This is a genomic window from Flectobacillus major DSM 103 (assembly GCF_000427405.1).
In the GTDB taxonomy this organism is placed as follows: Bacteria; Bacteroidota; Bacteroidia; order Cytophagales; family Spirosomataceae; genus Flectobacillus; species Flectobacillus major.
The window spans coordinates 3123230-3238572 of the sequence record NZ_KE386491.1; the positions used below are offsets into that span (position 1 = coordinate 3123230).

General features: G+C 37.7%; 118 protein-coding genes and 1 tRNA gene (2 of these 119 running past the window's edge). 41 read left to right on the plus strand and 78 right to left on the minus strand.

The genetic code is table 11. The features are described 5' to 3' along the window. Positions 1-464, plus strand: partial view of a glycosyltransferase gene (locus FLEMA_RS70040; protein ID WP_044171961.1) — the 3' end only. Its footprint begins 481 nt before the window's first position; the window shows 464 of its 945 coding nt (coding positions 482-945); the start codon falls outside the window, past its left edge; its stop codon occupies positions 462-464. A 41-nt stretch (positions 465-505) separates the two neighbouring features. Next, positions 506-1240, plus strand: a complete 735-nt coding sequence (locus FLEMA_RS70045; protein ID WP_044171962.1) for a glycosyltransferase family 2 protein — start codon at positions 506-508, stop codon at positions 1238-1240. Here the strand turns inward: FLEMA_RS70045 and FLEMA_RS0125810 are convergent, their stop codons facing one another. Continuing rightward, positions 1241-1684, minus strand: a complete 444-nt coding sequence (locus FLEMA_RS0125810; protein ID WP_026996162.1) for a hypothetical protein — start codon at positions 1682-1684, stop codon at positions 1241-1243. It lies immediately after the preceding gene. A 97-nt stretch (positions 1685-1781) separates the two neighbouring features. Between FLEMA_RS0125810 and FLEMA_RS70050 the strand changes: the two genes are divergently transcribed. Then, complete coding sequence (locus FLEMA_RS70050; protein ID WP_044171963.1) at positions 1782-3524, plus strand: capsule assembly Wzi family protein; 1743 nt, start codon at positions 1782-1784, stop codon at positions 3522-3524. A 113-nt stretch (positions 3525-3637) separates the two neighbouring features. Here the strand turns inward: FLEMA_RS70050 and FLEMA_RS70055 are convergent, their stop codons facing one another. The 3 genes from FLEMA_RS70055 to FLEMA_RS0125895 form a co-directional block, all read right to left on the minus strand. Next, on the minus strand, positions 3638-5161 hold the full coding sequence (locus FLEMA_RS70055; RefSeq protein WP_229359453.1) for a glycoside hydrolase family 10-like protein: 1524 nt from the start codon (positions 5159-5161) through the stop codon (positions 3638-3640). A 566-nt stretch (positions 5162-5727) separates the two neighbouring features. After that, entirely contained in the window at positions 5728-6426 is a 699-nt protein-coding gene (locus FLEMA_RS0125885) for a response regulator transcription factor (RefSeq protein ID WP_026997818.1), read from the minus strand. 136 nt (positions 6427-6562) lie between these two features. Beyond that, a complete protein-coding gene (locus FLEMA_RS0125895; RefSeq protein ID WP_026996165.1) occupies positions 6563-7402 on the minus strand; it encodes a YjiK family protein in 840 nt (279 codons plus the stop codon). A 101-nt stretch (positions 7403-7503) separates the two neighbouring features. On the opposite strand from FLEMA_RS0125895, the gene FLEMA_RS70060 reads away from it, so the two are divergent. After that, positions 7504-8583, plus strand: coding sequence for an AI-2E family transporter (locus FLEMA_RS70060; RefSeq protein WP_044171965.1), 1080 nt, complete (start codon positions 7504-7506; stop codon positions 8581-8583). A gap of 72 nt (positions 8584-8655) precedes the next feature. Here FLEMA_RS70060 and FLEMA_RS0125925 read toward each other — a convergent pair whose 3' ends face one another. From FLEMA_RS0125925 to FLEMA_RS0125955, 3 genes are all read right to left on the minus strand, one after another. Further along, positions 8656-9393 carry a LytR/AlgR family response regulator transcription factor gene (locus FLEMA_RS0125925; RefSeq protein ID WP_026996167.1) on the minus strand — a complete coding sequence of 246 codons (738 nt, stop codon included), beginning with the start codon at positions 9391-9393 and terminating at the stop codon, positions 8656-8658. A 152-nt stretch (positions 9394-9545) separates the two neighbouring features. Then, a complete protein-coding gene (locus FLEMA_RS0125935) occupies positions 9546-10643 on the minus strand; it encodes a sensor histidine kinase (protein ID WP_026997819.1) in 1098 nt (365 codons plus the stop codon). 319 nt (positions 10644-10962) lie between these two features. Beyond that, positions 10963-11613 (minus strand): histidine phosphatase family protein, encoded by a 651-nt coding sequence (locus FLEMA_RS0125955; RefSeq protein WP_026996168.1) that lies wholly within the window; start codon positions 11611-11613, stop codon positions 10963-10965. A 149-nt stretch (positions 11614-11762) separates the two neighbouring features. Between FLEMA_RS0125955 and FLEMA_RS70065 the strand changes: the two genes are divergently transcribed. Beyond that, positions 11763-12185 carry a hotdog fold thioesterase gene (locus FLEMA_RS70065; RefSeq protein WP_044171966.1) on the plus strand — a complete coding sequence of 141 codons (423 nt, stop codon included), beginning with the start codon at positions 11763-11765 and terminating at the stop codon, positions 12183-12185. 274 nt (positions 12186-12459) lie between these two features. After that, entirely contained in the window at positions 12460-13707 is a 1248-nt protein-coding gene (locus FLEMA_RS70070) for a chorismate-binding protein (protein ID WP_044174785.1), read from the plus strand. Between the two features lie 178 nt (positions 13708-13885). Here the strand turns inward: FLEMA_RS70070 and FLEMA_RS0126030 are convergent, their stop codons facing one another. The 7 genes from FLEMA_RS0126030 to FLEMA_RS0126080 all read right to left on the minus strand — a co-directional run bounded on the left by FLEMA_RS0126030 (position 13886) and on the right by FLEMA_RS0126080 (position 20736). Next, complete coding sequence (locus FLEMA_RS0126030) at positions 13886-15193, minus strand: hemolysin family protein (RefSeq protein ID WP_026997820.1); 1308 nt, start codon at positions 15191-15193, stop codon at positions 13886-13888. 155 nt (positions 15194-15348) lie between these two features. Continuing rightward, the gene (locus FLEMA_RS70075; RefSeq protein ID WP_044171968.1) at positions 15349-15633 is read right to left on the minus strand and encodes a hypothetical protein; all 285 of its coding nucleotides are present in this window, start codon (positions 15631-15633) and stop codon (positions 15349-15351) included. A gap of 106 nt (positions 15634-15739) precedes the next feature. Then, positions 15740-18316 carry a cytochrome c biogenesis protein CcsA gene (ccsA, locus tag FLEMA_RS0126050; protein WP_026996170.1) on the minus strand — a complete coding sequence of 859 codons (2577 nt, stop codon included), beginning with the start codon at positions 18314-18316 and terminating at the stop codon, positions 15740-15742. 139 nt (positions 18317-18455) lie between these two features. Further along, a complete protein-coding gene (locus tag FLEMA_RS0126055; RefSeq protein WP_026997821.1) occupies positions 18456-18896 on the minus strand; it encodes a cytochrome c maturation protein CcmE domain-containing protein in 441 nt (146 codons plus the stop codon). 51 nt (positions 18897-18947) lie between these two features. Further along, positions 18948-19169, minus strand: a complete 222-nt coding sequence (locus tag FLEMA_RS0126060; protein ID WP_026996171.1) for a CcmD family protein — start codon at positions 19167-19169, stop codon at positions 18948-18950. Positions 19170-19262: 93 nt separating this feature from the next. After that, entirely contained in the window at positions 19263-19925 is a 663-nt protein-coding gene (ccsA, locus tag FLEMA_RS0126070; protein WP_026996172.1) for a cytochrome c biogenesis protein CcsA, read from the minus strand. 142 nt (positions 19926-20067) lie between these two features. Continuing rightward, complete coding sequence (locus FLEMA_RS0126080; protein WP_044171970.1) at positions 20068-20736, minus strand: heme exporter protein CcmB; 669 nt, start codon at positions 20734-20736, stop codon at positions 20068-20070. Positions 20737-21114: 378 nt separating this feature from the next. Between FLEMA_RS0126080 and FLEMA_RS70080 the strand changes: the two genes are divergently transcribed. The 5 genes from FLEMA_RS70080 to FLEMA_RS70100 all read left to right on the plus strand — a co-directional run bounded on the left by FLEMA_RS70080 (position 21115) and on the right by FLEMA_RS70100 (position 26135). Continuing rightward, on the plus strand, positions 21115-21339 hold the full coding sequence (locus FLEMA_RS70080) for a FeoA family protein (RefSeq protein ID WP_144080200.1): 225 nt from the start codon (positions 21115-21117) through the stop codon (positions 21337-21339). Between the two features lie 66 nt (positions 21340-21405). Beyond that, positions 21406-23526, plus strand: a complete 2121-nt coding sequence (gene feoB / locus FLEMA_RS70085) for a ferrous iron transport protein B (protein WP_044174788.1) — start codon at positions 21406-21408, stop codon at positions 23524-23526. Positions 23527-24003: 477 nt separating this feature from the next. Beyond that, positions 24004-24339 carry an arsenosugar biosynthesis-associated peroxidase-like protein gene (locus FLEMA_RS70090; RefSeq protein WP_044171972.1) on the plus strand — a complete coding sequence of 112 codons (336 nt, stop codon included), beginning with the start codon at positions 24004-24006 and terminating at the stop codon, positions 24337-24339. A gap of 100 nt (positions 24340-24439) precedes the next feature. Continuing rightward, a complete protein-coding gene (gene arsS, locus FLEMA_RS70095) occupies positions 24440-25477 on the plus strand; it encodes an arsenosugar biosynthesis radical SAM (seleno)protein ArsS (protein ID WP_044171973.1) in 1038 nt (345 codons plus the stop codon). A gap of 10 nt (positions 25478-25487) precedes the next feature. Continuing rightward, positions 25488-26135: a TIGR04282 family arsenosugar biosynthesis glycosyltransferase gene (locus FLEMA_RS70100; RefSeq protein WP_044171974.1), complete on the plus strand. Its 648-nt coding sequence runs from the start codon at positions 25488-25490 to the stop codon at positions 26133-26135. Here the strand turns inward: FLEMA_RS70100 and FLEMA_RS0126235 are convergent. Continuing rightward, positions 26113-27594: an NAD(P)H-hydrate dehydratase gene (locus FLEMA_RS0126235; RefSeq protein WP_310587221.1), complete on the minus strand. Its 1482-nt coding sequence runs from the start codon at positions 27592-27594 to the stop codon at positions 26113-26115. The genes FLEMA_RS70100 and FLEMA_RS0126235 overlap by 23 nt on opposite strands. 271 nt (positions 27595-27865) lie before the next feature. Here FLEMA_RS0126235 and rplS point away from each other — a divergent pair, with 271 nt between their 5' ends. After that, the gene (gene rplS / locus FLEMA_RS70105) at positions 27866-28222 is read left to right on the plus strand and encodes a 50S ribosomal protein L19 (RefSeq protein ID WP_044171976.1); all 357 of its coding nucleotides are present in this window, start codon (positions 27866-27868) and stop codon (positions 28220-28222) included. A gap of 132 nt (positions 28223-28354) precedes the next feature. On the opposite strand, the gene FLEMA_RS0126265 is transcribed toward rplS, so the two are convergent. From FLEMA_RS0126265 to atpD, 14 genes are all read right to left on the minus strand, one after another. Continuing rightward, entirely contained in the window at positions 28355-30154 is a 1800-nt protein-coding gene (locus FLEMA_RS0126265; RefSeq protein ID WP_026996177.1) for an acyl-CoA dehydrogenase FadE, read from the minus strand. A gap of 149 nt (positions 30155-30303) precedes the next feature. Further along, positions 30304-30765 carry a MarR family winged helix-turn-helix transcriptional regulator gene (locus FLEMA_RS0126270; RefSeq protein WP_026997823.1) on the minus strand — a complete coding sequence of 154 codons (462 nt, stop codon included), beginning with the start codon at positions 30763-30765 and terminating at the stop codon, positions 30304-30306. A gap of 232 nt (positions 30766-30997) precedes the next feature. Then, positions 30998-31753 carry a hypothetical protein gene (locus tag FLEMA_RS0126280; RefSeq protein ID WP_026996178.1) on the minus strand — a complete coding sequence of 252 codons (756 nt, stop codon included), beginning with the start codon at positions 31751-31753 and terminating at the stop codon, positions 30998-31000. 179 nt (positions 31754-31932) lie between these two features. Then, positions 31933-33000: a serine hydrolase domain-containing protein gene (locus FLEMA_RS0126285; protein ID WP_026996179.1), complete on the minus strand. Its 1068-nt coding sequence runs from the start codon at positions 32998-33000 to the stop codon at positions 31933-31935. A gap of 326 nt (positions 33001-33326) precedes the next feature. Continuing rightward, positions 33327-33860, minus strand: a complete 534-nt coding sequence (locus FLEMA_RS70110; protein WP_044171980.1) for a hypothetical protein — start codon at positions 33858-33860, stop codon at positions 33327-33329. 145 nt (positions 33861-34005) lie between these two features. Continuing rightward, positions 34006-36387 carry a hypothetical protein gene (locus FLEMA_RS0126320; RefSeq protein ID WP_044171981.1) on the minus strand — a complete coding sequence of 794 codons (2382 nt, stop codon included), beginning with the start codon at positions 36385-36387 and terminating at the stop codon, positions 34006-34008. Further along, positions 36356-37387 (minus strand): hypothetical protein, encoded by a 1032-nt coding sequence (locus FLEMA_RS70115; RefSeq protein ID WP_052354119.1) that lies wholly within the window; start codon positions 37385-37387, stop codon positions 36356-36358. The genes FLEMA_RS0126320 and FLEMA_RS70115 overlap by 32 nt, the downstream gene beginning before the upstream one ends. Positions 37388-37447: 60 nt before the next feature. Then, positions 37448-38692 carry an SAM-dependent methyltransferase gene (locus FLEMA_RS0126340; protein ID WP_026996181.1) on the minus strand — a complete coding sequence of 415 codons (1245 nt, stop codon included), beginning with the start codon at positions 38690-38692 and terminating at the stop codon, positions 37448-37450. A gap of 20 nt (positions 38693-38712) precedes the next feature. Further along, positions 38713-39507: a DUF1365 domain-containing protein gene (locus tag FLEMA_RS0126345; RefSeq protein ID WP_044171982.1), complete on the minus strand. Its 795-nt coding sequence runs from the start codon at positions 39505-39507 to the stop codon at positions 38713-38715. After that, positions 39504-40769: an NAD(P)/FAD-dependent oxidoreductase gene (locus tag FLEMA_RS70120; RefSeq protein ID WP_044171984.1), complete on the minus strand. Its 1266-nt coding sequence runs from the start codon at positions 40767-40769 to the stop codon at positions 39504-39506. Before FLEMA_RS70120 ends, FLEMA_RS0126345 begins: the two co-directional genes overlap by 4 nt. Beyond that, entirely contained in the window at positions 40770-41801 is a 1032-nt protein-coding gene (locus tag FLEMA_RS0126355) for an SAM-dependent methyltransferase (protein WP_026996183.1), read from the minus strand. Positions 41802-41824: 23 nt separating this feature from the next. Then, positions 41825-42154 carry a DUF1475 family protein gene (locus FLEMA_RS70125; RefSeq protein ID WP_081681332.1) on the minus strand — a complete coding sequence of 110 codons (330 nt, stop codon included), beginning with the start codon at positions 42152-42154 and terminating at the stop codon, positions 41825-41827. A gap of 512 nt (positions 42155-42666) precedes the next feature. After that, positions 42667-42897: an ATP synthase F1 subunit epsilon gene (gene atpC, locus FLEMA_RS0126380; protein ID WP_026997824.1), complete on the minus strand. Its 231-nt coding sequence runs from the start codon at positions 42895-42897 to the stop codon at positions 42667-42669. Positions 42898-43056: 159 nt separating this feature from the next. Then, positions 43057-44574: a F0F1 ATP synthase subunit beta gene (gene atpD / locus FLEMA_RS0126390; RefSeq protein ID WP_026997825.1), complete on the minus strand. Its 1518-nt coding sequence runs from the start codon at positions 44572-44574 to the stop codon at positions 43057-43059. A 637-nt stretch (positions 44575-45211) separates the two neighbouring features. Here atpD and FLEMA_RS70130 point away from each other — a divergent pair. The 6 genes from FLEMA_RS70130 (at position 45212) to FLEMA_RS70150 (ending at position 52401) form a co-directional block, all read left to right on the plus strand. Next, positions 45212-47653 (plus strand): tetratricopeptide repeat protein, encoded by a 2442-nt coding sequence (locus FLEMA_RS70130; protein ID WP_044171987.1) that lies wholly within the window; start codon positions 45212-45214, stop codon positions 47651-47653. Positions 47654-47807: 154 nt separating this feature from the next. Then, complete coding sequence (locus FLEMA_RS70135) at positions 47808-48536, plus strand: ABC transporter ATP-binding protein (protein WP_044171988.1); 729 nt, start codon at positions 47808-47810, stop codon at positions 48534-48536. Positions 48537-48715: 179 nt separating this feature from the next. Then, positions 48716-48788: transfer RNA gene (locus FLEMA_RS0126520), tRNA-Met, on the plus strand. A 165-nt stretch (positions 48789-48953) separates the two neighbouring features. Next, entirely contained in the window at positions 48954-49889 is a 936-nt protein-coding gene (era, locus tag FLEMA_RS70140) for a GTPase Era (RefSeq protein WP_044171990.1), read from the plus strand. A 122-nt stretch (positions 49890-50011) separates the two neighbouring features. Continuing rightward, a complete protein-coding gene (gene der, locus FLEMA_RS70145) occupies positions 50012-51334 on the plus strand; it encodes a ribosome biogenesis GTPase Der (RefSeq protein WP_044171991.1) in 1323 nt (440 codons plus the stop codon). Positions 51335-51474: 140 nt separating this feature from the next. Beyond that, the gene (locus FLEMA_RS70150) at positions 51475-52401 is read left to right on the plus strand and encodes a DMT family transporter (RefSeq protein ID WP_044171992.1); all 927 of its coding nucleotides are present in this window, start codon (positions 51475-51477) and stop codon (positions 52399-52401) included. 1 nt (position 52402) lies between these two features. Here FLEMA_RS70150 and FLEMA_RS0126605 read toward each other — a convergent pair whose 3' ends face one another. Together FLEMA_RS0126605 and FLEMA_RS70155 are read right to left on the minus strand one after the other, a co-directional pair. Continuing rightward, positions 52403-53440 carry a WD40/YVTN/BNR-like repeat-containing protein gene (locus FLEMA_RS0126605; RefSeq protein ID WP_026997826.1) on the minus strand — a complete coding sequence of 346 codons (1038 nt, stop codon included), beginning with the start codon at positions 53438-53440 and terminating at the stop codon, positions 52403-52405. 61 nt (positions 53441-53501) lie between these two features. Continuing rightward, a complete protein-coding gene (locus FLEMA_RS70155) occupies positions 53502-55901 on the minus strand; it encodes a T9SS type A sorting domain-containing protein (protein WP_081681334.1) in 2400 nt (799 codons plus the stop codon). Between the two features lie 623 nt (positions 55902-56524). Between FLEMA_RS70155 and FLEMA_RS70160 the strand changes: the two genes are divergently transcribed. Both FLEMA_RS70160 and FLEMA_RS70165 read left to right on the plus strand, forming a co-directional pair. Beyond that, entirely contained in the window at positions 56525-58177 is a 1653-nt protein-coding gene (locus tag FLEMA_RS70160; RefSeq protein WP_144080114.1) for a fatty acid--CoA ligase, read from the plus strand. A gap of 139 nt (positions 58178-58316) precedes the next feature. After that, complete coding sequence (locus tag FLEMA_RS70165) at positions 58317-58916, plus strand: precorrin-2 dehydrogenase/sirohydrochlorin ferrochelatase family protein (RefSeq protein WP_310587222.1); 600 nt, start codon at positions 58317-58319, stop codon at positions 58914-58916. 3 nt (positions 58917-58919) lie between these two features. On the opposite strand, the gene FLEMA_RS0126740 is transcribed toward FLEMA_RS70165, so the two are convergent. Then, positions 58920-59708: a LytR/AlgR family response regulator transcription factor gene (locus tag FLEMA_RS0126740; protein ID WP_026996192.1), complete on the minus strand. Its 789-nt coding sequence runs from the start codon at positions 59706-59708 to the stop codon at positions 58920-58922. 125 nt (positions 59709-59833) lie between these two features. Then, positions 59834-60916: a class II fructose-bisphosphate aldolase gene (gene fbaA, locus FLEMA_RS0126750; protein ID WP_026996193.1), complete on the minus strand. Its 1083-nt coding sequence runs from the start codon at positions 60914-60916 to the stop codon at positions 59834-59836. Between the two features lie 386 nt (positions 60917-61302). Between fbaA and FLEMA_RS70170 the strand changes: the two genes are divergently transcribed. After that, positions 61303-62103, plus strand: coding sequence for a serine O-acetyltransferase (locus FLEMA_RS70170; RefSeq protein ID WP_044171996.1), 801 nt, complete (start codon positions 61303-61305; stop codon positions 62101-62103). A 45-nt stretch (positions 62104-62148) separates the two neighbouring features. After that, positions 62149-63033 carry a cysteine synthase CysM gene (gene cysM / locus FLEMA_RS70175; RefSeq protein WP_044171998.1) on the plus strand — a complete coding sequence of 295 codons (885 nt, stop codon included), beginning with the start codon at positions 62149-62151 and terminating at the stop codon, positions 63031-63033. Positions 63034-63178: 145 nt separating this feature from the next. Here cysM and FLEMA_RS70180 read toward each other — a convergent pair whose 3' ends face one another. Then, complete coding sequence (locus FLEMA_RS70180) at positions 63179-64111, minus strand: methylenetetrahydrofolate reductase (RefSeq protein ID WP_044171999.1); 933 nt, start codon at positions 64109-64111, stop codon at positions 63179-63181. A gap of 320 nt (positions 64112-64431) precedes the next feature. Between FLEMA_RS70180 and FLEMA_RS70185 the strand changes: the two genes are divergently transcribed. Continuing rightward, the gene (locus tag FLEMA_RS70185; protein ID WP_044172001.1) at positions 64432-65664 is read left to right on the plus strand and encodes an RsmB/NOP family class I SAM-dependent RNA methyltransferase; all 1233 of its coding nucleotides are present in this window, start codon (positions 64432-64434) and stop codon (positions 65662-65664) included. A gap of 40 nt (positions 65665-65704) precedes the next feature. Here FLEMA_RS70185 and FLEMA_RS0126840 read toward each other — a convergent pair whose 3' ends face one another. Together FLEMA_RS0126840 and FLEMA_RS70190 are read right to left on the minus strand one after the other, a co-directional pair. Then, entirely contained in the window at positions 65705-66655 is a 951-nt protein-coding gene (locus FLEMA_RS0126840; protein ID WP_026996196.1) for a hypothetical protein, read from the minus strand. A gap of 9 nt (positions 66656-66664) precedes the next feature. Further along, on the minus strand, positions 66665-67201 hold the full coding sequence (locus tag FLEMA_RS70190; protein WP_052354121.1) for a hypothetical protein: 537 nt from the start codon (positions 67199-67201) through the stop codon (positions 66665-66667). 201 nt (positions 67202-67402) lie between these two features. Here FLEMA_RS70190 and FLEMA_RS70195 point away from each other — a divergent pair, with 201 nt between their 5' ends. After that, the gene (locus tag FLEMA_RS70195; protein WP_044172002.1) at positions 67403-68578 is read left to right on the plus strand and encodes an acyltransferase family protein; all 1176 of its coding nucleotides are present in this window, start codon (positions 67403-67405) and stop codon (positions 68576-68578) included. 88 nt (positions 68579-68666) lie between these two features. Here FLEMA_RS70195 and gpmI read toward each other — a convergent pair whose 3' ends face one another. The 5 genes from gpmI to eno all read right to left on the minus strand — a co-directional run bounded on the left by gpmI (position 68667) and on the right by eno (position 73335). Then, complete coding sequence (gene gpmI, locus FLEMA_RS0126890; RefSeq protein ID WP_026997827.1) at positions 68667-70190, minus strand: 2,3-bisphosphoglycerate-independent phosphoglycerate mutase; 1524 nt, start codon at positions 70188-70190, stop codon at positions 68667-68669. 168 nt (positions 70191-70358) lie between these two features. Next, positions 70359-70961 carry a DUF1684 domain-containing protein gene (locus FLEMA_RS0126900; RefSeq protein ID WP_026996198.1) on the minus strand — a complete coding sequence of 201 codons (603 nt, stop codon included), beginning with the start codon at positions 70959-70961 and terminating at the stop codon, positions 70359-70361. Positions 70962-70990: 29 nt separating this feature from the next. After that, entirely contained in the window at positions 70991-71521 is a 531-nt protein-coding gene (locus FLEMA_RS0126905) for a low molecular weight protein-tyrosine-phosphatase (RefSeq protein ID WP_026996199.1), read from the minus strand. A gap of 77 nt (positions 71522-71598) precedes the next feature. Next, entirely contained in the window at positions 71599-71907 is a 309-nt protein-coding gene (locus tag FLEMA_RS0126915; RefSeq protein WP_026997828.1) for an FtsB family cell division protein, read from the minus strand. Between the two features lie 150 nt (positions 71908-72057). Continuing rightward, on the minus strand, positions 72058-73335 hold the full coding sequence (eno, locus tag FLEMA_RS0126930; RefSeq protein ID WP_026996200.1) for a phosphopyruvate hydratase: 1278 nt from the start codon (positions 73333-73335) through the stop codon (positions 72058-72060). 217 nt (positions 73336-73552) lie between these two features. Here eno and trxA point away from each other — a divergent pair, with 217 nt between their 5' ends. Continuing rightward, a complete protein-coding gene (gene trxA, locus FLEMA_RS70200; RefSeq protein ID WP_044174800.1) occupies positions 73553-74266 on the plus strand; it encodes a thioredoxin in 714 nt (237 codons plus the stop codon). A 155-nt stretch (positions 74267-74421) separates the two neighbouring features. Here trxA and FLEMA_RS0126965 read toward each other — a convergent pair whose 3' ends face one another. The 3 genes from FLEMA_RS0126965 to FLEMA_RS70205 all read right to left on the minus strand — a co-directional run bounded on the left by FLEMA_RS0126965 (position 74422) and on the right by FLEMA_RS70205 (position 76655). After that, complete coding sequence (locus FLEMA_RS0126965) at positions 74422-75015, minus strand: hypothetical protein (protein ID WP_026996202.1); 594 nt, start codon at positions 75013-75015, stop codon at positions 74422-74424. Positions 75016-75045: 30 nt separating this feature from the next. Beyond that, positions 75046-76071, minus strand: coding sequence for a thiamine-phosphate kinase (gene thiL / locus FLEMA_RS0126975; RefSeq protein ID WP_026997829.1), 1026 nt, complete (start codon positions 76069-76071; stop codon positions 75046-75048). Positions 76072-76190: 119 nt separating this feature from the next. Then, entirely contained in the window at positions 76191-76655 is a 465-nt protein-coding gene (locus FLEMA_RS70205; protein WP_144080115.1) for a hypothetical protein, read from the minus strand. Positions 76656-76761: 106 nt separating this feature from the next. Between FLEMA_RS70205 and FLEMA_RS70210 the strand changes: the two genes are divergently transcribed. The 3 genes from FLEMA_RS70210 to FLEMA_RS70220 all read left to right on the plus strand — a co-directional run bounded on the left by FLEMA_RS70210 (position 76762) and on the right by FLEMA_RS70220 (position 79519). Continuing rightward, positions 76762-76992 carry a cytochrome b5 domain-containing protein gene (locus tag FLEMA_RS70210; RefSeq protein ID WP_044172004.1) on the plus strand — a complete coding sequence of 77 codons (231 nt, stop codon included), beginning with the start codon at positions 76762-76764 and terminating at the stop codon, positions 76990-76992. A 69-nt stretch (positions 76993-77061) separates the two neighbouring features. Then, on the plus strand, positions 77062-77919 hold the full coding sequence (locus FLEMA_RS70215; RefSeq protein ID WP_044172005.1) for an N-acetylglucosamine kinase: 858 nt from the start codon (positions 77062-77064) through the stop codon (positions 77917-77919). A gap of 175 nt (positions 77920-78094) precedes the next feature. Further along, entirely contained in the window at positions 78095-79519 is a 1425-nt protein-coding gene (locus FLEMA_RS70220; protein WP_044172007.1) for a hypothetical protein, read from the plus strand. Between the two features lie 47 nt (positions 79520-79566). On the opposite strand, the gene mnmC2 is transcribed toward FLEMA_RS70220, so the two are convergent. From mnmC2 to FLEMA_RS0127370, 32 genes are all read right to left on the minus strand, one after another. Beyond that, a complete protein-coding gene (gene mnmC2, locus FLEMA_RS0127080; RefSeq protein WP_026997830.1) occupies positions 79567-80220 on the minus strand; it encodes a tRNA (5-methylaminomethyl-2-thiouridine)(34)-methyltransferase MnmC2 in 654 nt (217 codons plus the stop codon). Between the two features lie 67 nt (positions 80221-80287). After that, positions 80288-81385, minus strand: coding sequence for a glutamine-hydrolyzing carbamoyl-phosphate synthase small subunit (carA, locus tag FLEMA_RS0127090; protein WP_026996205.1), 1098 nt, complete (start codon positions 81383-81385; stop codon positions 80288-80290). A gap of 255 nt (positions 81386-81640) precedes the next feature. Beyond that, a complete protein-coding gene (rplQ, locus tag FLEMA_RS0127100; RefSeq protein ID WP_026996206.1) occupies positions 81641-82180 on the minus strand; it encodes a 50S ribosomal protein L17 in 540 nt (179 codons plus the stop codon). A 149-nt stretch (positions 82181-82329) separates the two neighbouring features. Then, the gene (locus tag FLEMA_RS0127105; RefSeq protein WP_026996207.1) at positions 82330-83319 is read right to left on the minus strand and encodes a DNA-directed RNA polymerase subunit alpha; all 990 of its coding nucleotides are present in this window, start codon (positions 83317-83319) and stop codon (positions 82330-82332) included. A 299-nt stretch (positions 83320-83618) separates the two neighbouring features. Then, positions 83619-84224 carry a 30S ribosomal protein S4 gene (rpsD, locus tag FLEMA_RS0127120; protein ID WP_026997831.1) on the minus strand — a complete coding sequence of 202 codons (606 nt, stop codon included), beginning with the start codon at positions 84222-84224 and terminating at the stop codon, positions 83619-83621. A 143-nt stretch (positions 84225-84367) separates the two neighbouring features. Next, the gene (gene rpsK / locus FLEMA_RS0127130) at positions 84368-84763 is read right to left on the minus strand and encodes a 30S ribosomal protein S11 (protein WP_026997832.1); all 396 of its coding nucleotides are present in this window, start codon (positions 84761-84763) and stop codon (positions 84368-84370) included. A gap of 85 nt (positions 84764-84848) precedes the next feature. Next, a complete protein-coding gene (rpsM, locus tag FLEMA_RS0127140; RefSeq protein WP_026997833.1) occupies positions 84849-85226 on the minus strand; it encodes a 30S ribosomal protein S13 in 378 nt (125 codons plus the stop codon). Between the two features lie 77 nt (positions 85227-85303). Then, the gene (gene rpmJ, locus FLEMA_RS70225; RefSeq protein WP_044172008.1) at positions 85304-85420 is read right to left on the minus strand and encodes a 50S ribosomal protein L36; all 117 of its coding nucleotides are present in this window, start codon (positions 85418-85420) and stop codon (positions 85304-85306) included. Between the two features lie 93 nt (positions 85421-85513). After that, positions 85514-85732 carry a translation initiation factor IF-1 gene (gene infA, locus FLEMA_RS0127155; protein WP_026997834.1) on the minus strand — a complete coding sequence of 73 codons (219 nt, stop codon included), beginning with the start codon at positions 85730-85732 and terminating at the stop codon, positions 85514-85516. A gap of 83 nt (positions 85733-85815) precedes the next feature. Next, entirely contained in the window at positions 85816-86622 is an 807-nt protein-coding gene (gene map / locus FLEMA_RS0127165) for a type I methionyl aminopeptidase (protein ID WP_026996209.1), read from the minus strand. A gap of 6 nt (positions 86623-86628) precedes the next feature. Beyond that, positions 86629-87948 carry a preprotein translocase subunit SecY gene (secY, locus tag FLEMA_RS0127170; RefSeq protein WP_026997835.1) on the minus strand — a complete coding sequence of 440 codons (1320 nt, stop codon included), beginning with the start codon at positions 87946-87948 and terminating at the stop codon, positions 86629-86631. A 134-nt stretch (positions 87949-88082) separates the two neighbouring features. Next, the gene (gene rplO, locus FLEMA_RS0127185) at positions 88083-88529 is read right to left on the minus strand and encodes a 50S ribosomal protein L15 (protein WP_026996210.1); all 447 of its coding nucleotides are present in this window, start codon (positions 88527-88529) and stop codon (positions 88083-88085) included. Positions 88530-88619: 90 nt separating this feature from the next. Beyond that, positions 88620-88799, minus strand: a complete 180-nt coding sequence (gene rpmD, locus FLEMA_RS0127190; protein WP_026996211.1) for a 50S ribosomal protein L30 — start codon at positions 88797-88799, stop codon at positions 88620-88622. Positions 88800-88873: 74 nt separating this feature from the next. Further along, the gene (gene rpsE, locus FLEMA_RS0127195; RefSeq protein WP_026997836.1) at positions 88874-89392 is read right to left on the minus strand and encodes a 30S ribosomal protein S5; all 519 of its coding nucleotides are present in this window, start codon (positions 89390-89392) and stop codon (positions 88874-88876) included. Positions 89393-89507: 115 nt separating this feature from the next. Then, complete coding sequence (gene rplR / locus FLEMA_RS0127205; RefSeq protein ID WP_026996212.1) at positions 89508-89855, minus strand: 50S ribosomal protein L18; 348 nt, start codon at positions 89853-89855, stop codon at positions 89508-89510. A gap of 45 nt (positions 89856-89900) precedes the next feature. After that, a complete protein-coding gene (rplF, locus tag FLEMA_RS0127210) occupies positions 89901-90455 on the minus strand; it encodes a 50S ribosomal protein L6 (protein WP_026996213.1) in 555 nt (184 codons plus the stop codon). A gap of 106 nt (positions 90456-90561) precedes the next feature. Beyond that, the gene (gene rpsH / locus FLEMA_RS0127220; RefSeq protein ID WP_026996214.1) at positions 90562-90957 is read right to left on the minus strand and encodes a 30S ribosomal protein S8; all 396 of its coding nucleotides are present in this window, start codon (positions 90955-90957) and stop codon (positions 90562-90564) included. Between the two features lie 128 nt (positions 90958-91085). Beyond that, positions 91086-91355, minus strand: coding sequence for a 30S ribosomal protein S14 (gene rpsN / locus FLEMA_RS0127230; RefSeq protein ID WP_026996215.1), 270 nt, complete (start codon positions 91353-91355; stop codon positions 91086-91088). A 96-nt stretch (positions 91356-91451) separates the two neighbouring features. Then, positions 91452-92009 (minus strand): 50S ribosomal protein L5, encoded by a 558-nt coding sequence (rplE, locus tag FLEMA_RS0127240; RefSeq protein WP_026997837.1) that lies wholly within the window; start codon positions 92007-92009, stop codon positions 91452-91454. Between the two features lie 90 nt (positions 92010-92099). Next, a complete protein-coding gene (gene rplX, locus FLEMA_RS70230) occupies positions 92100-92432 on the minus strand; it encodes a 50S ribosomal protein L24 (protein ID WP_044172010.1) in 333 nt (110 codons plus the stop codon). Between the two features lie 18 nt (positions 92433-92450). After that, positions 92451-92819 carry a 50S ribosomal protein L14 gene (gene rplN, locus FLEMA_RS0127265; protein WP_026997838.1) on the minus strand — a complete coding sequence of 123 codons (369 nt, stop codon included), beginning with the start codon at positions 92817-92819 and terminating at the stop codon, positions 92451-92453. Between the two features lie 113 nt (positions 92820-92932). Beyond that, entirely contained in the window at positions 92933-93187 is a 255-nt protein-coding gene (gene rpsQ, locus FLEMA_RS0127275) for a 30S ribosomal protein S17 (RefSeq protein ID WP_026996216.1), read from the minus strand. A 103-nt stretch (positions 93188-93290) separates the two neighbouring features. Next, entirely contained in the window at positions 93291-93482 is a 192-nt protein-coding gene (gene rpmC, locus FLEMA_RS0127280; protein WP_026997839.1) for a 50S ribosomal protein L29, read from the minus strand. A gap of 79 nt (positions 93483-93561) precedes the next feature. Further along, positions 93562-93984, minus strand: a complete 423-nt coding sequence (gene rplP, locus FLEMA_RS0127290; RefSeq protein WP_026997840.1) for a 50S ribosomal protein L16 — start codon at positions 93982-93984, stop codon at positions 93562-93564. Between the two features lie 107 nt (positions 93985-94091). After that, complete coding sequence (gene rpsC, locus FLEMA_RS0127300; RefSeq protein WP_026997841.1) at positions 94092-94946, minus strand: 30S ribosomal protein S3; 855 nt, start codon at positions 94944-94946, stop codon at positions 94092-94094. 27 nt (positions 94947-94973) lie between these two features. Beyond that, on the minus strand, positions 94974-95345 hold the full coding sequence (rplV, locus tag FLEMA_RS0127305) for a 50S ribosomal protein L22 (RefSeq protein WP_044172011.1): 372 nt from the start codon (positions 95343-95345) through the stop codon (positions 94974-94976). Between the two features lie 94 nt (positions 95346-95439). Continuing rightward, positions 95440-95718, minus strand: coding sequence for a 30S ribosomal protein S19 (gene rpsS, locus FLEMA_RS0127315; RefSeq protein ID WP_026996217.1), 279 nt, complete (start codon positions 95716-95718; stop codon positions 95440-95442). A 4-nt stretch (positions 95719-95722) separates the two neighbouring features. Beyond that, the gene (gene rplB / locus FLEMA_RS0127320; protein ID WP_026996218.1) at positions 95723-96547 is read right to left on the minus strand and encodes a 50S ribosomal protein L2; all 825 of its coding nucleotides are present in this window, start codon (positions 96545-96547) and stop codon (positions 95723-95725) included. 118 nt (positions 96548-96665) lie between these two features. After that, a complete protein-coding gene (gene rplW, locus FLEMA_RS0127325) occupies positions 96666-96953 on the minus strand; it encodes a 50S ribosomal protein L23 (RefSeq protein WP_026996219.1) in 288 nt (95 codons plus the stop codon). Between the two features lie 42 nt (positions 96954-96995). After that, positions 96996-97625: a 50S ribosomal protein L4 gene (gene rplD, locus FLEMA_RS0127335; RefSeq protein ID WP_026997843.1), complete on the minus strand. Its 630-nt coding sequence runs from the start codon at positions 97623-97625 to the stop codon at positions 96996-96998. 87 nt (positions 97626-97712) lie between these two features. Then, a complete protein-coding gene (gene rplC, locus FLEMA_RS0127340; protein ID WP_026997844.1) occupies positions 97713-98330 on the minus strand; it encodes a 50S ribosomal protein L3 in 618 nt (205 codons plus the stop codon). A gap of 1125 nt (positions 98331-99455) precedes the next feature. Beyond that, positions 99456-101156, minus strand: coding sequence for a GMC oxidoreductase (locus tag FLEMA_RS0127370; RefSeq protein WP_026996220.1), 1701 nt, complete (start codon positions 101154-101156; stop codon positions 99456-99458). Positions 101157-101651: 495 nt separating this feature from the next. On the opposite strand from FLEMA_RS0127370, the gene FLEMA_RS70235 reads away from it, so the two are divergent. The 4 genes from FLEMA_RS70235 (at position 101652) to FLEMA_RS70250 (ending at position 105183) form a co-directional block, all read left to right on the plus strand. Continuing rightward, entirely contained in the window at positions 101652-102191 is a 540-nt protein-coding gene (locus tag FLEMA_RS70235) for a DUF4136 domain-containing protein (protein WP_044172013.1), read from the plus strand. Between the two features lie 102 nt (positions 102192-102293). Further along, positions 102294-103142 (plus strand): DUF6600 domain-containing protein, encoded by an 849-nt coding sequence (locus FLEMA_RS76160; RefSeq protein WP_052354123.1) that lies wholly within the window; start codon positions 102294-102296, stop codon positions 103140-103142. A gap of 405 nt (positions 103143-103547) precedes the next feature. Then, positions 103548-104291, plus strand: a complete 744-nt coding sequence (locus FLEMA_RS70245; RefSeq protein WP_044172015.1) for a glycosyltransferase family 2 protein — start codon at positions 103548-103550, stop codon at positions 104289-104291. 43 nt (positions 104292-104334) lie between these two features. Continuing rightward, positions 104335-105183, plus strand: a complete 849-nt coding sequence (locus FLEMA_RS70250; RefSeq protein ID WP_044172016.1) for a polysaccharide deacetylase family protein — start codon at positions 104335-104337, stop codon at positions 105181-105183. Here FLEMA_RS70250 and FLEMA_RS0127495 read toward each other — a convergent pair. Continuing rightward, on the minus strand, positions 105180-105470 hold the full coding sequence (locus tag FLEMA_RS0127495) for a YciI family protein (protein WP_026997845.1): 291 nt from the start codon (positions 105468-105470) through the stop codon (positions 105180-105182). The genes FLEMA_RS70250 and FLEMA_RS0127495 overlap by 4 nt on opposite strands. A 152-nt stretch (positions 105471-105622) precedes the next feature. On the opposite strand from FLEMA_RS0127495, the gene FLEMA_RS70255 reads away from it, so the two are divergent. Then, entirely contained in the window at positions 105623-106195 is a 573-nt protein-coding gene (locus FLEMA_RS70255; RefSeq protein WP_081681335.1) for a Crp/Fnr family transcriptional regulator, read from the plus strand. A gap of 1 nt (position 106196) precedes the next feature. Here FLEMA_RS70255 and FLEMA_RS0127525 read toward each other — a convergent pair whose 3' ends face one another. Continuing rightward, the gene (locus FLEMA_RS0127525) at positions 106197-106901 is read right to left on the minus strand and encodes a M15 family metallopeptidase (protein ID WP_169719929.1); all 705 of its coding nucleotides are present in this window, start codon (positions 106899-106901) and stop codon (positions 106197-106199) included. A gap of 113 nt (positions 106902-107014) precedes the next feature. Between FLEMA_RS0127525 and FLEMA_RS70260 the strand changes: the two genes are divergently transcribed. The 8 genes from FLEMA_RS70260 to FLEMA_RS70295 form a co-directional block, all read left to right on the plus strand. Then, the gene (locus FLEMA_RS70260; RefSeq protein WP_044172021.1) at positions 107015-108250 is read left to right on the plus strand and encodes a spore maturation protein; all 1236 of its coding nucleotides are present in this window, start codon (positions 107015-107017) and stop codon (positions 108248-108250) included. Positions 108251-108391: 141 nt separating this feature from the next. Next, positions 108392-109654, plus strand: coding sequence for a nucleotide sugar dehydrogenase (locus tag FLEMA_RS70265; RefSeq protein WP_044172023.1), 1263 nt, complete (start codon positions 108392-108394; stop codon positions 109652-109654). A gap of 58 nt (positions 109655-109712) precedes the next feature. Then, positions 109713-111176 (plus strand): capsule assembly Wzi family protein, encoded by a 1464-nt coding sequence (locus tag FLEMA_RS70270; RefSeq protein WP_052354124.1) that lies wholly within the window; start codon positions 109713-109715, stop codon positions 111174-111176. 28 nt (positions 111177-111204) lie between these two features. Next, positions 111205-112485: an oligosaccharide flippase family protein gene (locus FLEMA_RS70275; protein WP_044172025.1), complete on the plus strand. Its 1281-nt coding sequence runs from the start codon at positions 111205-111207 to the stop codon at positions 112483-112485. Further along, positions 112475-113347: a glycosyltransferase gene (locus FLEMA_RS70280; protein WP_044172027.1), complete on the plus strand. Its 873-nt coding sequence runs from the start codon at positions 112475-112477 to the stop codon at positions 113345-113347. Before FLEMA_RS70275 ends, FLEMA_RS70280 begins: the two co-directional genes overlap by 11 nt. After that, positions 113344-114414, plus strand: a complete 1071-nt coding sequence (locus FLEMA_RS70285) for a hypothetical protein (RefSeq protein WP_044172029.1) — start codon at positions 113344-113346, stop codon at positions 114412-114414. The genes FLEMA_RS70280 and FLEMA_RS70285 overlap by 4 nt, the downstream gene beginning before the upstream one ends. After that, positions 114411-115118 (plus strand): glycosyltransferase family 2 protein, encoded by a 708-nt coding sequence (locus tag FLEMA_RS70290; protein WP_044172030.1) that lies wholly within the window; start codon positions 114411-114413, stop codon positions 115116-115118. Before FLEMA_RS70285 ends, FLEMA_RS70290 begins: the two co-directional genes overlap by 4 nt. Further along, positions 115093-115343, plus strand: the start of a protein-coding gene (locus FLEMA_RS70295; protein ID WP_044172031.1) for a glycosyltransferase family 2 protein. The gene runs 589 nt beyond the window's last position; 251 of the gene's 840 nt are visible here — the first part of the coding sequence; it begins with the start codon at positions 115093-115095; the stop codon falls past the right edge of the window. Before FLEMA_RS70290 ends, FLEMA_RS70295 begins: the two co-directional genes overlap by 26 nt.

Here is a 115343-nt window from a genome sequence, read left to right on the forward strand (position 1 = left end):
TCAAGCAAGCTCAAAAATTGGTATATGTTTCCGAAATATGGAATCATTTTCCTGGAGGTATTATCCGTTCTAAATTACCCTATACCTCTATTCCCATTATTAGGGGAAATAGACTGGCAGGGCAGTCAAAAATGAACTTGGTATCATTAATATTGCACGGATTAAGTGCCGTATCGGTACATCTCGATACCGTAGCTGTCAGAATTTTGTTAGGGTCGCTGGTACTCACCTCTCTTTCAGTAATTGTTGCCATTGTCGTTTCAATTATTAGGCTTACTACCAACTGGGCATCACCAGGCTGGGCTACAACCCTTGTTTCGACGGCTATTATTGTAATATTGCAAGCCTTTTTGAGTTCGCTTTTCTTGATTTTTACGGTATTGAATTACCGAACTCAAAAGCACTTTATCCCTGCAACAGAATACCAAGAGTTTATCGAAAAAATTGAATCTACCGATATTTAAGAACCTCGGTGATAAAACCCATAAAATCCCTTTTTCCAATCATGAAATTAAGTGTTGTCATTCCTGCATATAACGAAGAAGAATCTTTGCCCGAAACCCTAAAAACCCTCTATACTACCCTTACAAAACACCAAATTGAGCATGAAATTTGTGTAACAAACGACAACTCGAAAGATGGTACAGAGCTAGTATTGAAGGCATTGCAACAAGAAATCCCAACGTTGGTATATTTTACCAACAAAGGCCCTAATGGCTTTGGCTATGCTGTACGCTATGGATTGGAAAGATTTACGGGCGATTGCGTTGCTGTAATGATGGCCGATATGTCGGACGACCCCGAAGATTTGGTTAAATTTTACCGCACCATGCAAGAAAAAAATGTAGATGCCGTATTTGGAAGCCGTTTTATTAAAGGAGGGAATGTATATGATTACCCACAAGTAAAGCTGGTAATCAATCGGGTGGCCAACTTTATTGTAAAAGTATTGACAGGTATCAAAACCAACGATACCACCAATGCCTTTAAGCTCTACAAAAGAGAAACCATCGAGGGTATTAAGCCATTTTTATCGCCCCACTTCAACCTTACTGTAGAACTCCCCCTCAAGGCATTTGTACGAGGTTATAGTTATGCTGTTGTACCCAATAGCTGGACCAACCGCAAATACGGTGAGTCGAAGCTAAAAATCAAAGAAATGGGCAGCCGTTATTTCTTTATTTTGATGTATTGTATGATTGAAAAATATTTTTCACGGGGCGATTACATGAAAAAATAATCAAACAAACAATGTTTTGAATGCTGTAATTTGATAAAGCAAATACGTCAAAACGATTCCCCATAATACCGCAAATAGCAACATTGTGGATAATATTTTGGGAATAGACACTCGAAACGACAAAGCTAATAGCGTGCCTCCAATCGGTGTAAAAAACAAAGGTGTAAAGCACGCTATACCCAATATACCAACCTTTTGCCACAAATTAACAGCAAATCTTGTTCGGCGAGAGAAGCGTTTTGGAGGATTCTTTCTGTATTTTTGTATAAGACGGCTAATAGTTGTTCCTAAAATTATAACAATTATTACCGTAAGCATCATTCCTATAATGGTACATATTGTGGTTTCCCAATAAGTTAGCCCTAATACGAACCCCGCAATGGGCCCATTCAAAAATTTAATAGAAGTGGCAACCATTACGGCAAAATATTTTCCAATTGGCATAATATAGCGTTCAACGTTTTAATAATCTTGCAAATTTACGACCTAATAAGCATTATTAATGTGTATTAGTATTTTGTTCTTCAAATCCCGCATCATTATGGCTAAAACTCGCCTACTTTTTGTGGCTATTTTACTACTTGGTTGTTTTACCTCAAAAGCACAGAGTGTATTTGCCCCCTTAAATCAAGATTATTATGACTTGATAGACCGCTATGAAATAAAAAAAGGGAGCTTTTCTAAGCATTTTCATACAACTATCAAGCCCTTTACTCGACAAGGAATTGCCTTGTTTGTCGAAGATATTCTGAAAGATTCTACTGTCAAGCTTACCCCAACCGACCATTTTAATTTGGCCTATCTAACAAACGATAACTGGGAATGGGCTACTCAAGAAACCCCCGATAGCAAAAAACCTATTTGGGGAACATTCTACAAAAAGCCGTCGGATGCCTATTCGATTCATAACGACGATATTGATTTGCATATCAACCCTGTGATGGATGTACAAATTGGAGGAATATCGGGAGGTGAACAAAGTTATATTTCTCTCAATACTCGCGGTATTGAATTGCGAGGAATGATTAACAAGAAAATCGGTTTTTATACCTACATGACCGATAACATATCGCGTATTCCAGACTATATCAAAACCTATACCGATTATTTCAATCAAAATAATATTCGTATTGGCGGGCGACTACCCGGTATGCCAGGCGAAGGGCTTACCAAAAATTTTAAGAAAGACGTACTCAGTACTGATTTTTTCTCGGCTCGTGCCTATATCGTTTTCCAAGCTACCAAAAATATAAGTATCCAGTTTGGACACGATAAGAATATCCTTGGCAATGGCTTTAGGTCGATGATTTTATCGGACAACTCAGCTCCATATCTGTTTTTAAAAATCAACACTAAAATAGGGAACTTTCAATACCAAAACCTCTTTGCCGAACTCATCAATCCTGGTACAATACCTATCGACAATGTATTTCCTAAAAAATACATGGCTATGCACCACCTCAGTGTCAACCTATCGTCGAAACTCAATATTGGACTCACTGAGAGTATTATCTTCAAAAGAGATAGTACCAATGGTGTAGGAGGTTTTGAGCTAAATTACCTCAACCCTGTGATTTTCTATAGGTTTATTGAAAGCTTTCAAGGTAGTGGCGATAACGCCCTTATTGGCCTTGATTTCAAATATAACTTTGCCAAAAAGTTTTCGTTGTATGGCCAAATGATGTTGGATGAGTTTATTATCAAAGAAATTTTCTCAAGCGATGGCTTTTGGACCAATAAATACGGCTCGCAACTAGGACTCAAATACCTAGATGTACTCGGAATCAATAATGTAGATTATCAGGTAGAATATAATATGGCACGACCATATACTTATAGCCATGCCAAAGATGGCCTACACTACACGCACTACAATCAGTCATTGGCTCATCCGCTTGGAGCAAATTTTATAGAATGGTCGCATACCCTAAGGGCTCAGCCGTCAAAACGCCTACAGTTTGTAGCCCGCTTTATTCATGCCAGCTATGGCGACGATGCCAATAGCACCGCAAACTGGGGTAAAAATATTTTGTTGGATTATAATACCAGAAGCAGACTTATTTTGTACCAAGACAATTATGGCAATGTAACAGGGCAAGGTGTAGCCACCATTACTAATACTTTCGACCTTAGGGGTTCGCTACAGATTAAACACAATATGTTTATTGATGCCCATTTCTTAACCCGTAATTATATTAGCCAAAATCATTCACTCGACAATACAACTACCTTGTATTCGATTGGGCTACGATGGAATGCCGCTTTCAGGCAAATGTATTATTGACAGAATATGAGGGAGAATTCCACAAATTATAGAATTTTGAGCTTTTCCAATTATCAGGAAGTTTGCCTGATAATTGGAAACTCACATACAGGATAGGTTATTCTTCAACAGGTTTACTCTCCATAATTAACGACTACCATGGTTGGAAGTGATTCGTTATGAAGCCTATCAAAAGACGTTACGGCATAAACATAGCCACGTGCTTTTTCGGACGTATTATCTAAAAACGTATTGTCTCGTCCAATATACAAGACCTTTTCTATTTTTTGTAAATTGATTTTTTCGGCTTTCTCAAAACGATACACAGCAAAATAGATATTTTCGTTGCCATCAGAAGCAACTTCTCCTGGTTGCCACACCAGTTTGTTTTGTCCTTGTTCCTTCAACAAAATAACCCTCTGAGGCTGTTTGGGAGCAATACTGTCTTTCCAAGGCATAGGTGGAATAAAAGCAGGATAACGATAAAAATCGGTACGTAGCGAGTCTTGAATACCGCCGTAGTTTTCGGTAAGACATTTAGAGCTAAAATACATTCCTCCCTGAACACTTAAATTTTCACGGTCGATACGAATTTGGCTTGGCGTTTCGGTATTAGTCCAGCCCGATTTTATTTTATAAATACCATGCCCAATATACAAGTGGCGGCCAAAGGTATTTTGTGTCCACCAATTTACCAGAGTTTTGTAAGGTACTTTATTGTGACTTCTTTCAAAATACACCTGCGGAGCCATATAATCTATCCAGCCTTTTTCTAGCCATTTGCGGGTATCTGCATAAAGAGTATGGTACGAGGTTGTTCCAGCCTGAGTTTTTGAGCCTTGGGGTGTAGTAGCACTATAATTTCGCCAAACCCCAAAAGGACTAATCCCAAACTTAACATAAGGCTTCATTCGCTTGATAGTATCACTAATTTGGGCTATCAGCAAATCGGTATTGTTTCGTCGCCAATCTTCGATATTTTTAATGCCATTATTATACTTCCTAAAGGTTTCTTCATCTTTCAACTGCTGGCCAACCACAGGATAAGGATAAAAATAGTCATCGAAATGAATCCCATCGACATCATAATGCTTGAGGATTTCGGCTACTACTTGCACGATATAATCTCGCACTTCGGGAATACCAAAATTCAGTATTTTCTGCCCATCGTAAGTCAACATCCATTCTGGCCGAGTTACACTAATATGCTCAGGCATAATAGTGGAAGCTTTTCTGAATGTAGCCCGATTAAGATTGAGCCAAGCATGGAACTCCATATTGCGTGCATGGCTTTCCTGAATCATAAAATCGAGAGGGTCGTAGAATGGCTCTGGAAATTTGCCCTGTGTACCTGTCAAAAATTCAGACCATGGCTCAAGCCCTTTAGCATAATAGGCATCGCAGGCATCACGTACTTGTACCATGACAGCATTAATATTAGAGCGTTTATGTTCGTCTAATATTCTAATAAAATCTTTTTTCTGAAGGTCGGAATTATATTGTCCTCGCTGAGGCCAATCAATATTTTCAACGGTAGCAACCCAAACAGCTCGAAACTCATATTTGGATGGAACACTAAGAGAGCGATTTTTTTGAGAATGACAACTCGAACAAAGAAACACACAGAACAGGCATACCTGAAAAATTATCTTACACATAAACATTAAAAGGGTGTGCTGATTAGCTACATGAATTCTCAAAGCACTTTAATTCAAAATAAGGGTTTAATAGTATTTATCATGATTGGGTGCAGCACTTATCAAATATATACAATTGATTATCAGTAAATTACCAACAAACTATTTTTTACAACGATATTACTGCAGTACAACGTAGCAAAGGATACTTATATTACTTCAATCCTTCTTGGTACAATACAATAATTATGCAAGTTATTCAGAAAAAGGGGAAAATGTATGCTGATTAAGAAGTTTCGATACAAAAATCCATGAACGGATGCCTATTAAAGCAAAGCGGTTATTACCAACTGGAGGTAATAACCGCTTGAATAAAATCGGAGATATAAGCTGAAGAAAAATTATATATTGAATAGTCTCTTACACTATTACTTCAAATACTGGCCATCTTTGGGAAGGTATAACGATTAAGAGCCACAAGCTTTTTGCTAAATAATAGTAAAACGCTCTGTATTTTTTACAACGTTCTACATTCACAAACAATACACCATGTGTACCAATAAATTATTGATAAAAATAGCTAAAATTTAATTGGTATCTACCGAAAACATATAGCCAACACCTTTAAGGGTTTTGATATAATACTCGGGTATCTTTTCACGAAGTTTTCTGATATGTACATCTACGGTACGTTCTACCACGTACACATCCGAGCCCCATACTTTTTCCAATAGCTCGTCTCGGCTAAATACTTTATTGGGATGATGTGCCAAAAAAGATAGCAATTCAAACTCTTTTTTAGGCATCACCAAAGCTTTACCATCGTTGAGTACCGTATAATTTACACGATTAATAAATAACGCTCCTATTTCTAGTTTATCCTCGGCTTCTGTTTGTTGCGAATCCCTTCTTAGTATAGCTTTCAAACGACTCAACAAGGCACGAGGCTTGATAGGTTTTACAATATAATCGTCGGCCCCTACATCAAAAGCAGCCACCTCGGTATATTCTTCTGCACGAGCAGTTAAAAATAAAATATACGTATCTTTAAATTCTGAGAGTAGCCTAATTTGTCGTGCGGTTTCGATACCATCCATTTTAGGCATCATTACATCCAACAGGATAAGGTCGGGCTTAAATTTCTTTGTAACCTCCAATGCCTGAAGCCCGTCGGTAGCCGAAGCCGTGTCAAAACCCTCCTTGGTGAGGTTGTACTCTAATAATTCAATAATGTCTGGGTCGTCATCGACCAATAGGATTTTTGGGTTTGGTAGCGTATTGCTCATATCTTTGGGTATTAGTCGTTGAGTGTTAGTCTAACTTCGTTTAAAATCCAATAAGATTTGATTTTTCAAAGTTTTGGCTACTTGACTAACTCTCAAAAGCCGATACAAAATTAGTTATCTCAATATTAAGGAATTGTTAATTCTTACGTACTAAAAATATTTCTCCTTGTTCATTGGTAATCAAAACGTCTGTCTCATTCAAATAAGCAATAGCTTCGGTTTGTTTATGCGGAAATTTCAGGCAGTATAATGGAGAAGAAAAATCTATTTGCTGTTTATTAACGGCAAAGTAATAAATCTTTCCATAACTTATCAATACAAACTCACTTTTATTCGGATTGATAGCCGCTCCTGTTATCAAATTTCGCAATTTAATACTTGATTTAGGCACAAGTGTATGTATTCCTTTCCGATTCGACAATCCGTACAATTGTACCTTATTTTTATACCAATTTTTGGAAAATATATACAGCGAATCGCCCAAAGCTAGCATTGCTTCGGCATCGTAACTTACTTTTTGCTGAGGCTTTCCCTGTGGCTGTACTTTGGTATATTGTAATTGAAGTGTATCCAAACGTTGATTGGCTTGAAGCTTATAAATAGTTAAATCTTTTCGCTGATGACTATTATTGCCAAAATCGCCAATATAAATATTCCCAGAATCATCTTGTGTAATTTCTTCCCAATCTATATTTTGGGTATGGGCAATTTTCTTAGTAGCTAATAATTCGCCCTTCAGGTTTAGATGATATAACATGGCTTTTCCACCACCGTCGTTGATAGTCCAAAAGGTGGAATCTTGTAGATTGACAATCAAGCCTGAGCTTTCGTTGATTTCTTGGGGCAAGTTACCCACTTTTTGTACAGAGAATGCCTTTTTACCTTGCTGAAAGCCCTGATTTTTTATTTCCGAGCCACAGTTACACAACGACAATTTTAGGTTAAAGAGCCACCAAAGAATTTTATATTTTATCATTCAAATAAAGTATTTTAACTATTTTTGACAACAAACCATCTTGCACGTAATACAAGAATCAATCCGGCAATAGGTTTTTCACTTAATACATCCCTTAAATTATGTTATCAGAAATAAAGCTTCCCCCGTCGGCTAAAATACTCATTGGATTACTTTCGGTATCAATCATTATTTGGTGGATGTACGTCCTTCAAGAAATTTTGATATTGATTTCGTTTTCGGTATTATTCTCGATGTTGTTATATCCGTTGTGTCATCGCCTCGAAAAATGGCACTTCCCACGTACACTAGCCATTTTTGTTTGTTTATTAGTCACCTTTGGGATTTTGGCGGGGCTTATTTCGTTGACAGCTATGCAAGTTGCAGATTTTTCGGATGCCTTACCTAATTTCCAGAAAAAAGGTGAACATTTAATTAACGAACTGCAATCGTGGGCATCGCAAAACTTCCATATTAGTCGCAAAAAACAAGTAACCGAAATCAAAAATCAGTCGATGATTTTGTTAAAAAGTAGTGGCAATATCATTACCAATGCTTTAAGCACAACCCTCAACTCGTTATCGTCGGCACTTTTGATTCCGATTTTTGTTTTTTTCTTTTTGCATTATCGTGATTTTTTCCGTCGCTTCTTTTATATGTCTTTTGGGCGTGGCAACCGAAATAGAATCGATCTAATATTTAATAAAATCTATTCGGTTGTGCAAAGTTATCTATTGGGGTTGCTTACTGTGATTATGATTGTGGCAGCACTCAATACTTTTGGCCTTTGGATGTTGGGTATCGACTATGCTATTTTCTTTGGTACATTGGCAGCATTTTTACTACTCATTCCTTATATTGGTATTATGATTGGGTCGATATTACCTATGTTAATGGCTCTTATTACCAAAGATTCGCCTATGTATGCTTTGGGCGTGGCGGGTGTATTTTTATCTGTACAGTTTTTGGAAGGGAATTTTATTACGCCTCATATTGTAGGCTCAAAAGTAAGTATCAATCCACTGGCAGCTATGATTGTCTTGATTTTGGGAGGCCAGCTTTGGGGAATTTCGGGGCTGGTATTGGCATTACCATTTATTGCTATTCTCAAGGTAATTTTTGATAATATCGAAGCCTTAAAACCTTTTGGGTTTTTGTTGGGCGAACCAGAAAGAAAGCGAAAAATCAGCAATATGCTATAAGAATCTTATCTGTGGCTTTTATCTATTAGCAGACTTATACACTTGCCTGCTAATAGATAAAATATCAAGTAGTTATAAACTTAATAATTCTTTAAATCGAATAGCTTGGCGACGAGATATTTCTATTTTATCGCCACTTTCTTTGAGTGTTACTTGTAAACCACCAGAAAACCAAGGTTCAATCTTTTGAATATATTTCAAATTGATAATGTGCTTACGATTGGCACGGAAAAATACTTTAGGGTCGAGGCGTTCTTCAAGGGCATTCAATGATTTTAGGACTAAAGGTTTTTGGTCGTCGAAATAAAGGCGAACATAATTGCCCATTGATTCAAACAGACGGACATTGCCCAATCGTACAAACCAGCACTTTTCACCATCTTTTACAAACACTTGGTCGTTTTCGCTCAAAACAGTAGCACCTTCTTTGGCCGATTCGGTAATTTGTCGCTGACGGTCAAACTCCTCCTCTACTTTCTGTATAGCCTCGCTCAAACGGTGTAATTCAATTGGTTTCAGCAAATAATCAAGAGCATTAAACTCAAAAGCCTTGATAGCGTATTCGTCATAAGCTGTTGTAAAAATCACCTCAGGCACATTGCCGTCCAACTCGGCCAATAAATCGAATCCTGTTTTACCTGGCATCTGAATATCCAGAAATATCAAATCAGGATGAAGTTCATCTATCAATTGAATGGCTTCGTCGGCATTGGGGGCTTCACCAACTATATTAATTTTAGGGAAATTTTCGAGCAAGCGTTTCAGTTCGTTTCTTGCTAATCGTTCATCATCAACAATTATTGCTTTCATGTATTTGGAGTAATTGAGTTTGGCAACCAAGCTTTTTAACTTACAAAGTGACTGTACATACAAGCACTCAATAAAGGGGTATTTGAGGTACAAAATAGCTTCCTATAAACTTTCGTCTATTCAGAACAACACTTTCGTTCCTGCTATTTTACTTATACTTTCAGATTCACAATTTGGGTAATCTTGGCAAAAGGGTTTTCTTTATCTTCTACTGTTTGGGCAGGAATAGGTATTGTTATTTCTGCGGTTACGACATCTTTGGATGCTTGGTATATTTTGAATTTCGACTCTACACCAAACAGCAATTCAAGACGATGAGCTGTATTTTCCAAACCAAAACCTCCCGAATCAGTAGTTTCCAGTACACCAGTATTACTAATAATAATCATAACTTTATTGCCATTCATTTTGGTTTCTAGGCTTACAAAACCTCCTTTTACTGGTTTTGAAACACCATGCTTAATGGCATTTTCGACCAAGGTTTGCAGCAACATCGGTGGTACTTGGCAACTGAGTGTTTCGGGATAGATATTTTTACGAATTTGCAAACGCTCTTCATAACGAATTTTTTCTAAAGCCAAATAATCTTCTACCGTTCTGAGTTCTTCAGAGAGCGACACCGTTTTGCGTCGGTCGGCCAATAATGAACTCCGCAAGATATTCGATAGCTGAGTTACTGCTTTTTGGGCTTTTTCGGGTTCTTCCAAAATCAAAGCACGAATACTATTGAGGGCATTGAACATAAAATGTGGATTCATTTGAGCTCTTAATACCTTCGATTCTGTTTCACGAATAGACGACTCCAACTTTACTTTTTCTACCTCTATTTCAGACTTACGCTGAAAATAATGAGAGGCATAATAAAATAATGTCCAAATCGTAAGAGGTTTCATAAAACTAAAAATATACTGTAACATAAAAAACAAAGACCAAAAATTGGCATGTTCTTTCTCGCTCAAAAGGTAAGAATCGAGTGGAATATTGACCAAAGCCATAATTACCGACATCACAAATACCGATATCAAAATTCGAGGTATGACTTTATTGATAGGCAGCTCTACCCAGCCATATTTTTTGATAATCTTCCTAAAATTGTGGGTAATCAAAATAGCAATAGCGGCATTGAGGTCGGCAGCTATGAACCAGTCGATAGACCAGCCAAAGGTATTTACATAAATAAGAGCTTCGTTAGCTAGCCATGCCAACCAACCAAAGATTTGTAATGTCCAATATAATTTTAGTCTTGGCATATCTAAATGAGTGTATTCTCGTTTTAAAATGTACTATATAAAATGGTAAGGATAGTTGAGCATGCTGAAAGTAACTATAGCCCTTCGCTACTAATGATTCGGTTCAAATTAATAGTAAAGAAAGCACTTTTAACCCATAAAATCAGTAAACGGAATAAGGAGATGATAAATGGCTTGCTATTGGGTTGAAAAAATATTATAAATCTGAACACTCCGTTTTGAATACTTTTCTATTTTTTGGAAAAATTATCCAAAAAAGAAGGGAAGATACCTTTTGAGTACCTTCCCTTCCTTACAAAAATCAGTTGTTATACAACTATTACAAACCAAATAAATGTGAAGTATCGCATTCTAGTTCGGCAAAAAAGCTTTGAGTTTCGTAATCATAAATAAGTTTGTACAAGCACAAATTGGCATGTTCAAAAGTATCCATTTCTTGCAAAGGCTTATCGAGTAGCATTGTCAAAATGATTCGCATAGCTCTACCGTGCATGGCCACCAATACGGTTTCTTCATGAGGGCGAGACAATATAGTTTCGATAACAGGTTTTTGGCGTTCTATCACTTGCAAGGGGCTTTCGCCACCTTCAGCCTGCATATCGACCCCACCCGACACCCAGCTATCTATCAAAACCTTATAATACTCATTATCTTGGTCGTTAGGGACACGGCCTTCTCTGACACCCCAGCTAATCTCATTAAGCCCCGCATGCTGTTCCCAAGGAATACCCGATTCTATAAACTTTTTCACAGATTGGTGAGTTCTTTGTAAAGCCGAGGTATAAACTTTATCAAATGGAATATGTTGATAATTTTGATAAAATGCTTCTGCCTGAGCATGGCCGAGTTCGTTCAACTCTGAATCAACTCCACTACCCTGTACAATGCCCTGACGATTAAAATCGGTTTCTCCGTGACGAATTAGATATATTGTTTTCTTTAAAGGAGTATTTTGTTGGGAGTTAGACATTCTGTTCTGTTGTAATTAGTAGTACCAAGTAGCTTTAAAATTGTCACAAAAATACATTTTTTAAGCAATATTCGTATTAAGCTCTTTAAAAATACCTATATCTTTATCGATAAATATAATTTTCACACATAGTTGGTTATCCACACGTTATGATAAACACGTCCTATTCGTTAGAACAAATTAATGCCATGAGCCACAACAATATGTTGGCTCATTTAGGAATAGAATTCATAGAAATCACCTCTGAGCATATTATTGCTAAAATGCCCGTAGACCACCGTACCAAACAACCGATGGGCCTGCTTCATGGTGGGGCTTCGGTGGTACTAGCCGAGTCTATGGGAAGTGTTGCATCTTTCCTTAGCCTACCCGACCCCCAAAAACAAACAGCTGTGGGCGTAGAAATCAATGCCAATCACCTCAAGTCTGCTAAAAATGGGTATGTCTATGGCAAGTGTACGCCTATTCGATTAGGAAAGAGTATTCAGGTTTGGGAAATCAAAATTACCAATGAGGCCAACGAACTAATATGTGTGAGCCGTTTAACAACAATGGTTATAGATATTAAGTAAGCTTGCACATTTTCAACATTAACAGATTAATGATCGAGCCATTATTTAATCTTAGAATGCAAAGATGAGCCACTCAGCAACAAATCGATCGGCATGTTACTCAATTATGTATTATGGTGTTTTGGTAAATAAATACTCTATTTTTAGAAACAAGAGGATTCTAAATTTTGTTATATTTGAAATAAAATTACTATCAGATATTCAAAATAGAATCAATTATCTGATTATCAAACAGTTAAATATATCAACAACCTTATATAAATATCGTAAAAATATGACTCCAACTTCGGAAACTCATATTTCTGTCAAAGCCCTACAAATGGAATCTTTCTGGCATACTGCTATTTCGGAAGGACTCCCTGTAGCTATATGGAGACTCCCTAAATCGACTGATAAACAGCTACTTATCGACCTTGCTGGACGAATAAGCCACACTAAAATTGATTTGGAAGAACTCCCTTCGGGCTTTGCTATGAGTCCTTTTATAGGCGAATCGCTCTTTTTAAAAGGAGATTTATATTTTCAATTTGATACTCAAAATCAAATCATAAACGAATTTCAAAATCAGTCGGACGAAGCCCAAGAGTTTGCAAGGAAAGTTCAATTGTTTTATGATAAACAAGAGGACTTGGACTTTAGCTCAAAACCAGCCGAACAACCCGAGGTTAAGCCTAAAAAATCTTTTGAACACCCTACCGAAACGTCATTGTATAACGAAATGACCTATGCCGAAATGGTTTCGGGAGCTATAGATTCCATTCAAAGGGGCGATATGCAAAAGGTAGTTTTGTCAAGAACCAAGCAAATAACCCTGCCTGCCGATTTTGAGGTAATCGACGCATTTAATAAGCTTTGTGTGGCCTATCCCAATGCCTTTGTGTCGTTGGTATATTTACCACAAGAAAAAGCTTTGTGGCTAGGAGCAACGCCCGAAACACTGATAAGCATGGACAAAAATGGTATATTCCGTACTATGTCGCTGGCTGGCACACAATCGGCGATTGGTCATAATGGCGAAAAATACCACCCTGCCGAAATTCGTTGGTCGTGCAAAGAAATAGAAGAACAGGCATTTGTTAGTCGCTATATTATCGAATGTTTCAAAAAAATTCGTTTAAGAGAATATATCGAAATAGGCCCCAAAACAGTTCAAGCTGGCAATTTGATGCACCTTCGTACCGACTACACGGTCGATACCAACGAGGTCAACTTCCCTCAATTGGGTACAGTTATGACCGAGCTACTGCATCCTACTTCGGCTGTCTGTGGTACACCCAAAGAGCCCGCGTTACGCTTTATTGCCGAAAACGAATTACATTCTCGTGAATACTACAGTGGTTTTTTAGGGCCTGTAAATATCCAAAACGAAAGCCATTTGTTTGTCAATCTGCGAACTATGAAGATTGTAGGCAATCAAGCCACCTTATTTGCAGGTGGTGGTATTACCGAAGACTCCAATCCTGTAAAAGAATGGTACGAAACAGAAATGAAAAGCCAAACGCTTTTAAGGGTAATTTTATAAACATGAGTCATCTTGAATAATCAAACAAGGCGGTCGAAATTAGTTTTTCGACCGCCTTGTTTGATTAATAGTCAATAAATGCCAAAAAGTTGTGTACTTTTTTCCAATAAATACAAACAGCCTCTTATAAATTACCCCAAATGTGGGATGAATCATGTTTCTTGAATGTATTTGTTTCTTAATGTTTCATCGAAAAGCTTTCTGATTTTTTTTCTATATCGCCAATAATAGTCAACTTTACGGTATCTATTCGGGCATCTATCATTTTCAAAATTTGAAAATTAAACGGATGCAAAATAATGGTTTCGTTCTCTTCTGGAATATCTTCATTGATACTAATAATCATACCTCCAAGTGTATCGTAATCACCTTCTGGCAAATTCCACTCGTATTTTTCATTCAGGTAATCTATTTCCAAACGAGCCGAAAGTAGATACGTCTTGTCTTCGAGCTTCTTTTCTATCAAATCTTCGTTATCATCGTATTCGTCTTCTATTTCGCCAAAGATTTGCTCCATTACATCTTCCATACTAATAAGCCCAGCTGTACTACCAAACTCATCTACTACCAAAGCCAATGATTTACGTTCTTTAGAAAACCTAAACATAAGGTCTTTGGCAGGCATAGCTTCGGGTACAATCGGAATAGGCGTTAAGATACTTTGAATATCTTTGGGCTTTTTGAAAAGAGCCAATGAATGACAATACCCAACCACATCCTCCAACGATTCTTTGTAGACTAATACTTTTGAATGACCGCTTTCAACAAAGGTTTTCTTGAGTTCTTCTATGCCCCCTTCTATATCCAAAGCCACAATTTCGGTACGAGGAATCATACAATCACGTACTTTTACTTGCTTAAATTCTAGGGCATTATTGAATATTTTGGTATCTACTTCTGCTTCTTCCTCAGTCGATATTTTACGATTGAGGTTCTGCATATAATGGTTCAAATCGGTCAGACCAAAGGCAGGTTTTTCTTCCGAATATTCTAATCGAAGTATGTGTTTGATAAACCAGCTCGATAACCCTACAATAGCCCATACTAAAGGATACATCAAGGTATAAATAATCCAAATCGGAATAGCTAGCACTTCCAGAAAACCATCGGGATTCAATAAGAAAACACTTTTGGGGGTAAATTCGGACGTACCCAATATAATAACCGTACCAATCAACGAGGCTATAATACCAGGAACAAGCCCTGTGCCGAACATCGGCAAGTAATGCTCGATTTGATGATGTAAATAACCTTCCATAAATATACCATAAGCTACCAACGACAAGGTATTACCTATGAGCATTGTACCTATAAATGTAGAAGGGTTTTTGATAAATCTAGAAATAATTTGTCCAGTGATAACACCTTGTTTGGCCTGAAGCTCAAAATACAGCTTATTGGCTGAAACAAACGCCATTTCAACACCTGAAAAGAATGCTGAAAAAACCATTGATACTATAATTCCTAATGCTTGTTGGGAGTCCATCTCGGATTGATTTCAATTAAGGTTAGAGATAACCGATATACTTTAAACCTGAAAATAAACCTTCTCTAAACTACAATTTGCATTTTTTTGGTCAAATTTCAAAAAGAAAGAGCGATTTATCAAACCGCTCGACCCAAAATTTAATATATGTCCTGTTATTTCTTACCTTTTGTCAGGGCTTTTCGCTGTAACTTTTTGGTGTCTTGAGCTGCCTTAGTATTTTTTTCTTGGTTACTTTCTTCTTCTTTTTTTAAGCGAATTTGTTTGACATACTGAAAGTAAAACAAACAGCCAACGGCCATCATCAACCAACTATAGTGGTAGAAAATGCGTGTCCAAAAGGTATCTATTTCGGGCGGTGTACCTGCTCGTAAATCTAGTACCCAAATAATGATAAAACCTATAGCTGCCGAAAGCAGGAGTATTTCTTTTTTACTCATGAATAAATACGAATTAGATATGGAGTAGTGCCATATTGACAGGTACAAAGCCTTATAGGAGGCATTGTACCTGTTCAATTTTTGCACAAAATATTGCGATAATACCTTATGACAACCCTTTGTCTCGCATTAATCTAAACTCACGATAACGACGTATGATAGCCATTACAAAACCCACAATCAAGACCAGTGTACCTATCCACAAAAGATTGATAAGAGGTTTTTCGTAAGCTTTCAAGACAATAAAGTCGCGCTGAGTTGTATTAATAGCAAAGGTGAATTTACCTGTTTTAGGATCGATATTAGTAAATCTTGCTCTTACTCCTACCTCATCGTTTTCGACAGGAGGCATGGCTATCATCCCATCACGAATCACAAATACAGGTTTTACTTCGTAAGGGTGAAAATCTTTACCAATAATCAAAATTTTGGCCTGTACAGCAGCATCGTTGTTGGCCAATGGCTTTCCTTCAAATGATTCTACACGACGGACATCGTCAAGTACCGCTACGTAGTCGTTCAAGAAGAAGGTGTCTTTTACGGCCACTGTAAAGTTTTCGGTTTTGCTCCACTCTTTTTCTTCCAAATTAGGAGCTAAAGCCACATACGTGTACAAATCGCCCAAAGCTGTATGCTTCAATGCTGGCGAGGCAGCATTGCCCATTTTCTTGTTGATTTGGAAACGAGGGAATAGAGTAGTTACCTGCCCTTGTTTATCTCTAAAATCAATTTCGTAATATTTATTTTCAGGGAACACAGGCAATGTATCGCCTTTCGAATAATACTTTTTACCCTGCTGCTGAATATCTTCTAAGGCTACTGCATGAAAATCATTCTCAATCATTTCTACCTGACTTGGCAATAAGTATTCAGGTAGTTCACGTCCTTCTACTCTTACACCTTTATAAGTAAGGGTATATTCGCCCATTTCCTGTGGGGTATTGAGCCACAGCAAAACATTCTCTTTGTTTTCTTTGTCATTGTTTTTGGTAAAAGCTTCATCTTTATTAGAAATGGCAAAACCACTGGTATTCAACGAAACAACTTTTGAATAACCCGACGAAAACAAGATACCCAACAACATCAAAGCAATACCGATGTGAGTAACGGCACCTCCCGATAATTTGTAATTACCACGCATGATATTCAACAAAATACTAGCGTTGGTAATTAGGGCAAAAATACCTGCAAACATCAAGGCTATATAAGTAGGGTTTTCAAAAAAATCGCCTAAACGCAATTTGGTAGTAGCAAAAATACCCAAAAAAGTAAGTACCAACGAAACCAATGTAGGCGTAAGCAAATGCTGGCTAAGGCTTTCTTTTTTCACTTTTTTCCACCAGAAAAACTGTCCTATACCCGAAAATATCGCTATTCCTACAGCAAACCACAATTGGAATTTTGAATAATAAGTAGCAGCGTCGGCTGGAGGGGCAAGGTTTGATACAAAACCCAATGCTTCTACTATTTTGTTATATACAGGCAATGAAGTAGCAGATAAAATCTGAAAAGAAGACAAACACAACGTAGTTGCTCCCATAAAAATCCAAAACTCACGACTATAAGTCGAAACCTCCTTCTCGTCGGTTGGGATATTTTTCCAGCGGTAGGCCAACAAGGCTATTGAGGCTACCAAGAAAAACAAAAGATATAACAGCAACTGACCCGACAAACCTAAATCGGTAAATGAGTGAACAGAGGCTTCGCCCAATACACCACTACGATTCAGGAAGGTAGAATATAATACCAAAATAAAGGTTACAATAACCAAAATAAACGAAATACGCAAAGCAGATTCATTGGTTTTGTAGACAATCATACAGTGAATAGCCGCTACCAATACCAACCAAGGTACTAAAGATGCGTTTTCGACAGGGTCCCAGTTCCAGTAACCGCCAAAATTGAGGGTTTCGTAAGCCCAATACCCCCCCATAATAATACCAACACCCAGTACCAATGCCGAAAACAAAGACCAAGGTAAGGCAGGACGAATCCATTCTTTGAACTCACCTCGCCACAAACCCGCAATTGCATAAGCAAATGGAATCAATGTTGTAGCAAAGCCCAAAAACAAAGTTGGCGGGTGAATAACCATCCAATAGTTTTGTAACAATGGGTTTAGGCCACGGCCATCGTCAGGTACAAAATTGGCATTCATTTTCCAAACAGGCAGGTCGGGCATAGCTTCACGCATCAACAAAAATGGCGATGAACCAATTTTGAAATCGATAACAGGCAATACAATTCCCAAAATCATAGAACAAAGAAATGCTTGTACCGAAGCAAATACCACCATTAAAGGTGCTTCCCAATTACGATTAGTTTTGATTAGGATAACCCCTAAAACAGCATGCCAGAAAATCCAAAGTAAAAAACTACCCTCTTGACCTTCCCAAAAACACGATACGATATAATAAACAGGAAGAGCTTTTGAAGAGTGCGACCATGCGTATTGATACTCGAAATAGTGGTTATAAATAATAGTATAAAGAGCGGCAATAACACCTACTACCGAAATACCATGAAGATAAAAAGTATATCGAGAAAACTTTCTCCACGATTCTTGTTCACTTAAATCTTTTGTTTGCAGTGATTTAAAGTAGCCAATTGTAGCAATCACCGATGTCACGAATGATATAATGATGCACAAATGACCGACATTTCCAATACTTGTATGTAACATTGCTGATTGATGGGTTTGGGGAGATAGACCCTAGTTTTTAGACAAATACGACTCCTTTACTCATAAATCAGAGAATGGGAGTCGTATTTTAAAGACACTTATGTAGCTAATTGAGTTACTCAATTGTAGCTATTGTTTTTTATAATTTAGCAACTGGTTTTTCTACTTCTTTGAAATCCACTTTGCCGTCTTGGTATTTAGAAGGACATTTCAATAAGATTTTTTCACATTTAAAAACCTGACCTTCCATATTACCAATAATTACAACTTGTTCTGAACGGTCCATATCCTGTGGCTTAGGAGCATCATATACAACTTTTTGTTCACGTCCATTGTTATCAATTAACATAAATTCAAAGTGGTTAGCATCCAAAGCAGCATTATAATTCATTCCAGTTACTTTGCCACTTGCATCCTTTTTCAGCTTACCAACCACATGTACTTTGTCGGCACTTCCTTCTTTTGCCATATTTTCGGCAACGCTAAAGTCTACGTAAGTACTTGCATCGGTACCTGTAGATACCAAAATTACTACTGCAATGGCAATAATAATGAGTCCGAAGATGTGTGTTTTTTTCATGGTTCTTGTTGCGTAATTTGTTGAAATATCTTCTCAAAAAAATAACCTACCTTATTTTTTCAGCTCTTTTTCAAGTTTTGAAATCTTTTTGTCGAGGGTAATCAAATAAATAACCACGCCTACAAAGATAGTAACTACCACAGCAACAACGGCATAAATTCGCCCATCGGCATAAAGCCTATCTGCCATTTCGGGTTCTCCTGCTGCATTATCCTGAGCAAAGGTTGTTACTGCCATTAACAATAGTGTGATTAGGGATAATATTTTTTTCATGATGCTTTATTATTGGGTAATATTTTTGCTAAAAGTGGGCTTGTTGATTTTCGCTCAACTCAGTATTATGTCAAAACGCACAAAAACAGCACTTTAGTTTTCATGTACAAGGCGTTCTACGTTTCTGATACGCAGCCGAAGGTTAGTTATCCAAAATCCTAGGCAAATCCAGCCAATAACCGCAGGATAAAAAACCATACGCATAGTACCTTGGGTATCCATAGGTTTAAAACCTGGATTTCCACCATTTCCTGGATGAAGCGAGTCGGTCATTCTAGGCAAAATAATCAGCAACGGAATTAACAAAGCGATAGCAAATATGTTATAAATCGCCGAAATTCTGGCTTTTTGTTGTTCATCTTCAAACGACCCTCTCAAAATAGCATAAGCAAAATAAATCAATAAGCCTATAGCCGCCCCATTGAGCTTTACGTCGTTGGTCCACCAAGTACCCCAAGTATACCGAGCCCAAATACTTCCTGTTGCACACCCTACTACCCCAAACAAAATACCCGTATAGGCATAACAAGAAGCCTTATCGTCGGTAGAAGCCAAAGGGTTTCGGAGGTATTTGATAGAATTCCAAACGGAGACGCTCAACATAATAAACATAGCAAACCACATTGGCACATGGAAATACAAGTTACGAGCTGTTTCATGAAGTACTGGCTGACGTGGAATCGTTCCCAGAAAGCCCCAAACCATTACATAAGACAGCATCAACACTGCCAAATACTTATACCAATTCTGTTTCATCTTATCATTCATTAACTCTGTGTTGAATAGCAGAGTTTTGCTCAAACTTAACTTTCTTCTTTAATTAATATTTTTAGTATGGAATAAGGGTATTTTATCGGATGTATTCATCAAAAACTCACAACTCATTCCATAATTACCATTAGCTTCTCCACAAAAACGGAAAAAGAATGATAGATAGTACCAATACAATAGCATCGATTGCCAATAAAATCATCACTTCGTCGAGGCTCTCGCCTCTATCGAGGCCATCAAGTGCATTTTTTGATATTTTTATCAACATCAAAAGCATCGGAATAATCACAGGGAAACTCAACACTGCCATCAATGTAGCACTATTTTCTGCTTTTGAGGCTATCCCTGCTATCATGGTAAGTGTGCTGGCAAAACCAATTGCCCCAAGTACCAATGCCACTAAATATAATCCTACATCGCCTACGGGGTTGCCCATTACCAAAGCATACACCCCAAATCCTACCAACGACAACACCAGCATGAGCATAGTATTGTACACAATTTTTGATACGATAATACCTACAGGATTGGCAAGCGTATAATAGTACAAAAGCCTTCCGTAACGTTCTTGTGTAAAACTTTTGGCAATGGCATTTACAGCCGTAAAAAGAATAATAATCCAAAACAGCGTATTCCACGTAATTTTATCGATATGATTGGTTTTTAGCCTAAAAGACAAATAACAAACATACACTGTGCTTACGATATAAAGTAACATTCCATTGATAGCATACTTCTGTCGAAGTTCGAGCCGTACTTCCTTATCAATCAATGCTTTAATCTCTTTAATAATCATTCTTTTTGGGCTATAAGCATTCGGCTACAGGCTTTGGGCTTTGATGCTACCAAAAGTGTTCGCTCAATCTATTTTTCTAAAATTTTCCGCAAAGTTACGACACAAATAAACTGTAAACTCAAAAACTAAATAATATTTTGCCATACACTACGGGCAAAACCAGTCAAAGTCTTTACCACAACAAATAGACGGTAAAATGCAAATCTTCAAAATGATAAAAATCATATTACACAAGAAAATTTGAGGTTTCATTGTCAAATATTTCTTTAAACAAGGAACTCTTTGTTTATTTGCACTTGTTTTGAATAAGTCTAAATAAAGTGCTTATACTTATCGTATTTATGATTTATTTTGCACAGTATTTTAAAAACAGCAAGTATATTTATGAGAACTGTAGCGGATTTAAAAATTGGGGAACGTGGTGTTATTGTGAGTTTTAGCGACGAAGTTCTATCGCTAAAATTACTAGAAATGGGCTGTTTGCCAGGAACGCAAGTTACCATGACCCATATTGCTCCCTTTGGCGACCCTATTGCCGTGAAGGTATCTGGTTATGTTTTGTCGATGAGAAAAGAAGAAGCTTCAACAATTGTTGTAGCGTAGTATATAGTAATGTTCTAGGGTTGTTGAACCTCATACAGCCCCGAACATTAAAAATTGGTAAAAGCCTTGAAGAAATCACCCAAAATAGCATTAATAGGAAACCCAAACGCTGGGAAATCCTCTTTATTTAATAGTCTCACGGGGCTCCGTCAGAAGACAGGCAATTTCCCGGGTGTTACTATGGATAAATTAATTGGTAAATGGAGTCTTGAACCAGGCACTGAAGCCGAAATTCTGGATTTACCCGGTATTTATAGTATCTATCCTAAGTCGGTCGACGAACAGGTTGTCATCAATATATTGGCCAATCCTCAGCATCCCGATTATCCTGATATGGCTATTGTGGTAGCCGATGCCTCCAATCTTAAACGAAACTTGCTTTTGTTTAGCCAAGTGCGAGATTTGGGTATTCCTACTGTTTTGGCTCTTAATATGATTGACGTAGCCGAAAACTCGGGTATTGTTATCAATTCTGTAAAACTTTCAAAAGAGTTGAATGTAGAAGTAGCCGAAATCAATGCCAAAAAAGGTATTGGGCTCAATGGCCTACGCCTATCGGTCAACAAAACCTTAGAAAGCCGCTATAATTCTAACGACTCGCTCCCTGTTGAATACGCTCCAGAACTTGTTGATGAAATCAAAGCACAATACGGCGATACCGACGATTATCATGCCTTGCTTTGGCTTTCTGAACACGATAATCTAAAACAATTCAATACCGAACAAAGGGTTGGATTTGACAAACTTCAGGAAAAATATGGCTGGAATTCACAAAAATTTCAGGCTCAAGAAACCGTTTCTCGGTATGCTGTTCTAAACGAAATTGTAGACGGATGCCTTCACCAAATGCCTGTTGAAAGTAAACCTGTAACCACTTGGACAGACAAACTTGATAAAATATTTTTACACCAATTTTGGGGATATTTTATCTTTTTGGGTATTCTGTTTTTGATGTTTCAAGCTGTTTTTACTTGGGCTTCGTATCCACAAGACCTTATCGACAATGGTGTGGCTTGGCTCAATCAGTACCTCAAAGATTCTCTTCCCGAAAGTCAGTTGGTCAATTTACTAACCGATGGCCTTATTGCGGGGATTGGTGGTGTAGTGGTGTTTGTACCTCAAATTGCCTTCTTATTCTTGTTTATCTCTTTGCTTGAAGAAACAGGCTATATGTCACGTGTAATGTTTATCATGGATAAACTTATGCGGCGTTTTGGCCTCAATGGCAAATCGGTAGTACCACTTATTTCGGGTGTGGCTTGTGCTGTGCCTGCTATTATGAGTACTCGAAGTATTGGCTCGTGGAAAGACCGTATCATTACTATTATGGTTACACCCCTGATGTCATGTTCGGCTCGTTTGCCTATTTATACAGTTTTAATTGCATTAGTTGTTCCTGAAAAAAGTACTCTTTTCGGAATATTCGGCTTACAAGGGGTTGCCTTATTTGCCTTATATCTCTTGGGCTTCTTTATGGCTATTTTATCGGCTTGGATTCTGAAAATTCTTCTTAAAACAGAAGAAAGAAGTTATTTTATCATGGAACTTCCTTCTTATAAAGGCCCAAGATTTCAACATATTATGATGACCCTACTAAACTCGACCAAGGCATTTGTGTTTGAAGCAGGTAAAATCATTGTTGCTATTTCTATTGTGCTTTGGGTATTGGCTAGCTATGGGCCAGGCAATGCTATGCAAGAAGCTGAAACCAAAGTAAAAACTGAAAACCCTACTTTATCGGGGATAGATTTGGAAAATAAAATAGCCTCACAAAAACTTGAAGACTCGTATGCTGGTCACTTTGGGAAGGTTATCGAGCCTGTTATCAAGCCATTGGGGTATGACTGGAAAATCGGTATTGCACTCATTACGTCATTTGCGGCCAGAGAGGTTTTTGTTGGAACGATGTCGACGATCTACAGCCTAGGAGGAGAAGTTGACGACGAAAATACAACCGTAATGAACAGAATGCGAGCCGAAATAAACCCCGACACAGGAAAACCTATGTACGACACCGCTCTAGGGTTTTCGTTGATGATTTTTTACGCATTTGCCATGCAATGTATGAGTACCTTAGCAACAACCTACCGAGAAACCAAATCGTGGAAATATCCAATGATTCAATTGGTTTATATGACAGGCTTGGCTTATATTTCGGCATTTATTGTTTATCAGATTTTAAAATAAATACCAATTTTGTAGCTATCAAACATGAGCCATTCCAAATTTGGTGAATGGTGATTTTGCAAAGGTAAATCTCTAAATGAATGATTATTTTTGAATATGATTTTCACCAGTAGAGGCACTATGCTTTGGGCTAGAGATGTGTCGTTTTAACATTTAAGATACCAAAGGCGTTCGAAATTAGTTTTTCGAACGCCTTTGGCATGAATAGCCCCTAAATTTTTCTTATTTGAGCAATTGATAAGCCTCCTCAATGTTTCACTTGACAACCTTATGAGTCTCAACAAACACAAATAGGAAATCTCTTTTAATATTACCTAAAATTTGGAATGACTCATATTTTGCTTGGGTTATTCTTTCGGTATCGTTAGTATATTTCAATTTTTGTTTCATAATCTACCTTGTTCAATACTTATTTTCCCTATTTTGCAGTTCAAACAATCCTATTGACCAATATGTTTTAACAAAAACCCAAACCGTATGCAAACTTACTATAACCCCGACGACCTCAAACAATTTGGTAAAATTGGTGAATTTGGAGGCAAAGAATTAGCAGACAAATTTTTTAGCTATTATGGCGAAGTTTTTAAAGATGGTGAACTAACCGCTCGTGAAAAATCGCTTATTGCTCTGGCCGTTGCACACACGGTACAATGCCCTTACTGTATTGATGCCTACGCTGCCGATAGTTATGAAAAAGGCGTTACCGAAGGCCAAATGATGGAGGCTATTCATGTGGCGACCGCTATTCGTGGGGGGGCTTCGTTGGTACATAGCGTACAAACCATCAATAAAGTAAAGGAAATAGCTATGTAATTGAGGATGTGTACCATATAACAAATACACGATACCCCATTGATTATCAAGCACCAAGCAATCAAATGCTTAGTGCTGTAGTCAGTTTTTTCGACAAACTATGAAATCGCTCAACGCACAACAACACCAACTTGCCGACTCAACCTACCAAATAGCCTTACTCGAAAATGAGCCTATTGTTTCTTTTAGTGAAAAACTCAAAACCTTTGGTTTGTATCCACTAAAACCCACAGGCTTACAAATTTTTCAGGTAAATATTGGTAAAATGTGCAATCAAACTTGTGTACATTGCCATGTAGACGCTGGCCCCGACCGTAAGGAAATCATGACACAAGAAACCATGCAGGTTTGTTTGGATATTCTTGCCAAAGCAGCTATCCCGGTTATAGACATCACGGGCGGTGCACCTGAAATGAACCCTCACTTTAGGTGGTTTGTAACTGAGCTAAAAAAGTTGGGAAAACACATTATTGTGCGTTGTAACTTAACGATTATTGTAGCCAACCCCAAATACCATGATTTACCACAGTTTTTTGCCGAAAATCAAATAGAAGTGGTATCGTCTTTGCCCTTTTATGAAGCTTCCAGAACTAATCGGCAACGAGGCAATGGAGTATTTGAAGACTCAATAAAAGCCCTTGGGATGCTCAATGCCGTAGGCTATGGACAAACCGACTCGTCACTAATACTCAATTTGGTATATAATCCTGCTGGGGCATTTTTGCCAACCTCACAAGAAGCCCTAGAAAGAGATTTTAAGCAGAGCCTTTACAAACAACACCAAATTGTTTTTAATCAATTGTTTGCCATTACCAATATGCCTATTAGTCGTTATTTAGACTATCTGCTGCGTTCAGGCAATTATGAAAACTACATAGAAAAGCTTGTCAATGCCTTCAATCCTGTAGCTGCTAGCCATGTTATGTGCCGCAATATGATTTCGGTAGGTTGGGACGGCTATGTATACGACTGTGACTTTAATCAGATGTTGGCTTTAAAAGTAGAAAAAAACCACCCTCAACATGTCCGTGAGTTTGATATTGAAACGCTTTTAACAAGAAATATCGTACTCGGACAACATTGCTTTGGCTGCACCGCTGGTGCAGGCAGTAGCTGCGGAGGAGAAGTTGTAGCTTAATTGTGCCTATATGAAAGCATTACTTATATTTATTAAAAACCCCATAGAAGGTAAAGTAAAAACCCGATTAGCTCAAAAAATAGGCAATACCAAAGCGTTATCGGTGTACCTTGAGCTACTAAATATCACGAGGGAGGCTGTATTGTCTCTTCCTTTTACTAAAATCCTATTCTATTCCGATTATATCGACCAACATGACGATTGGGATAATACTATTTTCGACAAACAATTACAACAGGGCAACAACCTTGGCCAACGCATGGCTCAGGCTTTTCAATATGCTTTTTCCTTGCCCCATATCCAGCAAGTAAGTATTATTGGTAGCGACTGCCCTGCTATTTCGCCTTGGCATATTACAAAAGCTTTTTATGCCCTTGATACCCACGACTTTGTCATTGGCCCAGCCAACGATGGAGGCTATTATCAGCTTGGAATGAAGCGGTTTTCAGCTACTATTTTTGAGAACAAAACGTGGAGTTCATCGGTATTAATCCAAGAAACCATCGACACCATTCGTGATTTACGAAAATCTTACTACCTACTACCCCCTCTCAACGACGTAGATACCTTTCAAGACTGTTCTGATACTTTTCTGCAATATTTATTACAAAAAAAAATTCTGACCAAACAAGATATTACCAACGCAAAAAGTCAATAATATCGCCAGCAATCATGGCCATCTGCCCTTTTGCTTCGGCTGCACTATCGCCTGCCCTACCATGCTGAAATACACCTAAAATAGCAGCATCGGCAGCGCTATACCCTTGAGCTAGCAAAGCTGTAATGATACCCGTCAAAACATCGCCACTGCCTCCTGTAGCCATACCAGGATTGCCAGTTGAGTTAAAATGAATTGCTCCGCTAGGCAATACCACCGCCGAGTACATTCCTTTTATAACTACTATTACTTGGTATTGCTGGGCAAATTGTTGTACCATGTTTAGTTTTTCATAATCGTTTTGCCAATGACCAACCAAACGCTGTAATTCTTTGGGGTGAGGCGTTAGGATAGTCTGAGGTTGTAGAAAAGCCAATAGCGATTGATTTTCGGCCAAAACATTCAAGGCATCGGCATCTAGTACTAAAGGTTTTGTATTTTCTAGTAAAAAATTCTTCAAAAAAGTAACCGTTTCAGAAGCTTTTCCCAAACCACAACCAACACCTATAGCCGAATATTTTTGTAAGTGGGGGTATTCTGTCACAACCGCTTCGTGCTTGTCGGTACTGCATATAGCTTCTGGTACACTTGCCTGCATAATATGATAGCCACAGGTAGGAATATGAACACTCAACAGCCCAACACCCGACCGCAAGCAAGCCTTTGAAGCCAAAACACTTGCACCAATACTTCCACGACTGCCCGCTATTACTAAAGCATGACCATAAGTACCTTTATGTGAAAATTTACTTCTCTGCTTTACCTGAGGCAACACGGTATAATAATATGGTGTTAGCACATCTTTGATATACGTTTTGCTTAGCCCAATATCCAAAACCTCCCAATGGCCAACGTATTGCTGATTTTCAGGCAATAAAAAAGCCATTTTGGGTAATTGAAAACTTATAGTTAAATCAGGACAAATAATCGTATTTTGGGTATTGATAGGCTGGTTAGCATACAATCCTGAGGCAATATCTACTGCCACTTTAGTATATGGCAACGTATTGATACCCTCAATAACCTTTGCCAATAAACCCTCCACAGGGCGATTTATACCAGAGCCTAATAAAGCATCTATAACAATACAATCGGCAGGCGTAGAAGTAGATACTTGCCAGTCTTCCTCTGTCTGAATATGTTGAATAGTTGTAACCTGAGCCAAACGCTCATAATTCCACCGAAAATCATCCGATTGTTTTTCGGTATAATCAACTACCCACACTTTTACCTGATACTGATAGCCGATCAATAAGCGAGCTATTGCTAGGCCATCGCCCCCATTATTGCCAAGCCCACAAAATATCATGAATGAATATTGACGGCCAAAATGTTTAAGAATATATTGAGTAAAAGCCACAGAAGCCCTCTCCATCAAGTCAATCGAAGCAATAGGCTCGTGCAATATCGTATACGTATCTAAATCTCGTATTTGTTGTACATCTAGGATTTTCATCATATTTATCAAGGCACTTTTAGGTTACCAAAAAGACATATTGCCACAAACCTCAAGCCTGTAGGCATTTAATCCTGTAAAAAAGCAAAAAAGCACGCATAAAAAATTGGTTTTACGTTTTTTTTTCCAGAACTTTGCACCCCCAAAGATTAGGTAATTACGTGATTGGGCAGTCAAACAGCAATAACTCATTGTTTTACAGACCTTTAAAATCACCGCTGGTTATTAATCAAGTCAATTTATTATAGGACTTTAACAGCAAAAATCATTCAAAATGAACGATTTAATTAAATTTGTAGAAGCTGAAAACGCTGCACGCCGTGCAGAATTGCCCGAGTTCTCAGCAGGTGATACATTGAATGTACACGTAAAAATCCGTGAAGGTAACAAAGAGCGTATCCAGGTTTTTCAAGGTACTGTAATCCAACGTCGTAACAGCGGTGCTGGTGAAACTTTCACAGTTCGTAAAATTTCTAACGGTATTGGTGTAGAAAGAATTTTCCCTTTATTGTCACCAAACATCGACAAAATCGAAGTATTGCGTAAAGGTAAAGTACGTCGTGCAAGATTATTCTATCTTCGTGGAAAACAAGGTAGAGCTGCAAAAGTTAAAGAAGCTAAGAAAAAATAGTCTCTTGACTAACAGCAATATACAGAGAAAGTCGCTCCATTGGAGTGACTTTTTTTGTGTTTGTCCTCAACAAAAAAAGAGGCAGAAAATCTACCTCTTTTTTGTCTAAAAATCCCCTTTCATAAATTTATCTTAAAATATATATCCATTTTTTTCAATCGCTGCCTCAGCAATTCGTCTTCTAGCATCTTTCAAATTGATTGGTTCAATCTTGGTAAAACGTTTTAAGCCCATAAGCATAACTCTTAGCTCGTCGCCTTCAGCAAATGAAGTAATAGCTACTTTTCCAGCACTATTAAGCTTGTCGATAGCCTCGTGTAAATACACCAAAGCAGCATCTTTTTGTAAACCACAAGCCTCTTCCCCTTTCATACCTATCAATTTTTCGACACGCAATAAAGCCGACTCCGCCACGTATGTTTCAATCAGCATATCGGCCAAGTTCATAATGATTTCTTGTTCTTGCTCAAACTTCATCATAAATTTTTGTAGAGCAGCTCCAGCAATCATCAGTGTAGCTTTTTTCATGTTTTTCAAAGCCTTTTTCTCAGCCACAAACAAACCTTCCTCCTCAGCAGCTCCAAAATCAGGAATCGACATAATTTCTTTGCCAACAGCCATAGCCGCAGGCATCAAATTAAGCTCTCCTTTCATAGCACGCTTCACAATTGTACCCACCGACAACAAACGATTGATTTCATTTGTACCTTCAAATATTCGATTGATTCTTGAATCACGATAAGCTCTGTCCATAGGAGCTTCGGCCGAAAAGCCCATACCTCCATAGACCTGAACCCCTTCATCTACCACAAAGTCTAGCACTTCCGAGCCGTGTACTTTGAGCATAGCACATTCAATAGCAAACTGCTCGACACCCTTTAGTTTGGCCTGTCCTGCATCTACCCCACTCGCCAAAAGAGCATCAATTGCATCGTCAATATTTTGTCCTGCCCGATAACAAGCCGATTCAGAAGCAAACGTTTTAACGATAGATTCAGCTATTTTGTGTTTGATAGCTCCAAAGCTTGAAATACTCGTTCCAAATTGTTTACGCTCGTTGGCATAATTAACAGTAGTCGAAATTACCCCTTTACACGCCCCCACTACAGCCGAAGCCAATTTGATTCGGCCAATATTCAAAATATTTACGGCTATTTTAAAACCACCTTCACGGGTATAAAGCATATTTCCGACAGGCACTTTACAATCATTGAAGAAAATCTGACGAGTCGATGAGCCTTTAATACCCATTTTACGCTCTTCTTCGTTCATGGTAATACCCCCAAACGACTTCTCAACAATAAAGGCTGTCAATGATTTATCATTATCTATTTTTGCAAAAACGATAAATAAATCGGCAAAACCGCCATTAGTTATCCACATTTTTTGCCCATTAATGATATAATGCTGTCCATCTTCCGACAATACGGCCTTTGTTTTTCCAGAATTGGCATCCGAGCCAGAATCAGGTTCGGTAAGGCAATAGGCTGCTTTCCATTCGCCTGTGGCTAATTTTGGTAAATATTTAGCTTTCTGCTCGTCGTTTCCATAATACAAAATCGGCAACGTACCAATACCAGTATGTGCCGACAACGCCACCGAAAATGAATGTCCACCACCACAAGCCTCTGCTACAAGCATAGATGTATTAAAATTCATCCCAAAACCACCGTATTCTTCAGGAATAGCCGTACCCAATAAGCCAAGTTCTCCTGCCTTGTCCATGAGCTCTACCATCAAGGTAGTATCTTTGGCATAATCTACTTCATCTAAACGAGGATGCACTTCGGTACGCAAAAAATCAATACAAGTTTGAGCAATCATTTGTTGCTCTTCCGTAAATTCTTCAGGAATAAAAATTTGCGAGGCATCAATATCTTTGATTAAAAACTCTCCGCCTTTGATGGATGATTTGCTGTCTGTAAGTACCATATTTTTAATTTGTTAGAATTTCAACTGCTCTTTTAACATAGCTATACATTGTATGCAAGCATACTAATTACTTGTAAAGATAATAAATAAAAAAAATGTTATGCAAGCATAACATTTAAAATATTTTCAAGAAATTATTAAAAAGCAAATTATAGTAGCTCGTCTATATTTTCGGCTTTATAATTAACGGTTTCATTATCGACAATTTCGCTAATTTGTTGCATTACTTCAAAAAAAGTATTCAGTTTATCTTCTCCAATTTTTTCATAAATAAGGTTATTAAAAACAAGGACACCACCTTTGGCTTTATCTCGTTTACGTTTACCTTCTTCGGTCAGGTACACTTTTACCACACGGCGGTCGTCTTCGTCGGTTTCTCGGCGAATCCACTTTTTATCTTCTAGCGATTTAAGCATACGGGTAAGGCTACGGGGTTCTAGGCCAAGTGCTGGTGCTATTTTCGTAGCAGGTGTTCCATTCTTATCTATATTCAATAACACATAACCAATGGACATTGTCATATCAAACTGAGCCGCATAAGAATTGTACATTCTACTAATGGCATGCCATCCTGATTTTATGTGATAATCTACGGTTTTGTCTGCTTTCATAATAGTATGGGAGATTTTCAATATTGGAATAATATGTTGCTTGTATGGATATAATTCATGGAAAAATAGTAGGAAGAACAACAATAGCTTTTTTAGTATGCCAAGCATAATAGCGTAAATTTGTTGTATAATATTTTATTATGCAAGCATAACATTATATTTATTTACAAAAAAAGGATAGCCTCTTGAAGTATCCTTTTTTTGTAAAATTTTATTCTAAAAAACTACAATTTTAAAACATTTTATCCGACTTCTTTACGATTATGCGATACTTTTTCTCTTCTTTCTCTCCTCTAATTTTCACCAAATATTCGCCTGAAGCTAAGGTATAACTAGGCAATACTATCAATTCTGTTGCACTTTTTTTCACAACTTCACAAGGTACTCCCATACCCGAAACTGTACTAAGCAATACCTCTGAGTCCTGTAAACCATCAAGTTTGATACGAATCATTTCGCTGTCATCAGAAAGGTGCAAAGATACTCCGTATAAATCACCTTTAGAGGTTTCGACTGTTGCGGCTATTGGCGAAAATACCTGCAAAGCTTTGTCGGGGCTTACGGCCAATATTCTGTAATAATTGACATAACCCTCTGACGGTGTTTCGTCGACAAATGTTTGTAAATCTTTGCCTTTATTAGCTTTTACCTCGGCCAAATCTATAAAATGTTCGAGGTCGGTGCTATGTTGAATAATAAACTTTTTAATAGTTTGTTTTTCTTCGACAGTCCAAGTAAGTATTACGTGTTTGTCAACAACATCAGCATTTAGGTCAATGTTTTCGTTGGGAAGGGCCTGTACCCAACCTTTCAATGTTGATTTGGGTGCATTGTTTTTGTCTTTTTCCTCATTTTGGAATAACTCATGCAGAGCTTGGGAGCTAACAAAGGTTTGTCGTGTTTTGTATGGCAAGGGTGCTACGAAAGATACATTCAAAAAAGCATAAAAAGCCACACTAACTTTTAGTAATTGTTTCTTATTCATCATATTAATGTTTATATACAGCGGATATAAATAGGTATATTACAAAATTCACGCCATATAGATAATTAGCTAAAAAATGTAGGCAACTTTTACATTATCGTATATTTTATTTGTTAAGTGTATTTTTACCCTATTAAGTGCAACTCTAACCCCATAAAATGAAGTTGTGTGAGCAACTTACCTCAGAGCGACGCTTCAATCTGTTTCCTCAGTTCAACATACTTCTCTTGTCGGCCATTGGTTTTCAGGTAAAAAGTCATTAAAAAAGCACAATACTTTTTGTCGTTATTTATCCAAGGAAAACTCCCGAATAGTCCAGGACTACCGATTGCTCCATCTGTCATAATCCACTCGCCAAAGCCGTATCCCAATCCTCCTGCTTCAGCAGGCGAATAAGCCACTTTTACTTCGGTAGTGATTCTATTTACTTGCATTTCGGCAATACTTTTTTCTGAAAGAATCTGCTTTTCTCGAAACCTTCCTTTATTGAGAATCATCGTCAAAAAATTCATATAATCATTGGGCGTACTACTTGCACCGCCAGCAGGTAAGGCTACTTTTGTTTTACCAAAGTCGGTATTTTTCATGTCAAGTGGCCATGCAATACGTTCGGCAAATAATGTTTCAAATGATTTTCCACTTATTTTTTCTACTACAGCACCAGCAATCTGCAAACCTGTATTGCTATATCGAAATACTTTTCCAGCTTGACCCTCCACTGGATATTGGGCAATTTGTTCGATAGCTTCATCCATACTATTAACGGTTCTCATTTCTTTCAAATTTTCTCTTAAATCTGGCGATAAAATACCTGTAGTATGCGATAGGCACTGTTTTATCGTAATTGCTCCTTTACCATTTTTTGAAAGCACAGGCAAAAACCGCCCAACAGTATCAGTAAGTTTCAGTTTGCTTTCATCCACAAACGTCATTATCAGTGCGGCACTCAGCCATTTGCTACAACTGGCAATAGGCTGTTTTGAATTAGGTGTATAATCACTAAAATCTGCTATTTTGCCTTGACGGGAAGCGATCAGTTTTCCAAGTATTTTCTGCCTATTATTCATCCGATTAACGGCTTGGCTATACACTATTTTTCCGTCTTGATACACCATCAAAATGGCTCGTCCGCCCATATCATCGACATGATTATCAAGCCATTGGCTTACTTGAGAAAATTGCTCCTGAGCAAAAACATTTCCTACCAAACCACCTATAAAGAATAGTAGCAATAAAAAATTCCTTTTCATATTTTGGGGGAATTACTACAAAGTTATGATATACCCTGTTTACTTAACACCAAGTAGGCTCATCATAAAACATGGGACATCCAAAATTTAGTGAATGAGTAATTTTTTTTGAATTGCTTTGCGGCTAAAGATGTGTCATTTAACATGCAAAAGGCGTTCAAAAAACTAATTTCGAACGCCTTTTGTATGAATAACCCCTAATTTTCTCTGATTTAAGCAATTGATAATCCTCTTCAATGTTCACTTGACGACCTTATGAATCACAACAAACACCAATAGGAGTTCTCTTTTAATATTACCTAACATTCGGGATGACTTATGTTGAATTATCTAACTCTTACTCCTTTCATTTTTCGTTCTTTGATCCTGAGGTTGTTCAATACACTTTTCGATAACATGAGCCTTACTCTAGGATTAGAATACACAACGAGGTATTTGTTACCCTCATAGTCTAGTCTTGAAAACGTTGGGCTACCATTGGCATCAACAATTTGGTAGAAATATTCGCCTCGCTCGCCCGGTACAGCCCCAAAGCGAAGCCAGTTTTCGCCATCGGTTTGCTCGAAGGTTATCAATAGATAGCCCCCCTCTTCTCGTTGAACGAGACCAGGTGTATTTTTTTCGAGCGATATTCTATTGATATAACGTCCATTTTTAACAATCACCTTTCCCGATTTGATTTTGGCATCGGAAGAAGGTACGTCTCGTTCGAGTACCAATGGATTATCGTTATAGAATTGTATACGTGTAAGGTCTAGTTCATTTTCCTGAAATGTGTGCATCATTGAACCAGTTAAATACACATTTTTTTGGCAACTAGCCAAACTCAAAATTGCTAGGAAGAGAAAAAGTTTTTTCATTGTTTTTTTAGATAACGTTGAGCTATTGTAAAATAATTAAAACAACTCGCATTCAACAAGAACGCTTTGGCATAAAATAAAAAAGAGCAAGAAAGCGTGGTATTTTGATTTTACAACTATCTATTTTTACGATAAAATGTTTTTTTTATTTCATTTTTTTAGCAAATAGATTGTAATCTGCACATTCTCGCAATACCTCTTTTTGGTATTTAGTGCGTGCGTATTTGTCTTTTAGTAAGGTGAAATAATGAACGAAATCACGTTCTTTATCTTTGTTTATTCTTGCTTGGTAAGTTTCATAATCTTCGTTGCTACCTTGGCTTTGGGCGTGTACAAAAAATGCTGATAGTTCACATTTTGCTCCTCCAAAACAAGCCTTTGCTGCTAATTCGGTATCGGTACTTTTGAGGGCTATCTCAAAATAACTTTTTGCTTTTGTAGCCAAATAGTAATCGGTATTAAAATCTTTCTGCTCGTAGCTATTTACCTCGCCCGAACCCCACTGGCGTTTGGACAACACCCACGAGTTGCCCATATAAGAAATATTATAAGCCCCGCAGCCCAGCAAATACGCAGCCTCGGCATCGTTGGGGTTGTTGGCTAGTTTTTGGGCAGCTTCGGCCATTTTTTGGGCATAAGTCAGCGGTGTATAGGTATTACGTTTGTCTTTACCATTTATAGCAAGGTAAAAAGGATCCTCGTCGAAATAGGTTTTCCAAGGCTCTTTTTTCCATTCGCTTGGGTTGACTTTTTCAAATGCTAATGCTGCTTTTGCATAGTCGTGTTCGGCCAAAGCCCTACGCCCTAACAACACGTATAGGTGGTCGTCTGAAAAACCTGTTATTTTTTGTAACAAAGAATCGTAAGGGGTTTTGCTTGATGTATGTTTGTACGCAATTACCTGCTCGATGGTCTTGGAGGTGGTGGTATCTTCAATGGCATACATATCTACCTGTGACATAAAGCCGCCATATTCTAAGCTTGAATTAACTTGGTAGCTAGCCAAAGTAGCCAACAGATAGGCTTTTGCTTTGGCAAAAGGGATATCTACCTTTTTTTCTTCCGTTTTTTTATTGGTACAACTCGACAACCAACCTTGTTTTTCCTCTTTTTCTATTAATTTTTTACCATAGTAACGAGCCACCAACTGTTTACTGGCTTCGGTAAGAGCATTACTCATTCTAAAATTATCAGGTTTGGCAAATGTCGCCAATACAGGAACAAGTTGTGCTTCTAGTGCAGGCGTAATAATAGGCGACTGATTGGCCAATAGTAACAACTCTTGAATTTTGAGTTGTTTGCTCAGACCATCGTTATTGTCGGCAATAAGCTTTGCTTCGGCCAAATAGGCTGATGATTGTTCAAAGTTACGCTCAGTATATTCAATATAAGAAAGAGCCGCCAGCCAAAAACCTGTTTTAGGCAAGTTAGTATTCTTTGAACAAGTGGCTGCAAATTCTTTTAATTTTTCCCAATATGGTATAGCTTTTTCATGATTAGCCTTGGCTTGTTCTTCGTTCTGTTCCATCGTCCAATAATTGTTTTGATGGTAAAATAGGTTTTCATTTTTATTGATTTCACGAGACATCACCAATTCAATCAGCGGATTATTGGGGTCAAGTTCTACCATTTTTTCTAAAGCCGCCAATCCATCACTATTAGGTTTGATTGCTCCAAAGGCATAAATAGCAGCTTTTTCATGGTTATTTTTAGCATATTTTAAAGCGTCTTTTTGAAAGCCCATTCCTCTGGAACGAATACTCAAATCGGCCTGATAACGGCGGCTTGGGCATCGGTCAAATACCTGAGCAAAATCGTAATAGGCTTGTACCGAGTCGCCAAGAGCGATTTCGGCACCTGCTTTTCGAGACAAAGCCCATTCGGCAATATAACTTTTCTTTTTGATTGATTGAACGTACTTGTCATACAACTCAACGGCCTCTTGTGGCTGTTGGTTGAGCATAGCTAATTTAATAGCCTGAAAGCCATAACGCTCTTTAACAAATTCGTCTTTGATAGTAGGCAGAACCGTTTTTACCTGTGTAAATAAATCAACGAGGGCAAGGGTATCTACCTTGGTTTCGGTAAAATAATCTACGGTTTGGGTACTAAAAGCCTTGTCTATGGTTTTGACAAAAGTTAAATAATCGGCTGCTTCATTTTTTTGTATTTTGTTCAAATATGCTTGTAAAGCTATTGAATTCCCATAGATAGATTCTGTTATGGCCTTTTTATTGACTTTCCCAACAACATATTTGCTCCATGCCGACACATTCAAAATCTTATCGTGGTCGGTTGTATCTTGATTGGTATATCCTCCTGAATATTCGTTAGATTCGTCGTAAAAAAACTGAGATGAATAACTATATCGACGGTCGCTGAGCTTGGCATTAGAACTTTCAGGCATAAAGAAGCTCATAAATTCGTCGTAATCGGCCATACCAGGCCCACAAGCTAATAAGGTAAAGATGGCTAATGCTTTAAAGGATTTTTGGCTAAGGGTAATATAATTTCTTAATTTGTTCATGGGTATAATAATTGAGGCTTTTTTGATCGAGATGATATAAAGCAAATGTAAGTTTTTGATTTGGAATTCTCGTACTCAAAAGCTTAGAACCTTTTAAAAGGTCATCAAAAGCTACTTCTTCTACCCTGAATACATCTCCTTTTCGTATTTGAATGCCCCAAGCCAAGGTATCTTTTAGGGCAATATATTGTTTTGATGCTTTATCATCACTTTTCTTAAAATACGTTAATTTCTCAAAATCCTTTGTACCTGTAGCATTAAGAAAATACAAAAACTGTTTATTTCGATAAGCTATTGTCCAGTAATAAGCTGGAAGGGCTAAGTCTAAAGGCAATGGATATGCCGATAAATTGCCAATATATTGACTAAGGACTTTGGGGTCAAAAATCGAATTAGGTGTTTCGTTTTTTTGCCAATCTGCCATATTATAACACATCAGCATTCCTCTTGTTACAGGCGGAACACCTGTTTTTTCAGCATATTTAACTTGGTGTAACCGAATAGTAGCAGAAAGGTTGGGATTCTGTTTTCTCAAAAACTTTAATACCCCAAAATATTTTTTTTGTGTACTCAAAGTCCAATCACAGTCTATTTGAACCTCTTGACTAATCAACTGATTAGTAATCCATAAGCTATTAATTTGTTGTATTTTTTGAAATATTTTTTTAGAAAATGCTTCTAGGTATCGAATATCTAATTGTTGTAATGTTCGATTGGTGATATACACTACTGGAACAATTTCACAAGATTTGGGAGGAGCTTGTTTTGGAATGAGCGGGGCTTTGAAAGTAGGCTTATGCACCCGCTCGTCCAAATCAATATCAAAATATTTCACATAGATTTTCTTTATGTTGTTTTGAGTCAAAACACTTTGCTCAAAAGGAGATAATTGAAAGATGGTTTTCCAATAGTAAATTGCTGGCGTAACTACCTTGGAGGGTGTCGACGACTCGCAACACCACAAACACAAGCATAGCAGCCATACCCATACCTGCTTCATTCGATTTTTTTAGTAAAAATAAACGCTTCGGGTGAAAGTCGGTTAATTATCGCCTATTTTTTATCGAATGGTATTATTGGGCCGAGCATACGTAATTTGCATCACGTTGATATTTCGCATGGCAAAAGCTGCTTCGCAGTAATTGAGGTAATAAGTCCATTTACGCACAAAAGTATCGTTGAATCCTAGCTGTTTTACGGCCTGTTCATTTTGAACAAACTTATCGTACCAAATCTGTAAAGTTTTGGCATAATCCAAGCCTAAATCCTTGAGATTTACCATAGTTAAGTCACTTGTTTTATTGACAGCTTCATTGATAGCCGCCACTGAAAGTAACAAAGACCCTGGAAAAATATGCTTTTGAATCCAGTCTACGCCTTTTCTTAATGCTTCATAGCGTGAGTCGGGACAAGTAATTACCTGAAAAGAAAAAATACCGTCTTTTTTGAGTAGCTCACTACATTTTTTGAAATATATAGGCAAAAAATCATGGCCTACTGCTTCTAACATTTCTATAGATACGATTTTGTCGTATTGTCCTTCTATCAAACGGTAATCTTGCAAAAGGATTTGTACTTTGCCATCCAAACCTTCTTCCTTAACACGCTGGTTGGCGAGTTTGTGTTGTTCTTCTGAAATAGTCAATGAGGTTACTTTACAACCATAATTTTTGGCCATATAAATAGCATTCCCGCCCCATCCACTGCCAATTTCCAAGACGTGGTCGGTTGGTTGAAGCCTCAACTGACGGCAAAGCCTTTCATATTTTTCGAGCTGGGCTTCTTCTAGCGACAAGCCTTCTTCTCTAAAATAGGCACTAGAATAGGTCATAGAAGGGTCAAGAAACAAGGCAAAAAAATCATTATTGAGGTCGTAATGTTCGGCAATATTTTTCTTTGAGCCTTCCAAGCTATTGGGTCTTGCCAAATGATAAAGCTTGTTACTTACCTGAAGCAAATTCATCAGCCATGTTTTGGTAGTATTTCCCGAAATTACAGGTACGTTTTCGACATTGAGCAAAAACCATTTAATCACATTGGTGATATTGTCGGTATCCCAATAGCCATTAACGTACGCTTCGCCAAAACCAATGTCGCCATACAATACCACATCTTTAAAAAAGTAATCATGTTTAATCTCTATTTTTGCCGATATATTGCCTTCGCCCCCACCAAAATACAATACTTCGCCACTAGGCAGGCTTAATTGAAGTTTGCCAAAGGTCATTTTGGCAACCATATTTAGCACAAAGGTTTGATAAAAACTTCTATTTCGAGAAACAGTTTTTGCGATTGCTGTTGACATATCTTACAGGGTTTGATTGGTTAATGAGAATGAGGTTTGTACAAATCTTTCTGTAATTCGGGAAATGATTTTTTGGGATGATATGGGATTTTTTTGAGCCACAAAATCAAGGCATTCCAATAAATTAAGGTAATTACCTTGAAGGTTATAAACGGAAACCGCAAGGCAAACCAGACGGTACTCCAATTATCAAGTTTTTGTTTTTTGCCCCACAATGCACTTACAAAAAATCGTTTCCCATTCTGATAATCATCTATCTTGATATTCAGCGACTCATTGGGGATTTTCAAGGCAAAATCAAATTCGGTATCCATATCAATAAAGGGCGATACATAAAAATACTTGGTAGTACGTAGCGAAAATTGCTCATTTTTCAGACTCGAATTTCCCAGAAAATAGGGTTTCATTTCATGATATGTATTGGTTACTTCTACCACCACACATACGGGGTGGTGGTGCTTGTCGAAACAATAATAAAATGATACTGGATTAAACTGATACCCCCAAGTACTAAGGTTGGTTAGCAGCATAATTGTACCTCCTTCTAGTTCAATGCCTTGCTGTTTCAGATAATCGATGATTTGCTGTTTGACCTGCTTTTTTGTATTTGGATTTTCCCGAGGTAGTTGAAGGTGGTCTTTATCTCGAAAATTAAAGACATTAAACCTATTGCGACTCAACAACCAAAGCCGTTGAGTAAGCGAGTCTATTTCATCGAGATTGAGGTAAAACATAAACAGCTTGTACTGAAAACCATGCTTTTGGGGCTGATAACGGTGGTGCATTACCTTGCATTCGTACAAACAAGATTTCATGATTGATAGATTTTTTGTCCTGTGAACAATCGACAAAGCTCTACCGCCGAAGTAAAGGCATCTTCATGAAAACCATATTTGAAGTAACTTCCACAAAAATAGATTGGCCCTGTTTGATTAAGTGAATGAAGTTCCTTCTGAGCATTCATGGCTGGTACATCAAACAAAGGATGCTCATAATCAATCACTTTCAGGATTTTGGCTGGGTCGATATTGTCTAAGGCATTGATAGAAACAAAGTAATCTTGCTTATCAGAAACACCCTGCAATTGATTCATCCAATAAATAGTAGATGGTTTCAAAGTGCCCTTGCTCTCCTCTATTCTATAATTCCAGCTACTCCACGTCAACTCATTTCGAGGCATCACCGACTCGTCGGTATGTAGTGTTGCTATATTTTTTTGATATTTAAAATTCGATAACAGTCGATATTGGTTATTAGTTGGTTTTTTCAATAACCTCAAAGCCTGATCGGCATGTGTTGCTACTATTACTTTGTCGAAATACTCGATTGAACCATCTTTCAAAAATATCCGCACTTGATTATCGAGTTGTTCTATTTTAGTACAAGCCTTATTAATTTGTATTTTTTCTTGAAAAGGCTTAATTAAAAGTTCTCGATATGCCCTACTTCCTCCTTGCAAAGTATACCACTGATGTTGAGTGTCGAGTCCTAAAAAGCCATGATTTTTGAAAAAACGAATCAAAGAAACCGCCGGAAAGTAGAGCATCAGTTCCATGGGTGTCGACCACACCGCCGAACTCATCGGTACTAGGTATTTCCAGAGCATATCATCGCTAAAGCCAAATTCTTTGATGTATTCACCCAAGGTATGATTTTGATAACGAGGGTCGTCCAAAATCTTGATAGATTGTTTATTGAATCGGTCTATTTGCAAGAGCATTTTCCAGTGACTAAGCGAAAAAAAGCGTTTTCGTTGGGCAAAAAGACCATTAAACCCCGAACCAGAATACTCTAAGCCAGTAGGCAAATGCTGCACACTAAACGACATATCCGTTTTTTTGATTGGAGCATTGATTTCATCAAAAAGACGACAAAGGTTGGGATATGTCTGAAAATTAAATACCATAAAACCTGTGTCTATGTGTACAGGTGTACCATTTTCATCAACAGTTATGGTGTTGGTATGCCCACCAACATAATCGTTTTGTTCAAAAAGAGAAATATCGTAATGTTGATGTAGGAAATGACCGCATCCCATTCCAGCAATGCCAGTACCAATAATTGCTACCTTTTCCATTTAGTTTTTCTTGAATAAATAATGACTAACCATCCATTCGTTTCCACCGTTAAAAGCGAATAATTCGGCACAAGCCAAATAAAACATTCGCCAATACACCCACCATTTAACAGCCTGTTGCTTAGAGTAGGTTTGTTCAAAAAGTGGCATAATTTGAGCTTTATGAGCATCCATTTTTTGTAGCCACGCCTCCGATGTTTTGCCATAATGTGTTCCATTAACATGCCAGTGCTGTTGCACCGTTAAATCATCATTGAAATACATCAATAGGTGGTCGCTTGGCATAATGCCTCCTGTAAAGAAATATTGGCTCATCCAGTCGGTTTCGTCGATTACCTCAAACTTATAAGCATACTCTTTGTGAGTAAAAATATGCACAAACAACTTCCCATTGGGCTTTAGGAAAGAGGCTACCTTTTTGAGTAATAATTGATAATTACGCATGTGCTCAAACATTTCTACCGAAACAACCCTATCAAATCGATTGTGGTCTATTTCAAACACATTCATATCGGCAGTCAAAACGGTAAGATTGGCAATACCACGTTGAAGAGCCTGGCTATCAATATATTCCTTCTGTGTTTTAGAATTTGACACAACTGTAAACTGGCTATCTGGATACTTGGCAGCCATATAGAGCGACAGCGAACCCCAGCCACAGCCTAGCTCCAATACTTCTTGTCCGTTGGCCAATTCGGCTCGTTGACAAGTAAGCTCCAACATATCATGCTCGGAAGTATCAAGGTCGGTAACCCCTTCTTTCCAATAGCCACAAGAGTATTTCAGGTGTTTTCCCAAGCAATATTGATAAAAAGCTGTTGGCACTTCATAGTGCTGTTCGTTGGCATCTTGGGTATTGATAGCAATTGGCGAGTTTTTTAGCTCGGTAAGAAGTTTCCAAAAAGATTCGTGTTGAGCTTGGGTTTCACCCTTATTTTCATCTCGCAATCTTTGTCTTACCAGTTGTCGAATACCAATTCTAATTAGGAAGTCTGGAAGCAAGTCCTTTTCTAGCAGAGAGTCGTACCACATAAAATTTGTAAGTAAGGTTATAATTAGTGATTTTTATGGACTAATAGTTTTTCAAAACCATCGTCATCATGTAGTTGAAAAAGCTGAATGAGTATATAAATACAAGTAGCAATACTACCCAAACTCACTAGCAATAATGTCCATACAATTCGTTTAGGCCATGTTGATTCTTTGTAATTCACCCACAAAATCAAAGGCATCATATTGGCATAAAAGTCCCATAGTATAGCTTTCATCCAAGCCAGCATGCTCCATTGTTGTATGAGGCTGTTATGACTGGCTGTATCTACGATCACATAGAGCATCCAGATAAGCCAAATACAAAAAAATACTTTGAGGAATGAGATAAACATATACGCTGTTGGTTTGCGGATATGTACGAAGCTATTTGAGATTTAGATTTTTTGAGCGTAAAAATATGAAATGGAGTATTGCTAAAAAAGCTTGATTTTGAGGTATAAAACAGTTTTAAAACTCATGCCATCATTGAGCAAATATCCATTTATTTTATCAAGATAAAAGCGTTATAAAAAGCATCCTCAGTTATAACATGCTATTAAGTACTTAAAAATAAACACATTAACCACAATATAATATAATAAGGCTACTACTTTCTTCTTAGTAATATCCAAAGACTATACTTGCTTTTGTGGGAATATTTTGTTCTGTAAAACCTTGTGTTTTTTTGTTGCTCTATGAATTGAGGTTTCTAAGGATCGGGATCAACCTAACAACAAAAACAAAAGGTGACCCAAACCAATGTTTGAATCACCTTTTGTTAATTAAATATCTTCAAAGTACCTCAAGCACTCTTGAATACATTCGATACTAATTTCATAGCCGAAAGCACATTGCCGATAGCTACTTACAATACAGCTTCTGCCAAAACAAGAACGTTATTGTTCAGAACCTCAACAACTCCACCATCGATTGTAAATTCCTGCTTGTCGGCGGCTAAAGTGCCTTTGCCCAAAGTAGAAACAATTGGAGCGTGGTCTTTCAAGATTTGAAAAGAGCCATTTGTTCCAGGTAAGGTTACCACTGATACTTCACCAGAGAATACCTTTTTATCGGGAGTAATGATTTGTAAATTCATTTTGTAAGAAATTTGAAAATTTGAAAATCGGGAAATTTGAAAACGATTTGACCAAAAAGAATTGGGCTGACGCTTTGCAATTGTACTGATTTGCGGGCAAACCAATAAAATGTGTCAATTCAATCTATTTTCAAATTGACACATTTTCAAATCTTCAAATTATTTTGCAGCTTCGGCCAATAATTTCTCACCTTTCACTACAGCATCTTCGATAGTACCTACCAAGTTGAATGCAGCTTCAGGAAGATAGTCATATTTACCATCAATGATTTCGTTGAAACCTTTGATAGTATCGTTGATATCAACCAATGCTCCTTTCAAACCTGTAAACTGTTCAGCTACAAAGAAAGGTTGCGATAAGAAACGTTGAACACGACGAGCACGAGCTACTACCAATTTATCCTCTTCAGACAATTCGTCCAAACCAAGGATAGCGATAATATCTTGTAATTCTTTATAACGTTGTAAGATTTCTTTCACACGTTGAGCAGTATTGTAGTGCTTGTCGCCCAATACTTCAGCAGAAAGAATACGAGAAGTAGAATCCAATGGGTCTACAGCAGGGTAAATACCTAACTCGGCGATTTTACGAGACAATACCGTCGTAGCATCTAAGTGAGTAAAGGTTGTTGCAGGAGCAGGGTCAGTTAAGTCATCGGCAGGTACATATACCGCTTGTACCGATGTAATAGAACCACGTTTTGTTGAAGTAATACGCTCTTGCATAGCACCCATTTCAGTTGCCAATGTTGGTTGGTAACCTACCGCAGAAGGCATACGACCTAAAAGAGCCGATACCTCAGAACCTGCTTGAGTAAAACGGAAGATGTTGTCGATAAAGAAAAGGATATCACGTCCTTGACCTTCGCCATCACCATCACGGAAGTATTCAGCAACTGTCAAACCAGACAAGGCCACACGAGCACGTGCTCCTGGAGGCTCGTTCATTTGACCGAATACCAAAGTAGCCTGAGATTTCAACAATTCGTTTTGGTCAACTTTATCCAAATCCCATTTGCCTTCTTCCATTGAGTGCTTGAAAGCATCACCGTACTTAATTACGCCAGATTCGATCATCTCACGCAACAAGTCGTTACCCTCACGAGTACGCTCACCTACACCAGCAAATACCGAAAGACCTTCATAAGCCTTAGCAATGTTGTTGATAAGCTCCATAATCAATACGGTCTTACCTACACCAGCACCACCAAACAAACCGATTTTACCACCTTTTACATAAGGAGCAAGCAAGTCAATTACCTTGATACCTGTGAAAAGAACTTCTGTTGAAGTGGCCAATTCGTCAAACTTAGGAGCAAGACGGTGAATAGGCATACCTTTGTCTGATTTAGGCTGAGGAATACCATCAATAGCCTCACCTACTACGTTGAATAGACGACCTTTGATAGAGTCACCAGTTGGCATTGACATTGGTTGTCCCAAGTCAAATACCTCTTGACCTCTCTGAAGACCTTCTGTACCTTCCATTGCGATGGTACGAACACGGTCTTCACCTAAGTGTTGTTGTACTTCAAGGATAACTTTGGTGCCGTTGGCTTTTTTAACTTCCAAGGCATTCAAGATTGCGGGGAGTTTTGAGCCTTCGCCCTCGAAGCTCACGTCCACAACCGGACCGATTACTTGCGTAACCTTTCCTGTATTGACTGCATTTGCCATTTTGTATTGTGATTTTGTTATCTGATTATCAAGTGATTAAGCAAAGTTTAGATTTGCTATACCGTTTCGGAGTGCAAAATTAGTTGGTAATTCTCAGATAACCAATTGTTGTTTTTGGATTTTTACCAGTTTTTTTGCTGAAAAGGTATAGGTTTTGTTGAATGTTATTTAGTTTGGCCTATTATCATCCCCCGTCCTTCTTTCAAATTTTTCTTGGTTTTATCACTACTTTTTCTTGATTATATACTAAAAAACAAAAAAAAGTATCATTTACATCCTCATTGTATCTTATCTTGATAATTGCTTTTTAGATGATTTATACTCAAATCTGCTGTTCTTATTTTCTAAAAAAAAATACAAAATAAAATTTTGTCTGAAAACTTCCCCATATCAATTACCTCCTTTTCATGAAATTATCTATCTCAAAATAATTCAAATCTTAAATACTCGTTATTGCTATACCCTGATTGAAAAAATAAAATATTGAATAGGAATTCTGTTGGAAGTATAATTATTACCAATTTTGTAACTTCTACAAATCCTTGTTTTTTTGTAGCATAAAAACCCATATTAGATTGGCTTATCAATACTTTTGTCACCCTTTCGTTTTGAACCTTATATTATTTATTATATCAATATGAATCATCTTATTTTCTGGAAAAACTGGCAAAAAAGTACTCAATTTGTTTTTGTATTTTCAATCGCTCTGCTTTTGCTTTGTAGCCTATTGCTAGGTTATTATTATGTCAATTTCCTACAAAATGTGATTCATTGGGACGTTCTTAGCGAGCTTCAAGAAACTTCGGTGAGTGTCGAGCAGTTCAAAACTGCCCAAGAAACCCTCAATATCCCTAGTAAATCATTCTTAATTAGCGAGCAGTTTCTGGCCTCTACGATGGCTATCAACTATGCAGCATCTTGGATATATACAATTTTGGGTATTATTGCATTGGCTCTTATCAATACTGGAATTAGTTTTATTGGTCGTGTCTGGTACTTGGTATTTATGGGCTTCAATGTCCTTCTTTTGGTGTCATTGCAATGGGATCTACCTCTTTTGCAACCAGGTCATAGCGTTGGCCTTTGTGTTGTGATAGGCTTTATTGGTATAAGCTATTATTTTCATGCTTTCCAACGAAACACCTCTGTATTAATACGTTTTTTAAGCTTTGTAGCTTATCTGAGTTTTGCCGAATTACTCGTAGCATCCTTATCGCATCAGGCTAGTACTATTACACATTTTGCCAGCCATCAGGTATTAAGCGGCCTTTGCTTTACTACCCTATTTGTATTTTGGATAGCCTACGAAATCCCCAACGGTTTTCTGATTATTGCAACAAGTACCAAAAGCCCGCAGAGCTTGCTCAATTTTAGCATTTTAACCTTCACATATCTGGTTAATGTATTACTTGTGTTTTTGTACAATAACAAGAGTATTGATTGGGATATGCTTTATATAAGTCCATTTTTACTATTGGTAATTGCAACCTTATTAGGTATCTGGGGAATCAAACAACGGATGATTTTGATAGAAAAAGTACTTGGGCAAAGCTTCTCGGCAAGCTTGGTCTATATTGGTTTAGCAATTTTTTCACTAGCTACCAGTTTGTTTGCTTTTGCCACCGCCAACGACCCTATGATTGAGGTAATTGAAGATGCAATCACCTACAGTCATCTGGTAATGGGTACGCTATTTTTTTTGTATGTAATTGCCAATTTTTATCCTCTTTTTCAGCAACAATTCGAGGTTTATAAAGTGGTATTCAAGCCTATAAGCTTACCGATTTATGTTTTTAGAATTGTGGCACTTATTATTATTGTGGCATTACTTTCCATAAAATCTTTTTATCCTATCAACCAATGTGTCACGGCTTATTATAATACATTAGGAGATAATTCGGTTGCCAACAAAGAATATATCTTTGCCGAAATTCAGTATAAAAAAGCTTTATCGGCCGAATTTCGCAACCACAAAACCAATTACGCCTTGGCAAGCTTGGCTTTACACCAAAACGATAACGAAACCGCGGCCCTTTATTTTAAACGGGCTTTGGCCAAAAGCCCGTCACCTTTTGCTTATGAAGGCTTGGCACGCTCCTTTTCTGACAGAGACCGTTTTTTTGATGCTATATTTACGCTAAAAGAGGGCATAAAGCGATTTCCAACCAGCGGAGAGCTACAAAATAACCTTGCTTATTTATATACCAAGGCCCAACTTCCTGATTCGAGTATTGTTGCTTTGGAAAATGCCTTACCTAATAGCTCACGTCCCGAAATTATAGCTAGTAATATATTGGCCTTTTGGGCTAAAAATGGGAAGCTCGCTAGTCAAAAAGAAGTTTTACAAAAAGCTCAAGATTATCACTACGATAGTTTTCAGGCCAATTTACTAACTCTAAAACTTGCTACCGAACAAAGTAGCCAAGCTGCCGAAGCAATCAGCAAGCTTGACTCCAATCTGAATGTATCAACCTTTGCTCTTTTATTCAATATGGCTCTTTTCCAGAAAGAAAAAGGTACATCCATCGCTTTTCGTCAATTGGCCAAACGTACCGAAAATGATCAGTTTTCGGAAGATTTAGAATTTGCCCATGCCATTCAGCAATATTATAAAGCCGACAAGCAACTTACCTTTGAGCAACTTCAGGCTTGGGCTCATAGCGATACTACTACACAGAAAAACCGATATTATCAGGTACTACTCAATACGCTTATTCAAAAAGAAAGTTATGCCAATGCCCCTAACCAAACAATTACTACTGACAAAGCCGCTCAACAGCTCGTTTATCAGTATCCGCTCGATGTCGCATTACTAGAGAAAATCACCTTATATTATAATAAGCAAAAGCATCCCGAAAAAGCCTATCAGGCACTCAACAATGCTCTAAAATGGCGAAAAAACAATGCTCGTCTATGGGAGTTATACATTTTACAAAGCTTGGCTATTGGGATGAAAAGCTATGCAAACGATGCCCTGCAAACATTACAAAAATCCTTCCCAACCGATTATCAGCGTTTTCTGCCTGAATATCAGGTAAAAGTATCTCTTATCGAAAAACAAAGCGATGGTTTTCAATAAATAAGTATGTTTGTTTGGGAAAATAAAATATACACTCACAACCTTCTTGAAAAGAGCCTAATACAACGCTAAGAGTATTTTTTTATAGAGTTGATAAACGTTAGATTTTCTCATTACCAAAGCAGACTGAAAACACTTTTGAAATCATTGCAATATGAAAATCATCGAAACAAGTAACATATCTAAACGCTATATCATGGGCGAGGAAATCATTGATGCACTTAAATCCGTCACGATTTCTGTCAACAAAGGAGAATATGTTGCTTTTATGGGGCCATCTGGTTCTGGAAAATCCACATTGATGAACATTGTGGGCTGCTTAGATACACCCACTTCGGGCAAATATATTTTGAATGGACAGGATGTAAGCAAGATGTCTGAAAACGAATTAGCAACAGTTCGTAACAAAGAAATTGGTTTTGTTTTTCAAACCTTCAACTTATTGCCTCGACAGTCGTCGCTCGAAAACGTAGCTCTTCCTTTGATTTATGCAGGATATTCAAAAGCCGACCGTATTGAAAAAGCCATGTTGGCATTGAAGGGGGTTGGCCTCGAAAACCGAGCAGGCCATAAACCCAACGAACTCTCGGGTGGACAACGCCAAAGGGTGGCAATTGCCCGTGCTTTGGTAAACGACCCTTCTATTCTATTGGCCGATGAACCAACGGGTAACCTCGACACAAAGACTTCTTACGAAATCATGGACTTATTTGACCAACTTCACTCAAAAGGCAATACCATTGTAATGGTAACGCACGAAGACGATATTGCTCAATATGCCCACAGAATTCTTAGATTAAGAGATGGATTGGTAGAAAGCGACAAAATAAACCCTCATGTGAAAAAAGTAAAAGACCTTCTTATGGGTAATACAGCCCATTAATTTGGTTAAAAAAGCTATTCATCTAAAACAATCTCAAAAAACCCTACAAATATTTTTATTTATAAATATTTAAAATACAGCACCTTATAAAATAACACAAAAATATTTCACTTTTTTTTCAGCTCTAGTATTGCATTTACAAAAAAAGCTCGTACCTTTGTACTCCAATCAAGAAACACCGCAGGATGGAGCAGTAGGTAGCTCGTTGGGCTCATAACCCAAAGGCCGCAGGTTCGAGTCCTGCTCCTGCTACTAGAGTCAAAGACGAGCTTAATGCTCGTCTTTTTATTTTAACAAAAATTTCATTCCTTTGTCATCCCAAAAAGAGTCAATTAAGTCAGGCTCAGAATATATCTCCCGAAAATTATCTTGATAATTATTTTCCCAACGAGATTCTTTCAGGGAAATCCAGTTAGAATGACAGACAGGAATAATTGTGGATTAGACATGGAACAATTGAATCATAAAGCTGGTTTTGTCAGTATTGTTGGCAAACCCAATGTTGGTAAATCTACCTTAATGAATGTTTTGGTAGGAGAACGCCTTTCTATTATTACTTCTAAGGCTCAAACTACACGCCACCGAATCATGGGTATTCTGAATGGTCAGCATAATGGCGTTGACTTTCAGCTTGTTTACTCAGACACCCCAGGTATTATTCTTCCCAAATATGAGTTACATAAGTCGATGATGACTTTTGTTCATAGCTCGCTCGAAGATGCCGACGTTATTTTGTTTGTAACAGACATTTTTGAAAAATACGACGAAGATGATGTTATCAATAAATTAAGCCGAATCGACCACGTTCCTGTTATTCTATTAATCAATAAAATTGATTTAGCTACAGAAGAACAAATTGAAGAAAAAATTGCTCATTGGCGAGAAAGATTCCCGACACAAGATATTCTTCCTATTTCGGCACTCAAAGAACAAAATACAGGCCTGATTTTTGATAGCATTGTTGAACGACTACCTGTGCATCCCCCTTATTTTGACAAAGAAGAACTCACCGATAAGCCCGAACGCTTTTTTGCCTCAGAGATTATCCGTGAGAAAATCTTTAAAAATTATAAAAAGGAGATTCCTTATTCTTGCGAAGTAGCAGTGGTTGCTTTTAAAGAAGAAGAAAATATTATCAGAATTTCGGCAGAAATTTATGTTGAAAGAATCACTCAAAGAGCTATTTTGATTGGCCATAAAGGCGAATCCATCAAAAAAGTAGGTACTCAGGCTCGTGAGGAAATGGAGAAATTCTTTGGCAAAAAGGTTTTCCTCGAACAATTTATTAAAGTAGAACCAGATTGGCGTTCTAAGGCTCAAAAACTGAAACAGTTTGGGTATAGCCAAGATTAGTATCGCTATCAAGCATATTTTTTCTAGACCTGTATCTTAAAAGTATAGATTAACTTTAACGTTGAGGTGCTTGTTATTCGCCAGCTATGTAGAATACACAGGGAACAGCTCAAAATTTAGAAATGTCAAATATAGTAGCAATTGTGGGTCGTCCAAACGTCGGAAAATCCACGCTTTTTAATCGCCTTATCGAACAGAAGAAGGCAATCATGGACAACGTGTCGGGTGTAACAAGAGACCGCCACTATGGCTTTGGTGAATGGATTGGTAAGTACTTCACCGTAATTGATACAGGTGGATACGTTCACGGCTCGGACGATACCTTTGAAGGAGCTATTCGTGAACAAGTAGAACTTGCTATCGACGAGGCCGCCGTTTTATTATTTGTAGTAGATTGTCAAACAGGTTTGACAGACTTAGACAAAGACTTTGCTCAAGTGCTTCGTCGTTCTAAAAAACCCGTTTATATTGTAGCTAACAAGGCTGATACTTACGAAAAAGGACTCACAGCTGCAGAATTTTATGAATTAGGCTTGGGCGAACCTTACCCTATTGCTGCCGAAAGTGGCTCGGGAACAGGTGATCTTTTGGATGAAGTGGTAAGCCACTTTCCTGAAGAAGGTATCGAAAATCCTCATCAGGGTATTCCAAAGATTGCTATTTTGGGAAAACCTAACGTAGGGAAATCGTCGTTTTTGAATGCTCTTTTAGGAAAAGAAAGAAGCATTGTAACTGATATTGCTGGTACAACACGTGATGCTATCGACAACCACTATACCCTTTTCGGAAAAGACTTTATTATTACCGATACTGCGGGTATTAGAAGAAAAGCCAAAATTGACGATAACTTAGAGTACTATTCTATTTTACGTTCATTGAAGGCAATGGAAGAATGTGATATTGCTGTTGTGCTTGTAGATGCCACCACAATCGACCCATTGACGGGCTTACAGGCCCAAGATATGAACATTATTTCGATGGCCGATAAAGCTAAAAAAGGTATTGTATTGATGGTAAATAAATGGGACTTGGTAGAAAAAGACTCGATGACATCAAAGCGTTTGGAAGATGCCATTCGCCAACGTCTTGCTCCTATTAACTACATGCCTATTATCTTTACTTCTGTAAAGGAAAAACAACGTATTTTCCAAGCCATTGAAAAGGTATTGGATGTGTACGAAAACAAAACGAAACGTATTCCTACTTCAAAGCTAAACGACGTGATGTTACAGGTTATCGAAAACTATCCGCCGCCAGCTTGGAAGGGTAAATATATCAAAATTAAATACCTAACTCAGTTACCTACTAAATCGCCAGCTTTTGTGTTATTCTGTAATTTACCACAGTATATCAGAGAAAGTTATGAGCGTTATTTAGAAAATCAAATGCGTGAACATTTCGATTTTTCGGGTGTTCCTATTCAGTTATTTTTCCGTAAAAAGTAATATGACATATTCTGTTGCAATTCTTGTATGGCTAAACCTCCTAATCTCAAAAGATTAAGAAAGGATTGCTATGGAATAATTTTCAACCAAAGAGCCTTTCTATTGTAGAAAGGCTCTTTTTTTATACCCTCTATCGTATCATGAACCAACCTTTACCTCCCCCCCAAAAAACCAGTTATTATACTGGTGTTGCTTTAGTTTTCTTTGGAGCTGTTGCCTTTGCTGGCAAGGCTGTTTTAGTGCGTTACAACTACATTCATTATCATGTAGATACTATTTCGCTCTTAGCCCTAAGAATGCTGTTCTCGGCCCCATTCTATCTTTGTATTCTTCTTGCCAACAATAAGCAAGATCAACATACTCATAAGCTCAGTAAAAAAGAATGGTTTGCCATGCTTGTTATTGGGTTGGTGGGGTATTATTTGGCCGCTTTATTTGATTTCTGGGGGCTTAGCTATGTAACAGCGAGTGTTGAAAGGTTGATTTTGTTTGTATATCCAACCATCGTTGTGGTTATCTCTGCAATTTTTTTTAGGAAACCTATTGTCCTTATTCAATATATAGCTTTGTTGATTACCTATTTAGGGGTAGTTTTTGCTTTTATTCCTGACTTGCAATTGGGTATGCAAAAAGACTTGGTGATTGGCTCGATATTGGTATTTTTAAGTGCATTTACCTATGCTTTATACTTAATAGGCAGTGGCGAAATGATACCCAAAGTTGGCTCATTACGATTTACTTGCTATGCAATGTTAATATCTACGATGATGGTACTGATTCATTATTATCTAAGCAAGCCGATTGGCTTATTTTCATATAGCACAGAGGTTTATGTACTTTCATTCATTATGGCCTTATTTACCACTGTTATTCCTTCTTTTATGATTTCGGATGGTATTAAAAAAATTGGTTCGAGTAATGCCTCTATTATTGGTAGTATTGGCCCTGTTGCTACTATTATTATGGCCAATATATTCTTAGATGAGCCTATTACATTTTGGCAAATTGGCGGCACTATAATCGTACTGATTGGCGTATTGATGATTTCTATAAAAGGAAAATCCTAGGCTATTGTCCTAGGATTTTTGTATTGAGTTGTGCTATATTTCCTTTGCCACCAACAGCCCAAATACCAGAGCCTTTGATACTAATGGCATGAAAAGCCGACTTATCTATCATTATCCATGTTTTACCAAAATCACTTGAAAAGGATGTCCCAGAAGGCCCTACAGCAATAAGTATTTTCTTTTTGTATAAGTCAACTCCTTCTTTGAGTCCAGAAGGAGTTGTTTGTTGAGCTAATTGCCAAGATTTTCCGCCATCTTGTGTTATGGCTACATTGGGTACGGCTTTTTCTACCTCTAAGTAATCGCCACCTACGGCTATACCATGCTGTTCGTCCCAAAACTTCATTCCAAATAATCCACTTGTTTTTCCCGCAGGAATAGGGGTATCGACGGCCACCCAATGCTGCCCCAAATCTTCGCTTTTAAAAACCCTTGCTATAGTAGTACCCCCCGTACAAATAAAAGCCTTTTGTTTGCCTACTGTTAGCATACTTGTACCCGAAGCAGCAAATGCAGCTTCGTTGGACTTACATAAAGCAAAATTGTCGGAAGCTATTCTATTCCATGTTTTTCCTGCATCGGTTGTTTTGAGGATATACCATCGGCTCTCAATAGGGTCAGAAAAAATAATTCCTTCATTTTTATTCCAGAAGTCAATACCATCAAAGAAAACACCCTTCTCTTGCGTCTCAAAAACTAGCGACCATGTAACACCACCATCAGCAGTACGATAAACCTTTGCCGCTCCTTCGCTGGCTTCTCCAGCACTAATAATCACAGCATGCTTACTATCGAAGGCATGAATATCTCTGAAATCAAGTTTTTCGGCTCCTGCCACAGTAAAAACCTCCCACTTTGCTCCTGCATCTGAGGTTTTAATAATTGTTCCTTTACTACCACTTGCCCAAACAGTCTTCTCAGTAACAGCATGAACCCCTCTAAAACTAGCCGATGTTGCTATATTCTGTGTAATCCACTGAGCTGTTGTATAATTCCAAGCCATTAGTAGGCCGACGATGCCAATAAGTTTTCTTGTCATAGCTACAAAATAAAATCCCCATTATGTAATATAATGGGGATTTTCAATAAAGTTTTTATAATTATCTGTTAATAATCACACGTTTGGTCAATTCAAAACCATCTGCTTCAAAGCGGAACAAATATGTTCCTTCTGGTTGGTTTTTCAAATCTACAACCAATTTACCTGTGATACTTGGTACTGTACCTGTATAAATCAAGCGACCAATAATATCGTAAATTGTGATAGATACTTTTTCCCAATTTTTCAATGTTTCAACTGTAAGAACACCATTGCTTGGGTTTGGATAGATTGAAAGACCTTTGAAGTCTGGGTCTTCTTGGAAATTAAATTGTTTTGAGAAATCAGTATAACAAACCAACGTATTCAACGGAGCAGGTACAGTATAAACTACTTTTCTACGAACCGAATAGTTACCATTGCGGTCAGCTTTTACAGATGCCAAAATTGAAGACAAAGGTGTTGTTTCACTTTCGTATTTCCATTCATAGTCTGTTCCATCAGGGAAATTCACTGCTTTTAAGGTAAAGGCTCCATCCGGTGCAATACTTGCTGTTGCAGCACTTGGGCTTTCTTTAATTGTAACTACGATTGGTGTTGAACGTGCCGACACACAACCATTAGCATCTTTAGAAGTAGCCGTGTATTGTCCAGAGATTTTAACATTATCTAAAATTTTAGATACTAAACCTGTATTCCAAGTAACCTCATGAGCAGGGACTGCAGTTGTTGCGATTAATTTTACGCTGTTTTCTTTCGCATAATTCGTAACATCTCTTGAACAGAAAGTTAATGGCCCTTCAGCAGATAACGTTGGGGCATCTGGCAATGGTAATACATTAATAGATACCGTGTCAGACAAAGGAGAAACACAGCCTCTTGGGTCAATCACACGAACAGCCGCTTTGGTAGTGACTTTGATTGTAATTGAGCGAGTAGAATCGGTAGTTGTCCATCTATATTTAGTAGCCTCACCACTAGCAAGGTTTGACGACTCCAATACAACACTTCTATCAGCACAGAATGTTACTTTACCATCGCCTTTTACTGTAATAGTTGGTTTGGCTGGCAAAGCATAAACAGTTACAAGAACAGCATCCGAAGATGGTGAAAGGCAGTTGTTTGTATCTCTTACAGCTACTGTGTATGAACCAGACTTAGTAATTTTAATCGACTTAGTTGTTTCTAAGGTACTCCAAATATACTTGCTTTGTGTCGATGAGGTTAAGTTTACATTAAATCCATCACAGAAAGCTAATGGGCCATCGGCAGAAACACTTGGTTTGGCAGGCAACGCATATACTGTAATTTGGGTAGTATCTGATGTTGGCGAAACACAACCACTTGTATCAATTACTTGAACAGCATATTTGCCAACAGTTCTAATCCCCTTTAAACTAGCTGTTGTAGCACCATTGTTCCACAAATATTTAAACCCTAAGCTTGAAGTAAGCGAAAGCGTATCTCCTTGGCAAATAGCAGCCCCTTTTTTAGAAGCGGTAATAGTTGGTTTAGCAGGAACTCTAAGTGCTTTCAGATTGACAGGCTCAGAAAGAAACGATTGACAACCCAGTCTGCTATCGAGTGTTCTTACTTGAATAGTAGCAGTTTTATTAAACTTTTTGATAAGACTTGTTGTACCCAAGCTATCTTGAACTACGCCATTCACAAACCATTGGTATTTTGCTACAAATCGAGAGCTATCTGCTTTTAGGCTAACAGATTTATCTTCACAAAATAGCGAGTCACCTGTGATAATTGGTTTGGTAGGTCTTTCATAAAATTGTGCATATACTGTATTTACAGCATAAACAGCTACATTAGGACATTCCTTTGAGCGTACAACAAGGTTATAATATCCTGGAATATCAACTGTAAGACGTGGGCTTCCTAAGCCAGCGGTAGTTGGGCTAAAATTGCCTGCAGCTCCATTTCTTTCCCAAGAATAAAGGTAAGCCGAATCATCTACAGTTGAATACAATTTTAAGCTATTGCCTTCACAAGTTTCTACATATTTGTCACTTCCATTGGCTTCGGCAATTACTATTGGTCTTTTTACAGGAGCTTTTAGGTAAGGCACATGAATTTGATTAGAAGGAGTACTTTCTTCTGAACCTACTTTACAAGTGGCATGAATATGCGTTTCGCTAGAAATTGTAAAGTATTTTGGGCTACCAGTACCCAAGTCAGCTCCATCGGAATTGTACCATTGAATTGTACCATTATCACAACCAGAAGCATTTACTAGCACTGTACTTCTTGGGTCATCAACATTTTCGTAACCGCAAACGATAACATTTGCATTACTGATTGATGGTGGACTTGGAGGTAATACCTTGGATACTTTAGGTTTGGCGTTTGCCAATTCCTCTCCTCCTATTAGCGACTCAGCCCATGAAGCCATAGGACTTGCCACCAATAAAACTAAAGCTAAAAGACTGTTGCGAGTAAGGGTGCTCATAAGTTATAAAGTATTTAAGAAACTGATTTTAGGTTAAGATTACTCATTACAAGTGAATTATCATAGCATAAATGACAAGCTAAAATTCACAAAATTGCAATTAGTTAGTCAAATACAGGGTAAATTTAAACTAAGATAAACGATATACCATACAAAACGCATTAAACTTTTTAAACGGCATCAATTCTTTTTTTGTACAATTATTTACTCAGATTTTCACAGAATATGCCTGTTTTTGTGGGTTTTTCTCTAGCTAGTCCGTGAATACTAGAGCATTATATTTTTAAATTTTAACAATCAGAGCTTTGCAATACATCAATTCACGATAGCAATATATTGTTTTAAAATGGAATTTCAGGAGAATATTCTCATTTTTTCGACAAACTTATGCGAATAGACTGCCTTTTGTTATAAGTTTTTTTTCACTCAAACTAATTATGACTCACTCCACACACCTAAGATAGGCTACTTTCTGGATATATCAATTAGTATATAACATAAACGATTATTGGTATTTTATATAACATTTTAAAATACTTTTGTATATTTGAACAAACATTAACCATTTAATATTTTTTATAATTATTTTAAGTACAACTACTTAGATAATCCTTTTAGAAATTATGAAAATCAGGAAGTTAGCATCTGCAAGCCAAGCTTTTAATTATCCACTACTCATCAAAAGTATTTTAGCGTACTCAACCAAAATTGAACCTGAAAGGGAAATTGTGTACCGAGACCTAATCCGCTATAATTACTTTACCTTAACCAAAAGGGTAAATAAACTAGCCAATGTACTTGAAAGCCTTGAGATAGATGGTGCTCAGACGATTGCTGTTCTTGATTATGATTCTCATAGATATTTAGAATGCTTTTTTGCCATTCCTATGACTGGCAATGTATTACATACTATTAACTGGCGTTTGTCGGCTGCCCAAATTTTGTATACAATTAATCATGCCGAAGATACCCTTATTATTTGTCATGCCGATTTCTTGCCTTTGCTAGAATCGATGGCTCAGGAAATGACAACTGTAAAAGGTATTATTGTTTGTACCGACGAACCAAGCTATAAAAGTAATAATACCCTAACGGTTTATGGTGAATATGAAAGTTTGCTTGCAAAAGTATCCGACGAGTTTGACTTCCCTGATTTTGATGAAAATGCTGTCGCTACTACTTTTTATACAACAGGTACAACAGGTAATCCTAAAGGCGTTTACTTTACCCATAGACAATTAGTATTACATACACTTTCTATTTGTTTTACTTTTAGTACCATCGACGGTGCGTGCCGATTCAACAACTCGGATGTGTATATGCCTCTTACGCCTATGTTTCATGTCCATGCCTGGGGATTCCCTTATGTAGCTACGCTATCAGGAGCCAAACAGGTGTATATTGGAAAGTTTGAGCCAGAGTCTGTTCTAAAATTTTTTATGAAGGAACAGCCTACATTTTCACATTGTGTACCCACTATTTTACAGATGTTTGTATCGCATCCTGCTACTCAAAACATAGATTTATCTAAATGGAAAGTAGTAATTGGTGGCTCGGCATTACCCAAGCCACTGGCAAAAGCTGCTTTACTAAGAGGTGTCGACGTTATTACGGGATATGGTATGTCCGAAACTTGCCCAATTGTTTCGACTGTTTATGTCAGTCCAGAAGAGCAACAAAATCTCGATATTGATTTTCAGGTAGAAGCACGCACACGCACAGGAACTCCCTCTGCTTTTGTGGATATTCGATTGGTAGACGAACAGGGCAATACAATTGCTCATAATGGCGAAGATGTTGGCGAAATTACTCTTAGAACGCCTTGGCTAACACAAGGATATTTTAAAGAAGCCGACAAGTCGGAAGACCTTTGGCGAGATGGTTGGTTGCATACAGGCGATGTTGCTTCGATGAATAAGGACAATTCACTCAAAATTTGTGATAGAATCAAAGACGTAATTAAGTCGGGAGGTGAATGGGTTAGTTCGATAGAGCTCGAAAATATGATTGGCTTGCACGAAGCCGTGCAGGAAGTAGCAGTAGTGAGTATTCCTGATGCCAAATGGGGCGAACGCCCGCATGCTCTGATTGTGACAAAGGATGGTAAAGCTATTTCTAAAGAAAGCTTGCATGCACACATGAAGCAGTTTGTAGATGCAGGCAAAATTACGCCTTGGACAGTTCCTGCATCGGTCAATTTTACATTGGTTATTCCCAAAACCTCGGTTGGAAAAATAGATAAAAAAGCCATTAGGGCATCTATCGATACCGTTTAGGTTCATATCGTTTTCAAAATGTTTTATATAAATGCTTGATTACTTAAACCTTGTTGGGATTCTCAGCAAGGTTTTTTATTACATTTACAGCATTGTTTTAAAACAACCTTAATCAACTTTGCTGAAAAACCCTTGTATCGTGCAAACAGACAAAAGCCAAAACGATTTATTTCCTATTTTTTTAAAGCTCAGCGAACTCAATGTATTGCTAGTGGGCGGTGGCAACGTTGGTTTAGAAAAACTCTCGGCAATGCTTATCAACAGCCCTCAGGCCAAAATCACAGTAGTTGCCAGCTTTATGAGCCAAGCTATTCAAGATTTTGCCAAGGATTTCCCTCTTATAACTTTGATAGAACGCCCTTTTGAGTTTTCGGACCTGAACCATCGTGATTTGGTGATTTTGGCAACCGATAACCCTGCCCTACATGCCAGTATCAAAAAAGTTACGGCCGAGCAACATATTCTTTGTAACGTAGCCGACACACCCGATTTGTGTGATTTTTATTTGGGCTCTATTGTTAGAAAAGGCGACCTCAAAATCGCTATTTCGACCAATGGAAAGTCGCCAACAATGGCCAAACGAATCCGTGAATTTTTAGATGATATTATTCCTGACAATATCCAAAGCCTCCTCGACAACCTTCGGGAAATTAGAAAATCTATTAAGGGCGATTTTCAAGAAAAAATACGTGTTCTTAATCAGATTACCGAAGAAATGGTAAAAAATAAACAAGAATAAAAGCTATAGGAAATCAAAAAACTTCAAGAAATCGTCTTTATAATTACGTCCAAGAGGTATTGTATATTTACCCAATAATACCTCATGGTCGTTGAATGAATCGATTTGTTCAATATTGATAGCAAAAGAGCGGTGTGTTCTTACCAATTTATCATAGTTGATACGTTCCAATACCCCATTAAGGGTTAAACGTAGCGTAAATTTTTTGTTGGTTGTAATAATATGAACATAATTATTGTCTGATTCCAAGAACAAAATATCACTCAAACGTACTTTAGTAAACTGATAACTTTGTTTGATAAAAATATGGTTATCTATCTGCAAAATAGCTTCTCTCGACGAGGCACTTTCTTTAGTGACATTGACATTAGGCAATACTTTTATATTGCGTACCTCTGCCCTTTTTTTAGCAAAATTATGAATAGCCAAATCAATAGCTATTCTTAGGTTTGATGAATTAATGGGTTTGGTCAGGTACGCCGAAGGGTGTGTTTCTTTGGCTCGCTCAAGTGTTTCTGTGTCGGACTGAGCTGTTAGGTAAATAATAGGTACAGGTTTTACCTGATTAATTTGTATAGCCGTGTCTATTCCATCCCATTTCCCTTTAATTTGAATATCTAGCAAGACCAAATCCACATTGTTTTCACGAAATAAGGCCAAAGCATCTAAACCATTATCGACCACCTCCAACACACCATATCCTTCATGTTCTAGTCTGGCGGCAAGGTCCATTCCTACAATAGCTTCATCTTCAACAATCAATATATTAAAGTTTGGCAAATCTGTTTTCATAATTTACTATCGTGTGCTAGTCTTAATCTCTTTCTAAACTGTAAAGTTGAGTTTATCGATTGACAAAACAAAAAGCCGTTCGATATTTCTATCAAACGGCTTCAAAATTTAATACCTATTTTGGATTACAAGTACTGGTTTACACCTACCGAGTTAAGGTCTTCAAAAGCCAACTTCAAACGGCTTACGAATGTGTCTTCACCTTTACGCAACCAAACACGTGGGTCATAATATTTTTTGTTTGGAGAATCATCGCCCTCAGGGTTACCGATTTGTCCTTGCAAATAACCTTCTTTTGCTTTGTAGTATCCAAGAATACCTTCCCAGAACGCCCATTGCAAATCGGTATCGATATTCATTTTGATAGCACCATAAGAGATTGCCTCACGGATTTCTTCACGAGAAGAACCCGAACCACCATGGAATACAAAGTTGATAGGCTTTTCAGCTTCCAAACCGTATTTTTCCTTGATAAAATCCTGAGAGTTTTTCAAGATAACAGGTTGCAATTTCACGTTACCAGGTTTATAAACCCCGTGTACGTTTCCAAAAGCAGCTGCAATAGTAAAACGGTGAGAGATTTTGCTCAATTCTTCATAAGCATAAGCTACTTCTGAAGGCTGAGTATATAATTTTGATGAATCAACATCCGAGTTATCAACACCATCTTCTTCGCCACCTGTAACACCTAATTCAATCTCTAGAGTCATGCCTAATTTTGACATTCTTTCAAGATACTTAGCACAGATTTCGATATTTTCGTGTAATGGTTCTTCAGAAAGGTCAATCATGTGCGATGAGAAAAGAGGCTTGCCATATTGAGCAAAGAATTTTTCGCCAGCATCCAAAAGACCGTCTAACCAAGGTAATAATTTCTTAGCACAGTGGTCAGTATGAAGAATAACTTGTACTCCATACACCTCAGCTAATTGATGTACGTGGTATGCACCAGAGATTGCACCAGCAATAGATGCCTCTTGCTTGCCATTCGGTAATGATTTACCTGCATAAAACTGAGCACCTCCATTAGAGAACTGAATGATTACAGGAGAGTTCACTGCTTTGGCAGCTTCCAACACACCATTAACAGTATCTGTACCGGTAACGTTTACGGCTGGTAAAGCAAATTGGTGTTTCTTGGCAATTTCGAAGAGTTCTTGCACTGCATCTCCATGCAATACACCTTTCTGAGTAGCTAAACTTGACATAGTGAAATTTTTTCTTGTTAAAAACGTAACCTACCTAATTTTACAATTAAATAGTATTCAAAATTAGTAATTTATACTTGTTTTGTACTACAAATGCAAAATATAATTTGGTTTTGAGCAAAAATTATAGAACTTATCTTTTTCCCCTAAAATTATATTATCATTGTACTATACTTATGGCTTGTGGTTTTGGGTATATAGTATACAAGCTCTGTATTGCACAAAAATACGAATCAATTCGGCATATTTAATGTTACAATTGCATCGAAATTTGAGAAGTTGTGTAAGATTTTGGCTAGTCTAATTTCTATTCCCTAATTTTGTCAGCAAAACAATCTTGGCTCTATTTCAATGCTTTAATGAGGGTTTGTTCAACTCTTCACGATATGTTACCAAAAGACTTTTTGGAGGTGCTTTGTCAAAAGCATTCCAAACCCAATACTTTCCCTCCTACATCAGCTGTAAAAGAACTTTTTACAGATATTATGATGACGCTTTTTCCCGAACAAACACAAAGACATTATGGGTGCTTGGACGAACTACAGGAGGCTTTTGACCAAATAGAACTACGTTTGACTAGATTGTTACGCTCAATGCAACAGCATCTGGACGACGACGCTCGTGGCTTGTCTAGCAAATATATACAAAAACTTCCTGAAATATATAGGATATTACTAACCGATATTCAAGCCATTTTATCGGGCGACCCAGCCGCCCAAAGCGAATATGAGGTTATTAGGGCTTATCCGGGTTTCTATGCTATTACGTTTTATCGGCTGGCTCATGGCTTGTACGAAATGGGTATTCCGATGCTTCCTCGTATTTTGACAGAATATGCTCACTCAAAAACAGGTATTGATATTCATCCAGGAGCAGATATCGACGAATACTTTATGATAGACCACGGTACGGGCGTTGTTGTAGGCGAAACCACCACAATTGGCAAGCATGTAAAGCTTTACCAAGGTGTAACGCTTGGGGCACTGTCGGTAAGTAAGGAAATGGCTTCGCTCAAAAGACACCCAACTATCGAAGACCATGTTGTGATTTATTCGGGAGCTACTATCCTTGGTGGCGAAACCGTTGTGGGGGCTAATTCCATTATTGGCGGGAATGTCTGGCTTACCCGTAGTGTGCCTCCTCAAACCAAAATATATCATCAGGAACAAGTAAAAATTTTACAATAAACCATTACAAAACTACGGCATAAGCTTATTATTCATATATACAAAATGGCAACATTACTAGATTTGGTTGGCAATACGCCACTGGTAGAATTAAATAGAATTAATCCTAACCCCCATGTAAAGATTTATGGAAAACTGGAAGGCAATAACCCAGGAGGATCGGTAAAAGACCGTGCAGCTCATGGTATGATCAAAGGAGCTTTAGAACGTGGCGAAATCACACCGGGTATCAAGCTTATCGAGGCTACATCTGGCAATACAGGTATTGCACTGGCTATGATTGCCCGTCTTTATGATATTGATATTGAATTGGTAATGCCCGAAAACTCTACCCGCGAAAGGGTACTTACGATGGAAGCATTTGGGGCCAAAGTAACCCTTACTCCTGCCAGTGTGGGTATCGAAGGTTCACGTGACTACGCCGAGGCCAAGGTAGCGGAAGGGGGCTACTTGATGCTTAATCAATTTGCTAACCCCGACAATTACTTGGCTCATTATAATACCACTGGCCCCGAAATTTGGCGAGACACACAACAATTGGTAACTCACTTTGTAAGCTCGATGGGTACTACTGGTACTATTATGGGTACTTCCAAGTATTTGAAAGAAGTAAATTCAGATATTCAGATTGTAGGTTGCCAGCCTACCGAGGGGGCTAAAATACCGGGAATAAGACGTTGGCCAACGGAGTATTTACCCAAAATATTTGACCCTAGTAGAGTAGATAGAATTATGGATATTTCGGAAGAAGAAGCTCGAACTATGGCCAATACGCTTGCCAAAGTAGAAGGTGTATTTGGAGGAATGAGTAGCGGTGGGGCTGTTTCGGCGGCTGTTAGATTGGCTCAGGAGCTAGAAAGTGGCGTTATTGTTTGTATTATTTGCGACCGTGGCGACAGGTATTTGTCTAGCGACTTGTTTGGAGCTTAGTAAGCTATAAGCGAATTAGTGATTATATTACCAGCGATCAATTATAGATATTCCTGATTGTCAAACACATAATCACTAATTCACCCTTTTGCTTTATCAAATAATCGTATAAACTTCAAATTCGTTTATCCATTAGCTCAGCTACTTACTTACGGAGTCCTTGTGCCTTCAGCGTCTCTCCTATTCGATTAACCATTGCAATTGATGCTTCTATTTCGTCTTTTCTAATTGCTACACTTTCTATATTAAAACCAAAAGGAACTCCTTTTTCGGCACAATAATGAATCAATTCTTCGGCAATTGTCATACACACCTCTACCGAACGTGCTAGTACATTCTCAGAAGTTTTAAATTCCTCTTTCAATGCTTCTGGAACATGAATGCCAAGCCATTCCATAAAATGAAGGGTTTTTAAAGAACCACAGGCTGTCAGTGTAAAAATAATAGTAGGAAGTGCTATTTCTTTGTGGACACACGTTTTTACCAAATCATCTATTACACGCTTGGCGTAGTCTACATTGAATACACATTGTGACACAAAATAACTTACCCCCGAGCTCATTTTATCCAAAATACGTTGGTCTTCATCATTCAAAACAGCATGACGCTCGGGAATCGTAACAGCCCCTATTACTGATGTATCTTGGTATTTACGCCAAATACTGTAGGCTTCTGACAAACTCGTGATAGGTTTAAAATCAGGAGCAGGTATACCTACAAATACAGGTGAAAAACCATGAGCAATAACATCATCGAGCCATAGCGTTAATTCTTCTTGCGTAAATTTCCCGGCGGGTCTATAGATAATTTTAGGAATATCGAGTGAATGTAGGTGTTCTTTGGCAAACTCAAAGGGGTCGTGAGCACTAATAAACGGAAAAGGCCTTTCTTCGCTTGTACGAGCCGATTCGTCTTGTACATCATATACCACCAAAGCATCAATATCGAGCGAATGTAAACGTACCAAGGTTTTTTCAGCAATCTCAACTACTTTCAGTGGTTCTACTTGTGCTTTGGGGGGTGTAATTCCATACAATAAGATACCCGACTCTTTCGACTTTATTTTATCTAAAAACATATATACTTTTGATGTTAGGCAACCCTATAATAAGATAGGTTACACAGAAATAAAAAACTGCTGAAAACCAAACGTTTATCATTACCATATTGGCTTTTTGGGCAAAAAAACTTACTGGGCTACAAAGGTAACATTTTTTTCATTTTTGTCAATCTTGCTCCAAAACGTCCAAACTCACCCTAAGAAATTGGTTGGGGGAGTGTTTTGAGGGATAATCGTGGTTTGTTCAAGCATTTATTAAGAACATTCCCCAAAATTTCGGAACTTTGTAAAAGACTTAACAAATAGGCGTTGAGTCATTTAAGAAAAACTAATATAATATGAGAATCCATCGCCCTTTGGCTGATGCCGTTGTTGGTACTTTACAAGAAATTTTTCTAAATAAGCGTCAAGCAGACCGTGCTATTGAATATGTGTTGAAATCGAACCGTAAATGGGGTAGCCGTGACCGTGCTTTTATTGCTGAAAATACCTACGAAGTCGTAAGATGGTGGCGTATGTTACATTATGTAATTGACGCACCTGATACCCTGAATAAATTTCACTTTTGGCAGGCTTTTGGAGCATGGCAGTTGCTAAAAGAACGCCATGCCAACTCAGAGGAATCATTATTTAGATTGCCTGATTGGACTGAGTTTTCAAAAGTAAGTATTCCAAAAGTATTTGCTCGATACGAAGAGGCTACAAAAATCAGAAAAGTTATTGAATCTGTTCCTGATTGGTTAGATGCCCTTGGCGAAGAGGAGTTAGGAGAAGAAAAATGGAATCACGAACTTCCTGCTCTTAATCAGCAAGCTCCTGTAGTACTAAGAGTAAATACACTGAAAACAAATAAAGAACACCTTCAGGATTTGTTGGGTGACGAAGACATTAATAGTGTGCTCAACAATGAGCTACCCGATGCTCTTATTTTGGAAGGTCGCCCGAATGTATTCAAAACTGAATTTTTCAAAGATGGGTTCTTTGAAGTACAGGATGCAGCCTCACAATTGGTAGCTCCATTTTTAGATGTAAAGGCTGGTATGCGTGTTATTGATGCCTGTGCAGGTGCTGGAGGCAAAACATTGCATATTGCGGCTTTGATGGAAAACAAAGGCCGTATTATTGCGATGGACGTTGAGGAACGCAAATTGCAAGAACTCCAAAAACGTGCTCGCCGTGCAGGAGCTATGAACCTCGAAACACGCCTTATTGAACCCAAAACTATCAAAAGGCTACAAGAAAGTGCCGACCGATTGTTATTAGATGTACCTTGCTCAGGCTTAGGTGTACTCAGAAGAAACCCTGATGCTAAATGGAAACTTACACCTGAGTTTATAGACGGCTTGCGTACAATTCAATACAATATTCTATCGCAGTATTCGACAATGTTGAAAAAAGGTGGAAAAATGGTATTTGCTACTTGTAGCTTATTACCTTCTGAAAGTGAAGCCCATGTTAAACGTTTCTTGGAAGAACAAGGCGACAAGTGGGAGTTGCTCGAAGAACGACGTACTTCGCCAGCAGACGAAGGATATGATGGTTTTTATATGGCTTGTTTATTGAAAAAATAAAACATATAGAGCCGTGGCATTGCTACGGCTCTATATGTTTTTACCATATTTTTTGTAAATCTTTAGCCAATTTTGCTGAAAACAGCTCCGCTCCTTCTTTATTCAAGTGCTGAGAATTATAAAACAGCGATTTCTTAAAGCATATTGAATCGTTGGTGTAATCTAAGAATGTGCAATTGTATTGTTTTTCAACACGATGGCACAGCCTCAAAAACGCTGTTTTATTTTTATAATATGGTTGTACCTCAAAATACTCAGGAGCGTACACCAACACTACTTTAATTCCTTCTTTCTGACAAAAATCAAGGTATCTTTCAAACGATTGCTCCACATCCTTTTCTATAGTATAACGAATTCCTTTGGGATATTTTTTCTTGAAAAGCTCAAACTGATTATCCCATGCTATATCATTTGCCTGATAACCTTTGTATTTCGAGGTTTTGGTAACGTGCGGATAGTCTACAAAATTTTTTAAACCCTCCCATACCAAATCCCAGTCATTAGCATATTTATACATCGGAATATAACATTGCGACCACGTAAAATTTCCTTGTAGCCTTTCAAAATTACGCTTTAACAAAGGCTCGTTCAAATAGGGCAAAAACTGCTGATAGTCTACAAGGTTTTTCCGTTTGGCAAAGCCATATACATCTACATTATGAATAATATATTGAGGTTTACGGTTATGTGCCAAATACAACTTAAATCGGGTTAACTGCATATCAAAACGCCAAGCCGATAACCCTAGGTTATAGGAATTTACCTGTAGTGTGGTATCTAAAATAAAGGGAGAAATATGGAATGCTGCACGAGAAGAGCCTGATACTAAAACGTCAGCATTAATTTTGCCTTGAAATAAATCGTTCCATTCAGCATAATTGGGGTGATGTGACTTTTTCAAACCTGTATCTACTGCAAATCCTAAAAAACTCAATACCAATACAGGCACACCAATAAGTAGGCTTATTTTAATCCAAAATTCTTTTAGCATATACCCTACTTATTTGATAATACCTTTGATAGTATATGCTTTTTTGTCTCCAAATACCAATTGTTGATAACCATCAATATAATAGTCGGTTAAGCTTCCTTTGTCAAAATAGGCATTCAATCGTCTTTCTGAACTGTACAGATAATTGGTGTCTGAAACCAGAGCGTCGAAAGCAACTATTACACCAGCTTTTTTCTTGATAATAATCGACTTTACTGTATTATGCTCGTTGGGTTTTAGTATATACCGAATCAGCGAGTCGCTTTCTTCAATCTGATAGCTATTAATAAAGGCAGGTTTGTTAATATCGGTTTGGACAAAAAACTCCAATTCTTTTTCCCAATCTTGAATAATTTTGGTCTGTGTATCGGTTGTATTTCCAGCCTTTACCGATTTAACTACCGAAGGCTTGCGTTGCGAGAGTTTTTTGATTTGAGTTTCAAAAGTCCCTTTTAGGTCAAAATATTTGAGATTGTTTTGCTCAACTTGCTGATGGCAAGATACCAATGAGAGCATTAAAAATAAACTAGCTAGAATGTTTTTCATAATACAAAATTAACAAAAAAGCCCCGCAAGCCGTTCCGTGCGAGGATTGATTTGACTATTTTCTTTTATTTAGTTGAAAAATACTTTCATCCATATTCAAGAGCTTTTTAATTGTAGTAAAAACACGTTATTTGACACCACACATCTCCTACCAGAAGTATCTCAGGATTTGATTATATTGAGGGCATAATCCCTCAACCAATGACATCTCAAAACCGACTTGTATCTGCCGATATCTACCGTGGCTTTGTCATGCTGCTTATGATGGCCGAAGTTCTTCATTTTGGCAAAGTTGCCGAAGCCCTTCCCGAAAGCTCATTTTGGGCATTTTTAGCCCATCATCAAGACCACGTTGAGTGGGTGGGCTGTTCGCTTCATGACCTGATACAGCCCTCCTTTTCATTTTTGGTAGGAGTAGTTTTGCCATATTCTATCGCTAGCCGCCTTACACAAGAACGAGGATTTAATCAAGCTTTTTTACATGCCCTCAAACGCTCACTTATACTTATTGTTTTAGGGATTTTCTTGCGTTCACAGTACAAAGCACAAACCTATTTTACCTTTGAAGATACCCTTAGTCAAATTGGTCTAGGTTATCCTTTTTTATTTTTATTGGCCTTTCGTTCTCAAAAAATACAAATCGCAAGTCTAGTAATACTATTAGTTGGCTATTGGCTGGCTTTTGCTTTGTATCCTCTTCCTGATGCCTATTTCAACTACGAAAATGCAGGTATTACAAAAGATTGGGAACATAACCTTACAGGATTTACGGCACATTGGAACAAAAATACAAACCTCGCATGGGCATTTGACCAGTGGTTTTTGAATATTTTCCCACGAGAAAAGCCATTCCAATTCAATGGAGGTGGATATACCACATTAAGCTTTATTCCTACACTTGGCACGATGATTTTAGGACTTCTGGCAGGCAATATTTTGAAGTCGACATCAGTAGCACAAGAGAAACTAAAGCACTTTGTCTTACTCGGAATAACAGGACTGGGACTAGGTATTATTCTGGATTTGTTGGGTATTTGCCCCAATGTAAAACGTATCTGGACACCAACATGGGTACTTTTTAGTGGCGGATGGTGTTTTTTACTTTTGGCATTTTTTTATTGGATTATCGACATCAAACAACATACTCGTTGGGCTTATGGCTTAAAAGTCATTGGGATGAACTCTATTGCAGCCTATTGCATCGCCGATGCGTTGGGTGTATATATCTCTAAATCGTTAACCATACATTTAGGCGAAAACTATGCAAATTTATTTGGCACGCCTTATCATTCACTTGTACATGGAGGAGCAATGTTATTGATTTACTGGCTGATTTTGAACTGGTTATATACAAATAAAATGTTTATCAAAATTTAAAAACTTCCTCAAAACCATAGAAAACAAAAATGACAGCGAAAGAGAAATCACTCTCGCTGTCATTTTTTGTACTATTACTACCAACCCACTACAACAAACTCACGCCTGTCATTTCTTTTGGCTGAGGTACACCAATCAACTCAAGGATAGTTGGAGCAATATCGCCCAATTTACCGTCTTTAATTGGTTTGGTATATTCATTGTCTACCAAAATACATGGTACTAAATTGGTAGAGTGAGCCGTATTTGGTGTTCCATCTTCATTAATCATAAAGTCGGCATTACCGTGGTCAGCAATAATAATAAAGCTATACCCATGTTTTAAGCCTGCTTCAACCACTGCCTGAGCACATTGGTCAACTGTTTCAACAGCTTTTACAACAGCCTCAAAAACACCAGTATGACCTACCATGTCGGGGTTGGCAAAGTTTAAACACACAAAGTCTACTTCTTCTTTTTCCAACTCAGGAATTAAGGCATCACGTAAATCACGAGCTGACATTTCTGGAGCTAAATCATACGTTGCTACTTTTGGTGAAGAACGAAGAATGTTGGTTTGACCAACAAAAGGCTCTTCACGGCCACCCGAGAAGAAAAATGTAACGTGAGGATATTTCTCTGTTTCGGCCATACGAATCTGTTTTTTACCAGCATTCTGTAAAACCTCTCCCAAAGTCATCACAATATTGCTATCGTCAAACACCACTTTTACACCTGTAAAAGACTTATCGTATTCTGTCATTGTTAAATAATACAACGACAATTTGGTCATGTCTTGTTCAGGGAAATCACGTTGTGTAAGGGCTTGTGTAATTTCACGGCCACGGTCGGTACGGAAATTAAAACAAAGTACCACATCGCCCTCAGCAATAGTTGCTACAGGAGCCCCATTTTCTTCAACAATAATAGGCTTGATAAACTCGTCGGTTACACCGGCTTCGTACGATGCCGAAATGGCAGCCAATAGGCCATCGGCACTTACTTTTTCGCCAGTACCTTTTACCATTGCATCATAAGCCAATTTGACACGCTCCCAGCGGTTGTCGCGGTCCATCGCAAAATAACGACCTGTTACAGAGGCAATTTTGGCACCTGTTGTAGCAATATGTGCTTGTAAGTCGGTTAAAAAGCCCAGCCCTGATTTAGGGTCGGTATCGCGGCCATCGGTAAACGCATGGATATATGTTTCGGACACCCCAGCAGTCTGAGAAGCCGTACAAAGAGCTTTCAAGTGATTGATATGCGAGTGAACCCCACCATTTGAGACCAAGCCAATAAAATGCACTTTTTTACCATGCTCTTTAGCATAAGCAAAAGCCTCGGCCAACACAGGTTCTTGTGCCAACGTATTTTCTTCAACAGCCTTGTTGATTCTTACCAAATTTTGATACACCACTCGTCCAGCACCCAAGTTCATGTGTCCCACTTCCGAATTACCCATTTGTCCAGCAGGCAAGCCTACTGCCAAACCAGATGCTTCTAGTTTGGAATGTGGATATTTTGGATACAACGAATCCATGAAAGGGGTTTTTGCGGCATCAATTGCCGACACCTCTGGCTTGGTAGCAATGCCCCAGCCATCCAAAATCATTAATACTACTTTCTTGTTCACGTATTTTTTGGTTAATTTGATTATATATAACGTAATTGGGTTGTTGTCAATTAAGTAATTATTTTGCCTAAAAGCTCTACACTCTTACTATCTTTTTCTATTTAATCAACATCAAAATCGCTCAAATCATTTTTCTTTTACCGATGATTCAGTATCAACTGACAAAAATCAGTCTTTGGGTTTGGCAAAATTCTTCTCGCCTGCTTCTATAGCAATCGGCAAATGATTCTCTTTGGGGGGAATCGGACAGCTAAATCCTTCGCTAAAAGCACAATAAGGATTATATAATTTATTAAAATCGAGCCTTATTTTTCCCGCTTGAATATCACCCATTTTGGCATCTAAATACCGTCCTCCACCATAAGTTTCTTTCCCCGAAGTTACATCTTTTAGAGGAATAAACAGATAGTCTTTGTACAGAGGAATCCTCATTAGGCTTAGGCTTCTATAAACGTTTAGTTGAAGCTTTTTCCCTTTCAATTCAAAGCTAATTTCGCCGTATTTGGTATATTCTTTCTGTTGGCCACTCGATGTTGGAAACATCAACACTTTTTTATCGGTCGAAGGTTTAAATATCCCTTCTATTTGATACAAAGAATCGGGTTCATAAAATCGTAAATAACCCAAATCTGCCTGTTTAAGAGGGCTTCGTTCTTCTTTCAGAAAAGCCGCCTGATAGTTTTTTCTGAAAGTATCTACAGAATCTTTCCAAGCCTGTCCAAAACTATTGACAGAAATACACAAGGCCATAATTACACTCCATTTTTTCATTCAAACGAGGATTAGCAATCTTTTTTCCACTATAATTCATGATTTCGTACCAAAAAGTCCAAAAACTCTTCGGCACAACGGCTTACAATTTGATACACATTTTCAAAATCTTCGTGCGTGCCATAATAAGGGTCTGGCACTTCGGGAATTGGAAATTCTTTGTGGTTGATAGGATAATCACGATTAGCGATTTGTACCTCAGGGTCAAACCTACGGTATAAAAAGCAAACCTCGTCGGGCTGATAAATACCATTGGCTCGATACGAAATCGACTGGATATTGTCCATATTGAAATTATCCATTCCAACGATATAATCAAATACAGAAAAGTCTTCGCCTGTTAATCGGCGGCATCTATGTGTTAAGTCTAGGCCATGATTAACGGCATTTTTGCGAGTACGGTGGTCGGGCAAATCGCCAATATGATAATTATGGGTTGCGGCCGAATCACATTGTATTACCCTTTGCAAATCTCTTTTTTTCACAGCTCTTCTAAAGGTTTCCTCTGCAATGGGCGAACGGCAAATATTGCCTGTACATACAAAAAGTACTTTTATCATAAATTTAATTTGTTCTTTTAAGGGCTTTGTTAGCATGGTGAACCTGCCAACCATGTTTCAGAATTATGGAATATTTGTTATTTTTCAACAGGTTGATTGTCTTCATCTACCAAGATATAGAGTTCTTCGGTAGGTTTTTTCATCAAATACTTTTCACGAGCATACTTTTCTATCAATTTAGGATTTCCTAAAACCTCCTCACGTTCACGTTCAACCTCCTTGAGTTTTTCTTGATAATATACTTTTTCGGCCTCCAAACGGCTTAATTCTCGGTACATTCGCCATTGGCTAAAGATGTCGTTTCCATCAAAAAACAACATCCAAAGAAACAGCCCACAAAACGAAAGGAAATAAAAGCGATATTTCGTAAAAAGAAGTTTGAGCATAATTGACAGAATACAATAAAGAATGTGTAACGATATACCCGTAAAATTATCTAATAAAAGGGACTTTTTGATAATTTATCGACTTGAAGCATTAAAAAAGGCTAGTAAGAAAAATCTTACCAGCCTTTTTATAAGTATTTCCAATTGAAATTAGAATGTCAAACCAGGGAAATAAGCGTTAGAGCCTAATTCTTCCTCGATACGAAGCAATTGGTTATATTTAGCCATACGGTCTGAACGAGAAGCCGAACCAGTTTTGATTTGGCCAGTGTTCAATGCTACCGCCAAGTCAGCGATTGTAGCATCTTCAGTTTCACCTGAACGGTGCGACATGATGTTTTTGTAAGAGTTACGTTTCGCCAAGTTGATAGTATCAATAGTTTCAGTCAAAGAACCGATTTGGTTTACTTTTACTAATACTGCGTTTGCTACACCTTGTTCGATACCCATTTGTAAACGTTTTACGTTTGTTACAAACAAGTCATCACCTACTAATTGAACTTTGTTGCCAATTAATTTAGTTTGCTCTTTCCAACCAGCCCAGTCATCTTCAGCCATACCGTCTTCGATAGAGATGATTGGATATTTGTCAGCCCAAGTTTTCCAGTAAGCAGCCATTTCTAAAGAATTCAACTGCTTGCCATCAGATTTCTTGAATGTATAAAGACCAGTTTCTTCGTTATAGAATTCAGAAGCAGCAGCATCCATAGCGATGAAGATTTCTTCACCTGGCTTATAACCTGCTTTTTCGATTGATTGCAATACGATTTCGATAGCTTCCTCATTCGACTTGATGTTTGGAGCAAAACCACCTTCGTCACCTACGTTTGTAGAATAACCTTTAGATTTCAATACACCCTTCAAAGCATGGAACACCTCAGTACCCATACGCAAAGCGTGAGAGAAAGACTCAGCTTTAGCAGGCATTACCATGAACTCTTGGAAGTCGATAGAGTTGTCAGCGTGTGAACCACCATTCAAGATGTTCATCATTGGTACAGGCAAAGTGTTTGCGTTAGTACCACCTACATAACGGTAAAGAGACAAACCTGATTCTTGAGCAGCTGCTTTTGCTACTGCCAAAGATACACCCAAGATAGCGTTTGCACCCAACTTACCTTTATTGGCAGTTCCGTCGAGTTCAATCATCAACTTGTCGATAAGGTTTTGCTCAGTCACCTCGATACCCAAAATTTCGGCAGCGATAGCTTCGTTAACGTTCTCAACGGCTTTCAAAACACCTTTTCCTACGTAAACAGATTTATCGTCGTCACGTAATTCAACAGCCTCGTGAATACCTGTTGATGCACCTGATGGTACAGCAGCACGGCCAAACGCACCTGCTTCGGTACGAATATCTACTTCAACTGTTGGATTTCCACGTGAATCCAAGATTTGTCTTGCATGAACATACTGAATAGCACTCATTTTTTGTAATTTTTGTTTTTGGTTAAAAAAACTCTTGATTTTAGGGGAAAAAAACTCTGGTTGTATTACCCAGAATTAATAGACTCGTAAGTTCGTCAAAATTTCCGCTTTCAACCCACTTAAAAGAAATAAATTTCATACAAAAATAAGTGTTTTTTCAAGATTACTTGTACTTTTCTAATTCTTTCACAATCTATTAATGTCAATGCACAAAAAAATGAAAAATAATATTTTTAAAATTATATTATCGGCAGTTATTTATTTGGGATTTCATAGCTTTGGCACTGCACAAGTTTTGCCTGTAGATGATTTTGAGAAAAAATATTCTGAATCACCACAAGCTCAGCTTATCGATGTACGCACATCGGGCGAATATGGAGGTGGTCATTTGCCCAAAGCTCAGAATATGGATGTCCGTAGTGCCGATTTTCAGCAAAAAATCCAGAGCCTCGACAAAACCAAGCCCTTGTTTGTATATTGCCTATCAGGAGGGCGTAGTGCTGCCGCCAGCGAAATATTGCGTAAAAATGGGTTTACCCAAGTGTACGATTTGCAAGGTGGATATTTGAAATGGACAAGCAAAAACAAACCTGTCGAAAATACTCAGGCACAAACAAATACCAAAGAGATTTCGGAGGCTGAACTCAATACTATTTTACAAAAACACCCACTGGTAATTCTTGACTTTTTTGCTCCATGGTGCGGCCCTTGTGTCAAAATGATGCCTGCTGTAGAAAAGCTTTCCGAAGAATTTAAGGGCAAAGTATTATTCTTGAAGGTTGATGCCGATGCCAATCGCAGTATTATGGCACAATACCATATCGACGAAATTCCAACATTTTTGGTCTTTAAGAATGGCAAACAACAAATGCGTTCTATTGGGTATCAAGAAGAAAAGGCTTTGAAAGAAATGATTACCAAATACCAGTAAGTATTGGGGCTGTTGAATGGTTTTTCATTGATAATACAGCTATTTTGTCGGCAATCTCAATGCCAAAATAGCATTGCTTTCATCCCAGTTTAATTTAATGTAGCATATCCCAAACGCCACAGAAAATTCTTTGTGGCGTTTGGGATGGATAAAGGCTATTTTTTACAAACAAACATACTCACATAATTGGGCGAGCTTGAGGTTATTTGTTTGAGTTTAAATTCTATTCCATCATCCTGCAATACATTCTCTGCAATATCTTTGAGCTTATTAGCCACTTTGATTTCTGAAAGTTCGTGTCGTATTTGACAAGACGATACCTTCAATGCCGTTTTTTTATCGGTAGTTAATGGACTCACAGCTACCTGATAGGCAGTTTTATCTCGTAGCGTTTCGGCAAGGTCTTCTGCTATATTCCGCTTAGGGTTTTCATAGAATATTTCTATTTTGAAAGGCTCTGTTGTAACAGCCAAAGCTTTGTGTTTTTTCTTGGGCACAGATACATTAGCTATTTCGCTAGCTGATGCCTTATTAGGGTTCATAATCGATGACACACCCGACACTACCCCTAGTATAACTGTAACCCACATAAATAGGCGAATCGTTTTGATTATCTCGGGCCGAGGTCTGGGTCTATTACTCTCTTTGAACAATAAGAAATAAGACAATATAAAAGCAATTGCACTTAGGCCAGTAACGCCATATTTGAGAAATGAACCCAGTTCGGTAATGTTAATTTGCAAAAGCATGGTTAGGAATTTAGCTTGTTGGATTGTTCCTTAAAAATGTTCGTAGCCAGGTGAAGTCAATTTCACTAAAGTTCCCGACTTCATCATCATCTGAGCCCCTTCTACTTCCTTGGTGATGTATCCAATAAAACTTACATCCGACATATTTTTGATTTTCTCATAGTCTTCTTGTTTCACTGTAAACAACAACTCATAGTCCTCTCCCCCATTCAAAGCCGCTGTCATTGGGCTAAAGTTCATTTCGGTTGCCGTTAAATAAGTTTGGTCGTCGATTGGTATTTTATCTTCAAAAATCACCGCTCCTACACCCGAATTTTTACAAATATGCAAAAGCTCGGAAGCCAAACCATCCGACACATCTATCATAGAGGTAGGTACAACCCCCAAATCACGAAGCTCGTGTACAATGTCCATTCTAGCCTCAGGTTTTAGCTGACGCTGCACCACATAATCTTTATCTTTGAGTTCGGGTTGCATATTAGGGTTGGCCATAAATACCTGCTTTTCTCTTTCCAACGACTGTAGACCCATCAGGGCTGCACCCAAATCGCCCGACACACAAATAATATCACTAACCTTGGCGGTATTACGATACACAATTTGGTCATCGTTGGCTGTGCCCAACACGGTAATCGAAATAGCCAGCCCACCTCTCGACGACGACGTATCACCACCAATCAAATCAATATTATATTCCTGACAAGCTACCTTTATCCCAGCATATAGCTCGTCGATTGCCTCTACCGAAAAGCGATTGCTCAAACCCAAACTTACCGTAATTTGCTTAGGAATACCATTCATCGCTGCAATATCAGACACATTCACCGCAACCGACTTATAGCCAAGATGCCTTAAAGGCGTATAAGCCAAGTCAAAATGTACACCTTCCATCAACAAATCTGTTGATATAAGCAATTTTTTACCCTCTGTATCTACTACAGCCGCATCGTCTCCTATTCCCTTAATGGTTTCTTTCTGTGTAATAGGAAAATTAGATTCAATTCTTTTGATTAAACCAAATTCACCTATTGTACTTAATTCTGTTCTTGTTTCCATACCACAAAGTTAATCAGTGTTTTAGTGATGTACAATTTTTGTGTAAAACAAGCTGATATTACACAAAAAAGCCGTTCTTTATTACAAGAACGGCCTAGGGTTGTTTGATTTAGCTTGGTTTAAGGATTTACTAACTGGTAGTTAGCAATAGTATTGCTAGCTTTGATATATGGTGTTGCGGTTTCTAGGGTAACTGCAGTAGTAGTTACCGAGCCCACGATTTTATAAGTCATTGTACCTGAAGTTCCTGTGGGTGCACCCGATGCACTTGTCAATCCCGAAATAGTTAAAGTTTGGTTATCAGACGAAATGGACCACGTCCCTGTAAAAGTAATACCATCTTTTTCGGTCAATTTAGCGGCTGTTTTGCTAGTTAAATCCAATTTATAATTGGCATATCCAGGGATTTTCTGAGACGTTGCCGTTTTATCATATACAACATCAGCTCCTTCCTTAACTACTTTTGCAGACCATATTTTAGTTAATTTTTCTTCAACCGAGGGTTCTTTATCCGAGCCTTTACACCCCGAAAGTATCCACGCCATGGCAAAAAGCATAGGTAAGAATGATAATATTTTTTTCATAACAATAAGAATTTTTAAAATTATTTGATAAAAATAGATAAAATAAATTGAATTCAACAAACCGAAAGTGAAAATTTGCGTCATACAACTACCAATCCCAATTTCTATGTTAAATGATTATACTAAATCCCAATTAGCCCTTCGGAATGGACAAGATCGAGAGGAAATTTGGGTTGCCTTTCAAGGTAATATTTATGATGTAAGCCCATCGCGTTTATGGAAAAACGGGAAACATTACGAACATTGGGCAGGCCAAGACCTTACTAGCGAATTAGCCGATGCACCACATTCAGAAAAGGTTTTTGCCAAATTTGCCATTGTGGGCAGATTGATTTAGCCTCAAGCATTTTTCTATAAGACTGTTTTTTACCTCAAAAGGTTGTTTGACTTCAAAATAAACTACTATATGATATTGATTGCAGACAGTGGCTCGACCAAAACCGACTGGAGAACAATCTCTTCGGACGGCCAGATAGCCCAGTTTAAAACCATCGGTTTTAATCCTTATTACCAAGACACAACGTCGATTGCCGACGAGCTTCGCTCAACGCTTGCACCTAAAATTACCAATACAATTACGGCCATTCATTTTTATGGTACAGGGGTTACCAATCTTGAAAAAGGGCAAATCATCAAAGATGCTCTAGCACTTGTATTTCCAGCAGCAACTGATATTCAGGTAAACAACGATATGTTAGCGGCAGCACGAGCTTTGGCTGGCCAAGATACTGGCATTGTATGTATTTTGGGAACAGGTTCAAATTCGTGCTTTTATGATGGCTACCAAATTGCTCATCAAATTCCGCCACTGGGTTTTTGGCTTGGCGACGAAGGTAGTGGTGGGTATCTTGGCAAACAATTGATGTTAAGTTATCTTCATAAAGAAATGCCACAAGAACTAAGAGAAAAATTTGAGAAGCGATTTGGTGCCAAAGACCGCCTCGAAATTCTGGATAATGCTTATCACAAACCGTTTCCAAATCGTTATTTTGCTTCATTCTCAAAATTTCTTTTCGACAATCGCTCACATCCATTTGCTTATTTGTTGGTATATCAATCTTTTGAAGCATTTTTCGATAAGTATTTGCTAAAATATACTGACTGTCAGCAATATAAAATTCATTTTACAGGCTCTGTGGCCTTTTATTATTCCGATATTTTGAGGCGTGTAGCTACCGAAAAAGGCTGTACAGTAGGAATTATTATGGAAAGCCCAATTGCAGGCTTAACCCTTTTCCATCAATCTGTTCAAAGCATACAATAGCATAATTCATTTATTAAATAGAATGAATTTTACCTATTTTGATTTTACAAAGAAATTTCTCTATAAAATTGTATCTTTTCAAGAATATGCAACAAATATGGGGTTATTTATATAAATTAGTAGAGAATTTAGGTTATTATAATACAACCAGTCACCGCAAACGATTCACTGATAAATGACTACTTACGATAAGAATTTAGGCACAAAACAAAAAGCACTCCGCATCAACTTAGACCGTCGTATTTACGGCTCTTTTGCTGAAATTGGAGCAGGACAAGATGTGGCAACCAATTTTTTCAAAGCTGGCGGGGCTTCAGGAACAATTGCCAAAACTATTTCTGCCTACGATATGGCATTTTCGGATGCTATTTATGGAGAAGAACCTTCGGGCCGCTATGTCTGTGAGCCACGTTTGATAAAAATGCTCAATCGTGAATATAAATTGCTCAACGTACGTCTGACAGAAAGTGCTTCGGAAAAAATGTTCTTTTCTTTTGCTGATACCGTTGCAGCATTGAATTACCAAAAAACCAATGACCCACATGGCTGGATTGGCCTTCGCTTTCAGCTTCGTCCAAATTCAGACCCCAACGATGTTATTGTTCACGTTAGAATGAAGGATAATGACAACGTCCTCCAACAACAGGCTTTGGGTATTATTGGGGTCAATTTGATTTATGGATGTTTTTATTACAACGAACAACCCGAGATATTGCTTCAGTCGCTTATGGACGACCTGCATACCGACCGTATCGAAATAGATATGATTCGTTTTGCTGGCCCCGACTTTGCCGATGTAGACAACCGTGTGATGTCGTTGCACTTAGTTAAAAAAGGCTTTACCAATGCAGCCCTATTTGGCCCCGACGGCAATGTAATGAACCCTTCTGAGGCTTTCTATAAAAAACATATTGTGGCTGTTCGTGGTCGCTTTCGTCCTGTAACCAACGTATTTTTGGATATGTTGAAAAAAGGACAAATGCAGTTTGAAAATGAACCCGATGTCGACGACGACAAAGTGGTAGTTTTGTCGGAATTAACCCTCCGAAATCTACAAAGTAGTGATGAAGAAATTAACGAGAAAGACTTCCTAGACCGTGTTGATATTCTTTGTTCGTTGGGTCAAACAGTACTTATTTCCAATTTCCATGAGTATTACAAATTGGTATCTTATTTAAGTCGATTTACTCAACGCCGCATGGCCTTGATTATGGGTATGCCCAACTTGTCGTATATCTTTGAGGAAAAACACTACCAAAACCTATCTGGAGGTATTTTGGCGGCATTTGCTACTTTATTTGGTCCAAAAATTAAGCTCTATCTTCACCCAATGATTGATAGCAATGGCAACGTTGTTACGTCCAAAGAATTTAGTCCCCCAGAGCATCTCAAGGGCTTATTCCAATATATGCTCGACAACGATAAGTTTGAGGATATTACCAATTATGACAAAACCCTATTGTCTATCCATGCCGATAGCGTTTTGAATACTATTCAATCTGGTCAAAGTGGCTGGGAAGAATTTGTACCAAAATCGGTAGCCAAAATGATTAAAGAAAACTGCTTGTTTGGCTATCCTTGCGAAGTAAAAACAGTTTAATATTCCTTATATCAACAAAGGTGCTTGGAGTTATATTCCAAGCACCTTTATTCTTTTACTGCCCTCAAAACTTCCCTTTTACCATAAGGGCCTGGATGTTTTTCTACTTTAAACCCTGCTGCTATCAAGGCCTTTCTAACAACAGTTTTTGAACAATAGGTTGTCAAAAAACCACCTTTGTTCATAGCATTATAGAGCTTTACAAAGACCTCTTCCGTCCAAAGTTCGGGCTGGGTAGTAGGCGAAAAAGCATCATAGAAAATGAGGTCGATATTATTCCCCAAATCGTATTGAAGCAAATCTTGTTGTACTTTCTTGAGTTGAAAACCAGTATCAATGGCTACTGTTTGTTCCCATGTTGCTTCATGAATTTTGGTAAGCAAGTTTGTAGAAAAAATTTCACCATAATTCAAGGCTGCTATTTCCTCTTGTCCGATAGGGTATGCTTCTATTACTTCATATACAATATTGGTTTGTTCTTTTTGAGCTTCTAGGGCAGTTAATAATACATTTAAGCCCGTACCCAAGCCCATTTCAAAAATCTTAATAGTCTGTTTTTCTTGAAGTTTTGGCCATAGCCCCAGCTCAATAAAAACCCTCATAGACTCCTGAACAGCTCCATTAACCGAGTGATGCCACACATCCAAATCAGTATTATACAAAGTATGAGAGCCATCTTTGGTCAAAACTAATTTAATCATTTTTTTCGTTCATTATCATTCATCCGTTTGGCATAAAAAAGGCAGTTCGGAAGAACTGCCTGCAATTTTATAACATTCCCACAAAAGAATCAAACAAATAACGAGAATCGTGCGGGCCAGGAGAAGCCTCTGGGTGGTGTTGCACCGAGAATGCCGGCTTATCTTTTCTACGCAAGCCTTCTACCGTTTTGTCGTTCAAATTGATATGAGTAAGCTCTACATTAGGATTGCTTTCCAATTCTTCCATTTTCACAGCAAAGCCATGATTTTGAGAAGTAATTTCAGACAAACCAGTAATCAAGTTTTTCACTGGGTGATTCAATCCACGGTGTCCATTTTTCATTTTATATGTAGACAAACCAGAAGCTTGAGCCAAAATTTGGTGACCAAGACAAATACCAAATGTTGGTTTATCATTTCCTACGATTTCCTTAACTGTTTCTACGGCATAAGGCATTACAGCAGGGTCGCCAGGGCCATTCGATATAAAATATCCTTTAGGACCCCAAGATTCCATTTCAGCAAAAGAAGTTTTTGCAGGGAAAACCTTCAAAAAACAGCCTCTGTCGGTCAAGTTAGTAAGAATACTTTTCTTAACACCCAAGTCGAGTACAGCTACCTTAACATCAGAGTTTTCGTCACCCAAAAAGTAAGCTTCTTGAGTACATACTTGAGACGAAAGTTCAAGTCCTTCCATTGGAGGAACTTTGGCTAATTCTTTTTTTAATTCTTCAACATCTAAAATTGCAGAAGAAATGATACAATTCATCACCCCTTTTTCACGGATATGTCTCACAATTTGGCGAGTATCAACACCTGAAATACCTACAATACCTGCTTTTTCAAAATACTCTTGTAATGAACCATCAGCCGTTTTGCGAGAATGAATCGGAGAGAATTCATTACATACCATACCTGCTATCTTCACAGAAGCCGACTCTTCTTCAAGGTCGTTGACTACACCATAGTTTCCAATATGCGAAGTGGTATTTACAATTACCTGTCCAAAATACGAAGGGTCGGTATAAATTTCCTGATACCCAGTCATTCCCGTATTGAAGCAGATTTCACCGCCACTCGTCCCGATTTTCCCGAGGGCGTTGCCTCTAAAAACTGTGCCGTCTTCCAACAATAAAATAGCTGGTTGGCTTTGTGTTACTTTCATTGGTTGATATTTGGTTAAAAAATTATGCAAAGTTAAGCGAAAATGAATAAAAACGAAGAGAAATTCTCATCATCTCCCGATAAGTACGCATAATGTGATGGTAGTAAACTTTACTATTTCACTATACAATGTATTTTTATAAATAAAACAAGCTAAGTATAAATACTTGCTTCTATTATAGAACCAATATTGGTTGGGGCATAAAAAAAGCCTCAATCCAAAAGATTGAGGCTTCTATAAGGAAGGTCATCAAGACTATTCCTCTGTTTTTTCTTCTGTAGCTGGAGCTTCAGGAGTAGTTTCTTCGGCTGCAGGAGCTTCAGTTACCACTTCAGCAGAAGGAGTTGCTTCTACAGCTGCATCAGCTTTCTTAGAAGAACCACGACGGCTACGACGAGTTTTAACAGCTTTTTCTTCAACTGCTGCCAACAACACCTCGTTGAAGTCAACTAATTCGATCAAACAGATATCAGCGTTGTCACCAAGACGATTTCCTAATTTGATAATTCTTGTGTATCCACCAGGGCGAGAAGCGATTTTCTCAGACACTACACCAAAAAGTTCTTTTACAGCTTCTTTATTTTGCAAATAAGAGAATACAACACGACGGCTGTTAGTATCGTCAGTTTTTGATTTAGTAATCAAAGGCTCAACATACTTTCTTAATTCTTTTGCTTTTGCAGTTGTAGTTTCAATTCTTTTGTGAAGAATCAAAGAAGAAGCCATATTTGATAACAAAGCGGCTCTGTGTGAGGCAGTTCTGCCTAAATGGTTGAATTTTTTACCGTGTCTCATTGTTTTTCGTAAGTTGAAAGCGACAAAACCTTAAAGCCTATCGCTGCGGTTAGGATACCTTTTGGGCCCCCACCTATTACTACTGTTTATTATAAAAATCAAAATACAAAGTTACAAGAAGTTTATTATAACTTTGTATTTCAGCTTTATCAATCTTCGTCTAAACGATAACGGATTACATCCATACCGAAATGAAGACCTTTTTCTTCTACTAATTGTTCTAATTCAGTCAAAGACTTCTTACCGAAGTTACGGAATTTCATCATATCAGAAATTTCCAATTTAACTAAATCACCTAAAGTTCTCACGTCTGCTGATTTCAAACAGTTATAAGCACGCACCGACAAATCTAGGTCTGCCAATGGTGTTTTCAATAACTTTCTCATATGCAACATTTCCTCATCAACAACGTTTTCATCTTCAGCTTTCATAGCTTCAAATGTCATTGTTTGATCCGAGAATAGCATAAAGTGTTGAATCAAGATATACGCTGCACCTTTCAAAGCATCTTCTGGGTGAATCGAGCCATCAGTCTCAATATCCAAAATCAATTTTTCGTAGTCAGTTTTTTGTTCCACACGAGTATTTTCTACGCTGAACTTAACGTTCTTGATAGGCGTATAAATGGCATCGATAGGAATATGGCCAAAAGGAGGCTCTGTATTACGAGGTTCGTCGGCAGGAACGTAACCACGTCCTTTCTCAACGATAATTTCCATTTCAAACTCTTTTGATTCATCCAAGTTACAGATAACTAATTCTGGATTAAGGATTTCAAAATAGTTTGTAAATTTGTTTATATCCCCCGCTGTCAAAGTGTTCTGACCTTTTACTCTGACATTGATTTTATTTTCAAGGATTTCTTGAGCCTTCTTGAAGCGAACTTTTTTCAAATTCAAGATAATCTCAGTCATATCCTCAATAACACCCTCAATAGCTGAGAACTCATGCAATACTCCGCTTACTTTCACGCTAGTGATTGCGTAGCCTTCAAGCGAAGACAACAAGATTCTACGAAGTGCGTTACCAATTGTAACGCCATAGCCTTTTTCGAGAGGCTTAAACTCAAATAACCCGTGAAAGTCGTCAGCTTTCTCCATAACGACTTTGTCGGGCATTTGGAATGCTAATATTGACATATTTCGTAGCTTAATTTATCTTAGATTTTATAAGAATAGAGTAATCGAGCGTAATATACGAAATAACTTTGTGAGTTTTAGGGTTTTAGGGTAAAAATTTGCAAAATTTCTTGACAAATTTGTTTTTTTTTATTATATTACAAAATTCGCAAGAAAAAATTTACCTAATAACTTACCGTAATTCACTTTTATGAAATATCGAATACCAATAAAATTGATATTCGATATTTAAACTGACTAAGTTTTTCCTATCTATTGCTAACAAAACTTTAGTAAAAATAGTTTTATTATAGCTACGATTACTTCGAGTAAAGCTCGACGATTGCCTGCTCGTTGAAGTTTTCAGGAATGTCACTTCTCTCAGGATAAGATAAGAATTTACCAGTTAAAGAAGAAGCTTCCCACTCCAACCAGTTAAAACGCTTACCTGCTTTTCCAGCAAGAGAATTAGTTACAACTTCCAAAGACTTTGATTTCTCACGAACACCAATTAACTGTCCTGGCTTTAAAGAATATGATGGGATATTTACAATTTCGCCGTCAACGATAATGTGTTTGTGAATAACCAATTGGCGTGCAGCACGACGAGTTGGAGCAATTCCTAAACGGTAAACTGTATTGTCAAGACGAGCTTCACATAATTTCAAAAGGTTTTCACCTTTAATACCTTCTCTTACAGCAGCTTTGTGGAAAAGATTCTCGAATTGTTTTTCAAGAATACCGTACGTGTATTTCACTTTTTGCTTTTCTTTCAACTGCAATGCGTATTCAGATTGCTTAGTGCGTTTACCTTTTCCGTGTTGACCTGGGCCGTAATTTTTGCGTGATAACGCTTTACTTGGACCTAAGATTGGCTCACCAAAACGACGAGCAATTTTTGATTTTGGACCTGTGTATCTTGCCATTATTTGTATGAAATTGAGTCAATGAGCATCTTTTGCTCAATGAAGTAATTAAGTTATGAGAAACATGAAAACGAAGGGTAATAATTACTAATTACCCTTCGCAATACCTTTACATGATTATTGCCAAAGCAACAACCCTAGAATTATACCCTACGACGTTTTGGAGGACGACATCCGTTGTGTGGAAGTGGAGTAATATCTTTGATAGAAGTTACTTCAATACCAGCATTTGCAATAGTTCTGATAGCCGATTCACGGCCAGCACCAGGACCCTTTACAAATACTTCAGCTTTTTTCATCCCAGCTTCTACAGCCACGGCAGCACAGTTTGTGGCAGCAGTTTGAGCAGCATAAGGAGTGTTTTTCTTAGAGCCTTTGAAGCCCATTTTACCAGCTGAAGCCCAAGATATAACTTGTCCTTGGCTATTAGTAATAGAGATAATAATATTATTAAAAGAAGCCTTGATGTGTACTTGACCAACCTGTTCAACTACAACAACTCTCTTTTTTGCTTTATCTTTTCTTTTAGCTTGTGCCATTTTAAGAGTTTTGTTTAATGTGCTATACCGAGTTTTTCGAAGTTAATCGAATCTTTGGTACAATAACGCTACATTACTTTAATGATTACTTAGTAGCTTTTTTCTTGTTAGCAACTGTCTTACGTTTACCCTTACGAGTACGAGAGTTGTTTTTAGTTCTTTGACCACGCAAAGGAAGACCTTTACGGTGACGAAGACCACGGTAGCAACCAATGTCCATCAAACGCTTGATGTTCAACTGAATTTCAGAACGCAATTGTCCTTCAGTTTTAAATTCACCAGCAATAATGTTACGAATGGCACTAGCTTCCTCATCGTTCCACTCACCAGCTTTCTTATCTAAAGAAATACCAGCCTGTGTCAAAATTTTCTGAGCAGTGCTACGACCTATACCGAAGATATAGGTCAAAGCGATTTCGCCTCTTTTTTTATCGGGAATATCAACCCCTGCAATACGAGCCATATTGTTCTAAAGCTTTTTAGTTTATTTAGGTATTCAAGATTAGTAATTTCTCAACTACCGATTCTTAAATTTTCTAATTAACCCTGTCTTTGTTTAAACTTTGGATTTTTTTTGTTAATAACATAAAGTTTGCCGTTACGACGGATTACTTTACATTCAGCACTACGCTTTTTGATAGACGCTTTAACTTTCATTGTAGTATTGTCTTAAAAGTTGTCAATTAATTGCGACAGGGCTAAAAGCATTAGCCTTTGCTTACTGCCTACTGCTAATTGCCAACTGTCATTTTATTTGTAACGATACACGATTCTTGCTTTTGTCAAGTCATAAGGTGACATTTCTAGTTTCACCTTATCTCCTGGTAAAATTTTGATGTAATTCATTCTCATTTTACCAGAAATATGGGCAATCACTTGATGAGTATTCTCTAGCTCTACTCTGAACATAGCGTTAGAAAGTGCCTCTACGATGGTACCATCAACTTCAATGGATGATTGTTTTGCCATAAAATTGTATTATTTGTTAGTCGTAATTCGTGAAATATTAAGAATAAACGAGTAAACGATTAACAGCTACCTTTAAAAGAGTTTCAAATTTCAACGATGTACTCCGAAGATTGAATAGCAGCTTCTATAAATTCAAAGGTTGTTAAAACATCAACTTTATCCTTACAAACTGCCACTGTGTGTTCAAAATGAGCTGATGGTTTACGATCCTGAGTTCTGATTGTCCAGTGGTCGTTTTCCTGATGGATAGCTCTTTTGCCTAGATTAATCATAGGCTCGATAGCAATCACCATACCTTCTTTCAATTTTGCCCCATCTCCTCTTTTTCCGTAATTAGCTACTTCTGGGCCTTCATGAAGTGATTTACCTACACCATGCCCAACAAGCTCTCGTACAACTGTAAATCCTGCTTTCTCGCAATATGACTGAATAGCAAATCCAATATCTCCAATTCTTTTACCAGCTACTGCTTGGGCTATACCTAAGTAAAGCGACTCTTTAGTGGTACGTAAAAGACGAAGGGTTTCTTCTTTGACATTGCCGACCGCATAAGTATATGCACTGTCTGCGTGAAAGCCATTTTTATAAACTCCGCAATCAATCGAAATAATATCACCATCTTTCAATTGATAATTATTGGGAATTCCATGCACAACTACATCGTTCACAGAGATACATAATGAAGCGGGGTACTTATGCCCTCCTACATTATAGTTCAGAAAAGATGGATGAGCTCCATTATCTTTTATAAACTCATAAGCCACTTGGTCTAACTCTTTTGTAGTTATACCGGGCTTAATAATCTTTGCAACTTCGGCATGTGTTTTTCCTAAAATAACACCGTTTGCTCGGATGATTTCTAACTCGGAAGATGTTTTTAAATAAATCATCTGTTATTACTGAGCGATTGCTTCAGTTCTACCTTTTACTCTACCAGACTGCATCAAACCTTCATATTTACGCATCAAAAGATAACTTTCAATTTGTTGTAGAGTATCTAAAACAACACCTACTAAAATAAGAAGAGAAGTTCCTCCGAAGAAAGATGCAAAACCACGAGTGATTCCAAATACACTAGCTACTGCAGGTAAAATTGCAATGATAGCCAACATAAATGCACCTGGTAAGGTAATTCTATCTAAGATATCTGCAATAAAGTTTGAAGTAGCTTCGCCAGGTTTTACGCCTGGTACAAATCCACCGCCACGCTTCATATCGTCAGAAATCTGAGTTGGATTGATAGAAATAGCTGTGTAAAAAAATGTAAATACTATAATAAGTACTGCAAACAATAAATTGTATTGCCAAGTTGTAAAATCGCCAAACGCTTGAGCTACCGACTGAGCAAACTCACTTTTGTCTGCAAATGATTGAGCTAACAAACCTGGAACAAACATTAATGCTTGAGCAAAAATAATTGGCATAACACCTGCAGCGTTCAACTTCAAAGGAATATATTGACGTTCGCCACTTAATGAAACTCTATTACCTACCACTTGCTTAGCATACTGAACTGGAATTCGGCGAACCGCCTGTGTTACCATTACAGCACCCATGACCACGAAGAACAAAGCAACAACTTCAATAATGAATAAAAGTGCACCAGACATTCCTCTTGATTGAGCTTCACCCAACAAAGAAGCAGGGAAACGAGACACAATACCAATCATAATTAGCATTGAGATACCATTACCAATTCCTTTATCTGTGATTTTCTCGCCAAGCCACATACAGAACATTGTACCAGCAACCAAAATGATTACAGAATACAAACGAAACGACCATGGTGAAACAAGAATAGCCTCAGCAGGAATTGTTACTTGCAAATATGTAAAAGCCTGTGCAGCCGTCACAAAAATCGTTAGAACACGAGTGATTTGGTTTAACTTTTTGCGACCTGACTCCCCATCCTTCTGCATCTTTTGGAAATATGGTAATGCAATCGTCAATAATTGGATTGCAATAGAAGCAGAAATATATGGCATGATGCCTAAGGCAAAGATAGAAGCATTATTAAACGCTCCACCTGAGAACATATTCAACAAACCTAATAAACCGCCGTCACCCTTCTGCGCTAACTTAGTGGCATCTACACCTGGTAAAACTACGTAAGATCCAAGGCGAAAAAAGGTGATAAACAACAGGGTATTAAGAATTCGACCTCTTAATTCCTCTATTGAGAAAATGTTTTTGATAGTGCTAATAAACTTGTTCATGCTATCTGTTTAAGTAATCGTTATAGAATATAACTCGAAAGATGTTCAACTTTTTTGTGAATTACAAATCTGTTGTACAATTTTACAATGATTACCTAATAATTTCTGTTGTCTATCGATTTTCAAATTGAAAACTAAGCTACCACTGCTTTACCACCTGCAGCTTCAATAGCAGCTTTAGCAGAAGCAGAGAAACCTTTTACTTGTATCTCTACAGCAGTTTTGATTTCACCACGTGACAAGATTTTCACCAAGTCATTTTTAGAAACCAAACCATTTTGATACAATACATCGTGCGTAATAACAGTAACACCTGTTTCTTCAATCAAAGCTTGAATTGTATCAAGGTTGATAGCTTTATATTCTACACGGTTGATATTTTTGAAACCAAACTTCGGAACACGACGTTGGATTGGCATCTGACCACCTTCAAAACCACTCTTACGAGAGTAACCTGAACGAGACTGAGCACCTTTGTGACCACGAGCAGAAGTTCCACCTAAACCAGAACCTGCACCACGACCAACTCTTTTTCTTACCTTAGTAGAGCCCTGAGCGGGCTTTAATGACGATAAATTCATTGTTGTAATAAGTTAATTAATTGCTAAACGCTACTTCACCGTGAAGTAACTCGCTCAATTGACCTCTTTTTATGAAAGAAAGAAGTACAATTAGATTTTTTCGACTACAATCAAATGCTGTACAGCACGAATCATACCTTCAATAGCAGGATTCAATTCTTTTTCTACGCTTTTGTTCAATTTACCTAATCCAAGAGCTTGAATAGTGCGTTTTTGAACTTCAGGGCGTTTGATTGTACTCTTAACTTGAGTGATTTTTACCTTTGACATGGTTTTATATTTTTGAGTTTCAAGAATTGAGCTTGTAGTAATACTGCAAGCTCAATTCAATCAACTAAAATAAACTATCCGTTAAATACTTTTGCTAAAGATACACTTCTTTGGAAAGCTACTGTATGAGGATTTCTCATTTTAACAAGAGCATCTACAGTTGCTTTTACCACGTTGTGAGGGTTTGAAGAACCTTTTGATTTAGCCAATACATCATGAACACCAGCAGCTTCAAGAACAGCACGCATTGCACCACCCGCAATTACTCCAGTACCCGGAGCAGCAGGCTTCAACAATACGAAACCACCTGAGAACTTACCAATTTGTTCGTGAGGTACAGTTGCTTTCAAAAGAGCAACTTGGAATAAGTTTTTCTTAGCGTCTTCTATACCTTTAGAGATAGCGTCAGTAACTTCGTTTGCTTTACCCAAACCGAACCCTACTACGCCTTTGCCATCACCAACAACAACGATTGCAGAGAAGCTGAAACGACGTCCACCTTTCACTACTTTCGCTACGCGATTGATAGCTACAACTCTTTCTTTTAATTCGCCTTCGTTAACCTTGATAGGTTTTGATATTAATTGCGACATTTTTTTCTAATTTGAAAATTGTTGAATTTGAAAATTTGAAATCTGTGCTTTAACATCAAAAACTTTCATTTTTAGAAGGGCGGCGAACCGCGTTGCACAATTTCAAATTGACTAATTAAAATTTAAGACCTCCTTCTCTTGCACCTTCTGCCACTGCCTTAACACGACCATGGTACAAGTAACCGTTACGGTCAAAAACAACTGTTGAAATTCCTGCAGTTAAAGCTTTTTCAGCGATTTTAGCACCTACTTGCTTTGCACTTTCAACATTACCGCTTTTTAACCCTAATTCCTTAGATGAAGCAGCAGCTAAAGTTTGTCCTTTCACATCATCAATAAGCTGTGCATAAATTGCAGTATTTGAACGGAAAACAGACAATCTTGGCTTTTCAGCTGTACCAGAAACTTTCGCTCTGATAGAAAGCTTAATACGTAATCTTCTTAAATCTTTTTGCGTAGCCATTTGTATTAGATATTTTGTGGATTACCGACCCACGATGATTAAATGCTATTTCTTACCACCAGCTTTACCAGCTTTTCTACGGATTTGCTCACCCACGAAGCGAATACCTTTACCTTTGTAAGGTTCAACTTTACGAAGAGAACGAATCTTTGCTGCAACTTGGCCTATTAATTCCTTATCGATACCTTCCAAAACAACTTTAGGGTTTTGACCTTTTTCCATTGCTGTTGTAACTTTCAACTCAGAAGGGATTTGCATAAAAATGGCGTGTGAGTAACCCAATGCCAATTCAAGAATATTTCCTTGATTAGAAGCTTTGTAACCAACCCCTACGATTTCCATTTCTTTTTTGAAACCGTCGCTAACACCAACAACCATGTTGTTAATCAATGCACGGTACAATCCGTGTAGAGCCTTATGACGCTTTTGTTCAGTAGGGCGTTTTACACGCAACTCGTTACCCTCAACTTCTACTGTAATATCTGAATCGATAGTACGAACAAGGGTTCCTTTTGCTCCTTTTACAGTCACTGTATTTTTATCAACGGCTACAGTAACACCAGCAGGAAGTGTGATAAGTTTATTACCAACTCTTGACATGACTTTTTTGTTTTTGCTTAGATGGAGGCCATTATACCTCTTTCAGCGTTATTTGAAAATAAGTTAGGGAACAAACCTTTACTAGACTTATTCCCCATTGTTAAGATTAATATACGAAACAAAGAACTTCACCACCTACATTGAGTACACGGGCTTCTTTGTCTGTAATTACACCTTTTGATGTTGAAAGGATAGCTACACCTAAACCATTCAATACACGTGGTAACTCTCCAGCACCTTTGTATTTACGTAAACCTGGCTTAGATACTCTCTCCAACTTCACGATAGCAGGCTGTTTTGTAACTGGGTTGTATTTCAAAGCGATTTTGATTGTACCCTGAACAGTTGTATCGTCGAACTTGTAGTTTTGAATATATCCTTTATCAAAAAGCACTTTTGTGATTTCCTTTTTGATGTTAGAAGCAGGAATTTCAACGATTCTGTGACGTGCCTTGATGGCATTTCTCAATCGTGTTAAGTAATCTGCTATTGGATCTGTCATTGTTTTCGATATTTGAAACGATCTTTTCTCTAGGAAAAGGCTCGCAAAATTACGGAATTGAATTTAAAAAAACAACCATAACTGGCTGATTTTAATAAAGCTTACGATAAATTTTATCGTAAAGGAAATTACCAGCTTGATTTAGTTACGCCTGGAATCAATCCTGCTGAAGCCATTTCACGGAAAGTCACACGGTTAATGCCGAATTTACGCATATAACCTCTTGGACGACCTGTTAGCTTACAACGATTGTGCAAACGTACTGGTGAAGCATTTTTAGGTAATTTGTCTAAACCTAAGTAATCGCCAGCAGCTTTAAGAGCTGCACGCTTTGCAGCGTATTTAGCAACGGTTGCTTCTTTTTTTCTTTCTCTTGCTTTGATTGATTCTTTTGCCATTGTGCTTGAATCTTTTTTATCTGTTGTCGGTTATCCGTTACCCGAAAAAGAACGTATTCCTAAAGCGGATAACGAATAACGGATAACGTAGTTAAATTACTTCTTCAAATTAGCGAAAGGCATACCCATTTGCTGTAACAAGGCATACGCTTCAGCATCAGTATTAGCTGTGGTCACGAATGTAATATCCATACCAGAGATTTTGCTTACTTTGTCAATAGAAATCTCAGGGAAGATAATTTGTTCTTTAACACCTAATGTATAGTTACCACGGCCATCAAATCCTTTGTCAGAAACCCCTTTGAAGTCACGTACACGAGGAAGAGCTACTGCAGTTAAACGGTCAAGAAATTCGTACATCTTTTCACCTCTCAATGTTACTTTCACACCGATAGGCATGTTTTCACGCAATTTGAAGTTAGAGATTGCCTTTTTAGACATAGTAGCCACAGCTTTCTGACCAGCAATAAGTGTTAATTCTTCAAGACCAGTATCAATCAATTTTTTATCAGCCACTGCAGCTCCGATACCTTTGTTGATTACGATTTTAGTAATCTTTGGAACCTGCATGATTGATTTGTACTGAAATTTTTCCTTCAACGCAGGAACAACTTCACTTTGGTATTTGTCTCTTAATCTTGTTGTAGTTGTCATTGTTATGAAACTTTATGTGGATTTCCGACCCACTTTTCCACTGGCTGTTATTCAAGAATGAAAAGTAGCACAGTGTTCATTGATTATTGATTAAATAAAATTACCAGTTGCTTTTGAGAATCTCTGCAACTTGCCTTTTTCGTTCAATTTACGACCTGTACGAACGGCTTTGCCATTTTCAGAAACCGCAAGGTTTGAAATATGGATTGTACCTTCTGTTTTTACGATGCCACCTTGAGGGTTGCTAGCAGTAGGTTTTACGTGTTTTGTGATAAGGTTTACACCTTCTACAATAGCACGTTGTTTTTCAACTAATACTTTTGTAATTACGCCTGTTTGACCTTTAGCGTTACCAGCGATAACCACAACAGTATCACCAGTTTTGATGTGCAGTTTTGGCTGCTTATTAAACTTTCTTTCCATGATGATTACAAATTATGATTAAAGTACCTCTGGAGCTAACGAAACAATTTTCATAAACCCTGCTTCACGTAATTCACGTGCAACTGGCCCGAAAATACGAGTACCACGTGGCTCGTCATTGTTATTTAAAAGAACTGCTGCATTGTCTTCAAAGCGGATATATGAACCATCTTTGCGACGAATTTCTTTTTTAGTTCTTACTACTACGGCTTTAGAAACCGTACCTTTCTTCATGCTAGATGACGATAACGCAGACTTCACAGTTACTACGATTTTGTCACCAACAGAAGCATATCTTTTTCCTGTACCGCCCAGCACACGAATAACCAGTACTTCTTTTGCACCTGAGTTATCAGCAACGCCGAGTCTTGATTCTTGCTGTACCATTGTTTGCTTGGTATATTAAAGATTGCGAAAAAATTAAATCATTGTTAATTATACACTAGCCCAAGAAAAGCTTGTAGATAGTGCTTAACGCTGGATGAAACTGGAGTAGTGAATTATTTCGCTTTCTCGATAATTTCAACTAATCTCCAACGCTTGTTCTTTGACAAAGGACGGGTCTCCATAACCTTAACTGTGTCGCCGATTCCACATTCGTTTTTCTCATCATGAGCCATCACTTTTGAAGTTTTTTGCATAAACTTACCATAAAGTGGGTGCTTAACTTTTCTTTCTACGGCGACGGTGATAGACTTGTCCATCTTGTTGCTCACCACACGCCCAATCCTTACTTTTCTTAGATTTCTTTCCATCGTTGGATTTGGTTGTTTTCGATTGACCTCAAGCGGTATGTTGATGAGGTCTGTTAAAAAAATCATTTACTATGTAACACTTAGGAGAAAGCCCCCCCGAGCATTATTTTTTGGCTGCTGCTGTAATAGCAGTTTCCAAGCGAGCAATCACTTTACGAGCTTCACGCAAACGCAAAGGGTTCTCAATTGGAGAAATAGCGTGAGCAAACTTCAAACGTGCCAAAGCATCTTTTTCTGAAGCCAAAGTGTTTTTCAACTCTTCTAAGCTCAATTTTTGGATTTCTGCGTTTTTCATTGTTCTATTAGTCGTTGAGTCGTTGGACGTTGATCATGTGTCGGTACGACAAATGACTAACGACTAACGACAAAAAATACTATTCTTCTTGATAATCTCTACGAACTACGAATTTTGTACGAAGTGGTAATTTCTGAGCTGCCAAACGAAGTGACTCCTGAGCCAATTCTAAAGGTACGCCAGATGATTCGAACAAAATTGTGCCTGGTTTGATATTGGCTACCCAATATTCAGGAGCACCTTTACCTTTACCCATACGTACCTCTGCAGGTTTCTTAGTGATAGGTTTATCAGGGAAGATACGAATCCAAACCTGACCTTCACGTTTCATTGCACGAGTTACTGAGATACGAGCTGCTTCGATTTGACGAGCAGTTATACGTCCTGGCTCCAGAGCTTTGATAGCGAATGTACCGAAGTCAATTTCATGACCTCGAGTTGCCAATCCTTTCACTCTACCTTTCTGTTGCTTACGGAACTTGGTTCTTCTTGGTTGTAACATTGTCTTATGAAGTCTTTAAGTCATAAGTCGTAAGTCATAAAGGGTTACTTTTGAGTAGTACAAATGCAATCTTTAAGACTTGCGACTTTAAACTAAGATTTTAAAAATTATCTCTTTCCGCCTCCTTTGTTGTTAGGATTTCCTCCTTTTCCGCGGTTGTTGTTATTGTTGTTACGACGTTGGTTGTCATTACCACCACGACCACCACCACGATTGTCGCGTCCGCCACGGCGTCCACCATCATCGTCACGGCCGCCACGTTGGTTGTTACCACCACGAGAGTCGCCACCACCTGCTTGTTGAGCAGCCATTCCAGCGTTTGGAGAAAGATCACGTTTGCCGTACACTTCGCCTTTGAACACCCACACTTTGATACCGATTTTACCATAAACCGTCAAAGCTTCAGAGATAGCGTAGTCAATATCGGCACGCAAAGTATGAAGAGGAATACGTCCTTCTTTGTATCCTTCTGAGCGAGCCATTTCGGCACCACCCAAACGGCCAGAAAGCTTCAATTTGATACCTTGAGCACCTACTCTCATCGCAGAAGCAATTGCTTGCTTCATAGCACGACGGAAAGAAATACGTGCTTCTAATTGCTGAGCGATAGTTTCGCCAATCAATTTAGCATCAATCTCAGGACGTTTAATTTCAAAGATGTTGATTTGAACATCTTTGCCTGTGATTTTCTTTAATTCTTCTTTGATTTTATCAACTTCTTGACCACCTTTACCAATTACAACGCCAGGGCGAGCTGTATTGATAGTCAAGGTAATACGCTTCAAAGTACGCTCGATGATTACCTTAGAGATTGCACCCTTTGGAATACGAGCAGCAACGTACTTACGGATTTTCTCATCCTCAACTAACTTGTCGGCAAAGTTTTTACCGCCGTACCAGTTAGAATCCCAACCTCTGACGATACCAAGTCTAAGACCAACGGGGTTTACTTTCTGTCCCATTTTGTGATATTTAGATGTTTTCTCTAATTATTCTTCTATTGTTACGATTGATGGAGCACTTGCTGAAGCAACCACGATAGTAATGTGGTTTGAACGCTTCAAGATTCTGTATCCACGACCTTGTGGAGCTGGACGCAAACGCTTCAATGAGCTACCGCCATCTACTGTAACGGTTTTAACGTACAAGTCGGCATCTTCCAACTTAACGTCTTCGTGCTTGTTTTGCCAATTGGCAATCGCCGAGAGTAACAATTTCTCAACGTATCTAGCACCAACTTTAGGTTCAAATTTCAAGATACCCAAAGCCTTGTTGACTTTCTGACCTCTAATCATGTCAACCACGATTCTCATTTTCTGAGGAGAAGTCGGAACATTGTTTAATTTAGCTACTGCTTCCATTTCTATGATTTCGGATTTCGGATTTGGGATTTTGGATTATTTGGATTGTTAGAACTTTTCCTTCAACCCGCAATCCACCGTCCACTATCCCCTATTACCTTTTGCCTTTATCTTTTTTTGCGATGTGACCTCGGAAATTGCGAGTTGGAGCAAATTCACCAAGTTTATGTCCAACCATGTTTTCTGTAACATATACTGGGATAAACTTGTTGCCGTTATGCACTGCGAAAGTGTGTCCAACGAAGTCAGGAGAAATCATTGAACGTCTTGACCAAGTTTTGATAACTGACTTTTTGCCTGAATCATTCATAGCAACCACCTTGTTGTCAAGGCGATAGTCAATATAAGGTCCTTTTTTTAATGAACGTGCCATCTATCTATTTTTTCTTTCTACTGATGATTAGACGATTTGAATCCTTTTTCTTGTCGCGAGTTTTCTTACCTTTCGCTAACAAGCCTGTGCGTGAGCGTGGGTGACCACCAGAAGAACGGCCTTCACCACCACCCATTGGGTGATCTACTGGGTTCATTACTACACCACGAACTCTTGGACGGCGGCCTAACCAACGGTGACGACCAGCTTTACCCAAGTTTGTGTTCATGTGATCTGCATTTGATACAGAACCTACCGTTGCCAAACAGTTTGCTAAAACCATACGCATTTCACCTGAAGGCAATTTCAATGTAGCATATTTGCTATCACGAGCCAACAACTGAGCGTAAGTACCAGCAGAACGAGCTAACTCAGCACCACCACGAGGGCGAAGCTCAATAGCGTGTACAATTGTACCTACTGGAATACTCGACAAAGGCATTGTATTTCCCACTTCTGGAGCTGCACTTGCACTTGATATCACAGATTGACCTACTTTCAAACCTGTAGGAGCAATGATATAAGATTTTTCTCCGTCAGCATACTCGATCAGAGCAATACGTGCTGTACGGTTTGGATCGTATTCAATTGTCAAAACTGTAGCTTCAACATCGAATTTGTCACGATAGAAGTCGATCAAACGGTAACGACGTTTGTGACCACCACCGATGTAACGCATAGCACGATGTCCTAAGTTGTTACGACCACCTGTTCTTTTAATTGGAGCCAACAACGGTTTATACGGTTTCGAAGTAGTAATCTCTTCGAAAGTTGGAGCGATACGTTGACGTTGACCCGGAGATGTTGGTTTTAATTTTCTAACTGCCATTTCTCTTTTTGTTCAAATTATCGGGGTGAACACCCATAAATGTTAATTTGAAAATCTGAATGATTGAATTGTTGATTATGTATCAAACAATCCGAATTAATCTATCTTCAAATTGGTTTTAGATTCCTTCATAGAAATCGATTACTTCGCCTTTAGCTACTGTAACGATTGCTTTCTTGAATGTTGAAGTATAACCAGATGTAATCTTAGTTTTTGTACTTCTTGATTTTTTCTTACCGAACTGACGAAGAGTATTTACAGATGTTACGTCAACTCCGTACATTTTCTTGATTTCTTTAGCGATTTCAATCTTGTTTGATTTTCCCGCTACTTCAAAAACGTACTGACCGCCCTTCTGCAAATCCTGAGTTTTCTCAGTAAGAATTGGTCTTTTGATAATGCTCATTTCTTTATGACGTTAATTGTTCTCAGTTTTATCTACTGCTAACTATTTACTGAAAGATGATTCGATTTTTGCAACAGCACCTTCTGCAATGATAAGACGAGTTGCATTTACTAAGTCATAAGTATTTACTTGGCCAGCAGATACAACTTTTGTTTTTGGCAAATTGCGACCTGACAAATAAATGTTTTGGTTTTCTTCTGACAAAATCAACAATGTTTTTGTATCTACCAATGACAATGCGTTCAAGATTGACAAGAATGCTTTTGTTTTTGGTGCCTCGAATGAGAAATCTTCCAAAACAGAAACCTCTCCTGCTTGTGCTTTTGCAGCAAATGCCGACTGACGAGCTAAAGATTTTACTTTCTTGTTCAATTTGAATGAGTAGTCACGAGGAACTGGACCGAATACACGTCCACCACCCTTAAACAAAGGTGATTTCATTGAACCTGCACGAGCTCCACCCGTTCCTTTTTGACGCTTCAGCTTGCGTGTTGAACGCGAAACCTCTGCTCTTTCTTTTGCTTTGTGAGTTCCTTGACGTTTGTTAGCCAAGAATTGCTTCACATCTAACCAAACAACGTGCTCGTTTGGCTCGATTCCAAAGATTTCGTCAGAAAGCGTTACTTTCTTACCTGTCTCTTTGCCTTGTATATTTAATACTGATAATTCCATTTTCTTTAATGTGAAGATTTAAAAATTGAAGATTTGAAAAGTTGACTTTTAAAGCCCTAAGAGATATTCCAATCTTTCAACCTAAATCTATTTTTCAAGGATAACGTATGAATTTTTCGCTCCTGGTACTGAACCTGACACTACGATAAGGTTTTTGTCAGCATAAACTTTCAATACTTGCAAGTTTTGAACTTTTACGCGATTACCACCTGTACGACCTGCCATGCGAAGACCTTTGAATACACGAGATGGGAATGAACAAGCACCAATTGAACCTGGGTGGCGACCGCGGTTGTGCTGTCCGTGAGTTTGACCTCCTACACCACTAAATCCGTGACGCTTAACAACACCTTGGAAACCTTTACCTTTTGATGTTCCGATTGCATCGATGAAGTCACCTTCTGCAAATAACTCTGCCGATACGGTTTCTCCTAAAGCTAATGGGCTTTCAAAAGATTTGAATTCTACAAGCTTCTTTTTGGGAGTTGTGCCTGCTTTTTTGAAGTGACCTAATAATGGCCTAGAAGTGTGTTTTTCCTTCTTCTCACCATAGCCTAACTGAATAGCACTATAGCCTTCTTTTTCTACTGTTTTTACTTGCGTTACTACACAAGGACCGGCTTCAATCAGCGTACAAGGGATGGCAGCACCATCAGCATTGTAGAGGCTGGTCATACCGATTTTCTTTCCGATAATTCCAGACATTTTATTATTGAATAAAACGTTAAAAGATAAAATAATTAACTTATTTACAACGAGTTACGTATTCACCTAATAGATTCGACGTAAAACGGACTGCAAAGGTCGGAATTTTATTTGGCACTAACAAAAAAGTACACAAAAAAATTCTCAAAACTATTTGAGCGACAGAAAATTGAGGGATAAAGCGACAAGAAATGTGCGGACGGGCTTATACCCGTGAGACGAGTCCTGTGCAGCTTAATACTCAACTTTGCAAACTGGGCATTCAGTAAAGCAAGCCAGTATCAGTTCTGACACTATTTGCGACAAACTTGATTAGGCAATAACCTTGTGTTGTCTTTTCCTATGCTAGCACTCCAAATATTTCAACTTACTTAATTTCTTGCCGAGTTCTGCCAACCCTTTGCAAGACCATGTGAATTGGGGTGCCTTAATGGGACTGCAAAATTAGAGAATAGTTTTTGAAATACAATGAGTTATGAAAAATATTTTAAAAAAATATTAAAAAAAAACCACTACCATCGTTAGGCTTATACGATTGTATTTTTTATTGAAGGATTTCACTGAATTGCTACTTTATTACCTTTCATTTTATTACCAACGCTGTAGCCTATCTGGGCTTGTTGAAATATAAAATGATGAACTGTTATGTGTGCTGTGATTCAAATATCTACTTTTCCCCTTGGTTTCAATATTGATATATTGACGTTCTGATGCACCAATCGTTTTGAGTACATAAATAACATTGTTGTATTTGCTCAAATCTATTTTTTTCGATGTTACAAATCTCTTTAAGACCTATTAAGATACTCATTTCTAGGACATTGATATTATACTGTACACTTCTCTATTTCTTGATTCTATCAAAATACTAAGCATAGCAATAGCTGTGTAGGCACTGTCTACAGATTTTGGTTGTGCCATAGAGGTTATACGAATCGTTTGAATTTGTTTGTAAGCTGAAGTGTCTTGGATTAATACGTTGATACTTGAGCGTTTCGGCTATTGTAATTTGGGATTGTCCGTCAAGTCTAAAATAGGTCTATTGTTTGTATTGTAATTTTACTATTAGCTAGCAAATGGATTCGCTAGCTAATAGTAAAACAGTTATGCCGTAACCTAAAGGCTTTATAAATTGCCTTTTTTTAATTCTTTCACAGCAAAATCTACAGCTCTGGCCGACAAAGCCATATAAGTTAACGACGGGTTAACGTTTGAAGACGAGGTCATACATGCTCCATCGGTTACAAATACATTAGGACATCCCCAAACTTGGCTATGAGCATTCAGTACAGAAGTTTTGGGGTCTCGTCCCATTCGAGCCGTTCCCATTTCGTGAATACTTAGACCAAACCCTGGCTGGTTGTCGTAGGTTTCGATATTTTTAAAACCTGCTGCTTCTAACATTTCGGCAGCATCGTTTTTAATATCTACTCGCATTTTACGTTCGTTTTCGCCAAACTCGGCCGACATTTTTAAAAGAGGTTGTCCCCATTTATCTTTTTGCTCGTCGGTCAATGTTACCCTATTGGTATAAACAGGCAACGTTTCAGCAAAACCCATAATATCTAAGCCCCAATTGCCTGTTGGATGGGTATATTTGTCTTTAAAATCAGCACCAAACTCGTCATCAGACTCGCCACGAGCTTTCCAGCTACCTCCTTCATAGCCAAAACCACGTAAATAGTCACGTTTGTCGTTACCAACATTACGATAACGAGGAATATAGATAGCATTAGGACGACGACCATAATAATACTGATTATTAAAGCCATCATGTTCGCCACGGGCTCCGATACCAAAATGGTGGTCCATTAAGTAGTGGCCTAAAGCTCCGCTATCATTACCCAATCCATTTGGAAAACGTCGTGACTTAGAATTCATCAAAATATAAGTAGAACCTAAAGCAGAAGCATTCAAGAATATAATTTTTGCATGAAAATCTACCCATTCATGGGTATTTTCATCAATTACCCTCACGCCTGTTGCCTTACCTTTTGTGTCATCATAAATGATAGAATTAACAATAGAGTGAGGGCGAATAGTAAGATTACCCGTTTTACGAGCAGCAGGAAATGTAGCTGATTGCGAGCTAAAATACGCTCCAAATGGACATCCACGCATACACATATCTCTTAGCTGGCATTTAGCTCGTCCTAAAGCAAGCTGCTCTGGAGTAGGGTCGGTTAAGTTAGCCGTACGTGAGTGAATCACATGGCGGTCGGGGTATTTGGTTTTTAGGGCTTTTCCAAGATGGTCTTCTACACAAGTCATTGGAATAGGTGGCTGAAAAACACCATCGGGCAAATGAGGAATACCATCTTTTTTGCCTGCAATACCCACAAATTTTTCGACATAAGCATACCAAGGAGCTAAGTCTTTGTAACGAATAGGCCAATCAATACCAATACCTTCTTTGGCATTGGCCTCAAAGTCGAGGTCGCTCATTCGCAAAGATACCCTTCCCCAAGTAAGCGACTTGCCTCCCACTTGCCAGCTTCTGATCCAATCAAACCGTTTTTCTTCTATGTAAGGAAAATCTATATCTTTTGTAAAATGATGCTTGGTAGACTCTGTAATGGTAAAACCTGTTCGCTGATGAATAGGATAATTTTTCATTTCCTCTAAGGGGACTTGCCCTCCATGCGGAAAATCCCAGGGGTCGGTCATGGCTGTATGATAGTCTTTCACATGCTCAATCATTCGCCCACGTTCCAACACTAATACCTTCAGTCCTTTCTCTGCTAATTCTTTTGCCGACCACCCTCCACTGACACCAGAACCTACCACAATGGCATCGTAAGTTCGTTTTTCCTTCATTGCTTCCATTTATATCATAGTTAGAAAAATTGTACTGACTAAAATTAAGCAATAATTGTATGAAATCTAAAACGAACCCTTATGTTTTTCTGTAGGGTAGTTGGAGTATCGAGCAAATTAGCACGCATGATTTATTGGTTTAAGCTTTCTTAATTTTCCTATGAGAGTATCCATTGATAGGTTTTCTACTAAAACAGGGGTTTTAATGCCTAACTGACGATAGGTTATCGACCAGACATAAGTTTCAGCACCTTTGTTTTCCTGCTCTAACCATAATACTTAATAACTCTGTTTTTAACGACCACTTTGTTGGGTATTCGTTAGCACAATAGCTTCAAAAAAGCCTATTTCACCAAGCTGACAAAGGTTTAGTAAGCTTTTATTCCTTACATACTTGTAGCACTTTGTTTTTAACATATTTTAACATCAAATAAACAGTTGATGTGGTAAACGTTTTGGTGGTTAGTCTTGTCTAATCAGATATAACTTAAACATCATAAGACCATGAAAAAGCTATTGTTTTTTGCTTTCCTTGTTATAGGATTCAGCAGTTGTACTTCGGTAAAGGTCGAACAAAACCGATTGTCCGACATACATAGTTTTCGTCGTTATGCTTGGACGAAAGCTCAGGTAATTGCCAATCAAAATCCATTATATAAAAGCGATATTACTTATCAGAATATCAAGGCTGAAGTAGATAAGCAAATGGCTCAAAAAGGGTATGTTTTAGATGAGCAAAATCCTGAGTTTTTGATAACCTATCGTGAGTTTATCGAACCTCAAACCCGAATGGTGTCTAATAATTATGCCTATCCATTTTATGGAATGTACGGTGGTTTTAGAGGATTTTACCCGATGTATGCTTGGGGAGGTGGTGGCTATTATCCACAACGATATATCAACGGAACATTTGTCATTGATTGTATTGCGGCCAGTGATAAGCGTTTGTTGTGGCGAGGTTCGATGGATAGCCCAGTCAACAATCCTGCAAAATTGAGTTCTGAACTACCCAAACAAGCCAAAAAGATTCTAGCTAGGCTTTAGCAAATCAAGATAGTGCAATTTGATAGTAATGCAGTTATAGCTTTTTAGGATATAACATGCTTCTTGAATAAGGTTTATAATAGTGTTTAACATACAAAACACATGAAAACAATCCAATTTGGCATCTTGTTATTCTGTTTGGTAGCGGTTGCCGCTTGTACAACACAACGAAGCTATTTTGATGATTCCAGTATTTCGTTGGCTGGTAGTCCCAACCTCAAAGAGGTAGCTATTGATACCACTTATAACCCTGGCGATACCACCAAGGTAAGTTATGAGTTATTTCATGAAGAATTAGGCAAATATGGCAGCTGGGTAAATGACCCTAAATATGGCAATGTTTGGGTTCCTGGAGTAGATAGCACTTTTCAGCCATACTCAACCAATGGCTACTGGGATTATACCAATTATGGCTGGACTTGGCAATCAAGTTATGCTTGGGGATGGGCACCCTTCCATTATGGTCGTTGGTTTTATGATTCGCCCTATGGCTGGGCATGGGTACCCGGTTATCAGTGGTCGCCAGCATGGGTAACTTGGGGCAGTACAGCCGATGCCTTTGGCTGGGCACCAATGTTTCCAAACGGTTATACATGGGGATTGGGTTTTGGTATCCAGTTTGGTGGCAATTATTACCCCCCAAGCTCATATTGGTCATTTGTACCACGACATAAACTTGTAGAGCGAAACTTAGGTAATTATATCGTTAACCGCTCATACAATAACCATTTTATGCCACAAACAAATATTCTTCGGAATAATACAGGCCGTACTTTTTATTCGGCAGGGCCATCGGTACACGACCTATCTGGTTTTAATGGAAATAATGCTCAAAGAAGCTATAACACTTATCGCTCACAGAGTAATACCAACTGGGGTAGTACCCGAAGTTATAACTATGGCTCATTTGGAAACAGAGGGGGAGGCTTTAGAGGTGGACGAGGCCGATAAGTAAAATACACCAACCGAGTTTCTTAGTTATACCAAACATGAGTCATCCCTAATTTAGTAAATTGTGATTGAGCAAATGAGTGATTATTGTTGAATATGATTTTCACCAGTAGAGATTCAATGCTTTGTATCTTAAAGATGAGTCATCTCGCCTTTTTTGATTAATAGTCAATAAAAGCCTCCCTTTTGTGTACTTTGGGAAGAAGGTACAATGGTCTACTTCATAAATCCCAACAAGCACAAATAGGAGGTCTCTTTTAATATTACCTAAAATTGGGAGATGACTCATGTTTTACTTGTCCATCACTACACGCCTATCAGAATATTTCGAGGGCAATCCTAGGTTTTTAGCAGATTAAACCACAGTAGTTATGTATCTTTGCCGCAATAAATAGATGCCCTCCCATGAAAATCTCAATCATTACCGTTTCTTTCAACAGCGAGAAAACCATTAAACAAACCATAGAGAGTGTTTTGGCACAAGACTACCCTTGGGTTGAATACATTGTTGTTGATGGTGCTTCAAAAGATAGCACAGTAGAAATTCTTCAATCGTTTGGTAATAAAATCAAATATATTTCAGAGCCTGATAAAGGTATTTATGATGCCCTCAATAAGGGTGTTAAAATGGCTACTGGTGATATTGTAGGAACAATTGGCTCGGACGACTTCTACCCTAACAATCATGTATTGAGCCATGTAGCAGAGGCATTTCAGCAACATGGCACAGATGTAATTTATGGCGATAAGCAATATGTGAACCCTGACAATATGCACAAAATTGTACGATATTGGAAATCGGGTGAGTATAATCGTGAAAATTGGCTTAAAGGCTGGATGCCCCCGCATTTGTCATTCTATATAAAACGAGCAGCATTTGAACAATATGGTTATTATATCACCGATTTTACTTGTTCGGGCGACTACGAGCTAATGCTAAGAATGATGTACAAACATGGCTTATCGGCAGCCTATTTGCCTGAAGTTGTTATGACTATGCGTAATGGCGGTACAAGTACGGCTTCGTGGAAACATCGCTATCGTGCCAATATGGAAGACCGAAGAGCGTGGCAAATCAATCAACTAAACCCTAGGTGGTACACTCTTTGGATGAAGCCTATCTCTAAAATCAGCCAACTATTTACCTAAAATTTCATTTAGTACAAAAGTTTTGTACCGAAATAACTACAATATGAATATTCTAACTTTTGATATAGAAGAGTGGTTTCACCTCTTGGATAATGCCTCTACTAAGACCGAGGACGATTGGGCCAAATACCCTAGCCGTATCCATCAAAATATGGACAAAATTTTTGACCTATTAGAAAAAAACCAGCAGCAGGCTACCTTTTTTTGCTTGGGCTGGGTAGCTCGTAAACATCCCGATATTATCAAGGCTATATCCAATAAAGGATATGAAATTGCAACGCATTCTGACTTGCACCAGTTGGCTTATGAACAAAACCGTAAAGAGTTCAAAGAAGATTTATCGACTTCTATCAAGGCACTAGAAGATGCCACTGGCAAAAAAGTAAGAGCTTATCGTGCCCCAGGTTTTTCTATCAAGCAAGAAAACAAATGGGCATTTGAGGTACTTATTGAAAATGGAATAGAAATAGACTGCTCGGTATTTCCTGCCAAGAGGTCGCATGGAGGGTTTGAACAGTTTGGTACAGCCGAACCTTGCTGGATTGATATTGATGGGCATAAACTCAAGGAGTTCCCTATCAATATTCATAATATGATGGGAACGTCCTTGATTTTTTCGGGAGGTGGCTATTTTAGGTTATTCCCCTACCCTCTTATTAAACAGCTTACCAAACAAGCCAACTATGTGATGACATACTTTCATCCTAGAGACTTTGACCCCGACCAACCCATGATTCCAGAGTTGAGTATGATTCGTAAATTCAAATCATATTATGGTTTGGGGGGATGTATGAATAAACTCAATTGGCTGATTCAGGATGTCCCATTTATGGATTTGGCTACTGCCGAAAAATCGGTAGATTGGAACAGCGTTCGTACCGTAAAAATTTAGATATTGGCAACTCGAAAAGGATGAACCTCAATTTTTTGCCAGACATTCATGGTTATATAGGGGTCGGTAGAAAACCAAGCATCAAAAGCCTCCTTGGTTTCAAACTGAACAATCATGGTAGAGCCAACCATTTTGCCTGTTTCGTCCAGCATAGCTCCACCAACAATAAAGTTATGATTTGCCTTTAGCTGAGTAGCTACGTCAAGGTGTAGTGATCTAGCGGCCATACGGCGAGCCAATGCTTCTTCGTCTGTGCCATCAAAGGCATAAATTACATATTGGTTCATCTATATCAATGGTTTGTTTATTTTTGTAACAAAAGTATCGGTTTTTCTAACTCAAATTACCTTTTGTTATCCTATACCCTTCTATGTACAACATAGTGGATTAAGCTTTTTAATTAACACGTTGAAGACATAGCACTTAAATACAGTATTTTATGAAACCAAGCATGATTAATTTTGTGAAAAGCTTTGTAAACTTCACACCTGAGGAAATAGAAGCCGCTCATTGTTTATTTGAAGAACGCACTATCAAAAAAGGGGAATATTTTATAAAAGCTGGAGAATATAACGCTGCTATTGGCTTTATTAATAAAGGATTGACTCGCTCTTTTTTTGTTCAAAACAATCAAGAAACCACTTTTCAAATCTCGTTCGAAAACCAATTTGTGACGAGTATGACCTGCTATGTCCTCAATCAACCTAGTAACGACTACATTCAGGCCATTGAAGACACCGATTTATGTGTAATTTCAAAAGAAACCCTTGAGAATCTCTGCAACCAATACCATAATTGGGACAAATTTGGCCGCCTAACATATCAGCAAGTGGCTTTGGAACAAGAAATCAGGTTACGTTCGTTTATTTCGGAAACAGCACAAGAACGCTACGAACGAATTTCAAAAGAGCAACCAGCTTTGATTAATCGTGTACCTCAGCTTTATCTTTCCAATTTTTTGGGCATTACGCCACAGTCGCTCAGTCGTTTACGAAGAAATATCAGAGGCTAGCTTACTCGATAATCTTGTACATAGCTTTGGCTTGGCTACGAGAAACGGCATTAAAATGCCACCATTCATATTTGATAGGCATAAAACCTGCGGCTTGCATTACGTCTCGCAACAAGCGTCGATTAGCTACTTGTTGAGCAGTTAGTTTTCCCTTTTTCAAGAAATAGTCCTCATGTGTAGGATAAGCCAATTGGCCAAAAAAATCAAACTTTGTACCCATATCCAAAGCCTCTCCTTTATCGGTAGCAATCGTTAAATCAACTGCACTTCCATAATTATGGATAGACTTTTGAACAGGATTGGCCACATAGGTTTCTCTCTGGTGAGGCGGATATTGCGAAAGAGCATTCCAGAGTATTTTCTGAATGGCCAGTGGGCGGCCTCCATCATATACCAATAAGCGATAACGAGGTTGTTTTTGCTGAAGTATAGCACTAGCTTTAGCTAACATCTGAGCGGGTTTTGCTTGCATAAAGCAATTGGTTATGCAGCCATAAACATCTTTTCCGACAAAATTATCGGTTGTCGAATATTTGAGTTCGACCAAAATAGAGGGGTCTATGGTTTGGATATTCACTAAACCTTGATTGGCCATTTTTTCTTCATAAATACATTTTATGGCTTTGTTCGTGTTTTTTTGAGCCATAAGTCGAGTCTTTCCACAGAAAATAAGACACAGAACAACCCAAAAGAAATGCTTTTTCATAGAATAGAGTACTTTGGTAAGGAATAAAAACTTAAATTTAGTTTTCAATTGATAGTAAATAAAGAAATTATATAGAATTAAATTCACCCAAACCCTTATCTCTCCCATTTAATATGGCATTAAATTACCTTTGGATAGCCTTTTTTGTAATTGCATTTGTTGTGGCTCTTATCAAACTTATTTTATTTGGAGACACCGAAATATTCAAACTAATAATAGATGGCATGTTTGATTCGGCCGAAACCTCTGTTATGAAGATTGCCCTTCCGTTGGCTGGTGTAATGACTTTCTTTATGGGTTTACTTAATATTGGTGAAAAAGCTGGTGCTATTAATTTCCTTGCCCGAATTGTGGGGCCATTTTTCAATAGGCTTTTTCCTGAAGTTCCTAAAAATCACCCCGCAGGAGGCCAAATGATTATGAACTTTTCGGCCAATATGCTAGGACTCGACAATGCGGCTACACCTTTTGGACTTAAAGCTATGCAAAGTTTGCAGGAACTCAACCCTAGCAAAGATGTAGCATCGAATGCCCAAATTATGTTTTTGGTATTGCATAGTGCAGGCCCAGTACTAATTCCGCTTAGTATAATGGCTCAGCGGGCCATTTACGGAGCTGCCGATGCTTCTGACATTTTTATTCCTTGTCTGATTGCTACTTATGTAGCTACTGTAACGGGTTTATTATTTGTGGCCATTCGTCAAAAAATCAATCTTTTCGATAAAGTAACCTTGACTTGGCTCGGAGGTATTACCGCTCTGATAGGCCTATTACTTTGGTATTTTGCGAGTATTCCCAAAGAGCAAATAGAAATTATCTCGAAAGTAGCCAGTAATATGATTCTATTTGTTCTGATAATATCGTTTTTATTAGGAGCTTTACGCAAAAAAGTAGATGTATTTGATGCCTTTATCGATGGAGCAAAAGGGGGTTTTGAAACATCCGTAAGAATTATTCCTTATTTGGTAGCCATGTTGGTAGCCATTGGGGCACTTCGCAATTCAGGAGCATTGACATGGGTTGTAGACGGTATGAAATACCTTTTTGCCCTTACCAATATCAACACCGATTTTACCGATGCCTTACCAACGGCACTCATGCACCCCCTAAGTGGTGGTGGCTCAAGAGCCATGATGATAGATACCATGAAAACCTTTGGCCCTGATTCATTTGCAGGACGCTTGTCGTGTGTATTTCAGGGGTCGGCCGATACCATTTTCTATGTTATAGCCCTATATTTTGGTTCAGTCAATATCAAGCAAACTCGCTATACACTTTGGGCTGGCCTCACAGCAGACTTGGCAGGTATCATAACGGCTATTCTGGTAAGTTACTTATTCTTTCATTAGAAATTGCCATTAGATAAATTAAGTATGGTTGGATTATTTTTTTTGGCTAACTTTGAGGGCGTATTTCTTTTTAGAAGCTATCTATTGCCAATTACCTAACCAATCAATAGCTGCATTTTACAAAAATATTATCTCAAAGTTTTGGACTTAAATCATATAAAAATAGCAATAATTGGCCTTGGCTACGTAGGATTACCCTTGGCTGTAGAGTTCGGTAAAAAATTCTCGGTCATTGGTTTTGATATTAACCAAGGACGAATCCACGAGCTGGCTTCGGGCTACGACCGTACCCAAGAGGTAGATACCGACAACTTACAATCGTCGGTGAATCTCAGCTTTTCGGCCAATATCGATGATTTAGTAACCTGTAATGTTTTTATTGTTACAGTACCAACCCCTATCGACCGATTCAAAAAACCAGACCTTACCCCTCTGATTGCAGCCAGCAAAACGGTTGGTAAAGCCCTAAGAAATGGTGATATAGTGATTTATGAATCAACAGTGTACCCGGGCTGTACAGAAGAAGACTGCGTACCAATTTTGGAAAAAGAAAGCGGGCTTGTCTTCAATCAAGATTTTTTTTGTGGCTACTCGCCAGAAAGAATTAACCCTGGCGATAAAGTAAATACCTTAACAAAAATCAAAAAGGTAACCTCGGGTTCAACACCTGCTATAGCCCAATTTGTAGATAAACTTTATGGAGCTATTATTACAGCAGGAACACATTTAGCCCCCTCTATTAAAGTAGCCGAAGCCTCAAAGGCTATTGAAAATGCTCAGCGTGATGTCAATATTTCATTTGTCAATGAATTAGCTTTAATTTTTGACAAAATGGGTATCGACACCACCGAAGTACTAGAAGCGGCTGGCACCAAATGGAACTTCCTAAAATTTAAACCAGGCTTAGTTGGTGGCCATTGTATTGGTGTCGACCCCTATTATTTGCTCCATAAATCTGAAAGCTTAGGCTATTATCCTCAAGTAATTCTATCTGGTAGAAGAGTCAACGATAATATGGGTGTTTTTGTAGCCAATAAATTGGTAAAACTTTTGATTAAAAAAGGGCATAAAATTGATGGCTGTAAGGTTTTAATTCTTGGTGTTACATTCAAAGAAAATTGCCCCGATATTCGTAACTCAAGGGTTATCGATGTATATAATGAGTTAAAAGAATTTGGGATCGATGTAGAGGTATACGACCCTTGGGCCGATAAAAAAGAGGTTGCCGAAGAATATGGAATTCAATTATTAGAAAATTTAGGTACACAATACAAAGGTATTTTACTTTCGGTAGCACACGAAGAATTTAACCATATTGATATAAACTCGCTAAAAGGAAGCGATGCTGTCATTTATGACATCAAATCATTCTGGGATAAATCACAATCAGATGCCCGTTTGTAGATACGCCCAAAACGTTTTATCATCTTAATACATCTGCTTACATTTTTAAATTGATACTTTGAAGAAATTTATATTCATATTAGTTCTAAGTTGTTTTCTTCCCAAAGTACTAGCACAAGATACGCTATTACTCAGAAGAATAACCTATTCTTCTGAACTAGGAACATTTCTTTCAAGTAATGGTAATACCCCATTTTGGGTCAAATCTAACCAATACGGAATAGCACCAAGGCAATCTGCAGCCTCATTACAAGCTGGAGTAGTATCGGGTTATCGAGAAGACCGCAAAAAAGATTGGGGATTTGGAGCTTCACTTGTTGGAAATATTGGCGAAAACAAAGCCTTTCTCATTCCTGAGCTATATATAAAAGGTAAAATTGGCCATTGGGAGGCCTATATTGGCCGACGTAAAGAAGTAGTTGGGTTAGTCGATAGCACATTATCGTCGGGTTCTTATATTTGGTCGGGCAATGCCCTTCCAATGCCCAAGATACAAATCTCTATTCCAAACTATATGCCTATAGGTTTTACCAAAGGGCTTATTTCAATCAAAGGCTCGCTAGCACATGGCTGGTTTGAAAACAGTCGCTCGGATGTAAAGAATTTTTACCTTCACCAAAAAACTTTCTACCTTCGTATAGGAAAGCCCAATTGGAAAATGAAGTTTTATGGAGGCTTCAATCACCAAGTTCAGTGGGGAGGCGAGCTCAAATATCCTGATCCCGACAATTATTATTCAAAAAATGGCAAACTTCCATCTAGCTTCAAAGATTTTCTTTCGGCAGTTACAGGACAAAGCTTAGCTGTAGAAAGCGATACCACCAAGTTTGGATTTGTAGACGCAGGCAATCGGGCGGGCAACCATCTTGGGACAGTCGATTTAGGCTTCGAAATCAATACTCAAAGAGCTAGCATATTAGTTTATCGTCAAAATATTTATGAAGACGGATCGCTATTTTACCTCATCAATATTACTGATGGATTAAATGGTATTAGTATTACCACAAAAAATCAGTTTTCAGCTTTGATAAACATCAAAAAAATTGTTTTCGAGTTTTTAAACACCTACAGTCAGGGAGGTAGTACTGGTGCCGAAAATACCAATTCTAATTTACGAGGGCTAGATAACTACCTAAACCATGGACAATACCGTGATGGCTGGTCGTACGATCAATTTGGCATAGGCACACCATTTGTAGTGGCTAGTCGAGACATTCGGAATCTACCTAGTTTTCCAACCAATTTTTTTAGTAATAACAGAGTCCAAGCCTTTTATTTAGGATTACAAACATCTATTTATCAAAGAACCTCCTTAAATTTGCGTCTTTCCTACAGTCGGAATATTGGTACTTACGATGCACCTTACGCTACAAGTATAGGACAGTTTTCGGGAGGAATAAAAATGATAACTCCCTTAAATATTCTACCTAACTGTGAGCTGAGCACTGCGATAGGATATGACAACAATGGGATTTATCAAGCCAATTTTGGCGGATATGTTGGTATACGGAAGGTTTGGTAGAGATGCCATTACGTTAACAGATGATTAGATGTTACCAGAAAAGTACAAAGAGTACAGTCGAATATCGAAAAACTTTCTTTCCTTAGTGTTATTACAAGGTACTAATTTTGTAATACCAATATTAATTATCCCTTATCTTATCAAAACCTTAGGTGTTGACAAATATGGGATTGTAGCATTGGCACAAACAACCATGCTCTACTTTTTTATTATTGTAGATTATGGATTTAGTTTATCGGCGGTAAAAGAAATATCGTTAAATAAAAACAATATTGACAAACTAAGTAGAATCTTCAGCGAAGTATTAATAACCAAACTTGTCCTTGCCATACTGGCCTTTTGTATTCTTGTTGTTTGTATTCAATTACACCCAAAATTTCGAGAAAATTGGGTTTTATTTCTATTAAGTTATTTAATGGTAATAGGCCAAATAGCTATGCCTACTTGGTTTTTTCAGGGAATGGATACCATGAAATATACGACATACACTAATTTGATTGCCAAGGTACTATTTACGGGATTAATATTTTTTTCGATAAAAAAAGTTGATGATGCTCAGTGGGTCAATCCATTATTAGGATTAGGTAATATTATAGCAGGAATCATTAGTACATTATTTCTCATTCGAAGATTTGGTATTTACTTCATTACGAAAGGCTTATGGAAAAGTGTTCAATATCAGTTAAAGAGCGGTTTCTATTATTTTATATCTAACTTTTCGGTTAGTATTTATGTCAACAGTAACATTGTAATCTTAGGCTTATTTGCCAATGATCACGTATTAGGGCTTTATAGTATTGCCGAAAAAATAGCCATGTTAACGAGACAATTATTGGTTGTTTTCTCACAGGCAGTTTACACACATATTTGTGTTATTGTTACCGAGGCCAAAGAAAGAATGCACGCATTTTTAAAGAAAATTTTCTTGCCTTTTTTTATCTTAGTAACTTTAGGATGCGGAATACTATTTATTTTTGCACAGCTTATTCCTCAATACTTTGGATTAAATAGCATCGATAGTACTTCCTTAGTTACTCTAATTAGGCTTATCAGCTTTATTCCAGCTATTGTATGCTTAAACATACCCTTCTATCAGGTTTTGTTAATTCATGACAATGCAAAAAGAGGTAGTAAAATCCTAGTAATAGGAGCTGTTATTTGTATACTATCCAACTTTATTTTAACACCCTATTTAAGTTCAATAGGTACAGGTATTTCAATGATTATCACAGAGTTATTTATCACGGCCTCTGTAATATTACTTGTTGAGAAATCTACAGATTTGGCAATTATTAGATATGAAAAATAATATTGAGACCATCATTAGTAATATATCAATTATTATGGTGCTCTACAACAGAAAACCAGATAAAAGTGAAGCCTTTATATCATTACATGAATCGGCTAAGAATCTTAATACTATCTTCCATATAATTTTAGTAGATAATAGTCCTTTGCCATTATTTACGAAGAGTGAGCTACGAGAATTCAAGCATTTTACTATAGAGTATTTACATAATTCTGACAATCCAGGAGTAAGTAAAGCTTATAATCAAGGAGTGCGTATTGCAAAAGAAAATAAAAAACAGTGGGTTCTGTTATCTGATCAAGATACAACATTTCCTATTGATGCACTTAAACAATATATAAATGCTATAATAGAAGATAGCACCGAAAAAGTATTTGTACCATTACTACATTTTACACAAGGTATTTTCTCCCCTGTAAAATATTCGATGGGTCGAGGATGGATGTTATCAACTATCAGAAGAGGCAAACATTCATTCAAAAAATATTCAGTAGTAAATAGTGGTATTCTCATATTCATAGAAACATTCGTTAATGCAGGAGGTTACAAAGAATCTGTAAAACTTGATTTTAGTGATTTTGTATTTATAGAGCGAGTAAAAAAAGTACATACCACTTTTACCTTACTAAATCTAGACTGCACACAAGAAGCCTCATTTGATGTGAATACTACACTAGAGAGTGCCTTGATACGTTTTCAATATTACTGTGAGGGAGCAAGGAATATGGAGTATAGTCATTTTAGCGATCGATTGTGTAAGTTCTTTGTGTTACTAAGAGGTATTAAATTAGCAATACATTATAATAGTAGTCAATTTATATTTCGCTCTTTTACATCATTAAATTTACGTCTAAAACTATGAGAGTTAAGGTAGCAGATATAATAATTATCACATACATAACAATCAGCACATTATTTTTCTTTTCTTTTGCAAAAACAGATATTGAACTAGCTACAGATACAGATCAAACCATCAAAGGATATAGATTATATGCAGATCATCCAACGTATGTAAATGCTTATAGAGATGTAGATAATATAGTTCAACTACTACTACTAAAACCAAACTATTTAGGACCTACTCTTATTCTAGGTATTTTTGGTGAAAATCTGAATATTATATACTTCTTAAATATTTCACTCTTAATTATATGTTTTATTTTAATCAAAAAATATTTGAGTATCGACAAGCTCAAATTAGTAGTACTTCTATTAATCAATCCTGTTCTATTTTTTAGCTTATTTTCGATTAACAAAGAAATCATTTCGCTACTAGCTATTATACTATTTTGTATTTATTTAGAATATAGAAAATTCATTATTCTTTTCATTTCAATAGTTATAGCCTTATTAGCTAGAAAAGAATTATCATTACTATTTATAATTCTTTTTTTGATTTTTAGATTTATTCCCTTTTGGGATATAAAAAATAAATTAGTTCTTCTCGCTATCATTATCATTATAACCATTGCCAATAATCTAATTATAAATAATTTCCAGTCAATATCGGAGTACCTATTAGAAAGTGATGCAAGTGTTAATAGTGACGGCACAAAAGGTACAATTACTATGCTAAATGAGATCCAAAATAAATACGGATACGTTTTTGTAGTCATCCCTAAAATTATGTTGAATCTATTCGGAAGTTTAATTAGACTCGATTCCTTATTTAACTTTGATGATGTTTATAATAATTTTGTTATTTGGGTTCAATCGTTACTATTCTTCGTACTGATTCCTATTGCACTATTTAATACTAGAAATAGTCAAGATTTATTTCTAGCTAAAGTACTATTTACATTCAATATTCTTTGTATACTATTTGCCTTTATTCCCATTAGTCAAAACAGGTATTATTTTCCATGTTACTTTCTAATTATATTATTAATATGTAATAAAAACACTTCTAAACATATTAAACCCGAATGAAAATATCAGTCTGCATAGCCACCTTTAACGGAGAAAGATATATTAAAGAACAGCTTAACTCTATACTTGTACAACTCGGTGAAAATGATGAAATCATTATTTCAGATGATTCATCTACTGATGGTACTGTTGATATCATTAAAAGTTTTGCAGATTCTAGGATTAAAATATTTGAAAACCAACACTTTCATAATGTCATATTTAATATAGAACATTCCCTGAAACAAGCTACGGGAAAGTATATATTTTTAGCAGATCAAGATGATGTCTGGCTACCTCAGAAAGTATCAGAAACCCTTGAATATCTTACTCTCTATGACTTAGTTATTTCAGACTTGCAGGTTGTGGATGGCGATTTAGTACCAATGAATGAACAATCGACAAAAATACCTAATCTTAACCCTCTAAAGGTTATTATTAAAAATCCTTATATTGGGTGTTGTATGGCATTTAATAGAAATGTACTCAATAATACATTGCCCTTTCCTAAATATATCCCTATGCATGATATGTGGATTGGAGTTATAGCCTCTTTGTACTTTAAACCATACTTTCTCAATAAGAAACTTATTTATTATAGGCGACATGGAAGTAATCTATCTTATACAGGAGAAACAAGCCAATATCCTTTTATTAAAAAAATATCATTCAGACTGAATTTATTAAAAGCAATAGTGTATGCCCATTTCAAAAAAAGAGTATGATGTAACCTGCTCACTAGTGACTTATCAAAATACATTTGATGATATCAAACAAGCTATTGATAGTTTTTTAAATACTGACTTAAAAATTAAACTATTCGTTATAGATAACTCCCCAACTGATACATTAAAAGTATTCGGTGATTATAACAAAAATATTGAATATATTTTCAATAATAAGAACGTAGGCTTTGGAGCAGGACACAATATCGCTATCCGTAAGTCAAT

Bases quoted from the DNA above. Each gene is read 5' to 3' on its own strand.
- FLEMA_RS0126915 (WP_026997828.1), bottom strand. From the start codon at position 71,907: ATGCTCAAACTTCTTTTTACGAAATATCGCTTTTATTTCCTTTCGTTT.
- FLEMA_RS0127495 (WP_026997845.1), bottom strand. From the start codon at position 105,470: ATGAACCAATATGTAATTTATGCCTTTGATGGCACAGACGAAGAAGCA.
- FLEMA_RS70045 (WP_044171962.1), top strand. From the start codon at position 506: ATGAAATTAAGTGTTGTCATTCCTGCATATAACGAAGAAGAATCTTTG.
- map (WP_026996209.1), bottom strand. From the start codon at position 86,622: ATGATTTATTTAAAAACATCTTCCGAGTTAGAAATCATCCGAGCAAAC.
- infA (WP_026997834.1), bottom strand. From the start codon at position 85,732: ATGGCAAAACAATCATCCATTGAAGTTGATGGTACCATCGTAGAGGCA.
- rpsM (WP_026997833.1), bottom strand. From the start codon at position 85,226: ATGGCTCGTATTGCAGGGGTTGATATTCCCGATAAAAAAAGAGGCGAA.
- FLEMA_RS0126280 (WP_026996178.1), bottom strand. From the start codon at position 31,753: ATGATGAATAAGAAACAATTACTAAAAGTTAGTGTGGCTTTTTATGCT.
- FLEMA_RS0126055 (WP_026997821.1), bottom strand. From the start codon at position 18,896: ATGAAAAAAACACACATCTTCGGACTCATTATTATTGCCATTGCAGTA.
- FLEMA_RS70255 (WP_081681335.1), top strand. From the start codon at position 105,623: ATGAAACCAAGCATGATTAATTTTGTGAAAAGCTTTGTAAACTTCACA.
- rplP (WP_026997840.1), bottom strand. From the start codon at position 93,984: ATGTTACAACCAAGAAGAACCAAGTTCCGTAAGCAACAGAAAGGTAGA.
- rplQ (WP_026996206.1), bottom strand. From the start codon at position 82,180: ATGAGACACGGTAAAAAATTCAACCATTTAGGCAGAACTGCCTCACAC.
- FLEMA_RS0126345 (WP_044171982.1), bottom strand. From the start codon at position 39,507: ATGAAATCTTGTTTGTACGAATGCAAGGTAATGCACCACCGTTATCAG.
- FLEMA_RS70150 (WP_044171992.1), top strand. From the start codon at position 51,475: ATGAACCAACCTTTACCTCCCCCCCAAAAAACCAGTTATTATACTGGT.
- rplB (WP_026996218.1), bottom strand. From the start codon at position 96,547: ATGGCAGTTAGAAAATTAAAACCAACATCTCCGGGTCAACGTCAACGT.
- FLEMA_RS0127105 (WP_026996207.1), bottom strand. From the start codon at position 83,319: ATGTCAATATTAGCATTCCAAATGCCCGACAAAGTCGTTATGGAGAAA.
- rpmC (WP_026997839.1), bottom strand. From the start codon at position 93,482: ATGAAAAACGCAGAAATCCAAAAATTGAGCTTAGAAGAGTTGAAAAAC.
- FLEMA_RS70155 (WP_081681334.1), bottom strand. From the start codon at position 55,901: ATGAGCACCCTTACTCGCAACAGTCTTTTAGCTTTAGTTTTATTGGTG.
- FLEMA_RS70180 (WP_044171999.1), bottom strand. From the start codon at position 64,111: ATGTTTTTAGATAAAATAAAGTCGAAAGAGTCGGGTATCTTATTGTAT.
- rplW (WP_026996219.1), bottom strand. From the start codon at position 96,953: ATGAGCATTATCAAAAGACCAATTCTTACTGAGAAAACTCAGGATTTG.
- FLEMA_RS76160 (WP_052354123.1), top strand. From the start codon at position 102,294: ATGAAAACAATCCAATTTGGCATCTTGTTATTCTGTTTGGTAGCGGTT.
- FLEMA_RS0126840 (WP_026996196.1), bottom strand. From the start codon at position 66,655: ATGCTAAAAGAATTTTGGATTAAAATAAGCCTACTTATTGGTGTGCCT.
- FLEMA_RS70060 (WP_044171965.1), top strand. From the start codon at position 7,504: ATGTTATCAGAAATAAAGCTTCCCCCGTCGGCTAAAATACTCATTGGA.
- FLEMA_RS0126030 (WP_026997820.1), bottom strand. From the start codon at position 15,193: ATGGACTCCCAACAAGCATTAGGAATTATAGTATCAATGGTTTTTTCA.
- FLEMA_RS70290 (WP_044172030.1), top strand. From the start codon at position 114,411: ATGAAAATATCAGTCTGCATAGCCACCTTTAACGGAGAAAGATATATT.
- FLEMA_RS70280 (WP_044172027.1), top strand. From the start codon at position 112,475: ATGAAAAATAATATTGAGACCATCATTAGTAATATATCAATTATTATG.
- atpD (WP_026997825.1), bottom strand. From the start codon at position 44,574: ATGGCAAATGCAGTCAATACAGGAAAGGTTACGCAAGTAATCGGTCCG.
- FLEMA_RS70275 (WP_044172025.1), top strand. From the start codon at position 111,205: ATGTTACCAGAAAAGTACAAAGAGTACAGTCGAATATCGAAAAACTTT.
- FLEMA_RS0126235 (WP_310587221.1), bottom strand. From the start codon at position 27,594: ATGATGAAAATCCTAGATGTACAACAAATACGAGATTTAGATACGTAT.
- FLEMA_RS70075 (WP_044171968.1), bottom strand. From the start codon at position 15,633: ATGAGTAAAAAAGAAATACTCCTGCTTTCGGCAGCTATAGGTTTTATC.
- fbaA (WP_026996193.1), bottom strand. From the start codon at position 60,916: ATGTCAAGTTTAGCTACTCAGAAAGGTGTATTGCATGGAGATGCAGTG.
- FLEMA_RS0126265 (WP_026996177.1), bottom strand. From the start codon at position 30,154: ATGGTACTTACAGACAGCAAATCATCCATCAAAGGCGGAGAGTTTTTA.
- FLEMA_RS0125925 (WP_026996167.1), bottom strand. From the start codon at position 9,393: ATGAAAGCAATAATTGTTGATGATGAACGATTAGCAAGAAACGAACTG.
- FLEMA_RS0125810 (WP_026996162.1), bottom strand. From the start codon at position 1,684: ATGCCAATTGGAAAATATTTTGCCGTAATGGTTGCCACTTCTATTAAA.
- rplN (WP_026997838.1), bottom strand. From the start codon at position 92,819: ATGGTACAGCAAGAATCAAGACTCGGCGTTGCTGATAACTCAGGTGCA.
- FLEMA_RS70220 (WP_044172007.1), top strand. From the start codon at position 78,095: ATGACTACTTACGATAAGAATTTAGGCACAAAACAAAAAGCACTCCGC.
- FLEMA_RS70070 (WP_044174785.1), top strand. From the start codon at position 12,460: ATGACTCCAACTTCGGAAACTCATATTTCTGTCAAAGCCCTACAAATG.
- FLEMA_RS0126340 (WP_026996181.1), bottom strand. From the start codon at position 38,692: ATGTCAACAGCAATCGCAAAAACTGTTTCTCGAAATAGAAGTTTTTAT.
- thiL (WP_026997829.1), bottom strand. From the start codon at position 76,071: ATGGAAACAAGAACAGAATTAAGTACAATAGGTGAATTTGGTTTAATC.
- era (WP_044171990.1), top strand. From the start codon at position 48,954: ATGACAGACAGGAATAATTGTGGATTAGACATGGAACAATTGAATCAT.
- FLEMA_RS70260 (WP_044172021.1), top strand. From the start codon at position 107,015: ATGGCATTAAATTACCTTTGGATAGCCTTTTTTGTAATTGCATTTGTT.
- FLEMA_RS0126285 (WP_026996179.1), bottom strand. From the start codon at position 33,000: ATGAAAAGGAATTTTTTATTGCTACTATTCTTTATAGGTGGTTTGGTA.
- FLEMA_RS0126270 (WP_026997823.1), bottom strand. From the start codon at position 30,765: ATGAAAGCAGACAAAACCGTAGATTATCACATAAAATCAGGATGGCAT.
- FLEMA_RS70090 (WP_044171972.1), top strand. From the start codon at position 24,004: ATGCAAACTTACTATAACCCCGACGACCTCAAACAATTTGGTAAAATT.
- rplV (WP_044172011.1), bottom strand. From the start codon at position 95,345: ATGGAAGCAGTAGCTAAATTAAACAATGTTCCGACTTCTCCTCAGAAA.
- rplD (WP_026997843.1), bottom strand. From the start codon at position 97,625: ATGGAATTATCAGTATTAAATATACAAGGCAAAGAGACAGGTAAGAAA.
- FLEMA_RS70250 (WP_044172016.1), top strand. From the start codon at position 104,335: ATGAATATTCTAACTTTTGATATAGAAGAGTGGTTTCACCTCTTGGAT.
- FLEMA_RS70050 (WP_044171963.1), top strand. From the start codon at position 1,782: ATGGCTAAAACTCGCCTACTTTTTGTGGCTATTTTACTACTTGGTTGT.
- carA (WP_026996205.1), bottom strand. From the start codon at position 81,385: ATGAAAGTAACACAAAGCCAACCAGCTATTTTATTGTTGGAAGACGGC.
- FLEMA_RS70170 (WP_044171996.1), top strand. From the start codon at position 61,303: ATGTTACCAAAAGACTTTTTGGAGGTGCTTTGTCAAAAGCATTCCAAA.
- FLEMA_RS70190 (WP_052354121.1), bottom strand. From the start codon at position 67,201: ATGAAAAACATTCTAGCTAGTTTATTTTTAATGCTCTCATTGGTATCT.
- FLEMA_RS0125885 (WP_026997818.1), bottom strand. From the start codon at position 6,426: ATGAGCAATACGCTACCAAACCCAAAAATCCTATTGGTCGATGACGAC.
- FLEMA_RS0126605 (WP_026997826.1), bottom strand. From the start codon at position 53,440: ATGACAAGAAAACTTATTGGCATCGTCGGCCTACTAATGGCTTGGAAT.
- rpsQ (WP_026996216.1), bottom strand. From the start codon at position 93,187: ATGGAAAGAAATCTAAGAAAAGTAAGGATTGGGCGTGTGGTGAGCAAC.
- FLEMA_RS70120 (WP_044171984.1), bottom strand. From the start codon at position 40,769: ATGGAAAAGGTAGCAATTATTGGTACTGGCATTGCTGGAATGGGATGC.
- FLEMA_RS0126740 (WP_026996192.1), bottom strand. From the start codon at position 59,708: ATGAAAACAGATTTGCCAAACTTTAATATATTGATTGTTGAAGATGAA.
- FLEMA_RS0126905 (WP_026996199.1), bottom strand. From the start codon at position 71,521: ATGATAAAAGTACTTTTTGTATGTACAGGCAATATTTGCCGTTCGCCC.
- arsS (WP_044171973.1), top strand. From the start codon at position 24,440: ATGAAATCGCTCAACGCACAACAACACCAACTTGCCGACTCAACCTAC.
- FLEMA_RS0127525 (WP_169719929.1), bottom strand. From the start codon at position 106,901: ATGAAAAAGCATTTCTTTTGGGTTGTTCTGTGTCTTATTTTCTGTGGA.
- FLEMA_RS70215 (WP_044172005.1), top strand. From the start codon at position 77,062: ATGATATTGATTGCAGACAGTGGCTCGACCAAAACCGACTGGAGAACA.
- FLEMA_RS70065 (WP_044171966.1), top strand. From the start codon at position 11,763: ATGATAAACACGTCCTATTCGTTAGAACAAATTAATGCCATGAGCCAC.
- rpsH (WP_026996214.1), bottom strand. From the start codon at position 90,957: ATGACAGATCCAATAGCAGATTACTTAACACGATTGAGAAATGCCATC.
- rplR (WP_026996212.1), bottom strand. From the start codon at position 89,855: ATGGCTACGCAAAAAGATTTAAGAAGATTACGTATTAAGCTTTCTATC.
- FLEMA_RS70055 (WP_229359453.1), bottom strand. From the start codon at position 5,161: ATGTGTAAGATAATTTTTCAGGTATGCCTGTTCTGTGTGTTTCTTTGT.
- FLEMA_RS70185 (WP_044172001.1), top strand. From the start codon at position 64,432: ATGAGAATCCATCGCCCTTTGGCTGATGCCGTTGTTGGTACTTTACAA.
- rplF (WP_026996213.1), bottom strand. From the start codon at position 90,455: ATGTCAAGAGTTGGTAATAAACTTATCACACTTCCTGCTGGTGTTACT.
- FLEMA_RS70205 (WP_144080115.1), bottom strand. From the start codon at position 76,655: ATGAAAAAAATATTATCATTCTTACCTATGCTTTTTGCCATGGCGTGG.
- mnmC2 (WP_026997830.1), bottom strand. From the start codon at position 80,220: ATGATTAAATTAGTTTTGACCAAAGATGGCTCTCATACTTTGTATAAT.
- rpsS (WP_026996217.1), bottom strand. From the start codon at position 95,718: ATGGCACGTTCATTAAAAAAAGGACCTTATATTGACTATCGCCTTGAC.
- cysM (WP_044171998.1), top strand. From the start codon at position 62,149: ATGGCAACATTACTAGATTTGGTTGGCAATACGCCACTGGTAGAATTA.
- ccsA (WP_026996170.1), bottom strand. From the start codon at position 18,316: ATGTTACATACAAGTATTGGAAATGTCGGTCATTTGTGCATCATTATA.
- FLEMA_RS0126900 (WP_026996198.1), bottom strand. From the start codon at position 70,961: ATGAAAAAATGGAGTGTAATTATGGCCTTGTGTATTTCTGTCAATAGT.
- FLEMA_RS0126320 (WP_044171981.1), bottom strand. From the start codon at position 36,387: ATGAACAAATTAAGAAATTATATTACCCTTAGCCAAAAATCCTTTAAA.
- ccsA (WP_026996172.1), bottom strand. From the start codon at position 19,925: ATGAAACAGAATTGGTATAAGTATTTGGCAGTGTTGATGCTGTCTTAT.
- trxA (WP_044174800.1), top strand. From the start codon at position 73,553: ATGAAAAATAATATTTTTAAAATTATATTATCGGCAGTTATTTATTTG.
- rplX (WP_044172010.1), bottom strand. From the start codon at position 92,432: ATGGAAAGAAAGTTTAATAAGCAGCCAAAACTGCACATCAAAACTGGT.
- FLEMA_RS70110 (WP_044171980.1), bottom strand. From the start codon at position 33,860: ATGAAAAAACTTTTTCTCTTCCTAGCAATTTTGAGTTTGGCTAGTTGC.
- rpsC (WP_026997841.1), bottom strand. From the start codon at position 94,946: ATGGGACAGAAAGTAAACCCCGTTGGTCTTAGACTTGGTATCGTCAGA.
- FLEMA_RS0125895 (WP_026996165.1), bottom strand. From the start codon at position 7,402: ATGATAAAATATAAAATTCTTTGGTGGCTCTTTAACCTAAAATTGTCG.
- FLEMA_RS70195 (WP_044172002.1), top strand. From the start codon at position 67,403: ATGACATCTCAAAACCGACTTGTATCTGCCGATATCTACCGTGGCTTT.
- rpmJ (WP_044172008.1), bottom strand. From the start codon at position 85,420: ATGAAAGTTAAAGCGTCTATCAAAAAGCGTAGTGCTGAATGTAAAGTA.
- FLEMA_RS0127370 (WP_026996220.1), bottom strand. From the start codon at position 101,156: ATGGAAGCAATGAAGGAAAAACGAACTTACGATGCCATTGTGGTAGGT.
- FLEMA_RS70285 (WP_044172029.1), top strand. From the start codon at position 113,344: ATGAGAGTTAAGGTAGCAGATATAATAATTATCACATACATAACAATC.
- atpC (WP_026997824.1), bottom strand. From the start codon at position 42,897: ATGAATTTACAAATCATTACTCCCGATAAAAAGGTATTCTCTGGTGAA.
- FLEMA_RS70160 (WP_144080114.1), top strand. From the start codon at position 56,525: ATGAAAATCAGGAAGTTAGCATCTGCAAGCCAAGCTTTTAATTATCCA.
- FLEMA_RS70100 (WP_044171974.1), top strand. From the start codon at position 25,488: ATGAAAGCATTACTTATATTTATTAAAAACCCCATAGAAGGTAAAGTA.
- FLEMA_RS70245 (WP_044172015.1), top strand. From the start codon at position 103,548: ATGAAAATCTCAATCATTACCGTTTCTTTCAACAGCGAGAAAACCATT.
- FLEMA_RS0126965 (WP_026996202.1), bottom strand. From the start codon at position 75,015: ATGCTTTTGCAAATTAACATTACCGAACTGGGTTCATTTCTCAAATAT.
- secY (WP_026997835.1), bottom strand. From the start codon at position 87,948: ATGAACAAGTTTATTAGCACTATCAAAAACATTTTCTCAATAGAGGAA.
- FLEMA_RS70210 (WP_044172004.1), top strand. From the start codon at position 76,762: ATGTTAAATGATTATACTAAATCCCAATTAGCCCTTCGGAATGGACAA.
- rplO (WP_026996210.1), bottom strand. From the start codon at position 88,529: ATGAATTTATCGTCATTAAAGCCCGCTCAGGGCTCTACTAAGGTAAGA.
- FLEMA_RS70235 (WP_044172013.1), top strand. From the start codon at position 101,652: ATGAAAAAGCTATTGTTTTTTGCTTTCCTTGTTATAGGATTCAGCAGT.
- der (WP_044171991.1), top strand. From the start codon at position 50,012: ATGTCAAATATAGTAGCAATTGTGGGTCGTCCAAACGTCGGAAAATCC.
- FLEMA_RS70115 (WP_052354119.1), bottom strand. From the start codon at position 37,387: ATGAAGCAGGTATGGGTATGGCTGCTATGCTTGTGTTTGTGGTGTTGC.
- rpsK (WP_026997832.1), bottom strand. From the start codon at position 84,763: ATGGCACAAGCTAAAAGAAAAGATAAAGCAAAAAAGAGAGTTGTTGTA.
- rplC (WP_026997844.1), bottom strand. From the start codon at position 98,330: ATGTCTGGAATTATCGGAAAGAAAATCGGTATGACCAGCCTCTACAAT.
- rpsD (WP_026997831.1), bottom strand. From the start codon at position 84,224: ATGGCAAGATACACAGGTCCAAAATCAAAAATTGCTCGTCGTTTTGGT.
- rpsN (WP_026996215.1), bottom strand. From the start codon at position 91,355: ATGGCAAAAGAATCAATCAAAGCAAGAGAAAGAAAAAAAGAAGCAACC.
- FLEMA_RS70135 (WP_044171988.1), top strand. From the start codon at position 47,808: ATGAAAATCATCGAAACAAGTAACATATCTAAACGCTATATCATGGGC.
- FLEMA_RS0126355 (WP_026996183.1), bottom strand. From the start codon at position 41,801: ATGTGGTACGACTCTCTGCTAGAAAAGGACTTGCTTCCAGACTTCCTA.
- FLEMA_RS70130 (WP_044171987.1), top strand. From the start codon at position 45,212: ATGAATCATCTTATTTTCTGGAAAAACTGGCAAAAAAGTACTCAATTT.
- FLEMA_RS0126060 (WP_026996171.1), bottom strand. From the start codon at position 19,169: ATGAAAAAAATATTATCCCTAATCACACTATTGTTAATGGCAGTAACA.
- FLEMA_RS70125 (WP_081681332.1), bottom strand. From the start codon at position 42,154: ATGTTTATCTCATTCCTCAAAGTATTTTTTTGTATTTGGCTTATCTGG.
- rpsE (WP_026997836.1), bottom strand. From the start codon at position 89,392: ATGTCGCAATTAATATCAAAACCTATCAAGGTTAACGAAGGCGAATTA.
- eno (WP_026996200.1), bottom strand. From the start codon at position 73,335: ATGAGTGCTATTCAGTATGTTCATGCAAGACAAATCTTGGATTCACGT.
- rplE (WP_026997837.1), bottom strand. From the start codon at position 92,009: ATGACAACTACAACAAGATTAAGAGACAAATACCAAAGTGAAGTTGTT.
- FLEMA_RS0125935 (WP_026997819.1), bottom strand. From the start codon at position 10,643: ATGCCAAGACTAAAATTATATTGGACATTACAAATCTTTGGTTGGTTG.
- rpmD (WP_026996211.1), bottom strand. From the start codon at position 88,799: ATGTCAAAGGTAAAAATCACTCAAGTTAAGAGTACAATCAAACGCCCT.
- rplS (WP_044171976.1), top strand. From the start codon at position 27,866: ATGAACGATTTAATTAAATTTGTAGAAGCTGAAAACGCTGCACGCCGT.
- FLEMA_RS0125955 (WP_026996168.1), bottom strand. From the start codon at position 11,613: ATGTCTAACTCCCAACAAAATACTCCTTTAAAGAAAACAATATATCTA.
- FLEMA_RS0126080 (WP_044171970.1), bottom strand. From the start codon at position 20,736: ATGATTATTAAAGAGATTAAAGCATTGATTGATAAGGAAGTACGGCTC.